The sequence below is a fragment of the Marinobacterium lacunae genome (assembly GCF_000705555.1).
Taxonomy (GTDB): Bacteria; Pseudomonadota; Gammaproteobacteria; order Pseudomonadales; family Balneatricaceae; genus Marinobacterium_D; species Marinobacterium_D lacunae.
Genome location: NZ_JMQN01000015.1, coordinates 226911 through 342253 on the forward strand (window position 1 = coordinate 226911; position 115343 = coordinate 342253).

Annotated in this window: 98 protein-coding genes, 4 tRNA genes and 1 CRISPR repeat array (2 of these 103 cut by a window edge); of the genes, 54 read left to right on the forward strand and 48 right to left on the reverse strand. The window is 58.4% G+C overall.

Going from position 1 to position 115343, the window contains the following annotated elements; all coding sequences use genetic code 11:
* The 10 genes from casA to ADIMK_RS05725 all read left to right on the forward strand — a co-directional run.
* A protein-coding gene (casA, locus tag ADIMK_RS05680) for a type I-E CRISPR-associated protein Cse1/CasA (RefSeq protein ID WP_036184789.1) crosses the window boundary here: on the forward strand, positions 1-1009 show its 3' portion. It extends 587 nt beyond the left edge of the window; 1009 of the gene's 1596 nt are visible here — the last part of the coding sequence; the start codon falls outside the window, past its left edge; it ends in the stop codon at positions 1007-1009.
* A complete protein-coding gene (gene casB / locus ADIMK_RS05685) occupies positions 1006-1599 on the forward strand; it encodes a type I-E CRISPR-associated protein Cse2/CasB (protein ID WP_036184792.1) in 594 nt (197 codons plus the stop codon). The genes casA and casB overlap by 4 nt, the downstream gene beginning before the upstream one ends.
* Positions 1600-1610: 11 nt before the next feature.
* Complete coding sequence (cas7e, locus tag ADIMK_RS05690; protein WP_036184794.1) at positions 1611-2645, forward strand: type I-E CRISPR-associated protein Cas7/Cse4/CasC; 1035 nt, start codon at positions 1611-1613, stop codon at positions 2643-2645.
* A 10-nt stretch (positions 2646-2655) separates the two neighbouring features.
* The gene (gene cas5e / locus ADIMK_RS05695) at positions 2656-3396 is read left to right on the forward strand and encodes a type I-E CRISPR-associated protein Cas5/CasD (RefSeq protein WP_036184797.1); all 741 of its coding nucleotides are present in this window, start codon (positions 2656-2658) and stop codon (positions 3394-3396) included.
* Between the two features lies 1 nt (position 3397).
* Positions 3398-4219 (forward strand): type I-E CRISPR-associated protein Cas6/Cse3/CasE, encoded by an 822-nt coding sequence (gene cas6e, locus ADIMK_RS05700; RefSeq protein WP_036184798.1) that lies wholly within the window; start codon positions 3398-3400, stop codon positions 4217-4219.
* 37 nt (positions 4220-4256) lie between these two features.
* Positions 4257-5177 (forward strand): type I-E CRISPR-associated endonuclease Cas1e, encoded by a 921-nt coding sequence (gene cas1e / locus ADIMK_RS05705; RefSeq protein ID WP_036184807.1) that lies wholly within the window; start codon positions 4257-4259, stop codon positions 5175-5177.
* Entirely contained in the window at positions 5174-5467 is a 294-nt protein-coding gene (gene cas2e, locus ADIMK_RS05710) for a type I-E CRISPR-associated endoribonuclease Cas2e (protein WP_036184809.1), read from the forward strand. Before cas1e ends, cas2e begins: the two co-directional genes overlap by 4 nt.
* A 95-nt stretch (positions 5468-5562) precedes the next feature.
* A CRISPR array of direct repeats spans positions 5563-8153; the repeat unit is 29 nt; unit sequence GTGTTCCCCGCACCCGCGGGGATGAACCG.
* 249 nt (positions 8154-8402) lie between these two features.
* Positions 8403-9620, forward strand: coding sequence for a tetratricopeptide repeat protein (locus ADIMK_RS05715; protein WP_197027485.1), 1218 nt, complete (start codon positions 8403-8405; stop codon positions 9618-9620).
* On the forward strand, positions 9620-11995 hold the full coding sequence (locus tag ADIMK_RS05720) for a bifunctional diguanylate cyclase/phosphodiesterase (protein ID WP_051692520.1): 2376 nt from the start codon (positions 9620-9622) through the stop codon (positions 11993-11995). Before ADIMK_RS05715 ends, ADIMK_RS05720 begins: the two co-directional genes overlap by 1 nt.
* A gap of 69 nt (positions 11996-12064) precedes the next feature.
* Complete coding sequence (locus ADIMK_RS05725; RefSeq protein ID WP_036184811.1) at positions 12065-13246, forward strand: MFS transporter; 1182 nt, start codon at positions 12065-12067, stop codon at positions 13244-13246.
* Here the strand turns inward: ADIMK_RS05725 and ADIMK_RS05730 are convergent, their stop codons facing one another.
* From ADIMK_RS05730 to ADIMK_RS05740, 3 genes are all read right to left on the reverse strand, one after another.
* On the reverse strand, positions 13247-14281 hold the full coding sequence (locus ADIMK_RS05730) for a TRAP transporter substrate-binding protein (protein ID WP_036184813.1): 1035 nt from the start codon (positions 14279-14281) through the stop codon (positions 13247-13249).
* A 56-nt stretch (positions 14282-14337) separates the two neighbouring features.
* Positions 14338-15291: a PDR/VanB family oxidoreductase gene (locus ADIMK_RS05735; protein ID WP_036184819.1), complete on the reverse strand. Its 954-nt coding sequence runs from the start codon at positions 15289-15291 to the stop codon at positions 14338-14340.
* 112 nt (positions 15292-15403) lie between these two features.
* Complete coding sequence (locus tag ADIMK_RS05740) at positions 15404-16462, reverse strand: Rieske 2Fe-2S domain-containing protein (RefSeq protein ID WP_036184821.1); 1059 nt, start codon at positions 16460-16462, stop codon at positions 15404-15406.
* Between the two features lie 319 nt (positions 16463-16781).
* Here ADIMK_RS05740 and ADIMK_RS05745 point away from each other — a divergent pair, with 319 nt between their 5' ends.
* Entirely contained in the window at positions 16782-17519 is a 738-nt protein-coding gene (locus tag ADIMK_RS05745; RefSeq protein ID WP_036184823.1) for a GntR family transcriptional regulator, read from the forward strand.
* A 33-nt stretch (positions 17520-17552) separates the two neighbouring features.
* On the opposite strand, the gene ADIMK_RS05750 is transcribed toward ADIMK_RS05745, so the two are convergent.
* The 6 genes from ADIMK_RS05750 to ADIMK_RS05775 all read right to left on the reverse strand — a co-directional run bounded on the left by ADIMK_RS05750 (position 17553) and on the right by ADIMK_RS05775 (position 24048).
* On the reverse strand, positions 17553-18344 hold the full coding sequence (locus tag ADIMK_RS05750; protein WP_036184825.1) for a M48 family metallopeptidase: 792 nt from the start codon (positions 18342-18344) through the stop codon (positions 17553-17555).
* A 240-nt stretch (positions 18345-18584) separates the two neighbouring features.
* Positions 18585-19835 carry a cytosine deaminase gene (gene codA, locus ADIMK_RS05755; RefSeq protein WP_036184828.1) on the reverse strand — a complete coding sequence of 417 codons (1251 nt, stop codon included), beginning with the start codon at positions 19833-19835 and terminating at the stop codon, positions 18585-18587.
* Positions 19832-21061 carry a PucR family transcriptional regulator gene (locus tag ADIMK_RS05760; RefSeq protein WP_051692522.1) on the reverse strand — a complete coding sequence of 410 codons (1230 nt, stop codon included), beginning with the start codon at positions 21059-21061 and terminating at the stop codon, positions 19832-19834. The genes codA and ADIMK_RS05760 overlap by 4 nt, the downstream gene beginning before the upstream one ends.
* Positions 21061-22317 carry a cytosine permease gene (codB, locus tag ADIMK_RS05765; RefSeq protein WP_036184832.1) on the reverse strand — a complete coding sequence of 419 codons (1257 nt, stop codon included), beginning with the start codon at positions 22315-22317 and terminating at the stop codon, positions 21061-21063. Before codB ends, ADIMK_RS05760 begins: the two co-directional genes overlap by 1 nt.
* Positions 22318-22569: 252 nt before the next feature.
* On the reverse strand, positions 22570-23586 hold the full coding sequence (locus ADIMK_RS05770) for an Ldh family oxidoreductase (protein ID WP_036184834.1): 1017 nt from the start codon (positions 23584-23586) through the stop codon (positions 22570-22572).
* Positions 23587-23595: 9 nt separating this feature from the next.
* Positions 23596-24048, reverse strand: coding sequence for an Lrp/AsnC family transcriptional regulator (locus ADIMK_RS05775; RefSeq protein ID WP_036184837.1), 453 nt, complete (start codon positions 24046-24048; stop codon positions 23596-23598).
* Positions 24049-24253: 205 nt separating this feature from the next.
* On the opposite strand from ADIMK_RS05775, the gene ADIMK_RS05780 reads away from it, so the two are divergent.
* The 3 genes from ADIMK_RS05780 to ADIMK_RS05790 all read left to right on the forward strand — a co-directional run bounded on the left by ADIMK_RS05780 (position 24254) and on the right by ADIMK_RS05790 (position 34018).
* Positions 24254-29086: an NAD-glutamate dehydrogenase gene (locus ADIMK_RS05780; protein ID WP_036184840.1), complete on the forward strand. Its 4833-nt coding sequence runs from the start codon at positions 24254-24256 to the stop codon at positions 29084-29086.
* A gap of 230 nt (positions 29087-29316) precedes the next feature.
* The gene (gene putA, locus ADIMK_RS05785) at positions 29317-32940 is read left to right on the forward strand and encodes a bifunctional proline dehydrogenase/L-glutamate gamma-semialdehyde dehydrogenase PutA (RefSeq protein ID WP_036184843.1); all 3624 of its coding nucleotides are present in this window, start codon (positions 29317-29319) and stop codon (positions 32938-32940) included.
* A gap of 145 nt (positions 32941-33085) precedes the next feature.
* Positions 33086-34018, forward strand: coding sequence for a LysR family transcriptional regulator (locus ADIMK_RS05790; RefSeq protein ID WP_036184845.1), 933 nt, complete (start codon positions 33086-33088; stop codon positions 34016-34018).
* Positions 34019-34020: 2 nt separating this feature from the next.
* On the opposite strand, the gene ADIMK_RS05795 is transcribed toward ADIMK_RS05790, so the two are convergent.
* Positions 34021-34617, reverse strand: coding sequence for an FMN-dependent NADH-azoreductase (locus ADIMK_RS05795; RefSeq protein ID WP_036184846.1), 597 nt, complete (start codon positions 34615-34617; stop codon positions 34021-34023).
* 183 nt (positions 34618-34800) lie between these two features.
* On the opposite strand from ADIMK_RS05795, the gene ADIMK_RS05800 reads away from it, so the two are divergent.
* Positions 34801-35724 (forward strand): DMT family transporter, encoded by a 924-nt coding sequence (locus tag ADIMK_RS05800; RefSeq protein ID WP_036184847.1) that lies wholly within the window; start codon positions 34801-34803, stop codon positions 35722-35724.
* Positions 35725-35740: 16 nt separating this feature from the next.
* Here ADIMK_RS05800 and ADIMK_RS05805 read toward each other — a convergent pair whose 3' ends face one another.
* The 11 genes from ADIMK_RS05805 to ADIMK_RS05855 form a co-directional block, all read right to left on the reverse strand.
* The gene (locus tag ADIMK_RS05805; RefSeq protein ID WP_036184858.1) at positions 35741-36586 is read right to left on the reverse strand and encodes an ABC transporter permease; all 846 of its coding nucleotides are present in this window, start codon (positions 36584-36586) and stop codon (positions 35741-35743) included.
* A gap of 20 nt (positions 36587-36606) precedes the next feature.
* Positions 36607-37848, reverse strand: a complete 1242-nt coding sequence (locus ADIMK_RS05810) for an ABC transporter permease (protein ID WP_036184862.1) — start codon at positions 37846-37848, stop codon at positions 36607-36609.
* Between the two features lie 85 nt (positions 37849-37933).
* On the reverse strand, positions 37934-38992 hold the full coding sequence (locus ADIMK_RS05815; RefSeq protein WP_036184864.1) for an ABC transporter substrate-binding protein: 1059 nt from the start codon (positions 38990-38992) through the stop codon (positions 37934-37936).
* A 56-nt stretch (positions 38993-39048) separates the two neighbouring features.
* Positions 39049-40176, reverse strand: coding sequence for an ABC transporter ATP-binding protein (locus ADIMK_RS05820; protein ID WP_036184865.1), 1128 nt, complete (start codon positions 40174-40176; stop codon positions 39049-39051).
* Positions 40177-40508: 332 nt separating this feature from the next.
* Positions 40509-41330, reverse strand: a complete 822-nt coding sequence (locus ADIMK_RS05825; protein WP_036184866.1) for an NAD(+)--dinitrogen-reductase ADP-D-ribosyltransferase — start codon at positions 41328-41330, stop codon at positions 40509-40511.
* 97 nt (positions 41331-41427) lie between these two features.
* Complete coding sequence (locus ADIMK_RS05830) at positions 41428-42147, reverse strand: hypothetical protein (RefSeq protein ID WP_036184868.1); 720 nt, start codon at positions 42145-42147, stop codon at positions 41428-41430.
* 14 nt (positions 42148-42161) lie between these two features.
* A complete protein-coding gene (locus ADIMK_RS05835; protein WP_036184869.1) occupies positions 42162-44561 on the reverse strand; it encodes an ATP-binding protein in 2400 nt (799 codons plus the stop codon).
* 82 nt (positions 44562-44643) lie between these two features.
* Complete coding sequence (locus tag ADIMK_RS05840) at positions 44644-45897, reverse strand: MgtC/SapB family protein (protein WP_036184871.1); 1254 nt, start codon at positions 45895-45897, stop codon at positions 44644-44646.
* 112 nt (positions 45898-46009) lie between these two features.
* Positions 46010-47524, reverse strand: coding sequence for a succinyl-CoA:acetate CoA-transferase ScpC (gene scpC / locus ADIMK_RS05845; protein WP_036184873.1), 1515 nt, complete (start codon positions 47522-47524; stop codon positions 46010-46012).
* A gap of 395 nt (positions 47525-47919) precedes the next feature.
* A complete protein-coding gene (locus ADIMK_RS05850) occupies positions 47920-48498 on the reverse strand; it encodes an NnrU family protein (protein ID WP_036184875.1) in 579 nt (192 codons plus the stop codon).
* A 169-nt stretch (positions 48499-48667) separates the two neighbouring features.
* A complete protein-coding gene (locus ADIMK_RS05855) occupies positions 48668-49993 on the reverse strand; it encodes a DEAD/DEAH box helicase (protein WP_036184876.1) in 1326 nt (441 codons plus the stop codon).
* A gap of 323 nt (positions 49994-50316) precedes the next feature.
* On the opposite strand from ADIMK_RS05855, the gene ADIMK_RS05860 reads away from it, so the two are divergent.
* The 8 genes from ADIMK_RS05860 (at position 50317) to ADIMK_RS05895 (ending at position 56470) form a co-directional block, all read left to right on the forward strand.
* On the forward strand, positions 50317-51057 hold the full coding sequence (locus ADIMK_RS05860; protein ID WP_036184878.1) for a glutathione peroxidase: 741 nt from the start codon (positions 50317-50319) through the stop codon (positions 51055-51057).
* A 128-nt stretch (positions 51058-51185) separates the two neighbouring features.
* The gene (locus tag ADIMK_RS05865) at positions 51186-51665 is read left to right on the forward strand and encodes a C40 family peptidase (RefSeq protein ID WP_036184880.1); all 480 of its coding nucleotides are present in this window, start codon (positions 51186-51188) and stop codon (positions 51663-51665) included.
* Positions 51666-52228: 563 nt separating this feature from the next.
* The gene (locus ADIMK_RS05870) at positions 52229-53197 is read left to right on the forward strand and encodes an ABC transporter substrate-binding protein (protein ID WP_051692524.1); all 969 of its coding nucleotides are present in this window, start codon (positions 52229-52231) and stop codon (positions 53195-53197) included.
* The gene (locus ADIMK_RS21245) at positions 53194-55980 is read left to right on the forward strand and encodes an EAL domain-containing protein (RefSeq protein ID WP_051692526.1); all 2787 of its coding nucleotides are present in this window, start codon (positions 53194-53196) and stop codon (positions 55978-55980) included. Before ADIMK_RS05870 ends, ADIMK_RS21245 begins: the two co-directional genes overlap by 4 nt.
* Before the next feature lie 95 nt (positions 55981-56075).
* Positions 56076-56163 (forward strand) — tRNA-Ser (locus tag ADIMK_RS05880).
* A gap of 22 nt (positions 56164-56185) precedes the next feature.
* Positions 56186-56261: transfer RNA gene (locus ADIMK_RS05885), tRNA-Asn, on the forward strand.
* A gap of 40 nt (positions 56262-56301) precedes the next feature.
* Positions 56302-56377: transfer RNA gene (locus ADIMK_RS05890), tRNA-Lys, on the forward strand.
* Between the two features lie 17 nt (positions 56378-56394).
* Positions 56395-56470: transfer RNA gene (locus ADIMK_RS05895), tRNA-Lys, on the forward strand.
* A 92-nt stretch (positions 56471-56562) separates the two neighbouring features.
* On the opposite strand, the gene greB is transcribed toward ADIMK_RS05895, so the two are convergent.
* Positions 56563-57063: a transcription elongation factor GreB gene (gene greB / locus ADIMK_RS05900; protein ID WP_036184884.1), complete on the reverse strand. Its 501-nt coding sequence runs from the start codon at positions 57061-57063 to the stop codon at positions 56563-56565.
* Between the two features lie 78 nt (positions 57064-57141).
* Here greB and ADIMK_RS05905 point away from each other — a divergent pair, with 78 nt between their 5' ends.
* Together ADIMK_RS05905 and ADIMK_RS05910 are read left to right on the forward strand one after the other, a co-directional pair.
* Positions 57142-57573 carry a hypothetical protein gene (locus ADIMK_RS05905; RefSeq protein WP_036184887.1) on the forward strand — a complete coding sequence of 144 codons (432 nt, stop codon included), beginning with the start codon at positions 57142-57144 and terminating at the stop codon, positions 57571-57573.
* A 49-nt stretch (positions 57574-57622) separates the two neighbouring features.
* A complete protein-coding gene (locus ADIMK_RS05910; protein ID WP_036184889.1) occupies positions 57623-58531 on the forward strand; it encodes a DMT family transporter in 909 nt (302 codons plus the stop codon).
* Between the two features lie 39 nt (positions 58532-58570).
* Here ADIMK_RS05910 and ADIMK_RS05915 read toward each other — a convergent pair whose 3' ends face one another.
* From ADIMK_RS05915 to dapC, 10 genes are all read right to left on the reverse strand, one after another.
* A complete protein-coding gene (locus ADIMK_RS05915; protein WP_036184891.1) occupies positions 58571-60355 on the reverse strand; it encodes an ATP-binding protein in 1785 nt (594 codons plus the stop codon).
* A 69-nt stretch (positions 60356-60424) separates the two neighbouring features.
* Entirely contained in the window at positions 60425-60919 is a 495-nt protein-coding gene (locus ADIMK_RS05920; RefSeq protein ID WP_036184893.1) for a putative pterin-binding protein, read from the reverse strand.
* Positions 60920-61039: 120 nt separating this feature from the next.
* A complete protein-coding gene (zntB, locus tag ADIMK_RS05925) occupies positions 61040-62014 on the reverse strand; it encodes a zinc transporter ZntB (RefSeq protein WP_036184897.1) in 975 nt (324 codons plus the stop codon).
* 11 nt (positions 62015-62025) lie between these two features.
* The gene (locus ADIMK_RS05930) at positions 62026-62421 is read right to left on the reverse strand and encodes a hypothetical protein (RefSeq protein ID WP_036184900.1); all 396 of its coding nucleotides are present in this window, start codon (positions 62419-62421) and stop codon (positions 62026-62028) included.
* Positions 62414-62677, reverse strand: coding sequence for a hypothetical protein (locus ADIMK_RS05935; RefSeq protein ID WP_036184903.1), 264 nt, complete (start codon positions 62675-62677; stop codon positions 62414-62416). Before ADIMK_RS05935 ends, ADIMK_RS05930 begins: the two co-directional genes overlap by 8 nt.
* 61 nt (positions 62678-62738) lie before the next feature.
* Positions 62739-63593, reverse strand: coding sequence for a putative RNA methyltransferase (locus ADIMK_RS05940; RefSeq protein ID WP_051692529.1), 855 nt, complete (start codon positions 63591-63593; stop codon positions 62739-62741).
* 5 nt (positions 63594-63598) lie between these two features.
* Entirely contained in the window at positions 63599-64741 is a 1143-nt protein-coding gene (gene dapE, locus ADIMK_RS05945) for a succinyl-diaminopimelate desuccinylase (RefSeq protein ID WP_036184905.1), read from the reverse strand.
* Positions 64742-64798: 57 nt separating this feature from the next.
* The gene (dapD, locus tag ADIMK_RS05950) at positions 64799-65830 is read right to left on the reverse strand and encodes a 2,3,4,5-tetrahydropyridine-2,6-dicarboxylate N-succinyltransferase (RefSeq protein ID WP_036184907.1); all 1032 of its coding nucleotides are present in this window, start codon (positions 65828-65830) and stop codon (positions 64799-64801) included.
* A 28-nt stretch (positions 65831-65858) separates the two neighbouring features.
* Positions 65859-66209 (reverse strand): arsenate reductase, encoded by a 351-nt coding sequence (locus ADIMK_RS05955; RefSeq protein ID WP_036184909.1) that lies wholly within the window; start codon positions 66207-66209, stop codon positions 65859-65861.
* Between the two features lie 11 nt (positions 66210-66220).
* Positions 66221-67420, reverse strand: coding sequence for a succinyldiaminopimelate transaminase (gene dapC / locus ADIMK_RS05960; protein WP_036185323.1), 1200 nt, complete (start codon positions 67418-67420; stop codon positions 66221-66223).
* 321 nt (positions 67421-67741) lie between these two features.
* On the opposite strand from dapC, the gene ugpB reads away from it, so the two are divergent.
* From ugpB to ADIMK_RS06050, 18 genes are all read left to right on the forward strand, one after another.
* Positions 67742-69040 (forward strand): sn-glycerol-3-phosphate ABC transporter substrate-binding protein UgpB, encoded by a 1299-nt coding sequence (gene ugpB, locus ADIMK_RS05965; protein ID WP_051692530.1) that lies wholly within the window; start codon positions 67742-67744, stop codon positions 69038-69040.
* A gap of 52 nt (positions 69041-69092) precedes the next feature.
* Entirely contained in the window at positions 69093-69983 is an 891-nt protein-coding gene (ugpA, locus tag ADIMK_RS05970) for a sn-glycerol-3-phosphate ABC transporter permease UgpA (protein WP_036184911.1), read from the forward strand.
* Positions 69983-70831 carry a sn-glycerol-3-phosphate ABC transporter permease UgpE gene (gene ugpE / locus ADIMK_RS05975; RefSeq protein ID WP_036184913.1) on the forward strand — a complete coding sequence of 283 codons (849 nt, stop codon included), beginning with the start codon at positions 69983-69985 and terminating at the stop codon, positions 70829-70831. Before ugpA ends, ugpE begins: the two co-directional genes overlap by 1 nt.
* Before the next feature lie 10 nt (positions 70832-70841).
* A complete protein-coding gene (gene ugpC, locus ADIMK_RS05980) occupies positions 70842-71927 on the forward strand; it encodes a sn-glycerol-3-phosphate ABC transporter ATP-binding protein UgpC (RefSeq protein WP_036184915.1) in 1086 nt (361 codons plus the stop codon).
* Complete coding sequence (locus ADIMK_RS05985) at positions 71921-72724, forward strand: glycerophosphodiester phosphodiesterase family protein (protein ID WP_051692533.1); 804 nt, start codon at positions 71921-71923, stop codon at positions 72722-72724. The genes ugpC and ADIMK_RS05985 overlap by 7 nt, the downstream gene beginning before the upstream one ends.
* Complete coding sequence (locus tag ADIMK_RS05990; protein ID WP_036184917.1) at positions 72711-73484, forward strand: DeoR/GlpR family DNA-binding transcription regulator; 774 nt, start codon at positions 72711-72713, stop codon at positions 73482-73484. The genes ADIMK_RS05985 and ADIMK_RS05990 overlap by 14 nt, the downstream gene beginning before the upstream one ends.
* Positions 73481-74266 carry an HAD-IIB family hydrolase gene (locus ADIMK_RS05995; RefSeq protein WP_036184919.1) on the forward strand — a complete coding sequence of 262 codons (786 nt, stop codon included), beginning with the start codon at positions 73481-73483 and terminating at the stop codon, positions 74264-74266. Before ADIMK_RS05990 ends, ADIMK_RS05995 begins: the two co-directional genes overlap by 4 nt.
* 99 nt (positions 74267-74365) lie before the next feature.
* Positions 74366-75091 carry a glycerophosphodiester phosphodiesterase gene (locus ADIMK_RS06000; protein ID WP_036184921.1) on the forward strand — a complete coding sequence of 242 codons (726 nt, stop codon included), beginning with the start codon at positions 74366-74368 and terminating at the stop codon, positions 75089-75091.
* 807 nt (positions 75092-75898) lie between these two features.
* The gene (locus ADIMK_RS06005; RefSeq protein ID WP_051692534.1) at positions 75899-77647 is read left to right on the forward strand and encodes a sensor histidine kinase; all 1749 of its coding nucleotides are present in this window, start codon (positions 75899-75901) and stop codon (positions 77645-77647) included.
* Positions 77640-79052, forward strand: a complete 1413-nt coding sequence (locus ADIMK_RS06010) for a sigma-54-dependent transcriptional regulator (protein ID WP_036184923.1) — start codon at positions 77640-77642, stop codon at positions 79050-79052. Before ADIMK_RS06005 ends, ADIMK_RS06010 begins: the two co-directional genes overlap by 8 nt.
* Positions 79045-80319 (forward strand): ABC transporter substrate-binding protein, encoded by a 1275-nt coding sequence (locus tag ADIMK_RS06015; RefSeq protein ID WP_051692536.1) that lies wholly within the window; start codon positions 79045-79047, stop codon positions 80317-80319. The genes ADIMK_RS06010 and ADIMK_RS06015 overlap by 8 nt, the downstream gene beginning before the upstream one ends.
* Positions 80320-80590: 271 nt before the next feature.
* A complete protein-coding gene (locus ADIMK_RS06020; RefSeq protein ID WP_036184929.1) occupies positions 80591-81871 on the forward strand; it encodes an ABC transporter substrate-binding protein in 1281 nt (426 codons plus the stop codon).
* Positions 81872-82025: 154 nt separating this feature from the next.
* On the forward strand, positions 82026-82922 hold the full coding sequence (locus ADIMK_RS06025) for a branched-chain amino acid ABC transporter permease (RefSeq protein WP_036184931.1): 897 nt from the start codon (positions 82026-82028) through the stop codon (positions 82920-82922).
* Positions 82922-83863 (forward strand): branched-chain amino acid ABC transporter permease, encoded by a 942-nt coding sequence (locus ADIMK_RS06030; protein ID WP_036184934.1) that lies wholly within the window; start codon positions 82922-82924, stop codon positions 83861-83863. Before ADIMK_RS06025 ends, ADIMK_RS06030 begins: the two co-directional genes overlap by 1 nt.
* Positions 83864-83867: 4 nt before the next feature.
* The gene (locus ADIMK_RS06035) at positions 83868-84683 is read left to right on the forward strand and encodes an ABC transporter ATP-binding protein (protein ID WP_036184936.1); all 816 of its coding nucleotides are present in this window, start codon (positions 83868-83870) and stop codon (positions 84681-84683) included.
* Complete coding sequence (locus tag ADIMK_RS06040; protein ID WP_036184938.1) at positions 84676-85329, forward strand: ATP-binding cassette domain-containing protein; 654 nt, start codon at positions 84676-84678, stop codon at positions 85327-85329. Before ADIMK_RS06035 ends, ADIMK_RS06040 begins: the two co-directional genes overlap by 8 nt.
* 13 nt (positions 85330-85342) lie before the next feature.
* On the forward strand, positions 85343-86500 hold the full coding sequence (locus ADIMK_RS06045) for an iron-containing alcohol dehydrogenase (protein WP_036184940.1): 1158 nt from the start codon (positions 85343-85345) through the stop codon (positions 86498-86500).
* A 67-nt stretch (positions 86501-86567) separates the two neighbouring features.
* Entirely contained in the window at positions 86568-88040 is a 1473-nt protein-coding gene (locus ADIMK_RS06050; protein ID WP_188750600.1) for an NAD-dependent succinate-semialdehyde dehydrogenase, read from the forward strand.
* 165 nt (positions 88041-88205) lie between these two features.
* Here ADIMK_RS06050 and ADIMK_RS06055 read toward each other — a convergent pair whose 3' ends face one another.
* The 3 genes from ADIMK_RS06055 to ADIMK_RS06065 are packed head-to-tail and all read right to left on the reverse strand — an operon-like array spanning position 88206 to position 94016.
* Positions 88206-89576, reverse strand: a complete 1371-nt coding sequence (locus ADIMK_RS06055) for a class II fumarate hydratase (protein ID WP_036184942.1) — start codon at positions 89574-89576, stop codon at positions 88206-88208.
* 18 nt (positions 89577-89594) lie between these two features.
* On the reverse strand, positions 89595-92753 hold the full coding sequence (locus ADIMK_RS06060) for an efflux RND transporter permease subunit (protein ID WP_051692538.1): 3159 nt from the start codon (positions 92751-92753) through the stop codon (positions 89595-89597).
* 3 nt (positions 92754-92756) lie between these two features.
* The gene (locus tag ADIMK_RS06065; RefSeq protein WP_036184944.1) at positions 92757-94016 is read right to left on the reverse strand and encodes an efflux RND transporter periplasmic adaptor subunit; all 1260 of its coding nucleotides are present in this window, start codon (positions 94014-94016) and stop codon (positions 92757-92759) included.
* Between the two features lie 165 nt (positions 94017-94181).
* On the opposite strand from ADIMK_RS06065, the gene ADIMK_RS06070 reads away from it, so the two are divergent.
* Both ADIMK_RS06070 and ADIMK_RS06075 read left to right on the forward strand, forming a co-directional pair.
* Positions 94182-95033 carry an alpha/beta fold hydrolase gene (locus ADIMK_RS06070; RefSeq protein WP_036184945.1) on the forward strand — a complete coding sequence of 284 codons (852 nt, stop codon included), beginning with the start codon at positions 94182-94184 and terminating at the stop codon, positions 95031-95033.
* 19 nt (positions 95034-95052) lie between these two features.
* A complete protein-coding gene (locus ADIMK_RS06075; protein WP_036184947.1) occupies positions 95053-96081 on the forward strand; it encodes a hypothetical protein in 1029 nt (342 codons plus the stop codon).
* Here the strand turns inward: ADIMK_RS06075 and ADIMK_RS06080 are convergent.
* Genes ADIMK_RS06080 through ADIMK_RS06095 form a run of 4 tightly spaced genes read right to left on the reverse strand, consistent with a single transcriptional unit; the run spans position 96078 to position 100725 of the window.
* The gene (locus tag ADIMK_RS06080) at positions 96078-96770 is read right to left on the reverse strand and encodes a hypothetical protein (RefSeq protein ID WP_231517005.1); all 693 of its coding nucleotides are present in this window, start codon (positions 96768-96770) and stop codon (positions 96078-96080) included. The two genes, ADIMK_RS06075 and ADIMK_RS06080, sit on opposite strands and share 4 nt — an antisense overlap.
* Entirely contained in the window at positions 96767-99457 is a 2691-nt protein-coding gene (locus ADIMK_RS06085) for an MlaD family protein (protein WP_036184953.1), read from the reverse strand. The genes ADIMK_RS06080 and ADIMK_RS06085 overlap by 4 nt, the downstream gene beginning before the upstream one ends.
* Positions 99441-100082, reverse strand: a complete 642-nt coding sequence (locus ADIMK_RS06090) for a paraquat-inducible protein A (RefSeq protein WP_051692540.1) — start codon at positions 100080-100082, stop codon at positions 99441-99443. Before ADIMK_RS06090 ends, ADIMK_RS06085 begins: the two co-directional genes overlap by 17 nt.
* Positions 100075-100725: a paraquat-inducible protein A gene (locus ADIMK_RS06095; RefSeq protein WP_036184955.1), complete on the reverse strand. Its 651-nt coding sequence runs from the start codon at positions 100723-100725 to the stop codon at positions 100075-100077. Before ADIMK_RS06095 ends, ADIMK_RS06090 begins: the two co-directional genes overlap by 8 nt.
* Before the next feature lie 126 nt (positions 100726-100851).
* On the opposite strand from ADIMK_RS06095, the gene pdxH reads away from it, so the two are divergent.
* Both pdxH and ADIMK_RS06105 read left to right on the forward strand, forming a co-directional pair.
* On the forward strand, positions 100852-101502 hold the full coding sequence (gene pdxH, locus ADIMK_RS06100; protein ID WP_036184957.1) for a pyridoxamine 5'-phosphate oxidase: 651 nt from the start codon (positions 100852-100854) through the stop codon (positions 101500-101502).
* Between the two features lie 28 nt (positions 101503-101530).
* Positions 101531-101998, forward strand: a complete 468-nt coding sequence (locus tag ADIMK_RS06105; protein ID WP_036184959.1) for an FKBP-type peptidyl-prolyl cis-trans isomerase — start codon at positions 101531-101533, stop codon at positions 101996-101998.
* Between the two features lie 59 nt (positions 101999-102057).
* Here ADIMK_RS06105 and ADIMK_RS06110 read toward each other — a convergent pair whose 3' ends face one another.
* Positions 102058-102318, reverse strand: a complete 261-nt coding sequence (locus tag ADIMK_RS06110) for a hypothetical protein (RefSeq protein ID WP_036184961.1) — start codon at positions 102316-102318, stop codon at positions 102058-102060.
* A 405-nt stretch (positions 102319-102723) separates the two neighbouring features.
* On the opposite strand from ADIMK_RS06110, the gene ADIMK_RS06115 reads away from it, so the two are divergent.
* Positions 102724-102981: an FmdB family zinc ribbon protein gene (locus ADIMK_RS06115; RefSeq protein WP_036184963.1), complete on the forward strand. Its 258-nt coding sequence runs from the start codon at positions 102724-102726 to the stop codon at positions 102979-102981.
* Here the strand turns inward: ADIMK_RS06115 and ADIMK_RS06120 are convergent.
* Positions 102978-103178: a hypothetical protein gene (locus tag ADIMK_RS06120; protein WP_036184965.1), complete on the reverse strand. Its 201-nt coding sequence runs from the start codon at positions 103176-103178 to the stop codon at positions 102978-102980. The genes ADIMK_RS06115 and ADIMK_RS06120 overlap by 4 nt on opposite strands.
* 187 nt (positions 103179-103365) lie before the next feature.
* On the opposite strand from ADIMK_RS06120, the gene ADIMK_RS21930 reads away from it, so the two are divergent.
* On the forward strand, positions 103366-103509 hold the full coding sequence (locus tag ADIMK_RS21930) for a hypothetical protein (protein WP_156042815.1): 144 nt from the start codon (positions 103366-103368) through the stop codon (positions 103507-103509).
* 79 nt (positions 103510-103588) lie between these two features.
* Here ADIMK_RS21930 and ADIMK_RS06125 read toward each other — a convergent pair whose 3' ends face one another.
* Entirely contained in the window at positions 103589-106258 is a 2670-nt protein-coding gene (locus ADIMK_RS06125; RefSeq protein ID WP_051692542.1) for a DUF2339 domain-containing protein, read from the reverse strand.
* 192 nt (positions 106259-106450) lie between these two features.
* Between ADIMK_RS06125 and ADIMK_RS06130 the strand changes: the two genes are divergently transcribed.
* Positions 106451-106858, forward strand: coding sequence for a DNA-J related domain-containing protein (locus tag ADIMK_RS06130; RefSeq protein WP_051692544.1), 408 nt, complete (start codon positions 106451-106453; stop codon positions 106856-106858).
* 24 nt (positions 106859-106882) lie between these two features.
* On the opposite strand, the gene ADIMK_RS06135 is transcribed toward ADIMK_RS06130, so the two are convergent.
* The 5 genes from ADIMK_RS06135 to ADIMK_RS06155 form a co-directional block, all read right to left on the reverse strand.
* On the reverse strand, positions 106883-107332 hold the full coding sequence (locus ADIMK_RS06135) for a YaiI/YqxD family protein (RefSeq protein ID WP_036184967.1): 450 nt from the start codon (positions 107330-107332) through the stop codon (positions 106883-106885).
* 61 nt (positions 107333-107393) lie between these two features.
* Positions 107394-107921: a DUF3750 domain-containing protein gene (locus ADIMK_RS06140; RefSeq protein WP_036184969.1), complete on the reverse strand. Its 528-nt coding sequence runs from the start codon at positions 107919-107921 to the stop codon at positions 107394-107396.
* A 77-nt stretch (positions 107922-107998) separates the two neighbouring features.
* Positions 107999-108358 (reverse strand): ribbon-helix-helix domain-containing protein, encoded by a 360-nt coding sequence (locus ADIMK_RS06145; protein ID WP_036184971.1) that lies wholly within the window; start codon positions 108356-108358, stop codon positions 107999-108001.
* 99 nt (positions 108359-108457) lie between these two features.
* On the reverse strand, positions 108458-109024 hold the full coding sequence (locus ADIMK_RS06150; RefSeq protein WP_036184973.1) for a DJ-1/PfpI family protein: 567 nt from the start codon (positions 109022-109024) through the stop codon (positions 108458-108460).
* Between the two features lie 88 nt (positions 109025-109112).
* Positions 109113-109952: a TSUP family transporter gene (locus tag ADIMK_RS06155; RefSeq protein ID WP_081849682.1), complete on the reverse strand. Its 840-nt coding sequence runs from the start codon at positions 109950-109952 to the stop codon at positions 109113-109115.
* Between the two features lie 231 nt (positions 109953-110183).
* On the opposite strand from ADIMK_RS06155, the gene ADIMK_RS06160 reads away from it, so the two are divergent.
* Both ADIMK_RS06160 and ADIMK_RS06165 read left to right on the forward strand, forming a co-directional pair.
* Positions 110184-111512, forward strand: coding sequence for a sulfite oxidase (locus ADIMK_RS06160; RefSeq protein WP_036184975.1), 1329 nt, complete (start codon positions 110184-110186; stop codon positions 111510-111512).
* Positions 111513-111522: 10 nt separating this feature from the next.
* The gene (locus ADIMK_RS06165; RefSeq protein ID WP_036184978.1) at positions 111523-111888 is read left to right on the forward strand and encodes a hypothetical protein; all 366 of its coding nucleotides are present in this window, start codon (positions 111523-111525) and stop codon (positions 111886-111888) included.
* Positions 111889-111925: 37 nt separating this feature from the next.
* On the opposite strand, the gene ADIMK_RS06170 is transcribed toward ADIMK_RS06165, so the two are convergent.
* Positions 111926-113107: an acetylornithine transaminase gene (locus tag ADIMK_RS06170; protein WP_036185347.1), complete on the reverse strand. Its 1182-nt coding sequence runs from the start codon at positions 113105-113107 to the stop codon at positions 111926-111928.
* 335 nt (positions 113108-113442) lie between these two features.
* On the opposite strand from ADIMK_RS06170, the gene ADIMK_RS21250 reads away from it, so the two are divergent.
* Both ADIMK_RS21250 and ADIMK_RS06180 read left to right on the forward strand, forming a co-directional pair.
* Positions 113443-114903, forward strand: coding sequence for a C13 family peptidase (locus tag ADIMK_RS21250; protein ID WP_051692549.1), 1461 nt, complete (start codon positions 113443-113445; stop codon positions 114901-114903).
* 140 nt (positions 114904-115043) lie between these two features.
* On the forward strand, positions 115044-115343 hold the beginning of the coding sequence (locus ADIMK_RS06180) for an MHYT domain-containing protein (protein ID WP_051692551.1). 3069 nt of this gene lie beyond the right edge of the window; the window shows 300 of its 3369 coding nt (coding positions 1-300); its start codon is at positions 115044-115046; its stop codon lies beyond the right edge, outside the window.

Sequence of the window (115343 nt, forward strand, 5' to 3'; positions counted from 1 at the left end):
TGTGCTCGACCGTGATGCCTTCCGCTACGACGATCCCGATCTTCATAGCCCTTTGATTTTTCCCTGGCTCGGTCCAACCAAAATCAGCAAGGCGAAGGGAACGGAAATCTACCACAACGAGGCCCACCCGTTGACGATGTACTGGGCGATGCCTCGGCGCATCCGGCTGATTTTCGAGGATGAGGCAGGCATCTGCGGGCTTGGTTTGAAACCCACCGGGCGCATCTGTCGCCAGTTGCGAACTGTTAATTATGGAAATAATTACGCCGGCACTTGGGGTCACCCGCTTACCCACTACCGCTTCAATCCGAAAAAGCCGGACGAGGATCACTTGTCCAGCAAGGGGCAGCCCGGCGGTATCCAGTATAAGCAGTGGCATAGCCTCGCCTATACCGACCGTGAAGGAGGAAGCCTCCCTGCAAAGGTTGTCAGTCGTTATCTGGAGGATCTGGCACCGTTTTTCAGTTTCGACTGGGGTGAGGTGCCCAGGCTTTGGGTGTTCGGTTACGACATGGACAACATGAAAGCCCGTGGTTGGTACAGCAATGAGTTCCCATTGATCCGGCTGGATCCCGATCAGCGCGACCGACAGTTGCTGGTGCTCAGGGATATGCAGTCGCTGGCTACGGAGGTGCTCTGGCAATGCCGAACGGCGGTCAAGTCCGCATGGTTTGAGAAACCCTCGGAAGCGAAGGGAGACACCAGCCAAATCGACCTGCAGTTCTGGCAGCGTACCCAAGCTGCTTTCTTTACGCTGGTCCGCGAGTTGCTGTCGTCAGCGGAGGATCTGCCACCCGAGGCTGCGAACCGCTGGTTGGGTGCCTTGAAGCGAACCGCCCAGGATATATTCGACGAACTGGGGCTGGAGAGTCTGGCGCCGGACCGCAATATGGCGCGCAAGATCAAGGCAAGGCGCAACCTGACCGGTTGGCTCGCCGGCAGCAAGCGGATCAAGGCATACAGAGCGGAGTATCGGCTCGACAGTCTTATCAAGGAGGAAAACCGATGAGTGAACAGACATCCGAGAGCACAAAGCCTTTTCCGGGTAGCGCTACGCTTCACCGCTGGTGGAAGTCGATGATGCTCTCTCCCGATGAATTGAAAGCGGACGATATACGTCCGGCGCCGACGGTGTACCGCGCAGAGCTGAAGCGGGCGGGGTCTCCGGATGCCGTGCTGTTGACCAGTGGTTTCCGGGCACTCTGGTTGAGTTTGCCGGATGAGGTGCGTGAAGAGAAAGCCCGCCCCTGGACGCCGTTGGCCTGGGCCACGGTGGCCGGTGTGCTCAGCTTGATCAACACCGACATGGAGGGGCGCTTTGCGATGGCCGTTGGTCAGGTCGATGCCGAGACCGACAAGGCAAAGGTCAGCGAACTGCGATTTGCCCAGTTGCAGGGTGCCAAAACCCCCGAAGATTTCTATCGGCGGCTGTGCCGTATCGTCAGGCAGTTGCAGGGAAAGGTTCCCGTCCGCTCCCTGGCCGGCGATATCCTGACCTGGTACGACGAACACAACCGCACACTGCCGCGACGCGCCGATAAACGACTTTCCGTTATCTGGGCCATGGACTACTACCGGGCCGCCGAAGCCAAACATTAAGGAGACAGGCTATGAGCAAATTTATCCAACTGCACCTTCTGACCTCTTACGCACCGGCCAACCTCAATCGCGATGATCTGGGGCGACCTAAGACCGCTCGAATGGGCGGTACCGAAAGACTGCGTATCAGTTCTCAGAGCCTGAAACGTCATTGGCGCACCTCTGACCTGTTCGAAGAGGCGCTAGGCGATAACCTGGGTACGCGCACCAAGCGTCTTGGCGTCGAAGTCTACAACAAGCTACGCACCCTCAACGTAGATGAAAAGCCCGCGAAAGAGTGGGCCAGAAGTATCGCTAAGGTGTTCGGCAAGGACAAGAAAGACAGTCTTGAGATCGAGCAGTTGGCGCATGTGAGCCCTGACGAATGGCAGGCGGTCTGGGCGCTGACAGAGCAGTTGGCAGCGGAAAATCGCGCGCCGGAAACGGAGGAGCTGAATCTGCTGCGCAAGAACAGCAGCGCCGTCGATATCGCAATGTTCGGACGTATGCTCGCCTCCAGCCCTGATTTCAACACCGAAGCGGCGTGTCAGGTGGCCCATGCCATCAGCGTGCATAGCGTCGCCGTCGAGGATGACTACTTCACCGCCGTAGACGACCTCAACAAGGGCGAGGATGGCATGGGCGCGGCGCATATCGGCGAAGCGGCGTTCGCGGCTGCGCTGTTCTACAGCTACATCTGCATCGACAAGGCGCAGTTGGTGGAAAATCTGAGCGGCGATCTGGAATTGGCAAACAAAGCGATCGCCGCGCTGCTTGAGGCCGCCGTCAAGGTGTCGCCCAAGGGCAAGCAGAACAGCTTCGCCTCTCGTGCCTATGCCTCATATGTGCTGGCCGAGAAGGGTGATCAGCAGCCGCGCTCCCTGTCTGTGGCCTTCCTTAAGCCGGTGGTGGGAGAAGATCAGGCCGACGAGGCGATTAAGGTGCTGGAGCGGCAGTACGAAAACTTCGACAAGGTCTACGGCGCGTGCGCCGATGCACGTCAATCCGTGAATGCGATCACGGGTGAGGGACGCTTTGACGAGCTGAAAGCCTTCGTGGCGGACTGAGGGAGGTACCATGAACTATCTGGTATTTCGTCTCTACGGGCCGATGGCCGGGTGGGGGGAGGCGGCTGTCGGTGGCGACAGACCGAGCGCTCTGCATCCCAGCCGCTCTGCGATCCTCGGCCTGGTGGCGTCGGCACTTGGTATCCGTCGTGACGAAGTTACGGCTCTGGATGAGCTGAGACAGGCATTGGGCGTCGGCATCAAGAGCTATACCGGCGGTGAACTCACACGGGATTATCACACGGCACAAGTGCCGTCTCATGATCGCAAGCGGCGTTTCTACACCCGTCGGGATGAGCTTGACGCTCCCAAACACAAACTCAACACAGTTCTCTCCAGTCGCGATTACCGTAGCAACGGCTACTGGGTGGTGGCGCTCTGGTTGTGTGGCGATTCTCGCCACGATCTTGCTGCACTGGCCGATGCGCTGAAAAAGCCGGTATTCCCGCTCTATCTGGGGCGTAAGTCTTGTCCACCGGCGGCACCTTTGATGCCAACGCAGGTTGAGGGAACGCTGAAAGAAGCGCTGGATTGGATCTTTCCGCCGTTATTGGATGATACGAAACAGGACCGTCAATGGTTGCGCATGGGGCAATATAGCCACTACTGCTGGCAGGGCTCAGTCGATGATCTGGGAGACTACGACGGTGTACAGAGCCGTAACGTATGGGATGAACCGATCAGCCGCGTGCCCTGGCAGTTCGGAACACGGCAGGAGCATCAGCTCACCCTGCCGGTAGGGGAGGAATAGGATGTTTCTGTCACGTGTGTCACTACAACATACCCCGGAAGGTCGAAAGGCGTTGCTGGAATCTGCGCAGAAAGGCGTATATGGCCAGCACCAGTTGCTTTGGTGGCTGTTTGAAGGCGATGAAAAACGCCAGTTCCTGTTTCGTGAGGAGCAGGGCGATGGGCGCATTGTTGCCAGGGGGGAGCCCTATTTTTACCTGCTGTCTCCGGAACAGCCCCGGGATGACTCCGGCCTGTTCCATATTGAAAGTCGCGCCTTTCAGCCACGATTGTCTGTTGAACAGAAACTGGATTTCAGACTCAGGCTCAATCCCACCGTCTGTCGACAGGGCAAGCGTCATGATGTGGTGATGGATGCACAGCGTCAGTGGCTGCAAGCCGAATGTGGGCGACTCGATCTGTCGATAGATGGGGCGAAGAAACGGATGAAATCCCGTCTGCTGGATATGGCGGGAGATGCCGAGCTGGTTCGATGGCGGGAGCTGATCGCCGAGGGGCCGTATCGCGATGATTGCGAGCGTCGATTGGGTCGCACGGAAACGCTGAATCTGGTGCTGAAAAGCTGTTCGGACTGCGCCGTGCGGGAGTGGTGGCAAAGTCGTTGCGAAGAGTATGGCATCGGGATCGAGTCCGGGACGGTGGAGATCAACGGCTATCAGCAGCAGCTTATGCCGGGAAAAGGCAGGGGCGCGGCTTTCAGCAGTTTGGAATTGTCCGGAACGCTTCGGGTCACGCAGCCGGAAACCTTTCTATCGCAGTTGCATAAAGGGTTTGGACGCGCCAAAGGCTTCGGCTGTGGTCTGATGATGATCAAGCCGGCATAGGTAGGCCCACTCACTGCAAAAGGCAAAGGAGAGTGCCATGGCTTTTATCCCCGCCAACCCCATCCCGCTTAAAGATCGCGTCTCGATGATCTTCCTGCAGTACGGGCAGATCGATGTGATTGACGGCGCCTTCGTACTGATCGACAAGACTGGCGTCCGCACCCATATTCCATTGGGCTCGGTGGCCTGCATCATGCTCGAACCGGGCACGCGAGTGTCCCACGCTGCTGCCAAGCTGGCGGCGACCGTTGGCACGTTGCTGGTCTGGGTGGGTGAGGCGGGTGTCAGGCTCTACGCCAGCGGGCAGCCGGGCGGCGCCCGATCCGACAAGCTGCTCTACCAGGCTAAACTGGCGCTGGAGCCGGAGTTGCGGCTCAAGGTCGTTCGCAAGATGTTTGAGCTCCGTTTCGGCGAGGAGGCGCCCAGCCGTCGATCTGTCGACCAACTGCGCGGCATCGAGGGTACCCGTGTCCGTGCGACCTACAAACTGTTGGCTCAACAATACGGCGTCAAATGGCATGGGCGCCGCTACGACCCCAAGGACTGGTCCAAGGGTGACAAGGTCAATCAGTGCATCAGTGCTGCTACTTCCTGCCTCTACGGCATTACCGAAGCGGCGATACTGGCTGCAGGGTATGCACCGGCAATCGGTTTTCTGCACACCGGCAAGCCGCTTTCGTTTGTCTACGATATTGCCGACATTATTAAATTCGAGACTGTAGTCCCTAAAGCGTTCGAGATTGCCGCGAAAAATCCGGTGGGACCTGACCGGGAGGTGCGGCTGGCCTGTCGCGATATTTTTCGCAGTTCCCGTACCCTCGGCAAATTGATCCCACTGATCGAAGAGGTGCTGGCAGCCGGCGATATCGAACCTCCTCCTCCGCCCGAAGACAGTCAGCCGCCCGCGATCCCCGAACCGGACTCTATGGGGGATGAGGGGCACAGGAGTCACCAATGAGCATGTTGGTTGTTGTGACGGAAAACGTGCCGCCTCGTCTCCGCGGACGACTCGCTGTCTGGCTGCTGGAAGTGCGGGCTGGAGTCTATATCGGCGATACCTCGAAACGGATTCGGGAGATGATCTGGGAGCAGATCGATGCCTTGGCGGAAGAGGGCAATGTGGTGATGGCCTGGGCGACCAATACCGAATCCGGTTTTGACTTCCAGACCTACGGTGATAACCGCCGTATTCCGGTGGATCTGGATGGCCTGCGTTTGGTTTCGTTCCTGCCCGTTAAAGATCAATAAGTTAGCGCTCTTTAAAAATCCGGAAATTGGATGAATGTACCGGTGGATTTTTAACGGGTGAAATAACCCTTTAAAAACAATAGTATCCATTTGGAGTGTTCCCCGCACCCGCGGGGATGAACCGCAGGGCCGCTGATGGATCTGGAACGGTTTGTTGTGTTCCCCGCACCCGCGGGGATGAACCGCAGAATGGCGATCGCATCCTGGTACTGCGTGGGTGTTCCCCGCACCCGCGGGGATGAACCGGACCCATGTAATAGCCGCTGCCGCTTACCGGCGTGTTCCCCGCACCCGCGGGGATGAACCGTGGATACTCGATAGTTTTATTGCGCACTCGCCGTGTTCCCCGCACCCGCGGGGATGAACCGACCCGTTCCCGCTGCAGGCGCTGACATCTTATGTGTTCCCCGCACCCGCGGGGATGAACCGCCAGTCAGACTGGCCAGGCCAAGCGCAATCGTGTGTTCCCCGCACCCGCGGGGATGAACCGTCGATCGACTCAGGTGTCACCTGCTCAACGCAGTGTTCCCCGCACCCGCGGGGATGAACCGGTCTATGGTGAGGCCGATCCAGATACGCCACGGTGTTCCCCGCACCCGCGGGGATGAACCGCAGCCGCGCTTTGTGGTGATGCCGGTGGCTGAGTGTTCCCCGCACCCGCGGGGATGAACCGGTTACCCAGGAAGACGCCGAGCTCGCATTTTAGTGTTCCCCGCACCCGCGGGGATGAACCGGAGTCAGCATGAGCGTAACCGAACGAAACGATGTGTTCCCCGCACCCGCGGGGATGAACCGATGACGCGAGGCGCCTTATCGCTAATCCAACCGTGTTCCCCGCACCCGCGGGGATGAACCGCGGTCAAGGTATCACGAGTACCTGCGCGCAGAGTGTTCCCCGCACCCGCGGGGATGAACCGTGCTGACCTTTGGCGCCAAGAAGTACGCACCCGTGTTCCCCGCACCCGCGGGGATGAACCGGGGCTTCGAACGAGGAGATCATTATGACCCAAGTGTTCCCCGCACCCGCGGGGATGAACCGCCTCGCGACACGATGCTCAAGGTGCCGCTCGGGTGTTCCCCGCACCCGCGGGGATGAACCGTCTTCTGTATCGAGGTACGACCCGTTCAGATCGTGTTCCCCGCACCCGCGGGGATGAACCGATCGTCCATAGCGCGCCACCGATTGCCAAGACGTGTTCCCCGCACCCGCGGGGATGAACCGGAATCATCATGGCATACCGTAATGCGAAGCGTGTGTTCCCCGCACCCGCGGGGATGAACCGTGAACAAAGGCCGCTTTGGCGCTCTCGCCGCGGTGTTCCCCGCACCCGCGGGGATGAACCGTAGTCGGGCATTCGAGTCATGGCTTCCATCACGTGTTCCCCGCACCCGCGGGGATGAACCGTAGATCCACTGTATCTACGGTTCTCATGGATTGTGTTCCCCGCACCCGCGGGGATGAACCGGTCGGGAATGATGTATGGGTGCATTTGCCAGCGTGTTCCCCGCACCCGCGGGGATGAACCGCTTGAGTTCGCACGCGTCGCGTTCCGCTTTGGGTGTTCCCCGCACCCGCGGGGATGAACCGCGTTTTAACCCAGTGTTCTTCGGCAATAATCTGTGTTCCCCGCACCCGCGGGGATGAACCGCGAACCGATGCCATTTCACAAACACCGGCCCGGTGTTCGCCGCACCCGCGGGGATGAACCGTTCAAGGATCGTATGATTACGATCATTCGCGAGTGTTCCCCGCACCCGCGGGGATGAACCGGCTGTGCGCGGCGTTATGGGGCTGCCGAAGGAGTGTTCCCCGCACCCGCGGGGATGAACCGCTTCTCCGAATCAGATCGGGCCAGCAGATCATGTGTTCCCCGCACCCGCGGGGATGAACCGTTCAATGTCGCTAGCTATATCCCAGGACTCGTGTGTTCCCCGCACCCGCGGGGATGAACCGGCCGTCTTCGGCCCGGCTCACTGTCGCAGATAGTGTTCCCCGCACCCGCGGGGATGAACCGCAGAGGCAAGGCTGCAGGCTTATACGTTGAAAGTGTTCCCCGCACCCGCGGGGATGAACCGCACCGACTCCGGTGTCGCATCCACCTCCAACGGTGTTCCCCGCACCCGCGGGGATGAACCGGTTCAGGTGATGGGGAACGGCCCCGAGTTTGAGTGTTCCCCGCACCCGCGGGGATGAACCGCAGGCAGAGGATGAGCTGACGCCCGCAATGGTGTGTTCCCCGCACCCGCGGGGATGAACCGTGGTATGGGCCGCGCTCGATGGGGATTATGAAGTGTTCCCCGCACCCGCGGGGATGAACCGCATCAGCCGATCAGCTGCCGCGATCTCTGTGAGTGTTCCCCGCACCCGCGGGGATGAACCGGCTACAAGGTGCTTTCTCAGGCTCAGGCGTAAGTGTTCCCCGCACCCGCGGGGATGAACCGTGGTACGTAAGAGTTAACGAGGAACTCCAATCGTGTTCCCCGCACCCGCGGGGATGAACCGGGCGCTGAAGTTCTGGCCCTCGTAGAAGCCCAGTGTTCCCCGCACCCGCGGGGATGAACCGGCCGTTTACTTCGCTATCACCATCCTCAAACCGTGTTCCCCGCACCCGCGGGGATGAACCGGGAACTATGATGTTCCCGAAACAGACCACAACGTGTTCCCCGCACCCGCGGGGTAAAATTGATCCACGATTCACAGTAGTATCCGAAAATGATTGAGTATTCGCTGTCGAAACATTAAGCGATCAACGTCAATTACCCGTATCCTGGGGATGAGAGGTCGATTTATTTCCTCCACCACTCACGTCAGATGCAACTTTTTCGCCGCTGGGTATTCTGAGGAGAGTGGGGGAATGTGAACCGGTCTTGCGACGGTTCTGTGGACGGACATATCTTGTTAGTATCACTGGACGCCTGTTAGTGGAGAATGGATTTGCGTCGTTTTGCACTGTTGTTATTAGGTATTGCCATCTTGTCGGGCTGCAGTAGCAGCGGCCTGAAGGACGATTCCGTCTTCAAACACCCGTCCCAATGGCTGGACAAGACCGGGGGGGTTCTCGGTAACTGGGGTGGGGCGGAGCGCGACGATGCCTATGATCTAGAGGTGGATCGCCTGTTCGAGCAGCCCTACATCGATCCATTGACCCGCTATCTCGAGCGCTATCGCAACGATGAGTCGCGTGCGGCACATCTGCAGCGTGTACTGGATGAGCGCGAGCGTCGCTGTGACGAGATCGCAACACGCTACGCCGACCGTCCGCTGACGGATCAGACGCTGGATCAGTACCGTGCCGGTTACGCTTACTCCTGTCCCAAACAGGTGGAGGTCTTCGCGGAGCGGTTGGGAAGCGCCGGTCAGGGCGGTAAGGAACATAGGACGACTACTCCGGTTAAGCCCTCTGAGGAGATTGTCTGGAGCGGTCAGTTGGCGCAGCAGCTCAATGACTGTTATCTGCTAACGACTATCGGCAACTACAGCGATGCGCGTTCAGCCTGTGCAGGTCCTGCAGAGAAAGGTGATCCGCGTGCGCAATACAATATGGCACTTGTCTTCCGGTCTCTCCGGCAATACGAAGAGTCTTTGAACTGGGCGCAAATGGCCTCACCCCACAGTGCCGAGGCGCGCTACCTGCTTGGCCAACTGTATGAAGCCGGGCAGGGTGTGGAGAAGGATATCGATAACGCCCTGAGTTGGTACCGTGATGCGGCCGAACAGGGTTACCCTGCCGCGCAATACAAGGTCGGGCGTTTCCTCGCCGAGGGGCTTGGGAGTGAGCCTAGCCCAGCTGCCGCCATGGGATGGTACGAGCGTGCGGCTGCGCAAGGGCAGGCCGAAGCTCAACTGGCTTTAGGTAACATGCTGCTGCAGGGCGAGAGTGTCACGGCAGATCCTGTTCAGGGTCGTTACTGGGTGCTCCGGGCGGCGCGTCAGGGGCTGGCCAACGCTCAGCTGCTGCTCGGCGAGCTGGCCGAACAGTCTGATGCGACAGTCGCCAATCGCGCTGAAGCGGCCATATGGTATGAATTGGCCGGACAAAACGGTATCGAAGACGGGGCTGTACGTGCTCAGCACCTGCGCGTGGAGTTGGCACCGGAAACCCTCCAGGATGCTCGTATCAGGGTGCAGAATGCACTGGAGGGTGGGCGCTGATGCCGCTAATACGTGCGCGTCGTCTGCGTCGATGGCTGATGGGCCTCAGTGATGCTCTGCACGCCTCCTCCAAAAAATCGATCAAGTGGCTGCTGATGTTGCTGGTGGCGCTGTTTCTCGCCGGCATGTGGATTCTGTCATCGCTCAACCTCAATTATTCGCAGAAGGCGTTGGCAGAGCTGCGACGTGACGAGATCGAGGAGATCTTCCTCTCCAGCCTCAACCAGATTGTCTCCCGTCAGCATGTCTACGGTCTGTATACCGAAGGGCTGGGACGTTTCGGCGAAACCAGCTACCGCGTGGCCGGCGATAACCTGAAGCCGCAGATCGAGAAGTCGATGCGGCAGATGTTGCAGGACTTCTCGGGCGTCGCGGGTATCGGTATTTGGTTCGAGAAGGGGCTTTTGCCTGACACTGCTCGTGACTATAACCCCTACGTCTACCTGAGCAACGACGGCAGGGTGATGACCGTGCCGAACGCCGGAGCCTCCAAGGGCTATCGTGACCAGAGCTGGTTCAAGATGGTGATGACGGATGATCGTCTTAAGCGGCTGGCGCCCAAGCAGCAGTTCTGGACACCGGTTTACTACAGCCGTGAGACCGACAAGGCGGTCATGACGATTGTCATGCCTATGTTCACCGACCAAGGACGGCTGCTGGGGATGGTGACCACCGACTGGGAGGCGGAGCAGATTATCGATCTGGTCAGTCGGGTTCAGGTAACGCCGAACAGTTTCTCGTTTTTGATCGACAGCAACAACCGCAAGCTGTCTAGCCTCAGCCGCAGTGATGATCCGCTGCACGCCCAGCACATTATGGATGCACTGGTATCGCAAAGCCCCACCTACGTGGCACCGGGCTATAACGCGATGATCTCGAATAAAACCCCGAAAGAGAATCTGGCGCCAAGTGAACTGGCGGTAGATGGCGTGGATTACGCACTGTATCTGGCAGGAACACCCGCCGGGATGAGTTTTGGCATCGGCGTGCCCCAGGATGAGATCGATTCCATTCTGGTGCCGATGCGCGATAGCAACTACCGGATCCTGACGATCACGGGTCTGGTTATGCTGCTGCTGTCGGGCTATTTGGTGTACCGCATCTCCGAGCTGGTTAAAGAGTTGCAGGCCTCCTATACCGATGAGCTGACCGGGCTGCCCAACCGCGCGCGGCTGCTACAGGACCTCAATCGTGCCGTCGACGGTACGCTGATGTTGATTAACATGGATAGGTTTAAGGAGATCAACAGCCTGTTTGGTCACCGCTGCGGCGATCAGGTGTTGCAGACGCTGGCCGAGCGTCTGCAGCCGTTCATTAAGAGGTACAAAGCGTGGAAGGGGGCCCGTCTCTACCGGTTGCAGGGTGATGAGTTCGCGATATTCGGGCCCCGCGTTGAGGAGGACTCGCCGCTGTTGCTGCAAGTTTTCAGCGATTTCGTGCAGGAGCAGCAGCTGCTGTGGCAGGAGCAAGAACTCAATGTCGACGCCACCCTGAGCCTGGCCCATGCGAGCGAGACGGGGCGGGGGCGTCTGGATAGACTGCTAAGCCAGGCAACCGTGGCATTGCGCCAGGCGCGTTTGCAGGGGCTCAGTTTTCATACATACGACTCGGAGCAGGGCGTCGAACAGGTCTATGAACAGAATCTGGTGTGGGCCAGACGGGTCAAGGATGCGTTGCAGGCCGAGCGTTTCGAGCCCTGGTTTCAGCCCATACTGGATAACCGCAGCGGTGCGATTGCCAAGTATGAGTGTCTGGTCCGCATGATCGATGGCGAAGGCAACGTTGTCTCACCCGGGCTGTTTCTGGGTGTGGCGCACCGGTTACGTCTAGGTCGGCAGATCACTCGCATCATGATCGACAAGTGTTTCGCGGCCTTTGCCGACCAGCCGTTCGAGTTCTCCATCAATCTGGCCTATTCCGACATGATGGATCCGGAGTTGACCGCCTATGTGTGCGAGCGGCTTGAGCAGAGCGGTGTCGGTTCGCGGGTTATTTTCGAGCTGCTTGAGTCTGACGGCATCGATAACTACGATGAGATCCGACGTTTTATCGACCGGGTGAAAGCTTTCGGTTGCCGCATCGCTATCGATGATTTCGGCACCGGTTACTCCAACTTTGAACATCTACTGCGCCTGAATGTGGACCTGATCAAGATCGATGGCAGTCTGATTCGGCACCTGCATCAGGACCGCACCGCCTATCTGGTGACACAGGGGATCGTGCAGTTTGCGCGCAGCCTCGGTATTGGCACCGTGGCCGAATTTGTGCACTGCGAGGCGGTTCAGCAACAGGTGATCGCACTCGGTGTCGATTTTTCTCAGGGCGAATATGTGCGTATGCCCGGTCCTGATCTGGTCGAGGACTGCGCCGCCTGAGCCGCAGCTGATCACCATGCCTTCCGCCTGCTATAGTGTCCGCTTCACATCGCACAATGGATGATCAAGATGCTGCCGATAACGGTATGGGGGTTGGCGCTGGGACAGGCGCTGTTGGTGACGGGCAATATCCTGTTGGTATCGGTAACGGCGCTCATCGGGCAGCGCATCGCCCCGGATCTGGGGCTGGCGACGCTGCCGGCGGCCTTGCAGTTTCTGGGGTTGATGAGTGCGACACTACCGGCGGCGCACCTGATGCGCTGGTTCGGGCGAAAGATCGGCTTTCTGACCGGTAACCTCATCGGTGTCAGTGGCGCAGTACTTGCGGCGGTAGCACTGGCGCAGGCCTCATTCGTGCTGTTCTGTATCGGTACCTTTCTGCTGGGCGTGGCCATTGGGGTTGGTCAGCAGTATCGTTTCGCCGCCATCGAAGGCTGCTCCCCCGCCCAGCACCCGCGTGCAATCGGGCTGGTCATGGGCGGTGGTGTGCTCGCGGCGATTCTCGGGCCGAATCTGGCGATCTGGTCCGGGCATCTTGCGCCGCAGAGCGACTATCTGGGCGCGTTCTATGTGCTGATCGGGTTGTATGTCATTACGACGGTGCTGATCGCCTCACTGCCGCTGCGCGCACCGGACTATGCCGAGCAGCACGGTGAGGTGAGACCCTATCGAACCTTGCTGAGGCAGCCGGCACTGGTTGCGGCGGTGACAGCAGGTGCTATCGGTTATGGCGTTATGGTGTTGGTGATGACGGCGACACCGTTGGCGATGCAATCCTGTGGGTTTGCCTTTGATAGTGCTGCCAGCATTATCCAATGGCATGTGCTGGGGATGTTTCTGCCCTCGTTTTTTACCGGCCGTCTGATTGCCCGCTTTGGCGATACCCGTATTATTCAGATCGGTTGCCTGCTGTTGATCGCCTGCGTGCTGCTCAACCAGTTGGGCGTGACCTATTGGCATTTCTGGATGGCATTGGTGGCACTCGGTGTGGGTTGGAACTTCGCATTTATCGGTGCAACCACGTTGCTGACACACACCTATTTCCCGGCCGAGAAAGCCAAGGTGCAGGGGATGAACGATTTTCTGGTGTTCGGGTTTTCAACGGTGGGGGCTTTGATGTCCGGTCAGCTGCAGGCGCTGGTGGGATGGGAGATGCTGAATCTGATGATGCTACCGGCGATTGCGCTGGCGATGGTGCTGGTGGCATGGAGTGCGCACCGCCTGCGTAGGCAGGCGGTGGCGGTGCAGTGATTACTCCAAGGGGCAGCTGTCGCTGAGTTCCAGCGCGCGGGCGTATACCTTGCGTGCTGGCAGTCCCTTGCCTTCCAGTTCGTTGAGGACCGCTTCGGTGGTTTCATCCAGTACCGGTTTCCATGCCGGGTTGTTGGCACCGCCCTCCACGGTGTAGATCTCCTGACCGGCATCCAGCGCCTGCTGACGGCCAACGGTGTCAGAGTTGTCGAAGTTAACCCCGGCAATCTTCGCCCAAGCCTTGCCTGAGGCATCGTCGATCACCTGCTTGAGGTCGCCCGGCAGCGAGTTATACACATCCTTATTCATGGTTACGACGAAGGCCAGCGAGTAGAGGCCACCCACTTCGGTGTGATAGGGCGTCAACTCGTTCAGACGGAAAGAAAGCTGGCCTTCCCAAGGGAACATGACGCCGTTGATGACGCCGCGCTGGGCCGACTGATACGTCTCTGGAGCGGGCATGCCGACAGGCTGCGCGCCCAGTCGGGTCAGCATGTCGCCGACCACAATGGTCGGACGGCGGATGCGCATCCCCTCCAGATCAGCCGGTGTTTTGACCAGCTTGTCGGTGGAATGCAGGTGGCCCTGACCGTGTGTGAACAGGAACAGCGGATGGGTATCGGAGTACTCGTCGGCGATCAGACCCTCGTCAAACAGACTCTGCACCACACATGAGCCCTGAACGGCAGTTTTGACAACGCCTGGCAGCTCGATGACCTGAGTCAACGGGAAGCGGTTGGCCGAGTAGCCCTGAACCGTAGCGGTCATGTCCATGATATGGTTTTTGACCGCATCATACTGGGCAGGTGGCTTGGCTAGCGTGGAGGAGGGGTAGATTTCGACCTTGATTCGACCACCGGATGCTTTCTCTACCTCATCGGCCCAGGGTTGGAAGATGTTTTTCTGTGTGCCGGCGACGCTTGGCCAGATATGGCCGAAGCGCAACGTGACATCTGCTGCTTGAGTGCTGGTTGCGGTGCCCATCAGCATGACGGTAGAAGCGGCGATTGCCGCGCCCAGTTTCTTCAAGTTCATAGCGTCTTTCCTGTTTTATTGTTATTTGGTTAATGTATTAACTACGTTATGCGGCGTCAGATATCAAGTACAAGGCGTTTACTTTTTGATCGGGAGCAGCAGGGCGCAAACTCTTCGTTGGTGGCTTTCTCTTCGGGCGTGAGAAACATGTCCCGATGATCCGGTTCACCTTCGAGTAGTCGGGTTACACAGGTGCCGCACACGCCGTTTTCGCAGGCAAAGGGAATATCGATATCGCGCTCTAGCAGCACTTCAAGCACGCTGCGATCCGCCGGGATCTCGATTACATCGCCAGAACTGGCCAGCTGCACCTCAAAAGTGCTGTCACCTTCATGGTCCACCTCTTCTGCGGCGAAATACTCACGATGAAGCTGCGCATCGCTCCAGCCGCACTGATGAGCGGTTTCCAGAATATGGTCCATGAACGGGTTGGGGCCGCAGACATAAAGATGCGTATCCGGCTGTGGCTTGCTCAACAGAGCCTGTGCATCCAGTCGGGTTGAGGGTTCCGCGCGGCTGTAGTGGAAGCTGACGCGATCGGCAAATTCAGATGCGCTTATGCGCTCACGAAACGCGGTCTGCTCCGGCGCCTTGGTACAGTAGTGCATTTCAAATTCCGCGCCCTGATGGCTCAGGCGTTCGGCCATGCACAGGATCGGCGTTACACCGATACCGCCGGCGATCAGCAGGTGGCGGTGTGCACTGTGCTCAAGCGGGAACAGGTTGCGGGGCTCGCTGATGACAATCGCATCGCCCTCGTTGACCTGATCATGAACAGCGATTGAGCCGCCTCGGGATTTGGGGTCACGCAGCACCGCGACTTCATAACGGTGCTGCTCGCCCGGATGGTTGCACAGCGAGTACTGGCGAATCAGCCCGCCGGGCAGGTGAATATCGATATGGGCACCGGCGCTGAATGGGGGCAGCGCGGCACCGTCGGGGCGGGCCAGTTCAAGCAGACAGATATCCTCTGTCTCGGAACGCTTGCGCGCGACAATAACATCAATCACAGCATGCTCTCTTAGCCTGCAGCGCAGGCTGAAACTGTCTTTCTATTTATAGTCGATTCACGGGCGGTCGGCGCGACCGGCCCGTGAAGCTTTATTATGGTTGTGAAACGTATCAGGCACTGACGCTTTCGAGCGGGATCCGGCTTTGCTGTTCCTCTTTTTCCAGCTTGTCGATCATGCGGCGTGCTTGAACGCCGCCGGCGTCGATATCAAGCTTGAGCAGGTCGTACTCGGGGAAAAGAAGCAGGTTTGCCTGCTGGCGCTCCAGCATCTCCAGATCCTCGGCAAAGATACCGCCCTGTCCGGTGCGGATAGCGTCGGTCAGCTCCTTGTCTTCGGGCTTGAAGTTGCGCGCCATGCCCCAGAAGTACCAGTGGCTGGTTTCGGTTTCCGGCGTGATGAAATCGACCACGATGCTGTTCACCCGCTTGTCGGCCGGTGCGTCCTTGCCGCCGTGTCCGGCGAGCGCGACGCCCACGTCAATCAGTACATGGCTTGGCAGTGAGAAGCGGCAGACCTGCCAGCGGTCCACCGGCTGATCATCGGGCAGGCCTTTGGTGCGCAGGTTGGCAGCCCAGAAGGGCGGTGCTATCACGTTATCCATGAAGCGGCTGGTGACGACCTCACCGTCGACGACACGGGTTTTGACCGGTGCTTCGTCGATCTCTTTCTGGCCGATGCTGGTGGAGTGCACGTAGGTCTCATGGGTCAGGTCCATGAGGTTGTCGATCATCAGCTTGTAGTCGCAGTTGATGTGGTACAGACCGCCGCCGTAAGCCCACTCGTCACTGACAGCCCATTCGAGGTGGGGGATGTCGTCGGCATTGGCAAGGCTCGCATCACCGGTCCAGACCCAGACGAAACCGTAGCGCTCTTCAACCGGGTAGCTTTTGACACAGGGGAAGCCGCCGACGCGCTGTTTCGGCATGGATACCGTTTTGCCGTCGCGTCCCATTTTCAAGCCGTGGTAGCCGCACACCAGCTGACCATCTTCGATATAACCCAGCGAGAGCGGCGCACCGCGGTGGGGGCAGAAGTCTTGCACGGCGGCCACCTTGCCGTTGTTGTCGCGGTAGAAGGCAATCTGCTCACCGCAGATCTGGCGACCGAGGGGCTTTTCAGCGAACTCATCGGGCGTACAGGCAACGTACCAGCAGTTCTTGGGAAACATGACAGGGCTCCTCTGATTGGGAATTTTTTTAGTTATGGATCCAATATGGGTCGTATATTGCCCCAAAAGAACAAAAGAAGGCTAGAATGGATCCATTGTATTTATCTAACAACTCATTGATATTGATTGTTATGGTTTATAACAATGGGTCTTTCTTTAGCTGGTGGCGCTTATTCTGGCGATTCAGGACTATCTGGACCCGTGACTCAGGTTGTAAGCAGAAAGATGAAAAGCGATCAGGCGAAGGCATTGTGAATGGCAATTGGATCCAATCTGGTACAATTGAGTCCTGTAGGCCGTTCCTATATCAGAGGTGCAGATGAGCAAGGCGGGGCATAGGGTTCTCAGTACCCTCAGGCAGATGATTATCTCCGGCGAGCTGGAGGCGGGTGAGCGCATCGCCGAGATACCGACGGCGGAGCGTCTTGGGGTGTCGCGTACGCCGGTGCGCATCGCTTTTCGTGCGCTTGAGCAGGAGGGCTTGCTGATCAAGCTTGAGCGTCGCGGCTACCGTGTCCGCGAGGTTACACCGGATGAGGTCAGCGGTGCCATCGAAGTGCGCGGCGTACTTGAGGGGCTGGCGGCACGACAGGCAGCAGAGCTGGGTATCAGTGCCGAACAGCGCAAGGGGCTGCTCGAGTGTCTGGCCTGGGGCGACCAGCTGTTTGACAAGGGCTATGTCACCGAAGAAGACTTGGAAGCCTATCATGACCTCAACAGGCGCTTTCACGCGTTGATCATCGAAGCGAGCTGCAACCCGGCGATCGGCTCGGCGATGATACGAAACGAGCATCTGCCCTTTGCATCGGTCAGCTCACTGGCGATCGATCGCAACAACCTTAAGCAGGAGTATCGACGTTTCAACTTTGCCCACATGCAGCACCATGCGGTGTTCGATGCGATCGACCGGCGTCAGGGTGCCCGGGCTGAGGCGATCATGCGCGAGCATGCCAACGCAACGCTGCGTTACGCCGACCTGTTTGCCCAGCACGATAAAGAGGAGAGCGAGGTGCGTGTGATCGGTAATGCCGGTAATTCCGATACCATGATGCTTTAAAATAGAGCCGCCATTGGACGGCGGCTCGGTGGATCAAGCGGCGGCGGCCACCGGCTGAGGGCGGGTAGCGTAGTAACGCTGTATGTGATCGATACGCTTGGTCATGCGCGGGTGTGAGGAGAGGATCTCCTGAATAAAGCCGAACACGGTCGGGATGCGCTGCTCCTGCTGCTTGAAGGCGGCCACGCTCGTGTGCGAAGTGAGTACCTGGCTGCCGGAGGCTAACGTGATCATCGCAGTGACGGCGGCTTCCTGATTATGCGGTACGCAGCTGGCGGCAATGCGGTCGGCGGTCAGCTCGCAGGCGCGGCTGTATGCGGCACCGAGGAAGGGGATGAACATCGCCGGTTTCATCAGCAGATTGCTCCAGAAGCTCACATGTCCTGCTGAGTGATGGGCCAGCTCGTGGGCAATCACCATGCGCAGGCGGTCGGTGTCATTATCTTCCCAAAGCAGGTCAACAAGGCTACTGAACAGCAGGATATATTTGGTCGACAGGAACTTTATCGCCAGCGCATTGGTGAAGCCGCCGGAGTTGACCACGAAGGTTTCCGGCACCTTTGTCAGCCCCTGTTGTTTTGCTACGTCCTGAATGATCGCATTCAGCTTGGCATACTGATGATCGGTCACCTGTACGCTGTTGCCGAAGATGGTGGCGCGGAAAAAGCGTTCGGAAATCCAAAGTACAAGGGCGATCGGCAGTAGAAAGAGCAATATGCCAAAGACGGTGCCGAGCAGGGCCGCGATCCAGATAAGGCCGCCTATGGCCAAGCACAGGGTGCGGTAGAGCTTTTCTTTCGGGTGTCGCAGTTCGTTCACTGACATCTTTTATCTCCTAAGGTCAGTCAAGTAATACCCGTCATGTCCAATATGACGAGCGAGGGCGTATCGGCTATTCAGAGGCGATGGAGTTGCATCGGGGAAGGGAAAAGGACTTTCCGTGTCCGCGGTGGTCGGCTTCCTGCCATCTGATTCTGTAGGCGGATTAGGACAAAAATGCCCCATGCTGTCAAACCAGTTAACACCGTGGTTGATGTAGAACAGCCGGGGCGTGCACGGTGCCGCTTAGCGGTCGATCCAGTTTGGCGTTGTGACTCTGGCCGGCTCCCGCTGCATGATCCGCACGCCGTCGCGTACCGACAGCAGTACATCGCGCTGGTTGCGCACCACGCTGTAGTCGTCCTCGCCGTCGAGCAGGATGAAGTTACCGGGCTTGCCCACCTCGATACCGTAGCGCGCCTGAATGTTGAGTGTGCGTGCGCTGTTATCGGTGATCAGGCTAAGCGCCGACTGGAAGTCCCGGTAGCCCATCATCTGGCAGATGTGCAGACCGAAATCGAGGGTCCGCAGTAGCTTGCCGTTACCCAGTGAATACCAGGGGTCGAAGATCGAGTCCTGTCCCAGGCAAACATTGATACCGGCGGCATTGAGCTCTTTTACGCGGGTCAGTCCGCGGCGTTTGGGGTAGCTGTCGAAACGGCCCTGCAGGTGGATGCTTTCGGTGGGACAGGAGATGAAGTTGATGGCCGAGCGCTTAAGTAGCCGGAACAGCTTTGAGCAGTACGCGTTGTCGTAGGAACCCATGGCCGTCGTGTGGCTGGCAGTCACGCGCTCACCCATATCGTTGAACAGTGCCTCACAAGCGAGTACCTCAAGGAAGCGGGAGTTGGGGTCGTCGATCTCGTCACAGTGCACATCGACCAGGCGGTCATACTTGCGCGCCAGTTCGATCACTGTCTTCATCGATTGCTCACCCAGCTCGCGGGTGTACTCGAAGTGGGGGATGCCGCCGACCACATCCGCGCCGATCTCCAGCGCCTGCTCCATCAGCGTGAGGCCGTTGGGGTAGGAGAGCAAACCCTCCTGTGGAAAGGCAACCACCTGAATCTCGATCCTGTCTTTGAGCTCGTCGCGCAGACTGCACAGGGTTTTGAGTCCAACCAGCGTTGGATCGGATATATCGGCATGGGTGCGGATATGCTGCACCCCGTTCTGTACCAGCAGCTCAATGGTTTTCAACACCCGACGACGGATATCCGCCTCGTTCAGCATCGGCTTGCGCTCGGACCAGCGCTCGATGCCTTCGAACAGTGTGCCGCTCTGGTTCCAGTTCGGCTCGCCGGCGGTCAGTGCTGCGTCCAGATGGATATGCGGTTCGACAAAGGGGGCGCATAGCAGCTTGCCGGCGGCATCGATCTGGCCGTTTCCAGCACTCAATTCGGCGCTCTGCTCGGTGATGGCCGAAAACACGCCGTTGTCGATCTCCAGGGTATGGAGGGCGGCTTTCTGGCGCAGGCGGGCATTGATGATTTTCATGATCGCTGTGTCTCGTTGTCGATATTGTGATGCTGAAACAAAATCTGTTCGATCAGCAGGGCGTTTTGCAGGTTCAGTCGCGTGAACGGGTCACGCAGCGTGTGTCCGGTCAGTTTTTCGATCCGCTTCAGGCGGTGGGCCAGGGTATTACGGTGTACTCCCAGTGTTGCAGCCGTATGTTGCTGATTGCCGAAGTGGTTCAGGTAGTGGGTCAGTGTCTCCTTCAGAGTCAGTGCGTTCGGCTCGCGTGCGAAACAGAGCCCGCCGAGCTGCTCCTGACAGAAGCTGGCCAGCATCTGGCGTTGGGGGATCGCCGCGAACAGGCGAGCGATTCCAAGCTGTTCATAAAAGAACAGCCGCTGATGCTGGTGCTGGACGGCAAACTGGGCAGCCTGACAGGCCTGATCGACCGCCTGTGAAAGGCGGCTCAACCCCGGTTGCAGGTCGCTGACACCGGCATAGATGTTCAGTTCGGGTTGCTGACGCAGCAGCCATTGCACAGCCTGTTCAAGCTCTTCGGCCAGGGAGGCCGCGTGTGCCTCGTCGCAAGGCCAGATCGCCAGCAGATCATGCTCGTGAAGCAGCACCGGCCACTCAATGCCACGGCGCTTGAGCAGATCTGTCAGTAGCTGCTCAAGGCGGTTACGTTGCTGCAGCAGCAGTCGCTGCTCCTGAATATCAGTTGTCTGGCGCAGCAGTCGCAGCGCAACAACCGAGTAGGGTCGGCTGTCGCTCAGACCCAGCTCAGTGGCACGCAGATGAATAAGTTCTGGGGCCTCGGCAAAGCCATTGATCAGCTTGTTCAGGAAGAGCTTCACCGATTGTCCCATGAGGTTGTCCTGCACAATGGCGTTGCTGATCACCTCGGTGACGACCACCATCTTCAGGTCATAGGGTTGCTCGAGTATCGGGAAATCGAGACGATTGGCCAGTTCAAGCACGCTGGCCGGAATCTCTCGAATGAACTCGGGGCCTGTCAGTATGACGAGGCCCGCTACCTGATGTCGGGCGCCCTCGCGTACCAGCTGCTTCAGGTTTTGCTCGTTGCGCCGGCGATTGATGCCGGTTACAAACACGAGCTCACCCCCGCTCACCCAGTCAGCGATGCTGTCGTTTTCCGCCACATAGGGCCAGCGGACAACGCGGTTGCCACCCTGAAGTCCGGCCCGAAAGCGGATGCTTTCAAGGCCGGGGAGGCGGGTGACGTCGGTGCAGCAGATACTCATCAGCCCTCCGCCGCGTCGAGCATCGGCGCACATTTTGGCAGCCGGATCAGCACGCCATAGCACAGGGCTGCAACCAGCACCCCGACAATCGGCGGTAGAACCGGCGAGGCGTAGGCCGAAGCCGATCCCAGCGCATAGGCGCCAAGGCCGAACCAGTTGAAGGCGGGCAGGCTGACCTCGGCCAGTTTCGGATACCGGCCTTTATGGTGCAGCCAGAAGTCGGCCATGATCACGCCCCCGATGGGCGGGATAAAGGTGCCGAGCAGGATCAGGAAGGGGATCAGCAGGTTATACATGCCACCTACTGCCATAACTGTACCGATGGCGGCACCGCCGATGGTAACCAGTCGGCGCTTGTCAGTGCGCAGCAGGTTGCAGCCAGCGACGGCAAAGTTGTAGATGGTGTTGTCCTGCGTTGTCCAGATATTGAGGAATAGCATCAAGACGGCGAGCACGACAAAGCCCTGTGCGAGCATGACATCGACAATGTCCGCCTGCTGGTAGATCAGGGTGCCCAGTGCGCCGGTGAGCACCATCAAGCCATTACCGACAAAGAAGGCCGCCAGTGTTGCGATGACAGCGGTGCGCGGAGTACGTGCAAAGCGACTCCAGTTGGTGGCCTGAGTACCGCCACTGATGAAAGTGCCGATGACGACGGTGATCGCAGCGGCGAAGCCCATGCTTTCGGACGGGGTCTTTCCGACCAGCGCCGAGACGCCACCCACATCCAGAAGGCCGGTATAGAGGCTGACCAGGATAAACACCATCATTGCCGGTACGGCAACGCGTGAAAGCAGGTCCAGCCCCTTGTACCCCACCATCGCGGTAATACAGAAGGCGAAACCGAACAGGATCATCAGCGGTATCTGGAAAGACTCCGGCAGGCCGGTGGTCTTGGTCAGGACAATGGCGATGGTGGCCGTGCCCCAGGCGTACCAGCCGATCTGTGTAAAGCCGAGTACGAAGTCCGACAGCTTGCTGCCGGTTTCGCCAAAGCAGAAGCGTCCCATCAGTACAGAGTTCAGGCCGCTTTTGCAGGCAATATAGGCCAGGGCAGCGGCGTATCCGCCCAGCAGCAGGTTGCCGATCAGGATCGCCAGCATCAGCTCGCCGAACGAGAACGCCTGACCGAGTGTGCCTCCGGCCCACATAGTAGAGGTGAAGAAAGTAAAACCGAGCAGTACGACAGAGGTGGAGAACAGCCCTTTGCGTTCGCTGTTGGGCACTTCGCTCAATGGATAATCAGAGTGTTCCATATCGGGCTCCGCATTTTTAAGAGGTATGTGTTCAGATAACTCCTCAGGTAAAGCAACCGATGTGCCATGAATTCGGCAGGAAAACTCAGGCGCGCATATTGTGAATACTGGATAGCGCATGTGTCGGAATAATTGTGCACTGTGCACAACTGCGCGCAGGTCTCAGTGTGGTCCTCTCAAGCACTGTGCGCCAGCATGAAGCAGAAAATGGCGCGTGCTCTATCGGGGAGCGCCGTTTTTGAGGTGCAAGAGCTAGTTAAGCAGTGCCCGGATGTCGGTCAGCAGTTGAGAGGGGATGTCGACCCCCTCTCGGGCGGTGCGGTGGCGCGCCTCGAAGCGACGTTGCGAGGGCAGGCGGGCACCTTGGTTGACGATCGATTCGAACAGCTTTTCGGCCCGTTGCAGGTATTGGGCGGTTTCACTTCCGAGGAAACGCTCCGGGTCCAGTGCAATGATCAACTCGCCGTGATAGGGCAGACCGCCAGCGCCTTGATCCCAGTCCATCGACTCGGCGCTGGTCAGGTCGCCGATCAGCGGTCCGGCGATCAGCTCGATCATCGTCGCCAGCGCCGACCCCTTGTGCCCGCCAAAGGTGAGCATGGCTCCGTTCAGGGCCTCAATGGCATCGGTGGTGGGATTGCCAGCGGCATCAACGGCCCAGCCCTGCGGGATGGGCTCGCCGCTGCGGCGGTGGAGCTCGATATCGCCGCGGGCGATAGCGCTGGTGGCGAAGTCGAAGACATAGGGATGCGCACCCGGTCGTGGCCAGCCGAAAGCGAAGGGGTTGGTGCCGAACAGCGGCACCGTACCCCCGGCCGGTGCAACCCAGGCATGAGCGGGGTTGCAGGCCAGTCCGACCAGTCCGGCGGAGGTAATCGCCTCGATCTCCACCCACAGCGCCGAGAAATGGACGCAGTGGTTAATCGCCATGGCGGCGATGCCGCAGTGGTTGGCTTTCTCGATCAGCCGGGGCAGACCCCGGCTGAACGCCAGTGGAGCGAAGGCGCCTCCTGCATCGACACGCAGCACCGCCGGTGCCTGGTCCTTGATCACTGGCTCTGCATCGGGGCTTGCCTTGCCTGCTTGCAAGGTGCCGATCAGACCAAGCAAGCGGTAGACGCCATGAGAGGCGCAGTCGTCAACCTGGCCGCGCATCAGTGTTGTCGTGATGGCGTCGATATGGGCCAGCGAAAAGCCGTGTCGGCTTAGTACCTGACGGCAAAGTGTATCCAGCTCAGAGAGCTGCATACGGATGGTATCCGCGCTCATATCGAATCCTTAAATTCCAGTATCCTTGATGTTCTCCATCACCACAAAGGTGCTGGTCTGCAATACATGGGGCAGGGCCGATATCTGCTCGCCGAGCACGGCTCGGTACTCCTCCATGTTGCGGGTTCTCACCTTCAGCAGATAGTCGAAGTTGCCCGCAATCATATGACACTCCTCAACCGCCGATATCCTGCGTACGGCGGAGTTGAATGCATCGAGCGCCTTGCTGCTGGTGTCGTTCAGCGTGACCTGTGCAAACGCGATATGGTCCAGGCCCATTTTGGTTTGGTCCACCAGGGCTGTATAGCCCTTAATGAAACCCTGTTCTTCCAGGCGTTTCATGCGGATCTGGCAAGGGGTTTTTGACAGGCCTACGCGGGAGGCAAGTTCGGTAATTGTAATCCGCGCGTTTCTTTGCAATTCATCTATGATCAGGCGGTCAAACTTATCCAAATCGTCCATACATGCCTCGTTTGTGGGCTATCTGACCTGTAATCATATACGAATAAAGACCGTTTTCCTTCCAGGGCTGAGCATATGGTGAATCCGTCTCGTGAGGGAGGTCTATACTGTTGCGAGCGATTAGCTGCCGCGTTCAGCTCGCACTCAGTACGGACACGCTGCGAAGACATTAAAAAACCTAGCCATCTTCTCCTGGAAAAAATTCATGACCTTTTTCAGTTCGCCGACCAAAGCAACAGTGTTTGAACAATTGGCCAGTGCGTTAAGAGCCCGGCTTCCCGAGGCCGACGCTGAATGGGTGATCCGCTTTGCACATCAGTTATATGCGGTTTCCTCTTCGTCAGACCTGCTCGATACCGGTATCGATCAACTCTGTGCGAGCGTGCAGTACTACTGGAGGGCTATGCAGCGCTACACCGGCGAAGGCCCACATGTCGAAGTGTTTAACCCGACACTGACGGAACATGGCTGGCACTCGCCGCGAACAGCGGTGATGGTACACAGTCAGGATATGCCGTTCATCGTCGACTCCATCCGCATGGAGCTGGCGCGTTTGAAGTTGACAGTGCGTTCGGTGAACAACTGCACCCCCTACGTCGAACGTGCTGACGACGGCACTCTGCTGGCGCTGCCGGAATCCCGTGTCGGCGGGCGGTTGGAATCGGCGCTTTTTATCGAGATTGACCGAGTGCCGGACCCGGGACAGCTGATGATGATTCGGGAGTCGTTGCGTGAGGTGATGGCCGAGGTCGAAGTGACGGTGGCCGACTACCAACCGATGCTTGATAAGCTGGACGCGGTGCGTGCTGAACTCGAAAAACGGGGGCACGATTGCGCCCAAGAGTCCGAACAACGGCAGACGCTGGTGGAGGCGGGGCAGTTCCTGCACTGGCTGGGGCAGCGCCATTTTGTCCTGCTAGGTTATGAGAAACTCAGCCGTCAGGTTGCAGCTGACAGTGATCACCCACTGGCAGAGGGGTGGTTGGGTGTTCAGCGTTCACGGGCCGAGCGGGAGCAGGTTGGCGAAGCTCAGCGGCTCATGAATGAAAGTGACGCACCGATCAGTCTGCTGAAAGACAGTCGCCGTTCGCGTGTGTTCCGCGCCGATTACCAGGATCTGGTACTGGTGCGTCAGTTTAATGATCGGGGGCAGGTGATCGGTGCTCACTGCTTCTTTGGCCTATACACCTCGTCGGTGTACCAGACCCTGCCAACCGATATTCCCATGGTGAGACACAAGGTCAATCGCATTCTGGACGCTTCCGGTTTCGAGCCGGGCGGACACAGCTACAAGCAGATCCTGTACGTGCTCAAGGACCTCCCGCGCTCAGAATTGCTGCTGGCCAGCGTACCCGATCTGCAGACTATCGTGATGGGTGTATTCAACCTGCAGGAGCGGCGAAAAGCCTGCCTGTTTACGCGCCGTTCGGAGGATGGGCTCTATTACTCCTGTCTGTACTATGCCCCTCGTGATATCTACAACACCGCATTACGAGTCCGGGTTCAAGAGATTCTGGAGGCCGGATTCGGGGCAAAGGATGTCGAGGTTTCTGCGCAGTTATCCACCTCGGTGCTGTTTCGTACCCACTTCGTGCTCTACGTGGATCCGCTGGCACAATTCCAGTGTGATCTGGCGCAGATTGAAGCCGATGTACTTGCAGTATCCCGCTCCTGGGACGATGACCTGCTCGATAGTCTGATTGCCCAATATGGTGAAGAGCAGGGGATTCGGTTGTCCCAGCGGTATCGTGGGGCTTTTCCAACCGCGTACCGTGAGCACTTTTCGCCGCAGCATGCGGTTGCTGATATTGAGCAGATAGAAGTCATGGGAGAGGGCGGGGATGTACCGCTGAGCTTCTATCCGTTCGTCTCTGAGGATGCGCATCAATTGCGCTTTAAGCTCTACAACCAGCAAAGTTCCGTCGTGCTCTCCGACGTGATTCCGATGCTGGAGAATCTGGGTATGCGGGTACTGGGTGAACACCCTCATGTCGTTGAACGCCAGGATGGTGTGCGAATCTGGATCAGTGACTTTGTTGTCACCTGTCAGGCCGCCGGCGGCCAGAGTGCCGAGAGAGTCGAGCCTCTGCTGCGCGAGGCGTTTAAGCATATCTGGAATGGCCAGGCCGAGAACGACCCCTTCAATCACCTGATTTTGGGGGCCGGTCTGGGTTGGCGCGAGGTCGCATTGCTGCGCGCCTACGCACGCTATATGAAGCAACTGAGATTTGGTTTCAGTCAACCGTTTATCGCCGCGGCTTTAGGGCGCCACCTGGGCATTACCCGGCAACTGGTCGAGTATTTCGACGCAAGGTTCAAGCCCGGATACTCCGACGGGGAGCGCGATACCCGTGCAGCGGCGCTCACCGAGCGTATAACTTCAGGGTTGGATGAGGTGGAAACCCTGGATGATGATCGCATATTGCGCCGCTTCTTCGTGCTCATCGGTGCAACATTGCGCACCAACTACTACCAGCATTGCAACGAAGGCGAACACAAGCGGTATTTCTCCTTCAAGCTTGATCCAGCCGCGATCCCTGATATTCCCCAGCCCAGACCGCGTTTTGAGATATTTGTCTATTCGCCGCGGATTGAGGGTGTGCATCTCAGGGCAGGGCCCATCGCCCGCGGGGGGCTTCGTTGGTCGGACAGGGTCGAGGATTACCGCACCGAGGTGTTGGGGCTGGTCAAGGCTCAGCAGGTTAAAAACTCGGTGATCGTGCCGGTCGGGGCAAAGGGATGCTTTATCTGTAAACAGCCTCCCGAGGGGGGAAGAGACGCCTTTATCGCCGAGGGTATCGCCTGTTATAAGGACTTCATTCGGGGCATGCTCGATATTACCGACAACCTTAAAGGCGGAGAGGTTGTGCCGCCCCAAGAGGTCGTGCGGCACGATAGCGATGATCCTTATCTGGTCGTGGCGGCCGACAAAGGCACGGCGACCTTCTCGGATATTGCCAACGCGATCGCCGAGGACTACGGATTCTGGCTGGGCGATGCTTTCGCCTCCGGCGGCAGCGAGGGATACGACCATAAAAAGATGGGTATCACGGCCCGCGGAGCTTGGGAGTCGGTCAAGCGGCATTTTCAGGAGTTGGGGATCGATACCCAGACCCAGCCGTTCACGGTGGTGGGCATTGGCGATATGGCCGGCGATGTGTTCGGTAACGGCATGCTCTGCTCCGATCAGATCCGCTTGGTTGGCGCCTTCAACCATCAGCACATCTTTATCGATCCGACACCGGATGCGGCGCGCTCGTTTGCTGAGCGCAAGCGTCTGTTCGAATTGCCCCGTTCCTCCTGGGCCGACTATGACGTTTCACTGATCAGTGAAGGCGGTGGTGTTTTCCCGCGCGCCGCCAAATGGATCCCGATCTCTCCGCAGATGCGTCAGGTGCTGCAGATTGAGGCCGAACGTCTGGCCCCGAACGATCTGATCAAGGCTTTGTTGATGGCGCCGGTGGACCTGCTCTGGAACGGCGGGATCGGAACCTATGTTAAGGCGCGGCAGGAGAGTCATGAAGAGGTGGGTGACAAGTCCAACGATGGCTTGCGTATCAATGGCGAACAGCTGCGCTGCAAAGTGCTTGGCGAGGGCGGCAATCTAGGGGTGACGCAGCGGGGGCGCATTGAGTTTGCGCTCAACGGTGGCGCGGCCAACACTGACTTTATCGACAATGCCGGCGGGGTTGATTGCTCTGACCATGAGGTCAACATCAAGATTCTGCTCAATGAGCTGGTACAGGTCGGCAAGCTCTCGCTTGAAGAGCGCAATCAGATCCTGCGGGACATGACTGACGAAGTGGCTCAGTTAGTGCTCAAGAACAACTACCGTCAGGCGCTGGCGCTGAGTATTGCGCAGACTGACGGTGTGGCTGGGCTCGATGACTATGCTCGCTTTATTCGCCGTCTCGAGGCAGACGGAAAACTTAATCGTCAGTTGGAGTTTCTGCCGGACGAGGAGACCTTGCAGCAGCGTCAGGTGAAGGGAATAGGGCTTACCCGACCGGAGCTGTCGGTGTTGATCTCGTACGCCAAAATTGAGCTGAAACAGACGCTGGTGGATGCATGGATTGCGCGGGATTCGCGTTTTGCAAAGGCGTTTAACGGGGCCTTCCCAGCGTCGCTTTTGGCGCATTTTTCCGATGACGCCACCGGGCATCGACTGAGAGCCGAGATCACCGCTACCCAGATCGCCAACGATCTCGTTAACCGGATGGGGATCACCTACGTCAACAAAATGAAGCGGGCGGCCGGCACCGGCTATGCCGATGTGGCGGCGGCTTACCTGATCATTCGGGAGGTCTACGATGTCGATCGCTACTGGCGCGACGTCGAGGCACTGGATGGCCGGGTTGCGACGGAGGTTCAGGTGGCGTTGTTGAGGGATCTTGTCGGGCTGATCTCCCGCGGCAGTCACTGGCTGTTGCAATACCGGCGAGGGAGTCTCGATCCGGCCCTGTCGGTGGCGCGCTATCGGGATGCACTAACGGCCGTCACCGCATCGGCGGAGCAGCTCAAGCGAGTCATCCCTGAAGATCGCTGGTGTCAGCGCTATGATTACTACATCGCCAACGGTGTTCCCGAATCGCTGGCACTGTATTGTGCTTCGACGGAAAGTCGCTATTGGCTGATGGATATTATCGAGGTCGCCCTGCAACTTGATCAGAGTCTGGAACGGGTTGCAAAGGTGTATTTCACCTTGGGTGAAGAGCTGAATCTGATCTGGCTGGATCGTCAGATCCGTGCCTTCCGCCCGGTTAATCACTGGGAGTTGATGGCAGCGCTTAGCTTCCGTAACGAACTGGATCATCACCTGCGCGAACTCACCGCCGGTGTATTCGTGATCAATGATGCAGCCAACGAGATGCTGGATCCACCCGAAAAACTGGTTGAGCGCTGGTGGGGTGAGAAGCGTGCGATTCTTAAGCGCTGGAAACAGACCTTAACGGACATGCAGGCCAGCAAAGAGGTCGATTGTGCCGTATTTTCGGTGGCCGATGGTGTGTTGAAGGAGCTGGCTATAGGGAAGGGGTGACAGCCGGGTTTATGCGTAGGCGATAAACCCAGCAAACATGCAGGTTGGCCGGGGTTGGTTGGCCTGCTCTAGTCGAAACGTCTTTTTCTTCGGGAAATATGGGCGAAGCGGCGGTTTTTTGTGCCCATAAAAAGTCAATTGAGCGCTTGGCGCTAGCGTTTATGGAGAAAGTGGCTATATCGACTTGTGTAGAATGCCTACGAAACGTACACATTCTAGAGGATAACGATATGGCACTGGCGCAATCTACTACTCCAACAATTCACGAATGCCGACAAGCTATCCATAACTACTATCTTGCCGATGAATACACCGTCATCAGTGAGTTGATAGCTGGTGCCGATCTGTCGCAAGCCATTCGTGATGCGATCTCTGTCCGTGCGGCGGAGCTGGTACGCAATGTACGTGCTAACTCCAAACCGACCATGATGGAAAAATTCCTGGCTCAGTACGGCCTCAGCACCAAAGAGGGTGTGGCTTTGATGTGTCTGGCCGAAGCCCTGCTTCGCGTGCCCGATAACATCACCATTCATGAGCTGATCGAAGACAAGGTGTCGTCCGGTAAATGGGCTGACCACCGCGGCAAGTCGAAGTCGTCGTTGATCAACACCACCACCTGGGGCCTTATGGTAGCCGGCAAGCTGATCAGCCCCGCTGACAAGCAGAGCCTGATGGAGACCTTGCGTTCTCTGGTCAAGCGTATGGGTGACCCAATGGTGCGTACCGTTGCCCATCAGGCAATGAAGGAGATGGGGCGTCAGTTCGTACTCGGTCGCACCATCGAAGAGGCGCTCAAGCGTGCCGAAAAGTATGAGTCCAAGGGCTACACATACTCTTATGACATGCTCGGTGAAGCCGCACGTACCGATAAAGATGCACTGCGCTACCACCGCGATTATTCCAATGCAATCAGCGAACTAAAAGCCAACTGCAAACACGCGGATATCCGCAGCAATCCGGGCATCTCGGTCAAGCTCTCCGCTTTGCATCCGCGCTACGAGTTCGGTCAGCGCGAACGCGTGATGAACGAGCTCGTTCCCCGTACGCTTTCTCTGGCCAAGTTGGCCAAAGCTGCCAACATGGGCTTTAACATCGATGCCGAGGAAGCGGACCGTCTTGACCTGTCTCTGGACGTAATCGAAGCGGTTCTGTCTGATCCTGAGCTGGCAGGTTGGGATGGTTTCGGTGTGGTTGTGCAGGCGTTCGGCAAACGCGCATCACACGTTTTGGATTGGCTTTACGCACTTTCTACCAAACTGGATCGCCGCATCATGGTGCGTCTGGTTAAAGGTGCCTACTGGGACGCCGAGATCAAGCAGGCGCAGGTGATGGGTCTGGATGGCTTCCCTGTCTTTACCCGCAAGGCGTGCAGCGATGTGTCCTACATGGCGTGCGCCAAAAAGCTGCTGGGTATGACCGATCGCATCTACCCGCAGTTCGCAACCCACAACGCGCACTCCGTGTCCGCGATTCTGGAACTGGCCGAGGGCCGCGATTGCTTCGAATTCCAGCGTCTGCACGGCATGGGCGAGTCCCTGCATGAGGCCGTCATGAGCGGTGGCAAGACTCGCTGCCGTATTTATGCGCCGGTCGGTGCCCATCAGGATCTGCTGGCCTATCTGGTACGTCGTCTGCTGGAAAACGGCGCGAACAGCTCCTTTGTTAACCAGATCGTCGATACCCGTATTACGCCGGAGATGATTGCGCGTGATCCGATCAGCCAGGTGCAATCACTGGGGCAGGATGTTGCCAGCAAAGCCATTCAGCGTCCGGCGGAACTGTTCGGCCAGGGTCGCAGCAACTCCAAGGGTTGGGACATTACCGATCCTGTGCAGGTTGAAGAGGTTGAAAAGGGGCGCGGAGCCTTCCGTACGCATCAGTGGCAGGGTGGCCCCGTATTGGCCGCCGAGGTTGTGGGTGCCGGTGCCAAAGAGGTGATCAACCCGGCCGATCCTGATGATCTGGTGGGGTATGTGACCCAGGCCTCTGCCGAGGATATCGAAGCCGCCATCGCCGCTTCTCAGCAGGGCTTCACCACCTGGTCTGCGATGTCTGCCGAGGAGCGTGCCGCGTGCATCGCCCGTGTTGGCGACCTGTTCGAAGAACATAGTTTTGAGCTGTTTGCGCTGGCTACCCGCGAAGCGGGCAAGACCCTGCTCGATGGCGTTGCCGAAATTCGTGAGGCGGTGGACTTCGCGCGTTACTACGCCAATGAAGGGATCCGCAACGAGGAATCGGGCGAGGCCCGTGGTGTTATCTCCTGTATCTCGCCGTGGAACTTCCCGCTGGCGATCTTCACCGGTCAGGTGCTGGCAGGTCTTGCTGCCGGTAACGCGGTCATCGCTAAACCGGCCGGTCAAACAGCGCTTATCGCCAGCCGCGCGGTTGAGCTGATGCACGAGGCTGGTATTCCGAAAGCGGCTATCCAGCTGTTGCCGGGCAGTGGTGCAACCGTTGGTACGGCTCTTACCTCCGACCCGCGTATTGCCGGTGTGTGTTTCACAGGTTCTACCGATACAGCTCAGCGTATCAACGGTGTCATGGCCGAGAATATGGCACCTGATGCGCCGCTGGTGGCCGAAACCGGCGGTCTCAACGCGATGATCGTCGACTCTACAGCGCTGCCGGAGCAGGTGGTGCGCGATGTGCTGGCGTCCTCTTTCCAGAGCGCCGGTCAGCGTTGCTCTGCACTGCGTATGCTGTATGTGCAGAAAGATATTGCCGATCACCTGCTGGAGATGCTGTTCGGTGCCATGGATGAGCTGGTTATCGGCAATCCCTGGCAGCTCTCCACCGATGTGGGTCCGGTGATCGATAAAGCGGCCAAGGCCGGTATCGAGGCCCACTGCGAAAAGTTTGCGGCCAAGGGGCGCGTATTGAAGCAGTTGGCGAAACCGGAGAAAGGGCTGTTCGTTGCGCCGACGGTGATCCGCCTGAGTGGTATCGAAGAGCTCGAAGAGGAGATCTTTGGCCCGGTACTGCATGTCGCAACCTTTGAAGCCGATCAGCTCGATCAGGTGGTCGATGCGATCAACGCCAAGGGCTTTGGCCTGACCTTCGGTCTGCACACCCGTGTCGACAGCCGTGTTAATCGCATTGTTAACCGCATCAAGGTCGGCAACACCTACGTCAACCGTAACCAGATCGGCGCGATTGTCGGCTCTCAGCCGTTCGGTGGTGAAGGTCTGTCCGGTACCGGGCCCAAGGCGGGCGGTCCGCACTACGTGCGTCGCTTCAAGAGTGTTGCAGGTGCATCAATCAGCACGACAGAAGAGGCGACAGTTACGGCTGATGCGCTGACGACAGCGATCGAGCAGCTGAGTAGCATGAAGGTCAAAGCGCCAGAGGAACGGATGCTGTCGGTCAAGGCGTTCTTCGCCAGCGCTCCGGCACCGCTGGATGCCGAGCCGGAATTTATGCCGGGGCCGACCGGCGAGCTGAACCGTCTGTCCAATGTTGCCCGCGGTGTTGTGCTCTGTCTGGGGCCGGATAGCAAAACGGCACTGGCTCAGGCGGGTGTGGCGCTCTCTCAGGGCAACAAGGTTGTGGTGGTCGCACCGGGAGCGGAAGCCGATCTGGCCCCTGCCATCGCGGCGGGTCTGCCGGTGGTGGCGCTGAACGGTCTGCTGAAGCCAGAGGCACTGGGCAGTGTTCAGGGCTTCGAGGCGGTGGTCAGCTGCGGTGATCAGACGCTGCTGCGTGATTACCGTCAGGCGCTGGCTAAGCGCAGCGGCGCGCTGCTGCCGCTGATTACCGAGCACCTGTTGCCGGAGCGTTACGTGATCGAGCGTCATCTCTGTGTCGATACCACGGCTGCTGGCGGTAACGCGAGTTTGATCGCCGCGTCCGAATAACGCTCGATGTTGTGCACCTCAAGGGGGGGGCTTATGCCTGCTTCCCCTTTTTCGTTGGCAGTTCGCGGGGGCGTGCCCAGTGCGCATTTACGGCGCTGAACCGATAGAATGAAGCGGTCTTTGGTTGTCGGATAAGGGAGGCGCGATGCTCAGCAAAAATCTGTTACGCAAGCTGGATATCCAGGATATTGCGATATTCCTCTCGCTGTATCAGACGCACAACGCGCGCAAGAGTGCCGACCTGCTCAGTGTCAGCCCGCCTACGGTGAGCTACTCGCTCAAGCGCCTGCGCAGCTGTCTGGGCGATGAGCTCTTCGTGCGGGAGAGCACAGGGTTAATGCCGACGGCACGTGCCGTGCACATTGAGCCCTACCTGCGCAGTGCCATGGAGGCGATCAACCGTTCGGCAGAGGCCGGGCCTGCGAGCGAAGACGAGACGTTGCCGCTGGAGCTGTGCGTGCCTGAGGCGTTCGAGCTGCTGTTAATGCCTAAATTGATGTTGGCAGCGCTTGCCTGCACGCCCCACCGTATCCTGCATATCGAGAAGCTGAAGGAGAAACTGCCCACCGAGGGGCTGCTCGCCGGCAAGGTGGATCTGCTCTGTGTGCCTGGGCCCGGTGCCTATTTTCAGCTGCATCCGGAGCTTGAGCGACAGCCCCTGTTCGAGGACCGTTTTGTCTGTCTGGCCAAGGGCAACACACCGCGGCAGATCACAGTTGATGAGTACTGCGATGCGCTACACGTCTATCCGTCGCCCTGGCAGTCGCCGCGCAATATGGTGGATATGTGGCTTGAGCAGCTTGGTCACAGCCGCAAGGTGGTGGCCTGGAGCAGCAACTATCAGTCCTGCCTCAACATGCTTGAAGAGCTGCCCTGCATGATGATGCTGCCGGAGACGCTGTTAGGCACACTGCGGATCCCGCCAGGGGTACAAGTTCATCAGCCTCCATTGGGCTGCCCCAATTTCACCTTCGACATGGTATGGGCGCCCGGTAGCGACAGCCCCGGACGGCGCTGGCTGCGCCAGCAACTGCTCAGGATCTGTGAACAGGATGCCCGTCTGACGCGATCCGTTTAACGCTAGGCGATCTCCGCCATGCGCTGATGAGCGGCCAGCAGGCTCTGTTCCCGGCTATCCGGTGACAGATCGAGCCCGTCGGCGATCAGCGCATGCACCCGTTGTATACCGATCAGCGACAGGAACTGCCTGACCGGCGGAATCTGATGGTCGTCGTTGCTGTCCAGCGTGCCGCCGCGGGTTGCGATCAAATAAACATCCCGATCCCGCAGCAGGCCTTTTGGGCCTGTCTCGGTAAATTCGAAGCTGACACCGGCACGGGCCAGCAGGTCGAAGTAGGCCTTCAGTTGCGAGGGGATGCCGAAATTGTAGAGTGGCAGCGCGATGACCACCGTGTCGGCGCTTTCGAACTCCTCAATCAGGGCGTCTGACAGGTGGCGATAGGCCAGTTGCTCGGCACTGCACTCGGATGCTGGCAGGCGCAGGGCATCCCACTGTTCAGCGCCGAGATGAGGCAGCGGCTGAGTGACCAGATCGCGGGTGATGAGGCGGGTGTCGGGCTGTGCGTCGAATCGCTGCTGAATGAATCGCTCGCAGAGCTGTGCCGAGCGGCTGCGCTCGCCGTTGGCGCTGGTTTTCAGGTAGAGCAGGGTGGTCATTGCTATCTCCTTACATTGAGTTGACCTGCTCAGGCTACGCCGCCGCAGCAGCGGCATGATCGGAAAATCCGAATCCCCCTTTTAATCTTTAAACGCCGTCGCTCTGGCAGACGCTGCATGCTGGCATTCGAGGGTGGTGAACGTCTTGCCGCCTGAATGTGAAGATCTGTTGGGGAGTTCGGGATGAATGGCGTATTGAAAACGACGGGCGGAGCCCATGTGATGATGGCGCTTTGGGCGCTGTTGGTTGGCAGCTCGTTTCCGCTGGCGGCCACCTTCGATGCGGTGCTGTCGCCGATCTGGCTGACCGTGGTGAGGTTCTTTATCGCGGCAGCGCTGATGCTGCCCTGGGTGTTGCGAACATCGCGCTGGTGGCCGCGAACCCTGCGTGCCTGGGTGGGCTATACCCTGCTGGGTGTGTTTCTGGCGGTGTTCTTTGGTTCGCAGTTCATCGCACTGAATATGACCTCAGCCCTGTCGGTTGCCGCGCTCTTTGTCACCCTGCCAACCATTGCCTGGGTGCTCGCCCGACTGGTGGGGATAGAGCGCTCCGGTTTTGGCCGGTTGCTGGTGCTGCTGGTTGGTGCAGTCGGGGCGCTGGGCCTGACTCTGCGCGGGCGTGACGGTGCCCTATCGGGGTTTGGTCTCGGTGAGTGGCTGTTTCTCGCAGGGTGTGCCTGCTCGGCGGCGTATTCGGTTTCGTCGCGACTGCTGGTGGTGCGCGACTGGTTGCCGGAGAGCCCGTTGCTGGCGACTTTCTGGAGCCTGCTGATCGGTGCCTGTTTGATGGCGCTGCTGGCAATGGCAAGCGGAGGCAACAGCGATCTGTTCTGGAGCCTGCTGGATGCCATGGATCTTGCGAAACTTGCGCTGCTGGCGCTGTTTGCCAGCTTCCTGACGTTCTGGATTCTTCAGCGGGCGATGCAGGTGTTGATGCCAAGCAGTGTGGCCGCCTACTGCTACCTGACGCCACTGGTGTCACTGGCGCTGGCGCTGAATGCCGGCACCGCGCATCTCGATGCCATGCTGTTGCTGAGTCTGGCCTTGCTGGCCGTTACGGTAATCTGGTTGATCGGTTCAGAGCGGGGGAGTGCCGGGCGGGCCTAGCCGCCCGGCGGATGGATCAACCGGTGCGCATTTTTTCACTGCGTGCGCGCAGGTACTCCATTGTCAGCAGTAGCAGACCGGAGATGATGACCAGCAAGGTGGCCACAGCGAGAATGGTCGGATTGATCTCTTCACGCAGACCCGAGAACATCTGGCGCGGAATGGTGCGCTGTTCGGGGCCTGCCAGGAAGAGCACCACGATCACCTCGTCAAAGGAGGTCACAAAGGCGAACAGGGCGCCGGAGATAACTCCGGGACGTATCAACGGCATGATCACCTTGAAGAAGGTGTATACCGGTTTCGCACCCATGCCCAGCGATGCCCGTACCAGCGAATAATCGAACCCCGACAGTGCCGCGTTTACCGTGATCACGACAAACGGTGTGCCAAGGGCCGCGTGGGCTAGGATGACGCCGAGGTAACTGCCGGCGATATCGAGCTGGGTGTAGAAGAAGAACATGCCCGCTGCGGTGATGATCAGCGGCACGATCATCGGCGATAGCAGCAGTGCCATGATCATGCGCTGGAACGGCATCTCCGAACGGGTCAGACCGATGGCTGCAGTGGTTCCAAGCACCGTGGCGATGATCGTGGCCATGATGCCGATGTAGAAGCTGTTCTTGATCGCCAGCATCCACTTGTCTTCGGCAAGGATCTCCTGATACCACTTCAGCGAATAGGCGTCCGGATCGAACGCCAGCATCCCCTCGGTAAAGGTGAAATAGGGCTCGGCGTTGAACGACAGCGGGATGATCACCAGTATCGGTGCCATCAGGAACAGCAGTACCAGCCAGGCGGTGAGTTTGACGCCAGTCAGGCCGAGTTTCTGCCAGATTGTAAAATAGCGTGGAAATTGAGCCATCTGATCCTACTCCTCGTCCATTAGCCCAGTTTAAGGTTGCTGATGCCCACGAGCCGGTCGTACAGCCAGTAAAGCAGGGTGATCAGCAGCAGCAACAGTGAGCCCAGCGCGGCGGCCAGCTCCCAGTTGTTGGACGACTGCATGTGGAAGGCGATGATGTTGGAGATCATCTGGCCCTCGGTACCACCGACCAGCGCCGGGGTGATGTAGTAACCGATAGAGATGATGAACACCAGCAACGCCCCGGCGCTCAGGCCCGGCACGGTCATCGGCATGTAGATGCGTACGAAGGCCGGTATCGGTTTGGCACCGAGCGACAGGGCCGCACGGAAGTAGCTCGGATCTATCCCTTTCATCACGCTGTACAGCGGCAACACCATGAATGGCAGCAGGATATGGGTCATGGCGATGACGGTGGCGAACTGCGTATACAGCATCTCCAGCGGCTCATCGATGATGTGCAGCGACATAAGTGTCGAGTTCACCACACCGTTGGTCTGCAGCAGGGCGATCCACGAAGTGGTGCGCACCAGCAGAGAGGTCCAGAACGGCAGCAGTACAAAGATCATCAGCGTATTGGCGACGCGGGTGGGTGCGTTGGCCAGATACCAGGCCAGCGGGAAACCGATGATGGCGGTCAGAACCGTGATGTAGAACGCTATCTTCAGACTTTTCCAGTACAGATCGATATAGATCTGGGTTCCGCGCTGCACGATCTCGCCGGAGGGCGAGTGCTCCAGATCCAGTGCGGTCAGGTAGAAATCGGCGGTGACGACCGAACCCGATTTCTTGATCGCACGCCAGACCTCAACCTGCTGCCACTTCTTGTGGGCATCGAACAAAATCTCGTTGCCGCGGCTTTGCAGTTCGGCGGTGTCGGTGCGACTCACCCTGCGCGCGGTGGATTTGATCAGGCTCGATGAGCCGGGCAGGGCTCGGTTGATCTCTTCGGCCAGCTTGCCGGAGAGTCGATCCTTGGCAAGCGTCTTAAGCTCCACCGCGAAGGTATTCAGTGCATCCGGCGGCGGCAGTTCGCCGCTGCTCTCGGACCATTTATCCAGTTGTGCGAGTGTTTCGGGCACCAGCTCGGACACCGTCGGGTGGTAAAAACTTCGATACAGCATTGTCCCGATGGGGGCAACGAAGGTGACGAAAATGAAGCCAAGCAGTGGCAACACGAAAAATATCGCCAGCAGTTTTGCCCGGCGGCGGTTGCGGTTAGCCTGCCTGATTTCGTCCGGTGTCAGTTCTGGGTTGGACATGCATGAGCCCCTGTCAGGCCGGATCCACCGCCGCACGGGCGGGGATCCGGGGTAGTACGCGTCTGTGTGAATCCGGGTTAAAACGTTACTTCAGCAGCCACTCGTTGAACTTCTCGCCGAGTGATTCGCCGTAATCGGCCCAGAACAGGGAGGAGGCTTTCAGGCCTTCATCCAGGTGAGCAGACGGCAGTTTCGGAATCACAGACTCGTCGATGTAGGCATAAGAGGACTGACGGGTCGGACCGTAAGCTACTTCAGGCATGCCCGAGAGCGGCTTGGAGCCGGTGGCGAAGTTGACGAAGTCGATCGCCAGATCCTTGTTCTTGGTGCCTTTTACGATTGCCCAGACATCCAGATCGAATACGTGGCCGTCCCAGACCATCTCGAACGGTTTGTTCTCCTGCTGGATAGCAGCGAAGAAACGGCCGTTGGCGGACTGAACCATGACAGCACCACCGTCGTTGAGCAGCTGTGGAGCCTGAGACCAGCTGTCGAACCAGACGATCTCATCTTTGATGGTGTCCAATTTGGCAAAGGCGCGTGCCTGGCCCTCTTCGGTGGCCAGCAGGTCGTAGACTTCGTCCTTGGATACGCCGTCGGCCAGCAGTGCCCACTCCATGTTCACCTGCGGACGTTTGCGCAGAGCACGCTTGCCCGGGAAGGTCTTGGTGTCGAAGAAGTCGTTCATGCTCTTCGGCTCGCCACCCTGAATGGTGTCGTGGTTGTAGGCGTAGAGAACGGTCCAGACGATGTTGCCGACGCCGCACTCGTTGGCCAGTGCCTCTTTGCTGAAGTCATCGGCAGCCGGGGTGCCGTCGTCACCGGGGGGTAGCTGGTCCTGAGGGAATACTTCCAGCAGGCCTTCGGAGCAGGCGCGCTCAAGGTCGATCACTTCCATATCGATGACATCCCAAAGCACATTGCCGCTTTCGACCTGTGCCTTGAGTTCGGCAACACCACCTGAATAGTTTTCAAACAGAATCTTGTTGCCGGTTTTTTCCATGTACGGGTCGATCATGTGTTTCTGCTGCGCTTCACCGTACGCACCGCCGAAAGACACAGCGGTCAGCTCGGCGGCTCCGGCCAGATTTGCAGCCAGGCCGACAGATACGGCGGCCGCCAGGCTTAACAGTTGCTTCTTCATCAGATCACCTCTTCCAGACATTGAGTCGTTGGTCCACATTGACTGCCGAGCAGTCCTTAAGCTGCTTTGACAGGGTTCTTTCCGGCGGGCTTGTCGAGCGCGAGACCGCGCTCGGTTGCCCAGGTCAAACGGGTTGGCGCGCCCGGCTCGATAATGGGAGCGTCCTGATCGTTCAGCACCTTGACCATCAGTTCGGCACCGTCGCTCATCTTGAAGAAGTAGCGGATCGAGTCGCCGACATAGAGCCGGGTGATGAATTCAGCCGAGATAACGTTGTCGTATTCGCGCCCTGCGGTGGCGATAAACAGGTTTTCCGGACGTACAGCCAGAACGCAGGGCTCGCCGACCGGCGGGCAGTTGATATCCAGCGCCCGCACACGGTCACCGCGGGAGAGGCTGATCTCCGCGATCTCGCCGTTGTTGGACTCCACCTTGCCGTTGATATGGTTGTTCTCGCCGATAAAGTCGGCGACAAAGGAGTTGGCCGGTGTCTCATACAGCGCCGAGGGCGATGCGCACTGCTGCACTACACCGTCGTTGAAGACCGCGATGCGGTCGGACATGGTCAGTGCCTCGGTCTGGTCGTGGGTAACGTAGATGGCGGTGAAGCCGAGCTGCTCATGCAGGCGTTTGATCTCGTACTGCATGTGCTCGCGCAGGTTTTTATCCAGAGCGCCAAGCGGCTCATCCATCAATACGATGCTGGGTTCGAAAATAAGTGACCGGGCCAGCGCTACACGCTGTTTCTGACCGCCCGAGAGTTGCCCGGGGTAACGACCGCCAAAGGCGTCCAGTTCAACAAGCGCCAGTGCATCCTTGACCTTCTGCTTAACCTCGCTGGCCGGAAGCTTTCGCACCTTCAGCGGATACGCCAGGTTTTCGGCGATGGTCATGTGGGGAAAGAGTGCGTAGTGCTGGAACACCATGCCGATATTGCGGTGGTAAGGGGCTACATCCTGTACCGACTTGCCGTTGATCTGGATGGTGCCGCTGGTGACGTCTTCGAAACCTGCCAACATCATCAGGCAGGTGGTCTTGCCTGAGCCCGACGGGCCCAGAAGGGTTACGAACTCCCCTTTGCGTATGTCGAGGCTGAAATCTTTTACGACCAGAGACTGTTGGTCGTAGCTCTTCTTCACGTTGATGAAACGGACGTACTGATCGTCGATGTCGTGAGTTGACACGTATTAACCCCTTTTCTGGCATCCACGGGTTCGCGGTATTCTGCTAACAGCAAACAGCGTACCAACTCTGATGCAGGCCGCTGTTTCAAGTGTTTCAGTATGTAACCACAGAGTAGCTCTTCTTGTTTATAGTCTATCTGCACCGATTTTGGGCGATTGTGCACTTTTTTTGGCTGTGGATTTGAAACCAGTTAAGTTGTCTGTCATTAACGGGAAATCCGCAGATAATCTTTTTCAATATCCAAAATATTTGGGTTGTTTCATTTTGTAACAGTTGTTGCGTAACGTCGGTGTTACCCTTCCAGACACTCGGTTACACCGGCTTATGACGCTCAGTGGCCGGTTATGCCCCGGTAATGGGCAACCTCGAACAGGCCGCCGAGCACCATGTACTCCTGCTCGCCCTGAAGCTGGCCGGGCAGCAAGCTGTCGAAGCAGACGATTTTGCTCAGGGGGACGGCGGTTTCCAGAACCGTATCGCCAAAGCGCAGCGCCTCTTCTGGATCCAGAGTGAACGAACTCAAGTTGTTAAACAGTTTGAATGCCCGACCGTGCTGTTCGGCAAACATCGGTCCGCGGCTGCCCCGGTAGAGGCGCAGATGTCGATGCTGCGGGTAGCGTTCACGCAGCTCGATCTGACAGAAGCTGTACAGCAGGTCCAGCTGCGTCTCCAGTGCGTTGGTGTTGTGTATGCCGCGGGCGCGCGTCTCCATGAACTGCAGGTAGGCTTCGCTCTCCGGTCCTGCAATAGCGGTTTTGTGAAACCGTGTCAGCAGGCCGAAACGCGACTCGACCCAGCCTTTCCAGACCGCCCCCTCGCGGCTGTCTGAGTCGAACAGCCAGCCTCGAATCATGCGGTTGTAGTGAGCTTTCGGGCGCAGCTGCGGCTCGCTCAGTGGGGAGTCGGGCAGGTCGTCGGCCGGCAGGCGAAACTTGAGTGTCATGTAGTTACGAAAACAGCTCAGACGCTCGTGGCTGTTGATGCACTGTGCCAGTTGCGCCCACAGGTCAGCGTACAGTGTCGCGACGCTGTCAATGTACAGGGGAGCGGGGTGACGTTGGTACTCGAGACTTGCGATGACACATGCCGGCAGGTTGCAGCGGTTGATCGGCAGCAGAGCGCTGCGTGGCGGCTGCGGTTCTTGGCAGGTCATCGTCGCTCCTGTGTCGGCGGCAGTCATGGTGTAAGAGCTCAGCATAGGTGCTCACGCAGGATTTACCCTTGATCTCGGTCGGATATGGGCACAATTATCAGGGGGTGATCAGCAACGCGACCCCCGACAGCTGTCTGGCCAGAGTCTCCTCCTCCATCGCTCCATTGAGTATGCCGGCCGGCATCAGCAAGAGGTCCACCTGCCAGGCGCGCAGCATCGGTCTGAGTGTCGTGGGCTCATGGTCGGCCAGATCGGTCCGCACGCTGACACTCTCCGGCAGTGCGTGGGCTCGGTGCCAGGGAGAGTCTGGCAGGGCCAGTAATAGAATTGGAAGCTGCTCACTGGCGGATATGGCGCGGGCATACTCCAACGCTCTTTCCGACGCAGCGTCGCCTGCGTGGATGACCGCGATATGCGGTTTCCCAACGACCCGTCCGGCAGTCGGGGAGCGAGAGGGCTCTGCCGCACGCAGCAGGGCTGTATCAGGATCCGATATGCGGGGCGATGAGCGGTGGGTGCAGACCAATTGCCAGTTCAGCGGTGTATCGCGGGCAATCGCCTCCAGTTCGGTGCGTAGCTGGCGCATCAGCCGCTCGGTGCGTCGGTGCAGGGATGCCTGGTCCAGCGGTCGCGAGCGTGCGCTGGCGCGACAGACTTCGGTCACGAACGGGAGTGCTGCCAGCTCGTTGAGCGAATCGTCCTCTTCAAGTTGGGTCAGCAGTTCGGCATCAAGCGCGCGGGCAAGTGCGGCGTATACCGTCATGTTGGGACGCTCGGCTCCTCGCGCATCCAGTCTCAGTATCAGACGCCTGATCATCGTGCGCCTCCTGCCTAATTATCCGACTTGCCGGAAAGTTTGCGCGCCTGCTCCGTCCAATCCAGCAGCTGCTGCTGTACACAGCCATTGACGCTCGCCGGCGGGTAGCGGCCATCCTCGTCGGCCTTGCCGGGTTTGCGGTCGAACAGCAGGCTGATCAGTTCATCGAGCTCTTTGACTGCGTAGATGTGGAATTCACCCTTCTCGCAGGCCTGAACCACCGCCTGATCGAGTATCAGGTGATCCACGTTGGTCGCCGGAATGACCACGCCCTGATCGCCGGTGAGCCCTCGGTTTTTACAGAGTTCGAAGAAGCCTTCGATCTTTTCGTTTACGCCGCCGATCGCCTGTATTTCGCCGCGTTGGTTGATGGATCCGGTCACGGCCAGCGATTGTTTGATCGGCAATCCGCTGATGGCCGAGAGCAGTACGCACAGCTCCAGCGCCGAGGCGCTGTCCCCATCGACCATGCCGTAGGACTGCTCGAACACCAGGCTTGCATGCAACGAGAGCGGTGAGTTGCGTGCATAGCGGGCGCCGATGCAGTTGGCCAGAATCATCACGCCTTTGGTGTGTATCGGGCCACCGAGCTCGGTCTCCCGCTCGATGTCGATCACCTTGCCACCGCCGAGACGGGCGGTGGCGCTGATGCGAGCCGGTTTGCCGAAGCGCTGGTCGCCCAGCTGGAACACGGACAGCCCGTTAGCCTGACCCACAGCGGAGCCTTCGGTGGCTACCATTATGGTGCCGCGCTCAATCTGTTCCTGCATCAGCTCCGAGTACTGGGCGCTGCGGGTGCGGGCCATTTTCAGCGCCTGACTGACATGCTCGGATTTGACCTGGCTGCTGCCGGCGCGGGTGGCGCAGTAGCTGGCCTCGCGCAGCAGGTCGATCAATTGGCCACGGTTGAGCGAGAGCTTGGTGCTGTCATCTACCCGGCGCGAGCTCTGCTCAATAACGCGTTCAATACCTGAAAGGGCGAAGGGAGCCAGCCCCTCCTCCTGCACGAGTTGCGTGATCAGCCCAAGGTAGCCTTCGAGATTTCCGCGGGAACGGTCCAGCTGTTCGTTGAAATCGGCGTATACCTTGAACAGGGTGCTGAACTCCGGATCGTAGGCCTTGAGCAGGTAGTAGAGGCGTCGCTCGCCGATCAGGATCACTTTCAGTTTCAGCGGCATCGGTTCCGCTTCCAGCGAACGGGTGCCGCTGATACCGTACATTTTCTCCAGTGGGTCGATGCGGATCTCCCGGTTGCGCAGTGCGCGCTTGAGCCCCTCCCAGGCAAAGGGATAGGAGAGCAGCTTTTGGGCATCGACGATCAGGTAACCGCCGTTGGCCCGGTGCAGTGCGCCGGGCTGTATAAGACTGAAATCGGTGCTCAGGGTGCCGAAGTGAGCCTGATACTCAATACGGCCCACGAGATTCTGGTAGCTGGGGATATCTTCAACCACAACAGGCGATCCGCCGTTGTGGTCGTGACTGACCAGTACGTTGATGCGGTAACGACGGAAGGTGTCGCTGCGCGCCAGTTTGTGCAGCGGTGTCTTGGCATTCTCGTCCTTGTCCTGGGCGAAGAAGTCATCCACGTTTTCGATCATGTCCTGGTGCACTTGATCGAGAAACTCAAGCAGGGCCGATTCGGTACCGTACTTTTGACGCAGTCCGCTCAGGGCAGGGTCGATGACGCTGTGGGTGATGTCGTCATCGAGTGCGCGTATCGCTTCCCGATGCTCCTGCTGGAGTTTGGGCAGTTCGCGCACCAGCGCGGTCAGTTCGGCATTGAGTTGCTCAAGTGCCGCCTTGATGCGAGTCTGTTCTGCCTCGGGCAGTGCCTTGAACTGATCGGGGGTCATCAGTTTGCCTTCGCGCAGGGGGCCAAGCGTATACCCCGACGGCGTGCGCATCAGCGTGATCTGCTCTTCGTGGGCTTTCTCGCCGAGGGCCTGAAACTGGCTCTCTTCACGCTGTTCGAACTCGTCCGATATCTCCTGTACCCGGTTGCGATACTCGTCACTCTTGAAGGTGGCGGGGATCTGGATCAGCAGCCTCTCAATCAGTTGCTGCATGTCCTGACGCAGCCCCTGACCTGCGCCTTTGGGCAGGCATAGCATGCACGGTTCGTGTGCGCGCTCGAAGTTATGCACATACACCCAGTCCTGCGGCGCTTCCCCCTGCTTGGCGCGTTCGTTGATCATGCGGGAGACCAGTTCGCGGCGGCCAACTCCGGTTGATCCGCTGACGAACAGGTTGTAACCGTCGTGATGCATGCCCACTGCAAACTGAAGGGCGTCCATGGCCCGTTGCTGACCGAGCGCCGACAGGTCCGGCGTCAGGTCGTTGGTCGAGGTAAAACCAAAGTCGCTGAGATCGCATCGATGGTAAAGCTTGTCGCTATCCAGAGGTTTGAGTGCCATAGTCCTTCAGTCCTGTTCCGCAGAGGCATCTATAGGGTAGATCAGCCCGCGATGTTTGCGCTGAGTCTGTCCGTGACCTGGATCAGATCAGCAGCAAAAGGGCGCCGACAGTGAGTGTCAGGGTCAGTCCGGGCCAGAGTTGGCGCAGCAGTGGCCAGCCGCCGGCAAAGGTGGCCAGCACGCCTTTGACCAGCGTGTTGGTGATGGCGGCTAGCGTGATGCCGGTTACGGCCGTGTGCTGGCTGATGCCGTCATGTGCCATGCGGGCCAGCGTCAGCGTAATGGCATCTACATCGGTGAGCCCGGCAACGATGGACACGATCCATAACCCCTCTTCGCCCACCTGGGCCCTGATCGCTTCGGCCGCCAGAATGATCACCGTGAGCAGCAGGCCAAATTGTAAGGCAGGGCCTATCTGAAACGGGGATGCGGCGATTTCGGACGTGCTTACCTGACCATGGGGCTCGTCGTGCCGCCACAGCCAGAGCGCCGATAGCAGGCTGACGATGCTCATGCCGCCCAATGGCACCAGCAGCGGTGGCAGCAGTGCGGTGTTGAGCACCGCAACCTCGAACAGGATGCGCGGATACATGATCGCACTGGCGAGCAGTATGCCGCCGGCCAACAGGCGGTGCAGCGGCATGCGTTTGCTCATGCGTGCAAGACTCAGCGTTGTCGCGGTGCTAGAAGCGATACCTCCCAGCGCACTGGTGATCATCACCCCCTTGTGGGGCCCCGCCAATTGCATCGCGAAGTAGCCGGTCAGGCTGATACCGGCGATCAGCACGACCAACAGCCAGATTTCATAGGGGTTCAGGGCATTCCAGGGGCCGAAACCCTCGTTGGGCAGGATGGGTAGCATAACCGCCGAGATCAACCCGAGCTGGAGTATGCCGCGCAGTTCGGCACCGCTGAGTCGCTCCAGCCAGAGGTGCAGGGTCTGTTTAAAGTGCAAAAGCACACTGATGATCACAGCCGCGGCGACGGCGAGACTGGCCTGTTCCAGCGAGACCAGTACGCCTAGCAGGTAAGTCAGTATTGCAGCGACGAACGAGGTCGTGCCGTAGTCATGGTCCTCATTGACATTGAGCCTGTAACCAAGGCCCAACAGTGCGGCGATGCAGACCAGCGCGGCGACGGTAATCCACGGTGTGATCAACTGGCCGAGCATGCCGGCGATCTGGCCGCTGATGGCAATAAGGGTAAAGGTGCGTATACCGGCTATACGCCCGCCGCTGCGGGTTTCGCGCTCGTGCCAGCCGCGCTCCAACCCGACCATCAGGCCCAGTGCGGCGGCTGTCAGCATGTGAACGATGGGGCTGGCTGTGAAATCCATTTATCCTGTCCCAAACGAGAGATCTACTCTAAGTGTAGAAAAACTCTAGAAAAAAGGGTGCCGATTCGGCACCCAAGGCTTAGAGCATCCAGGTATGGATTGTGTTGGCCGTTTACATCCGACCGGTCTGTTCGTAACGGCAGTGCCAGCTCAAGGCTTCCTCCAGCAGGTGCGGGGTGTGCTGGCCGCGTCCTGAGTGCAGTGCGCGCTCGTAGTAATCCATTAATGCAGGCTTGAAATCGGGGTGTGCACAGTTGCTGATAATCGCATGGGCGCGCTGTCGGGGCGACAGTCCCCTGAGGTCGGCCAGCCCCTGTTCGGTGACGATGATCTTGACGTCGTGCTCGGTGTGGTCGACGTGCGAGACCATCGGCACGATGGAGGAGATGGCGCCGTTCTTCGCGGTGGAGGGCGATACGAAGATCGACAGGTAGCCGTTGCGGGCAAAATCGCCTGAGCCGCCGATACCGTTCATCATCCGGGTGCCCATGATATGGGTCGAATTGACGTTGCCGTAGATGTCGGCCTCGATCAGGCCGTTCATGGCGATGATGCCGAGGCGACGTGCCAGCTCAGGGTGGTTGCTGATGTCCTGCTGTCTGAGGATGATCTTGTCGCGGTAAAGGTCGATGTTGGTATCGAACTCTTTGATTCCGTCGGGGCTGAGCGAAAATGCCGTCGCCGAGGCGACTTTTAGCGTGCCCGACTTGAGCATCTTGAGCATGCCGTCCTGAATCACCTCGGTGAACGCCGTCAGGTTCTTGAACGGGCCGGCATCCAACCCTTCCAGTACCGCGTTGGGGATGTTGCCGACACCGGACTGGATCGGCAACAACTCCTTGGGAAGTCGTCCAATCTCGATCTCGCGCTGGAAAAAGTCGAGGATATGGCCAGCAATGCGCTTGGAGACATCGTCCGGTGACTTGAACGGCGAATTGCGATCTGGCGCGTCGGTTTCGACCACGGCAATCACCTTGTCGATCGGACAGCTCAGGTAGTGCTCGCCGATACGGTCGGCCGGATCGGTCAGCATGATCGGTTTGCGGTTGGGCGGCAGGGCGGTGCCGTAATAGATATCGTGCATCCCCTCCAGCTTCGCATTCTGGCGGCTGTTCACTTCGAGGATGATCTTGTCGGCCTGTTCGATCCAGGTCTTGTTGTTACCGATCGACGAAGAGGGGATCAGGCTGCCATCTTCGCGGATACCGGCAACTTCGATTAGCGCGATATCCATCTTGCCCAAAAAGCCTGACCAGGCGTACTGGGAGACTTCGGACAGATGATAGTCGACGTACTCCATCTTGCCGCTGTTAATGCGATCCCGGCAGATAGGATCGCTTTGGAACGGCAGTCGCATCTCGATGCCGTCCACCTCGGCTAAAACACCGTCGAGCTCGGGCGCGGTGGAGGCACCGGTCCAGATATTGATACGAAACGGCTGTCCGCCCTCAGTGTTCAGCGTGCGGATACGGTTGGCCAGGGCGCCCGGCACGGCTTTGGGGTAACCGGCCCCGGTGAATCCGCTCATGCCGACATTGGCACCCCGGGGGATCATCGCGGCAGCCTCGTCGGCGCTGACGATACGTTGGCGCAGGCGCTCACAGAGGATGCGTGAAGGGGATGACATGATCTTTTCCTCGCTTTTCATATTGTCGACAATTTAGGCTCGGTGAAATTATTTGTGGTGACGTCGACTTTTTGTGAGGGCTGATTATATAAGGGCTTTTAAGTGTCTCTAGAGGGTTGCGGTTATTCTTTAGTCTAAATTTCCTATTAAATTGTTGACATTGTGTGTAAATACGAATAATTGCGTTGCATAAATGGTGTTAATGGGCTGGTTTATGTTGCCAATACGGTGCTAAAAAAGTGCTTTGAGAATGAAATGGGCATGAAAAAAGCAGCCGTTTGGCTGCTTAGGGTGGCGTGATGAAGTGTAGAGAATCGTTGCTGGTGCTGTGTGCTTATGGCGCCGCCCCGACATTGAAGAAAGTTGCTCTGACCGATCCCGGGGCGCCGGGTTGGCTAGCCAAAAGGGCGCACCCCTATCAACCATTCATGCAGAACAAACGCAAAGGCACCGTAGAACACCAGGCCGATGACCACGGCGATCAGATCGCGTTGAGCGCTGATCGCTTTATACGTCACCCCCTCCGCCCGATCACGGCGACGAGCAATAGCGTAATAGAGTATGGCCCAGGCCAAGAAGGCGCCGAACAGCAGGATGTCGGCCACTGTGCCGTTGCTGAGCAGGTGGGCGAACGCCCAGAGCTTAACGCCCAATGCCATGGGATGACCGAGCCGGGCCTTCATATGGGTGCCCGGCACATAGGCTGCCGCGAGCAGGATAAACGCTGGGAGCAATAATAGAGCGGTAATGTGCCGGGTCCAGTCCGGTGACACCCAAACCCAGGTGGGTGTGTAGCGGGCTTCCCCGTAACCCCAGATGATCAGCACAAAGCCGACGAGTGAGATAACGCTATACAGGCCTTTCCAGGGGAGCAGCCCCATGGACCGGACAGCGCTTTCCCGCAGACCCGGTGCCAGGATGCGTGTGGAATGCACACCGAGAAACAGGATAAGACCGAGGATCAGGATAGCCATGACGACTCCTTGTTATCTTGAAGGTCGAGCGTCTCAGCTTAGAGCACGGGTTGAGCGCTGTATACGGCGATCAGCTGGTGAGGCGTGGCGGTCCGCGCCTGAACGAAAACCCCCGCTTGAGGGCGGGGGTTTTTGTTAATCTGAGGCGAGTTGTGAGTTCGGATCGCGCTTACTGTTTCTTTTTCAGCGGTGCAAAGCCATCGTCACTGATCGGTGTCGGCTTGCTGCGGCGTTTGCCGACCTGCTTTTGATCGCGCAGGCGTTTCTTCACCTTGGGCTTTTCCGCCGGCTTTTTCTTGCTCTCTTTCTTCTTGCCCGTACCCGCCGCCTTGCCCGATGCCTTGAGCTTCTTCGGGCCTGTATAGCCGCCTTCGATGCCCTTGATGGTGCGTTTCTCAAACGTCTGCTTCAGGTAACGCTCGATACTGGCCTTGAGGTTCCACTCGTTTGGAGCAATCAGGCAGATAGCCAGCCCCTCGCGGCCCGCACGTCCGGTACGGCCGACGCGGTGGACATGCTCGTCGCCGCTACGGGCCAGATCGAAGTTGATCACCAGATCCACACCTTCGATATCGAGGCCCCTCGCGGCTACGTCAGTGGCGATCAATACGTTGATCCGGCCATCGCGCAGAAGATTGAGGATGCGGGTGCGTTGCGGCTGGTCCAGCTCGCCGTGCAGTACGCCCACGCGCAATCCCTGTGACTGTAGGCGCGGCCCCAGTTCATCGCTGAGGGCACGGGTGTTGGTGAACACGATCGCTTTGTCGTAGCTTTCGTTTTTCAACAGCCACGCGAGCTGTTTCTCCTTGAGCTTGGCGTCATCGGCCAGAATAACCTGCTGGCGGATGTTCTCGATCTCGGTCTGTGCGGTGCTCAGCTGGATAGTTTCGGGATCGCGCAGTACGCGATCGAGAATGTCGCCGACGCCCCGGTGGGTCAGGGTGGCGGAGAACAGCATACTCTGGCGCTCTTTGCGGCAGGCATCGGTGACGAACAGCACCTCCTCGCGAAAGCCCATGTCGAGCATACGGTCGGCTTCATCAAGCACCAGAAATTCCAGATCATCGAAATCGATGGTATTGCGCTCTATGTGCTCTTTGATACGCCCGGGTGTGCCGACGATGATCTCGGGATTCTTGCGAATCTTGGCCGTCTGGTTCTGGTAGTTTTCGCCGCCGCATACGGGAAGTACGTTAACGCGGGTAAAGGACGCCAGCTTTTCACAAGTGGCACTGACCTGCTCGGCCAGTTCGCGAGTCGGCGTCAGGATCAGGCCGCGCGTGCCGCTGCGCGGCGCGGACTGTTCGACGCAGCGCTGCAGAATAGGCAGCAGAAACGCCAGGGTCTTACCGCTGCCGGTCTCGGCGCTGACCATCAGGTCGCGGCCTTCGAAAGCCAGGGGCAATACAGCGCTTTGAACGTCGGTCGGCTGGGTAAAGCCCAGCGAATCGATTGCCTTGATCAGGCGCTCATGGAGTGACAACTCTTCGAACACGTGGGGAGAATCTCCGCGGATATATAGAGGGTGCGCAAAGCTGCATCCTAGCAGAAAAGCGACGCTGAAGCCGCTCGCCCTGTAACCAATATTTGAATATCGGTGAATCTCTTGCGAAGAGCGCTTTGCCCACGCTGTTTTCGCATGGTTATCCACAAAAAGCGTGGATAACCATGGCAGGCACTTAAGCGCTTATCGAATGACTCGTGATAGATCATTGCTATCAAGACTCTATTTATAATTAATTTTTCATTCATCTGTGGCGCAGATAGGATGGATTCAACGTAAACGATCAGTCTTTTGCACCGAATAAGGAGTTCAGCATGTTAGAAAACCGTGAAGGTCAGCGCGTACCCGATGTCACTTTCCCGACCCGTGTAGGTAATGAGTGGGTCACTGTGACGACCGATGAGTTGTTTGCCGGCAAGACCGTTATTCTGTTCGCGCTGCCCGGCGCGTACACGCCGACCTGCTCCAGCACACATCTGCCGCGCTATAACGAGCTGGCGCCGGTATTTAAGCGTGAAGGGGTGGATAGCATCATCTGCCTCTCGGTCAATGATCCGTTTGTCATGAGTGCCTGGGCCGGCGATCAGAGCGCCGCCAATATCGACATGCTGCCGGACGGTAATGGCGAGTTCTCTGAAGGTATGGGCATGCTGGTCGAAAAGCGTGATCTTGGCTTCGGCAAGCGTAGCTGGCGTTACTCCATGCTGGTCAAGGATGGAGTCATCGAGAAGATGTTTATCGAGCCGGATGTGCCGGGCGACCCGTTTGAAGTGTCCGATGCCGATACCATGCTCAACTACATCAACGCAGAGGCCAAATTACCCAAGCGCGTGACGCTGCTGACCAAGCCGGGTTGTCCGCACTGCGACCGTGCCAAGAAGCACCTGAGCGAAAACGATATGCCTTACGAGGAGATTCAGCTTGGCAAGAACGGCGTGACCTACTCGTCACTGGTGGCGATCAGCGGTCGTGGAACCGTGCCGCAGATATTTATCGACGGTGAGCACGTCGGCGGTGCCGACGATCTTGAGCACTGGCTGGCCAAGAGCGCCTGATAGCCCCCGCCTTCCACGGCAGCGCCGAGCGCTGCCGTGGTGTTTGTTCTCTGCTGCACCCCCTTGAGCTTGCATCCGCTTGGCCGATTACTTAGAACATAGGTATAGCGAGTTGATTGAGGTTGTGTATGCGTCTGATGCTTTTGGTCCTGACATTGGCGCTGCTGGCAGGTTGCAGCAGCGCGCCACGTTACACTCAGGCTCCCTATCAACTGACGGTTCCGCAATCCTCGGTGCGGGCCGACCTGATGAGTCAGTATCGACTCTGGGAAGGCACGCCTTATCGCCTGGGCGGCGTCGATCGTAACGGTGTCGACTGTTCGGGTTTCGTTCTGCGTGTATTCGATGATCTGTATGACCTGAGGTTGCCGCGTACCACCGAAGCGCAGCTGGCGCTGGGTAGTCCGATCGAGCGCGATGAGCTGCAAACCGCTGATCTTGTGTTTTTCAAAACGAGCTGGAAAGTGCGTCATGTGGGCATCTATCTGGGCGGCGGTGACTTCCTGCATGCATCCACCAGTCGCGGTGTGATGATCTCCTCTTTGGATAATCCCTATTGGCAACGCCACTATCTGGCATCCAGACGGATGGTCGAGATCACGCCCTGACCCATTCTGTTCACACCGACGGAGGGTGTGGATTAAAAAAAGCTCCAATGCCTGTGGATTATGGTTGGGGATAAGCCTCGTGGATCAACTCCCGCTGCGGATGTAAACAGCTCAATTACCTCAATTTGGCTGTTGACAACTTTATCTTTTGCATAACCTGCCCTGCACCGAACAATAATTAAACGCTTTTTCCAAACTCAATAACCACGCGGCTTTGAGCGCTGACTCCTCGTGCTGTCCCTAAGTTGTCCATAAAGTTACGCACAGATTCTGTTTGCAACCATCACGTAATGCGGTGCAGGGGTGCGATCTTGTCCCCAGTCCTGTATCAGTCTGTGCATATTCCGTTGATAGACTGAGTGCAAATGCTGTTGTGATTCGTCGTTGGGGATAACCCCATAGCTTTGGGCGGCCTTGTGGGTAGAATATTGATCCGTGTCCATTCGGTGGGGGTGTGAAACTTTTAGCCTATAGCTGATTGTGTAAAAAGTTGCATAATCGAAAGCAGGCGCCTGATCTACGCGACTAGGCGGCAGGCGTGAGCGTTCTGGCGCCTTATCTCCATGCGAGGACTTGAATTGGTATTGCCCAAGATCTACCGATTACTCCTGCCATTTGCACTTGCGCTGTCGATTATCGGCTGCGACATGTCAGAACCTCCGCTAAGGATCGGCACCAATGTCTGGCCAGGTTACGAGCCGATCTATCTCGCTCGTGAGCTGGGCTATATCAACAGGGACCGGGTGCAACTGGTGGAGCTGCTTTCGGCTACCGAAGTGATAAGAGCGTACCGTAACGGCGCACTGGATGTGGCAGCGCTGACGCTGGATGAAGCGTTGCTGCTGCGTGACAGTGGCGTTGCGGCTCAGGTGCTTTTGATCTCCGATACCTCCTATGGCGCCGATGCGATTCTCGCGCGTACGGGGGAAAGACTGTTTGACTTGAAGGGTAAGCGGATTGGAGTCGAGACCAGTGCTCTCGGTGCATACGTACTCAGTCGTGCCCTGAGCGTCGAGGGGCTTTCTACTGCTGACGTGGAAGTGGTCGCGCTGGAGGTGAACCAGCACGAGGAGGCATTTATTGAGGGCAGTGTGGAAGCGCTGGTCACCTTTGAACCTGTGCGTTCGCGATTGATGGCGGGTGGCGCAACCGAGCTTTTCAGCAGCCGCGAGATACCCGATGAGGTAATCGACGTTCTGGTTGTGCGGCCTGAGGTGATTGAGGATCGGCCCGAGCAGGTCAAGGCACTACTCGATGCCTGGTTTGAAGGTGTCGACTATCTCGCTCGTGAGCCTGAAAAATCGTATCGTCTGATGTCCGCCCGCCTCGGACTGACCCCCGATCAGATGTTCGCTGCATTTGCCGGGCTGCGCATTGTGGGACGCAAGCACAACCGCGATCTTATCTACGCTAAACCCTCTCCGCTCCTCAGGCAGGCCGAGCGTATGGGGCGTGTCATGACCGATCATCAATTGCTGACGAGGCCGGTGGACTTGCGGGCGTTTGTTGTACCCGAGGACATATGGGAATGAAGCGCATTCCAACCCCGCCTTTGCGCCTTTTGGTGCCGGGCACCATTCTTGCTATCGGGCTGATGGCCCTGCTGTTCACACTCTTTGTCGTGCGTCCCTACCTGTTATCACTGACCAAGGAAAGTACCGAGAGCGATATACGTTATTCACTGAACCGTCTGCAGGGCACGCTTGAATACATGCTGATGCATGACGACCTGCTCGGGGTAAAGCGAGAAGTCGCCGCGAACAGCGTACGCAGGGATGTGAAGCATCTGGTTGTGATCGACCATCAGGGGCGTGTGGTGGCATCGTCATCGCTGGCGATGGTGGGACTGCCGCTGTCGCAACTTCCGCTGCACTATCCCCCTGATCTGATTGATCAGGTGAAGACAACACTGTCCGCTAAGCTGGCATCTTCGCACGCTGAAAACACGGTGTACGGCGTCGCACCGCTGCGATTCCCCGATCCCGACCACTTGCGCAGTGAAAGCTGGGGCGCTGTCCTGATTGAGCTCGATCTGGAGCAGGCGGGCAATCAGCTGATCTCTGGTATCGAAGGACTATTGGTGTGGGTATCGATCGGAATACTGACCTTTGGCGGACTGGTGATGTTCGGCTTCGACCGCCATATCAGCAGGCGCCTTGGCAAGATCACAAACGGCATCGCCCTGCTGGAGGCCGGACGCTATGACAAGCGGATCAAGTTAAACGGCCGGGATGAACTCGCGAAGATAGCGACAGTGCTGAACAAGCTCGCTGAATCGCTAAACGTCAGCCGTGATGCGTTGATCAGCCAGCATGCATTGTTCGAGGAGTTGATGCGGCATATACCCGCACTGGTCAGCATTGTGACCGCAGAAGGGCGTTTCGTTTACGTTAATACGCGGTTCGTAGGGACCTACGGGTTCAATCCGGTCGAGGATCAAAGTGCGGCCAAAACCTTTATGCCGCAGGAGCTGCTAGCGCGGCATATGCGCGTTAATCGTCAGGTGCTCGACAGTGGCGAATCGGCTCAGTTTGAGTGGACGACGCAGCTCGGTGGGCGTTCGAAAACCTGGTTTATGGTGAAGTTTCCACTGTACGAGGGTAAACAAGCGCGCGTGTGTACCATCTCGCTGGATATCACCGAGAAGGAGCAGAACGAGCAGTTGGTGAACCTCTCGCGGCGGATATTCGAGAATACCACAGAGGGGATTATCGTTACGGATGCCGATCGCAAGATCGTCGAGCTTAACGATTCCTTCGCCCGCATAGCGGGGTATCAAAAGCATGAATTGGTCGGTAGACGCCCCGACATGCTGAAATCAGGACGTCAGGATGATGTTTTCTATCGGGAGTTCTGGAAGGAGTTGCGAGGGCAGGGGCGTTGGCGCGGCGAGGTGGTCAACCGGCGACCGGATGGCACCCTCTATCCGGCCAGACTGTCGGTCAGCTCTATCGTGGATCGTAACGGTCGCATCAGCGGGTACTTCGCGATCTATCAGGATATCAGTGCCGAAAAGAGAGCCGAGCAGGCACTTCGGGAGTTGGCGTACTACGACACGCTGACCGGGTTGTACAACCGAGCCTCGTTCAAACAGAAGGTTGCCGAAGCCTTACAGCAACTGGATCGCTTTCAGGAGCCGTTCGGTCTGCTGTTCATCGATCTTGATCGATTCAAGGAGGTCAACGACAGCAGTGGGCATGAGCTGGGCGACAAACTGTTGGTACAGGTCGCGTGCCGCCTGGAAAGCCAGCTGCGCAAGGTCGATGTGGCCTGCCGTTTGGGGGGCGATGAATTTACCGTGCTGGTTTCCCACGCCAGTGATGACTCGCAGCTTGCCACGATTGCGGAAAAGCTGATAGAAGCACTGGCGAAGCCCTATCGCGTAGAGGGACAAGAGCTGGTGATCGGTTGCAGTATCGGCATCGTGGTGGCACCTCGTGACGGTGAAGACCGCGATCAGCTGATGCGTAATGCCGATGCGGCCATGTATTACGCCAAGGAGAGTGGGCGAGGTCGATACGCGTTTTTCGATACTCGAATCGACGAGCGAAACCGGCGCTTGGTGCGGATCAAGCAGGGGCTGCGACAGGCCGAGGCGAATGGTGAGCTGAGTCTGGTGTACCAACCCGAAGTGGATCCGAATACCGGCGAGGTTCGGATGTATGAAGCGTTGATGCGCTGGAACAGTGCAGAGTTGGGGTCGGTATCCCCCGCCGAGTTCATCGCCGTTGCTGAAGAGACGGATATGATCGTCGATCTGACCCGCTGGCTGATCGGTGAGGTGGCCCGGGATAGTCATCAGGAACCGCTCAAGCACAGCAAAATCAGTATTAACCTGTCACCGCGTCAGTTCCGCAGCGACAGCTGGCAGGATAGGGTGCGTGACGCCATACAGGACGGCGCACTCGATCCGACCCGTCTCTGTATAGAGGTAACGGAAAGCGCGTTGGTTGAAGACTTCGCATTGGCCAACGAGCAACTGCGTGAAATCAAACAGCTGGGCATAGAGGTGGCGATCGATGATTTCGGCACGGGCTATTCATCACTGGCCTACCTCAAGCGCTTGCCGATCGATTACCTCAAGATCGACCGTTCGTTTGTAGCGGATATACACCTGGACCCGGATGATCGCACCATTGTCGAAACCGTGATCGTTATGGCGCATGCCTTAGGTCTAAAAGTTGTGGCTGAAGGCGCCGAAACAGAGCAGCAGGTGGCGTTTTTGCGAGAGCAGGGGTGTGATCTTATTCAGGGTTATTTCTATGCTCGTCCCCTAACGTTGGCCGCCTTGGTCGAGAATATGGAGAACAGTTGAACACCGATTGATCAGCCTGTTTAGGAATGTGTAGAAAGTTGCTCTAAGTGGTTGACACTTAAAATTTTGAAGGTAATATTTGCGCCCATCCTTACGGAGGGATGGCTGAGTGGTTGAAAGCACCGGTCTTGAAAACCGACGAGTCGCGAGGCTCCCAGGGTTCGAATCCCTGTCCCTCCGCCATTTAAGGATGATTTAGGGTTATTCCTCGATAGCTCAGTTGGTAGAGCAGTAGACTGTTAATCTATTGGTCGCTGGTTCGAGTCCAGCTCGAGGAGCCAACCCTGCAGTTCGCAAGGGCTGCGAAAAAGAGTTTTGAGCGGGTCGTTAGCTCAGTTGGTAGAGCAGTTGGCTTTTAACCAATTGGTCATAGGTTCAAGTCCTATACGACCCACCACTCTTGACTCACCCGGCGGGTCGTTAGCTCAGTTGGTAGAGCAGTTGGCTTTTAACCAATTGGTCATAGGTTCAAGTCCTATACGACCCACCACTTTTCTCTTTTCTCTTTTCTCTTTTTATTTTTCCCTCGATTTTTTCCTGTGTACCCGCCTAATGTGTGCTTGGTCAGGCCGGACTACCGCCTTAGCGATAGCCTACCTCGATGATTTCGAACCACTCCTCAACGCCATCCGGCTTCTTGAGCCAGATTTCGTCGCCTGCCTGTTTTTTGAGCATCAGCCGGGCCAGTGGTGAATCAACACTGATGTAACCGGGTACATCGCCGATCTCGTCGGCGCCAACGATACGGTACTCGCGTGAGTTCCCCTGTTCATCCTCAAGTGTGACCCAGGCGCCAAAAAAGACGGTTTCCCGGTCATCCGGTGCGCGATCGACCACATTGATGGTTTCGAGGCGTTTGGACAGGTAGCGAATACGGCGGTCGATCTCGCGCAGCTGCTTCTTGCCGTAGATGTATTCGGCATTCTCAGAGCGGTCTCCCTGCGCCGCCGCTTCCTTGACCGCCTGAGTGACTTCCGGGCGCTTTTCCTTCCATAAATACTTAAGCTCGGCATTGAGGCGCTCGTAGCCTTCCTGCGTGATATAGGGGGCGCTACGGGGCGCGGGTGGTCTCCAGCGGGACATTGCAACTTCCTGAATACACTAAAATATTTAAAGAATATATCCGATGGGCCGATAGAGGAAAGGTACTCTGGAGGTGTAATGCAGACGGAACGAATTCAACAGCGCATTGAGAGCTATACCGCGGACCTGCCGCAGGCGGTGCAGTCCTCCAATGGTGCTCGTTTCGCTATGCTGCTCAGTCTGATCGCCTCCAATCAGGAGCTGTACTCGCCGGTGAGAAACGCACCTGTCGGCGATGGCAGTTTTTCGCTGGAACAGCCTGATTCACGCTACCCCGATCCCAACGAGTTCTATACGGCGGCGGTGGTCGATCGCCTGAACCGTTCAATCAATGACGGCCAGCGGGGCGAGTATGCCTACCTGGTCAGTCATGTCGACACCCACACCCATATACCGCGAACGGGCCGGCTCGCAAGCGATCAGTTCGAGCAGGTTGCACTGGCCTCCAGTGGTCGTATGATGATCGACTTGATCGATAAGTCGCGCCACTCGATCTCAACCAGCGCTTAGTATTGCGCACCGGGGCGATTGCCTGTCGTTTTGCGAAAAGGATTCATTCATGTCAGTTAAAAATCAGTCCCGCGCCATGCTGCTCGGTGGCTCGGCTGTGTTGCTCTGGTCCACGGTGGCGACGGCATTCAAACTCTCATTGCAGTGGCTCTCACCTGTGCAGCTATTGGGCTGGGCGAGCCTGTTTTCCACGCTGGTGTTGATCATCGCCGTCTGTTGGCAGCGTCAACTGGGCAGCGTGGCAATCGCCTTCAGGGAGCGGCCTCTGTTATGCCTGTCACTGGGGGTAATCAATCCGGCAATCTATTATCTGGTGCTGTTTCGCGCCTATGATCTGCTGCCGGCACAGCAAGCCCAGGCGATCAACTACACCTGGGCCCTGACGCTGTCCCTGCTGGCGGTTCCCCTATTGAAACAGCCTTTGAGGGGACGCGATATGATCGCGCTTGCTGGCGGCTATATGGGGGCGCTGATGATCGCCACGCGTGGTGATCTGCTGGCACTGGATTTTGTCAGTGGCGAGGGTGTGGCGCTGGCGATGATCAGCACCCTGTTCTGGGCTCTGTACTGGATCCTAAACGCACGCTCCACCGCACCTGCGACCGTTATGTTGCTGATCTGTTTTCTGGTGGGTACTCCACTGGTCTGGGCGCTGATGGCCTGGAAGGGTGATCTGGGCATGCCGCCTTTGAAGGCGCTCGCGGGAGCTGCCTGGGTCGGTCTGTTTGAAATGGGTATCACCTTCATGCTTTGGCTCGGTGCCATGCGCAGCGCTGTACATGTTAGCCGCGTCAGCAACCTGATTTTTCTCTCGCCCTTCCTGTCGCTGGTGTTTATCCGTTACCTGCTTGACGAACCCATAGCACCGGCAACCTTTATCGGTCTGGGTATGATCATTATTGCGGTGATCTATCAGCAAAAAGGGGAGAAAGCGAAGCCAGCACCTGCCGAGGCCTGATAAGTGAAAGACACGCGTCCGGCGACACACCAGGGCCCGTCAAGGGCAAAGGGTGCGCGCAATGGCCGCTTTCACCTTATCGATATCAACCGGTTTGGATAGGAAGTCGTTCATTCCGGCCTCCAGACATTCGATCCTATCGCTGGCCATGGCGTTAGCGGTAAGGCCGATAATCGGCAGGGCGAGGGTCCGATCGTCTGCCCGTAGCAGGCGTGTAGCTTCCAGTCCGTCCATCTCCGGCATCTGCACATCCATCAATATCAGGTCGTACCCGCCCTCACTCGCCATATCGACCGCCTGGCGGCCATTCTCGGCAATGCTGACCCTGTGACCGCTTCGGCTAAGCAGCCCCTTGATGACGGCCTGATTGACCTTGTTATCCTCGGCTACGAGGATGTTGAGTTCGCTCTGGATCTCGCCCGATTGTTGTGCGGTGGGCTCGGGAGTCTGTTCCGTGGCGCCCCTAAAAACCGGTTGCAAGGGCAGTACAAACCAAAAATGACTGCCTTCATTGACTTTACTGCTGAACTGAATTTCCCCCCCCATCAGCTCAACGAGACGCTTGCAGATCGCCAGACCCAGTCCGGTTCCGCCAAAGCGCCTGGATGTGGATGCATCGGCCTGAATGAACATGCCGAACAGCTTCTCCTGAGCTGCGTCCGAGATGCCGATACCGGTATCGGTTATATCAAAACGTATTCCGTCATCACTGCCGGAGATGGCCAGGGTCACGCGCCCCTGTTCGGTAAACTTGATGGCGTTGCCGACCAGATTGATCAGGATCTGTCTGATTCTGACCGGATCACCTGCATAGCGTTGGGCGATGTAAGGCGCTACATCCAGTTCGAGAGTGATCGGCTTTTCATCCCGGCGTGGTTGCAGCAGTGCGATGACATCCTGGGCTAGATGCCTTAGGTCAAAGTCGCTGTTGGAGAGTTCCAGGCGACCGGCTTCCATCTTGGAGATGTCCAGTACGTCGTTGAGGATCGTGAGTAGTGCATCAGCCGACTGGCGGACGGTATGGGCAAACCCTTTCTGCTCTTCATCCAGCGGTGTTTGTTCGAGCAAACTGATCATGCCGGTAATGCCGTTCATCGGCGTACGTATCTCATGGCTCATCATGGCCAGAAATTCGGACTTGGCCCTGTTAGCCGCCTGCGCCTGCTCGGCCACTATTTTCAGTTCCCCGGCCAGCGCTTCGGCATGATGGCGCTGGTTCTCGGCTTCGGCATGGCGTTTGAACACGATGATGATGATACTGAGAGTGCTCAGCAGCATCAGGCCGACAAGGGCTGCGAGTACCTGCAAAAGCTGCAGGGTTTCATTACGTCCATCGGTTTTGTTCTCGGCACGCTGCTGAAGCATTTTCAGTAGCAGTTCTTCAGCGATCGGCTCGAGTTTCCCGGAGAACTCGTTCGCCTTCGCAAGTGCCGTCGGTGACAGTGTTTCAAGCTCGGGCAGCAGGCTGTCGATAGCGTCTACATTGGCTACGAAACGATCCACCAGTTGCGCGATATCATCTTTGACGTAGAACAGAGTCTTCAGTTGGCCTCTTTGTAGAAGGTCAACACGGCTATAGAGAACATCGAATCTCAGCAGCACTTCCTCAAGCTGGGATGCCGAGTTGGGTGTGATCTGTAGCAGTTTGAGCTCGTGGCTGAGTTTCTGAGTCTCGCGGTCGATCTGATAGGCCGCCCACAGCGTGTCCTCATGCACCGAACCTAGCAGCACCTGTTGTCGCTGCACGAGAATGGCGAATGCAACCAGCGTTGCGGCCAGAAAGAGGGCGGAAATGGCCGCCATGAACCAGATGGTTCGGTCCATGAAGACTCTTCTGACCACTGAGTTGCTCTGTTGTTGTCGCATCGCCGGGGTTGGATCCGTGCCAGAGTGTTATCGAATCTCGATCTTTTTGATCTGCCAGACGGACCGGTTGTGAATCACCTCTGAATTAAGATCCGGGTTCTCGTCGAAGGGGTAGATGATGAACAGCGGGCCCTTGTCGCGCACGCGCATGTATTTTCCATCGGCTTTCATCGCCAGAATGACGTCGTAGTTGTCGAAATCTTCAGCCGGTACTTCGGCTGCATAATCATTGATGGCGGTGACGACCAGTGTGTCACCTTTGGCACCGACAGCCGTCAGCAGGGCACGGCCTAGCGGCCCTTCGAACTCCACTTTACCCTCATGCCAGGGGGTGGCGGTCTTGGTGACGTGCTGTTCGAGTTGTTCAAGCATCGCCTTATCGAAGCGCGCCACGCCCTCTGCGTTGGTATTGTCGATCGCACCTGTTACTTCAAGAATGACAGGGCCGGTGGGCTGCGTCAGTTCGGCGGCGTGAGCGCTTAAACAACTAAAGGACAGTATCAAGGCGGCGAACAGTTTCATGTTGTATCAACCTCGTGGTTAAGACCTTGGGTGGTTCAGGGCCGTTACATCGCTGTCGAGACAGCAGCTGTAACACCAAGGCTACTATATAATTTGACTTCAAAAAGCGAACAGCCGAGGCTAAAGCCAGCGCCTTTGTTTGAACAGCCAGAGCTGTAGCGCGACCAGAATACACAGCAGAATCGAAAACAGCTCGAATGCGTAAGGGTTGTCGGCACCGGGGATACCACCGACGTTTATGCCCAGTAGCCCCGTGAGAAAGCCCAGGGGCAGGAATATGGCCGCGATCAGTGAGAGGATGTACATCCGCTGGTTAAGTTGGTCCGACAGCTGGCTGATCATCTCCTCCTGAGCCATTCCGGCGCGTTCGCGGATCATATCCAGATCCTCGATATGCCGGAGTAAACGGTCACTCACCTCTCTGAGCAGCAGTTTCTGGTCGGCGCTTATCCAGGTCAGGCGCTCACTCTGCAACTGGTTGAAAGCATCGCGCTGAGGGCCGAAATAGCGGCGCAGTCGAATAGTCTGGCGGCGCAGCGCCGAGAGTGACTGGCGCACAGACGCATTTTGCTGCTCAAGAATCTCGAGTTCCAGCTCCGATAGCGCCTCTTCGGTTTCCTCGACGACATCGCCCATGCGCTGAACCAGTCGGTCGCTAAGCTCGATCAGAAGCTCAGCCACATCGCGTGGTCCTTCGCCGTTGCGGCAGTCGGCCGCAAGCCCGGTGACGGATTGAAGACGTCGCTTGCGGGTCGAGATAATCAGATAGGGTGTCGCATAGAGACGTACGGACACCATGTCGTCCGGATCCGCGCCCGGGTTCAGGTTGACACCGCGCAACGCGATCAGCAGACCGTCGCCAACCTGAGTGGCGCGTGGGCGGGTGTTTTCAGTGAGCAGGGCCTCGATGACGACCTCCGGCAAGCCGGATTCCTCATTGAGCCACTGTTGAGCCGAAGGTTCGCTATAGTCCAGATGTAGCCAGAGAACGCCCTGATCCGGCTGCCAGCTGCGGATCTCGTCTCCGGTGAGGTCCCGGGCACCACCCTGTCCGTCCAGCAGCAGGGCGTGTAGCGGTTCGGCAGGGTCGGTCATGTTTGCCGTCCTTAGCTGTTAGGCCATCGAATCTTTTCGGCATTGCCGTTTTCAACGCGCCACCACTCCTCTTCCTCATCGGCGTCGCTGCTTTCGCTCCAGCTTTCAGCGATGCAGCGGACCTGAGTATCGAGCGCATCGGCGACTTCGTGGGCGCAGTCGATGTCACGGGCCCAGGGCGTTTTGTCGGAGCGGAACCAGATGCTGATCCAGGCTTTGCCCACGGCTTTTTCGTGGATCATGACCGGGATGGAGCAGTTGTTCAGACTCACTTCCAGGGCGTGAGTGCCGCCGACGCTGTTGAGCGTACGCACCGTGTCGCAGCGCGTTCCCAGCCACTCAAGCACCGTCTCCAGAGAGCGGTTCTTGATGTATACCTCAATGTCGGGATGACGCTGCTCACTCATGTTTTTTGTCCAGAATGCTGAAGATGCGAAGTACGCTAAGGCTCAAATAGCCGACTGCTGCGAGTATGATGCCGCCCCCGATCAGGATCAAGCCGGCAAGTGCTACCAACTCGCCATCAATGCCGGGTGCAAACAGATATTGACCGGCGCCGACCAGCGCCAGGCCCAGTGCAAACAGGCTGAAACCCGTGAGCAGAAAGGTGAAGTTTTGGCGCGGATTATCGGCACGCGCATGCAGCCACTGACGTATTCTCATCTCAATCCATGACGTGATCGAAGAGATTATCTGAACTGGGACAGGCTCAACCCAAACTGGTTCACATGCAGATGTCGTGTCGGCGTCGATAGACACCCAGCCGTATATCCGCCTGGCAGTTCAGTTGTCCCCGTTCGAGTATAGCGCTATGGGTCGAGGATTTGATGCGTTGCCCATGTGGCGTCATGGTCAGCAGGTCGTCGATGCCCTGGGCGTTGTCGATCTCAAAGTCGAAGTTCAGGGTTTCGGTGCGCTGATGCTCGAACAGAGCGTCGAGTTCGGGTGTCGGATCGTATTCGCGCAGCCGCACTTCGTCGTAGATCAGCTCACGCAGCGCCATCAGGTGGGAAGGCCCTGGCCAGACCACAACGAGCAGTCCGCCGGGCTTGATCACTTTGGCCATTGGGCCTGGCATGACACGGCTGAACATCAGCGTCATCGCATCGAGCGATTCGGCAGGCAGCGGCACATCAGCCCCGGTAGCGACGAGCCAGTCGATGCCGGTACTGCGTTTGCAGGCAGCTTTTACCGCGTGTTTGGAGATATCGAGCCCCGCAATCTGTGCCGAAAATCCGGCGGCAGTGAGCGCCTCTTCGATCTGCATGGTGTAATAGCCCTCACCACAGCCAAGATCGAGCAGCAGGGGCGACTGGATACCGGACAGCTCGGCCACCAGCAGCTGGTTGAGCTGCTCGGCGATCAGCCAGTAATAACCGGCGTCGAGAAAGCGGCGACGTGCCTGAATCATCTCGCTGTTATCGCCGGGGTCTTTCGACTTTTTGCGCTGAGCCAGCAGCAGGTTCCAATAGCCCTGACGCGCCCGGTCGAAACTGTGGCCGGCTTCGCAGTGCAGCGATTTCTCGTCGGCATCGATCGCAAGCGCGCCATGGCAGACCGGACAGCTGAGTGGCATCATTGTGTTCAGTCCTTCGCCAGCAGGCGGGCGAGGATGTTTTCGTATACGGACGAGAGAGTGTCCAGGTCGGCCACTTTCACCCGTTCGTCGATCTTGTGGATCGTCGCGTTGACCGGGCCAAGCTCAACCACCTGCGCGCCGGTTGGTGCGATAAAGCGACCGTCAGAGGTGCCGCCCGAGGTGGAGAGCACGGTGTCGAGTCCGGTCACGGCCTGAATCGCCTGACGACTGGCATCGACCAGACTGCCGGCGGCGGTCAGGAAGGGGTTGCCAGAGAGAATCCAGTCGATATCCCACTCCAGGTTGTGGCGCTCAAGCACTTCGCGGACACGCTCCTTGAGGCCCTCCGCGGTGCTTTCAGTGGAGAAGCGGAAGTTGAATGCCACCTCGACTTCTCCGGGGACCACGTTGGTAGCGCCGGTTCCGGCATGGATGTTGGAGATCTGAAAGCTCGTCGGCGGGAAAAACTCATTGCCTTCATCCCAGACCGTAGAGGCCAGCTCTGCCAGAGCAGGCGCGGCTTCGTGGATCGGGTTGCGTACCAGATGCGGGTAGGCCACGTGTCCCTGAACACCGCGTACCTTGAGCGTGCCGCTGAGCGAACCACGACGGCCGTTCTTGATCACATCCCCCACTTTCTCGGTGCTTGAGGGTTCGCCCACGATACACCAGTCGATCTTCTCGTTACGTGCCTCAAGGTGATCGATTACGCGCGTGGTGCCGTTGATGAACGGGCCCTCTTCGTCGGAGGTGATCAACAGCGCGATAGAGCCCAGGTGGTCCGGGTGGTGCTCGATGAAACGCTCCAGAGCGGTCATGAAGGCGGCGATGCTGCCCTTCATGTCCGCCGCGCCGCGCCCGTAGAGGTAGCCGTCTTCAACGGTGGGCTCGAACGGAGGGTGGCTCCACTTCTCGACTGGCCCTGTGGGCACCACGTCGGTGTGGCCTGCAAAACAGAACAGCGGGCCTTCGCCGCCACGACGGGCCCAGAGATTGGTCACCTCTTCGAACGGCAGACGCTCGATCTTGAATCCGAGCTTCTCCAGACGTTCGATCATCAGCGCCTGACAGCCGGCGTCTTCAGGCGTAACCGAAGGGCGGCTGATCAGTTCACAGGTGAGTTCCAGGGTTTCCGAGCGTGTCGACATAGCGGGTAGGGCCTCGAGGAACGGCACACCAAGGCAGGTTGGCGTGCCGTTTTGGTCTTAGTTGTGCTTGTGCAGTTCTTCGTTCAGTTCGATGGCGCTCTTGTTGGTTTTCACCTCGATGCGACCGTTCTGAGAGTTGCGGCGGAACAGCAGGTCCGGCTTGCCGGCGAGCTCCGATGCCTTAACGATGCCCACTTCGTTGTTCTGATCATCCAGAACAGTGACTTTGGATCCACCGGTTACGTACAGACCGGCTTCCAGTGTGCAGCGATCGCCCAGCGGGATGCCGAGGCCGGCGTTGGCGCCGAGCAGGCAGTTTTCACCCACGGAGATCACCACGTTGTTGCCACCGGAGAGTGTACCCATGGTGGAAGCACCGCCACCGATGTCAGAGCCGTTGCCCACGACAACACCTGCGGAGATGCGGCCTTCGACCATGCTCACGCCCAGTGTGCCGGCGTTGAAGTTGATGAAGCCTTCATGCATGACGGTGGTGCCTTCGCCGACGTGAGCGCCCAGACGGATGCGTGACGCATCGCCAACGCGGATACCGGCCGGTACGGCGTAGTTGGTCATTTTCGGGAACTTGTCCACAGACTGCACGTCAAGCACACGGCCCTGAGCGCGGGCGGCCAGCTGGCGACGCGGCAGGTCCTCAAGGGAAACCGCGCCTTCTGAGGTCCAGGCCACGTTGGGCAGCAGGCCGAACATCCCGGTCAGGTTCAGACTGTGCGGCTTGACCAGACGGTTGGAGAGCAGGGCAAGCTTCAGGTACACCTCGGCGGTGGTGGTCGGTGCTGCGTCCTGTTCCAGCACACAGAGGACGATCGGCTGCTGGCTGCCTTCGAGCACTTCGCTGACCAGTGCCTGATCTTCGGCGCCGACAGAGAGGAAAGCCTCTTCCAGCTTCTTCAGTGCAGCGGCGTTGATCTCGATCGCAGCGTTGCCGCCGGTGTAGTCGACGGCTTTGGCAACAGCGTCGATCAGCTTGTCATCGGCGCCCAGAAGCGGTGCGTTGTAATAGACTTCCAGCCACTCACCGGCGCTGGATTTGGTTCCGACGCCAAGGCCGAATGCGAAGTTTGCCATCTTTATATCCTCGTAATTCGTTTAACTGTCATTCGACGCCGAATAGGGCGGCGTACTCTTCGGCCTTGAAGCCGACACGAATCGTGTCGTTATGCTCAAGTACCGGGCGTTTGATCAGGGTAGGGTGCTCGACCAGCAAAGCCCGAAGGCCAGACTCGTCGAGACTGTCGCGCTGCTCGGCAGGCAGGGCCCGCCAAGTCGTGCCGCGCTTGTTCAATACGGTGTCGATGCTGAGGGCGTCGCACCAGCGATCAACCTGCGCACGCTCGAGACCCTCTTTGCGAAAGTCGTGAAACGCGCAGGCGATGCCGTTGGTTTCGAGCCATTTGCGTGTCTTGCGCACGGTGTCGCAGTTGCTGATGCCGTAGAGCGTTGTCATCGGTTTTTTCCTTACAGCGATTCCACATAGCGACGGATACGCTCAGCCGCCTCGATGACCTCTGACACGGTGGCCACCAGCGCCATGCGCACGAAGCCGGCGCCGGGCAGACGGCCATCGGCCATCGGCCGGGACAGGTAGCGGCCGGGCAGCACGGTCAGGTGCTGTTGCTCGAACAGGCCGCGGGTGAACAGGTCGTCATCGATCGGCGTAGGTGTCCACAGGTAGAAGCTGGCCTCTGGTGTTTTCACATCCAGTACCGGCGACAATATCTTGATCGCGGCGTCGAACTTGTGCCGGTATTGGCTGCGGTTCTCCAGCACATGGGCTTCATCGTTCCACGCGGCGATAGAGGCCAGCTGGTGCTGAATCTGCATCGCCCCGCCGTGGTAAGTGCGGTAGAGCAGGAACGGCTCGATCAACTTGGCGTCACCGGCGATAAAACCGGAGCGCAGACCGGGCAGGTTGGAGCGCTTGGACAGGCTGTGGAACACCACGCAGTTGCGATAGTCATGGCGACCCAGTTCGGCGCAGGCCTGTAGCAGTCCGACCGGAGGTTTCTCCTCGTCGAAGTAAAGCTCCGAGTAGCACTCGTCAGAGGCGATGATGAAATCATACTCGTCGGCCAGCGCGATCAGCTTCTTCAACTGCGCCATGTTGTGCACCGCCCCGGTCGGATTGCCGGGGGAGCAGACGAACAGCAACTGAGTGCGCTTCCAGACATCGGCCGGAATTGCGTCATAGTCCGGGATAAACCCGTGTTCCGGCAGGCAGGGCAGGTAGTAGGGCTCGGCACCGGACAGGTAGGCGGCACCCTCGTAAATCTGGTAGAAGGGGTCCGGCATCATCAACAGGGCGTCGGGGCTGCGCTGGATAGCGGCCTGGGCGAAGGCGAAGATCGCCTCGCGGGTGCCGTTGACCGGGAGCATGTGCCGCTCCGCGCTGAGGCTGCCTTCTTGCAGCTTGAAGCGGCGGGTACACCAGTCAGCCATGCTCTGACGCAGTTCGAGCATTCCCACCGTCGTGGGATAGACCGATACCTTGTCCAGATTCTCGCGCAACACGTCGAGCACGAACGGCGGCGCCGGATGTTTCGGCTCACCTATCCCTAACGAGATGTGTTCGAGACCGGCCGGCGGCGTTACGCCCTGCTTGAGCAGCGCGAGCTTTTCAAACGGGTAAGGCTGCAGGCGATCGAGATCTGGATTCATACGGCTCATGGATGTGTCCTTCAGACTTTCCTTATAACCCGCGCAAAAGGCGCGGATATAGCAGCAAATAGGGCCGCAAAGTATACCGGAAGGCGAACAATCGGCCAATCGAGTAGGGGGGAATCGGTAGCGGGAATCCCGGGGAGTAGTCGGCGGGCCACGGCTGAGTAGTGTGCACGACAAGGTGGTTGGACGTTCAGAATACATATAAATGAAACTGATTGGTAAGCGTTTTGAAATGAAGTGGTGGTGTTATGGGTTTCACTTGAAACCATTTGTCGGCTCGTAGAGCGGACAGTCATTAACTTCATGGAGCAGACAATGATTCGTAAAGCAGTTGGTTTGGCGTTGGCGTCGGCATTGAGCGTGCAAGTCAGTGCCGCTACAGAGATCGAGTGGTGGCACGCAATGGGTGGAAGCTTGGGCGAGAAGGTCAATGAGATCGCCGAAGGTTTCAACAACAGCCAGGACGCTTATGTCGTCAAGCCGGTGTTCAAGGGTAACTACACCGAGACCATGACCGCGGCAGTTGCTGCGTTCCGCGCTCATCAGCAGCCTCACGTCGTGCAGGTGTTCGAGGTGGGTACTGCGTCGATGATGGCCGCCAAAGGAGCAGTCTACCCGACGTGGAAACTGATGGCGGACGCCGGTGTCGAGTTTGATCCCAGTGACTACCTGAGCTCCGTGACCGGTTACTACACCAGCAATGATGGCAAGATGCTCTCCATGCCGTTCAACAGCTCAACCCCAGTGCTGTACTACAACAAAGACGCACTGGCTAAGGTCGGTGCCGAGCCCCCGAAGACCTGGGAAGAGATCGGTCAGGTCGGCAAAAAACTGATCGATGCCGGTTACAAGTGCGGATTCACCACCGGTTGGCAGTCTTGGGTACAGCTGGAAAACTTCAGTGCCCGTCATGACCTGCCGTTTGCAACTCAGAATAACGGCTTCGGCGGCACCGACACAGAGCTGGTGATCAACAGCCCGGCCCACGTCAAGCACATCGCGCAATTGGCCGAGTGGCAGAAGTCCGGCATTTTCAGCTACGGCGGCCGTCGCTCCGATAGTGCGCCGAAGTTCTACAGCGGTGAATGTGCCATGTACATGAACTCATCTGCATCTTACTCCGGCGTCAAAGGTGCTGTGAGCGACTTCGAATTTGGTGTCTCTCAATTGCCGTACTGGAAGTCCATGATCGACACCCCGAAAAACACTATCATCGGGGGCGCGACGTTATGGACCTTGAACGGTCACGACGCCGAAGACTACAAGGGTGTGGCACAGTTCTTCAGCTATCTATCCTCTCCTGAAGTACAGGCGGACTGGCACCAGTTCACCGGTTATCTCCCGATCACCTATGCCGCTGCGGAGCTCACCCGCAAGCAGGGCTTCTACGAGCAGAACCCGGGGACTGATGTGGCCATCACTCAGATGACCTCCGGTACGCCTACCGCAAACTCCAAGGGACTGCGTTTGGGTAACTTCGTCCAGATCCGCGACATCATCAACGAAGAGCTGGAAAACGTGTGGTCAGGAAAGGCGACTGCTCAGGACGCTCTGGATCGCGCGGTTGAACGCGGCAATACCCTTCTGCGCAAGTTCGAGCGCAGCAACGGCTGATAACCGGAGGACGGCGGCAGCGGCACGTGCGTGCTGGTGCCGCCCATGATCTATGTCTCATCACTCAAACATACCGGCGTTCAATCACCGCTTCCTGCCTTGGATATTAATGGCACCGCAGCTGCTTGTGACGCTGGTTTTCTTTATATGGCCAGCGGGGCAGGCCGTATGGCAATCCTTTCTCGTGGAGGACGCCTTTGGACTCTCGACAGAGTTTGTCTGGTTTGAAAACTACGCGCAGATCTTCACCGATAGCCGCTACTACCACACGCTGTGGACCACGATTATTTTCAGTGCTGGCGTGACCCTGATGTCGATGGGCGTATCCCTGCTTCTCGCGGTGATGGCGGATCAGGTCGTACGCGGAGCGCAGGTGTACAAAACCCTGTTGATCTGGCCTTACGCGGTTGCGCCTGCTGTTGCCGGCGTACTCTGGCTATTTATGTTTCACCCTACCGTGGGCGTTTTAGCGTACATGCTGGACACGATAGGTATCGAATGGAACCACTTTCTCGACGGTGATCAGGCGCTGTTGCTGGTAATTATTGCCGCCGCGTGGAAGCAGATAAGCTATAACTTCCTGTTTTTCCTGGCTGGATTGCAAGCCATTCCGCAGTCACTGCATGAAGCTGCCGCAATCGATGGTGCAGGCCCCGGACGCCGTTTCTTCACCATTACCTTTCCTCTGCTCTCACCGACGACCTTCTTTCTCCTGGTGGTCAATGTCGTGTACGCCTTCTTCGATACCTTCGGCATTATCCATGCGGTGACCAAGGGCGGCCCCGGTGATTCCACGCGTACCCTTGTCTACAACGTCTTCGATGATGGCTTCGTCGGGCTGGATCTTGGCGGTTCGGCGGCGCAGTCGGTTGTATTGATGGTGCTGGTTGGGCTGATGACCGTGGTTCAGTTCCGCTTTGTCGAACGAAAGGTGCAGTACTGATGGTTGAAAATCGTTTCTGGCTGAATCTTCTCAGTCATCTGGTTTTGGGGCTTGGCGTACTGCTAGTGGCCTTTCCTATCTGGATCGCATTCGTTGCCTCCACGCATTCGGCTCAAGGATTGGTGTCGGGCACGATACCGTTCTGGCCGGGCGACCTGTTTCTGGAGAACTTCTCACAGGTGCTTTCCGGCGGGAATGACGGCTCGGTTGGCGTATCCGCTATGCTAATGCTGTTCAACAGTCTGGTGATGGCGCTGGGTATCTCAATTGGCAAAATCGTGATTTCACTGATGGCGGCCTACGCCATCGTATTCTTCCGTTTTCCTCTACGCTCGGTCTGCTTCTGGATCATCTTCATGACCCTGATGCTGCCGGTTGAGGTGCGTATCATGCCCACCTTTCAGGTGGTGGCTAACCTGAATCTGCTTGACAGCTATACCGGTCTCACTCTGCCGCTGATCGCCAGCGCCACGGCGACCTTTTTGCTGCGACAGTTCTACATGACCATTCCGCCCGAGCTGGTGGAAGCGGCGCGTGTCGACGGCGCGGGCCCGGTCAAATTTCTATTCGATATTCTGCTGCCGCTGTCGCGCACCAACCTCGCGGCGCTGTTCGTGATCATGTTTATCTACGGATGGAACCAGTACCTCTGGCCGCTGCTGGTCACCACAGACGAGCATTATTACACCATCGTCATGGGTATCCAGCGCATGCTGGCGGTAGGTGACGACGAGGTTGCCTGGAATATCGTAATGCCGACGACGTTACTGGCCATGCTGCCACCGGTGGGTGTTGTGCTGATGATGCAGCGCCTGTTTGTAAAAGGACTGGTTGAGACCGAGAAATAAGAGATTAATCATGGCGACCCTGACTCTCGACGCTATTAGTAAAAAGTATCCCAACGGTCACGAGGCGATCAAACACCTGTCGATCGATATCGCGGATGGCGAGTTCATCGTGATCGTTGGCCCCTCCGGGTGCGGCAAATCTTCCTTGCTGCGCATGTTGGCGGGTCTGGAGACCGTCAGCAGTGGCGAACTGTTGATCGACGGTAACCGGGTCAACGAAAAGGAGCCGGCACAGCGTGACATCGCAATGGTGTTTCAAAACTATGCGCTGTACCCGCACATGACCGTCTACGACAACATGGCCTACGGACTGAAAAACCGCGGCTTTGGCAAACAGGAGATCGCCCAACGTGTCGAGCGCACCGCGTCGGTGCTGCAGCTGGATCATCTGCTGACTCGCAAGCCGCGCCAACTGTCCGGTGGTCAACGCCAGCGCGTCGCCATGGGCCGCGCCATCGTGCGCGATCCCAAGGTCTTCCTGTTCGACGAACCGCTCTCGAACCTGGATGCAAAACTGCGTGTACAGATGCGGATCGAGATCAAACGTCTGCAGCGTGAGCTGGGTACCACCGCCGTGTACGTGACCCACGATCAGATTGAAGCGATGACGATGGCTGATCGCCTGATCGTCATCAACAACGGAGCTGCTGAGCAGATCGGCACACCGATGGATATCTACGATTCGCCACAGACTCCCTTCGTAGCAAGCTTTATCGGCTCGCCGTCCATGAACTTCCTCGACGGTGAGTTGATCGGCGATCAGCTCAGGCTGGGTAGCGAAAGCATTACCCTGCCGAAGAAGCATGAGTTCGAAGGTGCCGTGAAAGTCGGGATCCGTCCTGAGCATCTTCATCGTTTCGATCATGATCAGGAGCGTTTCAGCCTCAATCTGAATGTACAGCTGGCTGAACCGCTGGGTGCGGATACCCTTTTACACGGGGTGGTACCGGGGGCGAACGGCGCCGATGTTGAGCTGACCGCCCGTCTGCGCGGCGAGTACAGGGATGTGAGCGACGAGCCTCTACGTCTGGGTCTTGATCTTAATGATCTGCATCTGTTCGATTCGAAAACCGACCAAAGGCTTGCTACATGCTGAGCGCGACATTTGACGGGGCGGACCTCCCCTTACTGATCGGTCATCGTGGTATTCCTTCTCTGGCACCGGAAAATACGCTCGGAGGTGTGCGCAAGGCCCACACTCTGGGGACGCGTTGGGTTGAACTCGATACGACGTTACTGGCCGATGGCACACCGGTGATCAATCATGATGCGGATCTGGATCGCCTGTCCGACCGCAGCGGCGTGCTGCATGAGCTCAATTTGCAGGATTTGATCGGTGTCGACACCGCCGTTCACTTCAGTGGCTGGCCGTGTTCAGAGCCTGTACCCACGCTGGCTGAGATGCTGGCGCTGTTAGCGTCTCTGGATATGGGGCTGAATCTGGAGATCAAGGATCACGGTCTGGATGCCGCTTACGTGGTCAACCGACTTGCACCTGTGCTCAACAGCTTCGACGCTGACCGGTTGCTGATTTCCAGCTTCAGCGAAGCGTTGCTGCAGCAGTGCCGGTTGCAGCTGCCGAACATTCGTATAGGGCTGCTGGTCGAGCGTCTTGAGGCGGGTTGGGTCGAACGTGTTAAGGCGCTTGGCCTTTTCAGCCTGCACTGTGACTGGAAGGGGCTCGATGCCGATATCCTTGAGCGCGCCAAAGCACTTGGCTTACGCGTTCTGTGCTGGACCGTCAATGATCGTGACGTGGGTATGCAGCTGCTTGCTCGGGGAGTCGATGGATTGATCACCGATTGTCCGCAGGTGTTTGCACCGTTGGTTAGAGGCGGCGATACCGCGCTGCTGTCGACAGAAACTGAGGCAGTTGCCTATGAAGCTCAATGATCGCCAGAAGGAGATCGTCGATGTGCTTGGCAACACCGGGGAGCTCAGCGTTGAACTGTTGGCAGAGCGATTTAGTGTCAGCACGCAGACGATTCGAAAGGATATCAACCAACTGTGTGAAGCGGGTCTGACACGGCGCGTACACGGAGGCGTGGCGCTGCCGGTAACCACGCAAAACAGTTCATACCATACTCGGCGTACCACTAATGCGTCTGTTAAAAGCACAATCGCACAGGCCTGTGCCACGCATATCCCGAGTGGCTCGTCGCTGTTTCTCGGTATCGGCACCTCGGTCGCGATGCTGGCGGAGGCCTTGATAGATCACCGTGATCTACAGGTTCTGACCAATAATTTGGATGTGGCCAATATCCTGTGCGATCACGTGGATATCAACGTTCTGCTCAGCGGTGGACGGCTACGCTGTAACGATCGTGATTTGGTGGGTGAGAAAACCGTACAGTTCTTTCGTGAGTTTCGGGTGGACTTCGGTATCGTCGGCAGCGGCGGCCTGGATCCGGACGCAGGGCTGCTGGATTTTGATCCTCAGGAAGCAGAAGTGAGCCGGGCCATCCTGGCCAATTCGCGGCAACGCATTCTTCTGGCCGATGCCAGCAAGTGGAAACGCCGTGCGATGGTCGTAGTAGCCCCCTTCGAACAGATTGATTTGTTCATTACCGATAGATTGACCTCGGATCAACAAGGGCTACTCGACAGCAGAGGTCTGGAGTGGCTTGCAACTTCAATGGATGATGTTCAATGAGTGTTATCAATCAGGCTTCGCTATCTGCTATCCGCTATCTGCTGACGGATGTAGATGACACCCTTACCACCGACGGTCAGCTGCTGCCCGAGACCCTGACTGCTATCTATCATTTGCATGAAGCGGGCGTTCAGGTGATACCCGTAACAGGTGCCTGCGCCGGATGGTGCGATCATATGGTGCGTGCCTGGCCGGTCAGTGCGGTGATTGGTGAAAGCGGCGCGTTCTACAAGATCTATCGGTCGGAAAAGCGGCTAATGCATATCGGCTGGTATGACGACGCGGAGCTCCGCCGGAGGCAGGCGGAGGTTATCGATGTGATAAAGCGCGAGTTAATGCCTCACTATCAAGATCTTCGATTCGCTCAGGATCAGGTTTACCGGGTGGCGGATGTGGCGCTCGATATTGGGCAGGATCGAGAGCCCTTGCCGCAGCAGCAGATACGGGAGCTGCTGAGACTTTTGACGCAGTGCGGCGTACAGGCGCGCGCCAGCTCGATCCATATTAATGCCTGGCGCGGGGACTTCGGAAAGTTCCCGATGGCACTGAGGTTGCTGCGCAACGAGTTTAATCTGGATGACGAACAGATTCTCAATCAGGTAGCGTTCATCGGTGACTCGGCCAACGACGAATCGATGTTCGCCGGTTTGAAGTACACTTTTGGTGTCGCCAACATCGCGCAGTGGCTAACCGATATGCGTCATCATCCTGCGGTATTGCTTGAACAGCCTCGTGGATTGGGTTTTGTGGAGCTGGCGGACCGGTTACTGGAGGCTCGTTAATGTAGGGTGGGAGGCGCGTTGCAGTAAAAGGCTAAACGGCGTTATCAGCTGCCAATTTAAAAGGGGCTATGCTTGCTCTATAACATGGGCTGATGGGTTATGAGAGCTACCGACATTCCAAGGGTTATCGGTCACCGCGGCGTGCGCAAGCTGGCGCCGGAAAACTCGCTCAGCGGCGTGCGCGAGGCGGCGCGGCAAGGGGTACGCTGGGTCGAGCTGGATGTGACCCTGCTGGGCGATGGCACGCCGGTGATCCACCACGACGACGATCTGGCCCGGCTGTGCGGCCGACCTCAGCCGCTGCGCAACCTGAGCCTTGCGGATCTGCCGCGGATCGATATCGGCAGTCATTATCGCGATTCGCCGCCGGAGCCGCTGCCGACTCTGGCGGAGATGCTGACGCTGCTCGACGAGCTGGATATGGGGCTGAATCTGGAGGTGAAGGATCACGGCGAAGACCCGCGTTATGTGATTCAGCAGATCGTGCCGGTACTCGAGCGCTTCGACCCCGAACGACTGATCGTTTCAAGTTTCAGTGCCGAACAGTTACGCCAATGCCATCTACTGGTACCGGATCTGAGACGCGGTTTCCTGACCGCCAGACTGCCCCCGGATTGGCCGCTGCTGCTGGATCGGTTGGGCATTTACAGCATTCATTATCGTTGGCAGGCGCTGAAAGAGAGCACGCTGAGTCTGCTCAAAGCGAGCGGTTATCCCGTGATCTGTTGGACAGTCAACAATAAGAAAGCGGGCGAACGCCTGCTGGCGCAGGGGGTTACGGCACTGATTACCGACGATCCGCAGCCGTTTGCGCGCTATCTCTAACGGCTGCCTGTCTGAATGCGGGAGCGCTCTAGGCTCCGGCATAGGTACTTCGTCCCCACTCGAGCGCTTCCGACAGCAGCGCCTTCAGCAGGTGCGCCGTTGGCTCTGCCAATGTTGGGTTATAGGCAAAAGGTTCCTGTTCCTCCATGTAATTGCACTGGGCCAGTTCCAGCTGCACCGCGTGGATGTGACGGGCCGGATCGCCCCTCAGCGGTGGTGCCCAGGCCCTGGGGCAGCCGGTCGGCGAGCTGGCGGAGGGCGTGCGTGCCGATCTGCTGGTGCTCGATGGCGAGGATCCCTACCTCGCTGCTGGGCGCGGATTAGTGCGCCAGGGCTCTCTACTGCTACCGTAACGGCTCCGCGAGGGCTGGCCCTACGGCCAAACTGATCGGCTCTATTGGAACGCCTTGGGATCTTCAGCGTTCACTACGAGCGGCAAGCGCTGGATGAACACAATCTGAAACGGCTGCGTGCCTTGCCAGCGGCTACCCACTGATCTACTGGACCGTCAACGGTCTGATCGCGGGGGGCGGGTTTTGATGCAGGGGGGGGGCCGCGCTGATTACAGATGATCCACAACCGTTTCATCGGCTGCTCTGAGTTGTTTCAGGGTTATCCCCCTCCATTACCCGTTCGTTGCTCTCGTTTAGAGGCTCGGGGAAGCGTTTCAAGCACCTGTATTCACGCTATTGAGCGATAAGCCGACAATGTCGAGTGCTTGCGTCCATGCTAAGTGTAATACGATACTTCCAAGACATCGGATCCTGCCGAGATTCGAACCCTATAATAAATAAGAGTCGTTCGCTCGTGGCCAAGCGCTCAACCGGGAGGCGGAAAAGCCAACCGCATCTATTCAGGCGGAGCAGCCTTGCGCGCCGTTACCTGCTCAGCTCACTGCTTATTGCGTTGATTCCGCTGCTGCTGTTGGCCGGGGTTTATGATGCGCTATATGTCAGAGCCCTGAATAAGGTGGCCGAGAGTCGAACCAACGCACGCATGGCGGCGACAGAGAATCTGCTGGCCAGTTTCCTGCAAGAGCGTTTGTTCGAGCTGCAGGAGTTGATCGATGACCCGGTGCTGTCCGACTACCTCGGATCCACGCGAACCGGAGCTCTACTTCCAGATGCGGTCGATCGCACGCTTCGTCGGCAACTGGATAGCCCCTATGTATACGGTGTCATTCTCAAGCGGCGGTTCACCTCCGCGCCGGATTGGTATCTTCCCCAATCGCTCAGGGTCGGCATCGATCTTGGCACTCTGCCGATTACGCCACTGCGTGATGCCGAACTTCTTGGCCCGGTTTCCCCGAATGTCGATCGACCGGGTTGGCTGGTGCTCAAACTGGGATTGAATCAGAGCGATAACCCGGAGCAGGCGGCTTGGCTCGGCCTGGTATTGCGTTTGACCAGTTTCACCGACCGCATGCGGGACCTCGAGCTGCAGGGGCTGCAGCAGCCTCTGCTTCGAGCGCCGAACGGTGTCTATTTGAGCCAGCTGGGTACACAGGTCGATCCCCATGCGGCACTAAGTGAACGGGATGATGTGGGCGCGGAGTTTCTGCCCGGATGGAATATTCGACTGTTGTGGTTGGGGGATCCTCTTTACTCTCCGCTGGAGTTGGCCCGTTTCGGACTGTTATTGCTGGTCTTCGCCTCCGCCATCGGCATTGTCTGGCTGGCGCGGCACCTGTCACAACGTCTCAGTGACCAGATTACCCCTCTGATAGAAGGGGCAGAGCGGGTAGCCGGAGGTGATTTCGACACGCCGCTCAATATCCGCGGCACTGCTGAGATAGGGGTGCTGGCGCTCGCACAGGAGCGCATGCGGCTGCGGCTCAAACGCCTGATTCGGGGGATGGTGGAGGTTGAGCGTCGCGCTGTGCTTGGACAGTTCGCGGCAGGTGTGGCCCATGAGATCCGCAATCCATTGGCGACCATCAAAACCAGCGTTCAGGCACTGTCGCGCAAGGAAACGGAGCCGCACCGGCTGGAGCTGATGCAGATGGTCAGCCATGAGATTGATCGCACCAACGATGTGGTGCAGCTGCTGCTCGATTACGCCCGGCCGAGGCAGGCTGAGGCGAACCGTATCAACCTGCAGGAGCTGATCGACTCGGTGAAAGTGCTGGCGGATGGCATCGCCCACAGCCATGGTATTCAGATCGAAACCGTCGTGCATGACAAGGCGGTCTACGCCTGGGCCGATCCTGCACAGGTGCGACAGATCATCATGAACCTGGTGATGAACTCGATTCAGGCGATGGAAACGATGGGCGGCACGGTGCGCCTGCAGGCGCGCCGCCAGGGGCTGTCGGCATACCTCTTCGTCAAGGATAACGGGCCCGGCGTCAGTCAGGAGCAACTGGCCTATCTTACCGAACCGTTTTACACCACCAAATCCAGCGGCACGGGGTTGGGGCTATCCATCTGCAGCCAACTGGCTCATTCGAACGATGGCAAACTGACGTTTCGCAGTGTTTCCGGGCAGGGGATGCGCGTGAGCCTGCGCTTGCCGCTGTACACCACGGACAGAGAGAAATTAGAAAGACATGAGTAGTCCACGTGTATTGATCGTCGATGATGAGCGGAATCTGGTACGCAGCCTAAGCTTCTCGCTGCAGGAGGAGCAGATGCATGTCGAGTCCGCCTACACCGGCAAGGACGGAATTGAAGCGGTCCGCTCGGCGCAGCCGGATATCCTGTTACTTGATCTGAACTTGCCCGACCTGTCGGGGCTTGAGGTGCTGGAGGCGATCCATGACGGCCCCGGCGCGCCGATGGTGATTATGATTTCGGCTCATGGCGATACGCGTACAGCGGTGGAGGCGGTCAAGCGAGGCGCTCAAGACTACATCACCAAACCCTTTGATCTGGATGAGCTGGTAATGCTGATCAGGCGCTGTTACGAGCAGAAACGGCTGAGCGATGAAGTGCAGTATTACCGCACCCAGATGGCGGATCACAGCGGGTTGATCGGTGACGGTCCGGCTATGCAGGAGCTGCGCCGTCAGGTCTCGCGTATCGGTGCCAGCTCGGTTAAGACCATCCTGCTGCTAGGCCCTTCGGGTGGCGGCAAAACCCTGGTTGCAAAGGCGCTGCACAATGTCAGAAATCCGGATGCCGCATTCGTATCCGTTAACTGTGCCTCGCTGCCGGAGAGTCTGCTCGAGGCTGAGCTGTTTGGCGCTGAACGTGGGGCGTATACCGGTGCCGACAAAAAGCGTAGCGGGCTGGTTGAACTGGCGGACGGCGGTACGCTGTTTTTGGATGAGATCGGCGAGCTGCCCCTGGCACTGCAGGCGAAACTGCTGACCTTTCTCGAGACGCATCGCTTTCGTGCCGTGGGGGGGACCGTCGAGCGCAGTGCGGATATCAGAATCATCGCCGCGACCAATCGAGATCTACAGGCGGAGTCAGCGGCAGGACGTTTTCGCGAGGATCTCTACTACCGCTTGAATGTGATGCCGCTGAGCGTCCCCGCCCTGGTGGAGCGGTGTGAGGATCTCCCGGCCCTGCTGGCCTATTTCGTCGACGAGTTTGCCCGCCAGGAGGGGTGTCAGCCGATCTCGCTGTCGGCAGAGGCGGCGGCGCGTTTGCGTGCCTACCACTGGCCGGGGAACGTGCGCGAGCTGCGCAACATGATCGAGCGGCTGACAATTCTCTATTCCGGCAGTGAAATTGGTGTTGCGGAGCTGCCAGTGGAGATTCAGCACTCCGCACTGCCGGCGGAGAGAAGCCTGGACAGTGGCGCATCGGCGCAGAATGTGGCGAGAGATGACGGCGCCGAGATGACTCCCGACGGCATGCTGGCCGAGGAGATCATGCAGCGTGAGCGGGAGTACATACTGGAAGCGCTTAATCGGGCCAACGGCCGCAAAGGGATGGCAGCCGAATGGCTGGGCATATCGCGGCACGCGCTGAAGCGGCGTATGCAGAAGCTAAAGTTGGGCGACTATGAATAACCTGAGGCCGGCAGTACCCGTTTTGCGGGCCGGAATAATGCTTCTGCTGACGCTGCTTTGCTCTCTTTATGCGTTCAGAGCGGCGGCTTACGACGAGATGGGGGCGACGGCCGATGATGCCGATATCGTGGTCGGTTGCCTGTTCCCGATGTCGGGCCGCGCAGGTGTGCTGGGGCGGGATTCGGTGGTAGGGATCAAGCTGGGCCTGGAGTACCTTGCGCGCGAGCCGGGCAACTGGCCGAAACTCAGGGTGATACTGGGTGATACCAAGTCCAAGCGCGCCACTGCGGTTGGTGTGGCGGAACGGTTTATCAACGACTACTCGGCGGGCTTTCTCTGCGGTGTCGTCAACTCCTCGGTGGCGGTGGAGGTGTCGGAACTGTCGCGTGAGCGCGGCGTGATTATGATCGGGACGGACCATGCATCCTCGCGTCTGACCGGGGAGCTGTTGCACAAGGGATACTTCCGGGTTACCAACGACTCCTGGCAGTCGATGGCGGCGGGCGCGCTCTATGTAAAGGAGCGCTTTGCCGACACCCTTGCCAGGCGTCCGCTCTCGCTGGCGTACCTGGGGCCCGACTACGAGTATGGCTATCAGGTGTGGAGCGACTTTCGTTCGGCACTGGACCGCTTCGGCGTGCCCTACGAGGTGGTCCGAGTACTCTGGCCCAATCTCAACGAGCCGGACTACAGCCGCTATATCAGCGAGTTGATCTCGGCCAAACCGGATTTAGTGGTGAACAGCCTCTGGGGGGGCGATATCGTTGCATTCGTCAATCAGGCGATTGAGACGCCGCTGTTCAAAACGACCACTTTCGCCAATTTCGAGAAAGGTGCCGACTATGAGATCTTCTCGCAACTGGGCGCCAAGATGCCACAAGGACTGCTGCTCTCCTCTAGGCACCACGTGAACTGGCCCGATACCGAGTTAAACCGCTGGTTTGTCAATCAATTTCACAACGAAACTGGCTATTTCCCCTCCTCCGGTGCGGAAGGCGCGTTTGCCGGTATCCTGGCGATTGCACAGGCAGGTCGAGCGGTCGGTCCGCCCTACAACGACCGTGAGGCACTGATTGCCGCGCTTGAGGGGATGAAAATAAAGCTGCCGGAAGATCCGGACGGTTTTACATCGACCATCGATCCGGTCACCCACCAGATCCAGCAGGTGATGGCCGTTGGCGAGACGGTGGAAAACCGGGCCTATCCGCCGGCGCGGGTGATGCTGGGTAATTGGCGTGTCTACTACCCGCGCGACCTTGAGCGTTGACCCAACAGGTTGAGCGGAAAACGCTCATGGTGCGCTCATAACCCGAGCGGTTACCGCTCATCTTTTTCGTGAATGACCGAGTTTGTAAAATAATATCAATAAAAACAATTTGATATATCGTATTTCCTGAGTGGCATGAGGGTTGCTGTATACAGGTCGCAGCGATGCATCGTTGCATTATCCCCAGCCGTTTCGGATCGATCAGGCATTAGCCGTCGGTTCGCTGCGCTGACATCACCTGAACAGATAACAACAATACTCAGGAGCCATTATGCGATTGGATTCACTAAAACCCCTGTCCCTTGCCTGTGCAGTTGCTGCCGGTACCTTGGTCACCAGCGTGCAGGCCGCCGAGGAGTATAAGCTCGGCCTGGTCACCTTCCTCTCCGGCGCCGCATCCGGACCCTTTGGCATCCCCGCCAAGAATGCGGCTGATCTGGTTATCGATGCGATCAATGACGGTACGCTGCCGGCGCCGATCAGCGGCAAGGGGATCGACGGTCGTCAGATCAAACCCATCTATGTCGATGAGGCGGGGGGGGCAACCAAGCAGACCGCGGAGTATCGCAACCTCGTGGACCGTGAAGGTGTGGACAGCATCGTCGGCTATATCTCCTCAGGAGACTGTCTGGCGATTCCGCCGGTGGCGGAAGAGCTGAAGACGCTGACGGTGCTGTTTGACTGCGGCACGCCGCGCGTGTTCGAGGAGGGTGATTACAAGTATGTGTTTCGCAGCCACTCTACCGCCAGCATGGATAACATCGCAGCGGCACGGTATATCAACGAAACCGTCGATAGCCTGAAAAGCATCTCCGGCATAAATCAGAACTATTCCTGGGGCCACGACAGCTGGAGAGACTTCACCGAAACGCTGAAGGTACTGCGCAGTGGCGATATCGAAATAACCACCGAACAGTTCCCGAAACTTTTCGCTGGCCAGTATGGCGCTGAAATATCCGCCCTGATGGTCAAGCCGGCGGATGTGGTACACACCTCGTTCTGGGGCGGCGATACCGATGCATTGGTGCTTCAGGCGGCGGCGCGTGGACTGCTTGAAGATAACCAGATGATATTCACCGCCGGGGAGACCGCATTGAACAGCCTCGGCGAACATCTTCCCGATGGCGTTATTATCGGCGCCCGCGGCCCGTTTGGGCCCTTCGCCCCCGAAAGTGAACTCAATACCTGGTTCCAGAGCGAGTTCACCAAGCGTTTCGGTACCCCGCCGACCTACCCGGCTTATCACATGGCGCAAGCGGTCATCGGTCTGAAGCTGGCGTACGACAAGGCTGGCGCAGACGCCACCACCGAGCAGGTGATCGACGCCTTCGAATACATGGAGTTCGAGGGTCCGGGCGGAAAGGTCAGCATGAATCGTGGCAAGGGCCATCAAGCGGCCACCGAGATGGTTTATGGCCGACTGACCCGTAGCAATGGCGAGATCGGCTTTACCGATGTGCGCCGTTATGCGGCGGACTGCGTAAACCCGCCGGAAGGTGCCATCACCGAAGAGTGGATCAAGGCCGGCATGCCAGGAGCCAAGTGCGACTGATCCGCAAACCGAGGTCGGCGCTTGGCTGAACCGGCCGAGCGCCACGCCTTGGAGTTACCCGCAACTATCCGCAATGACCCGACACGTAGGGAGAGCCGAACTCTCTCTGTGCAGTCTGCTGCGCGCCTTTGGCGCGAAGGTATGGGATGTAGTAATGACACAACTACTCGCAATTATTATCGATGGCGTCGTCTACGCCTCCTGGCTGTTCATTATCGCGGCCGGATTGACGCTGATCTATGGCGTCATGCGCATACTGAATATGGCGCATGGCAGTTTTTACGCTATCGGCGCTTATGCCGGTGCCGGAATGGTCGGCTGGTATTTTTCGACCGGCTCCGTGCCCTGGCTCAGTTTTGCCGTGCTGATCGGCGCCGCCCTGATTGCCGGGCTGTTCATCGGCCTGTTGATCGAGCGTGGGCTCCTGCGCTTCATGTATGGACGTAATGAGGTGGTCATGATTCTGGTCACCTATGCGATCCTGCTGATCCTGGAGGATGCGATCAAGTTGATCTGGGGGGTGGAACCCTACTTCGCTTACCAGCCCTATTCGCTGCTCGGCCGAACCAAACTGGCCGGACTCTCCTTTGCCAATTACGACTTCATGCTCATCGTTGTCAGCACCCTGATTGGCCTGGCGCTCTGGTACGGCCTGAACCGCACCCGCAACGGCAAGCTGCTGCGGGTGGTGATTCATGACCGCGAAATCGCGCAGGCGCTGGGTATCAACGTGTCCCGCATCTTTACCATCACCTTCCTGATTGGTGCTGGACTGGGGGCCCTGGCTGGCGCGTTGACGGCGCCGGGGCTTTCCGTTGTCCCGGGCATCGGTATCGAGGTGATTGTGCTGGCCTTTGCCGTTGTCGTTATCGGCGGACTGGGTAGCGTTTCCGGTGCGTTAGTCGGCGCGTTAATTGTTGGTCTTGCACGCGCCGCCGCCGTGCATCTCTACCCTGAGGTCGAACTGTTCGTCATCTACGCGGTGATGGGTCTGGTGCTTGCGATCCGTCCTCAAGGGCTCTTTGCCGTGGCCAGTGCGAGGAAAATCTGATGCAGACTAAGAGTATTTTATTGTTGATAGGCGGTGCGCTGGGCCTGTTTGTGCTTGGCCTGCTGGTGCCCGAATGGCTCTCCTACCTGATGATCATCGCAATGGGCAAGGGGATCGTGGTACTGGGTGTCGTATTACTGATGCGTGCGGGACTGGTCTCGTTTGGCCAGGGGCTCTACTACTGCATCGGTGCATACGTCGCCGGCACGTTGACGCAGTTTGCCGGTATCAGTGACGTGCTGCTGATTCTGCTGGCCTCCATCGCCGCCTCGGTGCTGGTGGCGGCTCTGGTGGGGCTTTTGTTGTGCCGTTATCGCGGCATCTTCTTTGCCATGTTTTCGATGGCATTTTCGATGATCCTGTACGGCCTGCTGGTACGCAGCTCTGTCTTGGGTTCGACCGACGGCTTCAACGTTCTGCGTCCGAGTCTGCTTGGCTGGGTACCGTCCGACGACGCCTCGAGCGATCTGGTGCTGGCCGTCGCGGTGGTCATGGTCATGATACTTGGATCACTGATGTGGCTCTATTTCCGCTCACTTTCCGGCTACGCCGGGGAAGCGGTGCGGGAGAACGAGATCCGCGTCGAGTACCTGGGCACATCGGTGTTTCGCATCATCTACACAAAGTATCTGATCGCGGCAGCACTAGCTGGCATCGGTGGCACTGTTACCGCGTTGGTCAGTGGCCATGTCGACCCGGAGATGGCGTATTGGACGACGTCCGGTGAGTTTGTCTTTATCGCGCTGATGGGGGGCACATCCCATGTGGCGGCACCTATGGTCGGTGCCGGGCTGTTCGAACTGTTGCGCACCTACGCGTTCGCCATCGCTCCTTACACCTGGCAGATGATCCTGGGCAGCACGCTGCTGTTGATCATCATCTTCCTGCCCTCCGGCCTGTGGTCGCTGGTCAGCCGCTTCAGCCGTCAAGCCCGAGGATAAGTCGATGAGTGCACTGCTGGAAACCAGAAACTTAGAACGTAGCTTTGGTGCCGTAACCGCCGCTGTCGATATCAATGTGTCGATAAACGCCGGCGAAGTCGTGGGTGTGATCGGCTCCAATGGCGCGGGCAAAACTACCTTTATCAATATGGTGACGGGCTATCTGAAACCCTCCGCCGGTGAAATCCTGGTCGATGGCCGCAGCATCGTCGGCTTGCAGCCCCGTGCTGTCGTCCGCGCCGGTGTGGGGCGCTCCTTCCAGGTCGCACAACTCTTCCCGGAGCTGAGCGTACTCGACAACGTGCTGGTGGCCCTGGGGCTGTCAGTCGATCGCAAGCTGACGTTGCTGCGCCCGTTGCACTCCCAGAAACGCCGACGTAAAGCGCTGGAGATACTGGCTGAATATGAGATCGCCGGTCACGCCGATGAGGTGGTGGCGACGCTGCCGCAGGGGGTCAGGAAGCTTTTGGATATCGCCATGGCGATGCTGTCATCGCCCCGCCTGATGCTGCTCGACGAGCCGACGTCGGGAGTCGCGATAGAGGATAAGTTCGCGCTGATGGAAACGGTAATGAATAGGGTGCGCAAAAGTAATGCCGCGACACTGTTCGTGGAGCACGACATGGATGTGGTGCAGCGCTACGCCGACCGGGTATTGGCCTTTTACGACGGCCGTATCCTGGCGGACGGTACAACAGCCAAGGTGTTGTCGGACCCGAAGGTGCAGGAGCTGGTGGTGGGTCACCATCTGGATATCGAGGTGGACAGCGCCGACGCATACGAATCGACCGTTGTCCCTATGGAGGTTCGCAATGCTTAAATTCGAAAATATCAACGCCAGTATCGCGGGTACGCCCATTCTACGGGACGTCAATCTGAATGTGGAAAAGGGCACCATGGTCGGCCTGATTGGCCGAAACGGTGCCGGTAAGACCACATCGCTGCGTACCGTTATGGGGTTACTCAAGCCGACGTCGGGACAGGTCATTATCGATGGTCAGGATATGACGGTGGAAGGCGCCTATGAGCGGGCCGCCCTGCATGTCGGTTATATGCCTGAAGACCGCCGGTTGGTGCCGGACCTAACCGTGGAGGAGAACATTCTGGTTCCGGCCTGGGCGAACGAAATTCCTAACCTGACCTCGCGTCTGGCCTGGATATATGAGCTGATGCCGGAGGTGGAGGCGTTCTCGTCACGCCGCGCACTGCAGCTGTCCGGCGGGCAGCAGAAACTGGTAGCACTGGCCCGAGCGCTGATGAGCGGAAGTCATCTGCTGCTGCTCGATGAGCCCTTCGAGGGGGTGGCGCCGGCACTGTCGCGTCGTCTGGCAAGCGTGCTGCACACACTGAAGGATGAAGGACTCACGGTTTTGCTGTCCGAGTCCGATTACACCCATTCCGCTGACCTGCTCGATGCCGGCTACCGGATAGAGCGTGGCAGTGTCACGCCAATTGAGCAGCACTAAAGGAGGATGAGTGATGTCAGGTTTTACCTTCAATACGGCGAAAAGCATTCTCTGTGAAGCCGGTGCCGTCGCGCGACTGGGCGCGATTGCCAGGGAGCAGATAGGTCAGCGGATACAGATCGTCACCGATGCGGGCGTGGTCGCCGCTGGGCTGCTCGAACCCGTGGAGCGTGCACTGTCAGAGGCGGGTCTTGATCTGGTGGTCTTCGACGCGGTAGTGGCCGACCCACCGGCGGAGGTCGTCCAATGTGCCTGTGAGCAGGCGCGTAACGCGCGGGTGGACGGCATTATTGGCCTTGGCGGGGGCTCATCCATGGATGTGGCCAAGCTGGTGGCGTTGCTTGTCGGTGGCGGAGAGTCGCTGGACGACATCTACGGCGTCGGTATCGCCAGGGGGAAACGTTTGCCGTTGATCCAGATACCGACGACGGCCGGCACCGGCTCGGAGGTCACGGCGGTTTCGATCATCACCGTGGGCGAGTCGGAAAAGAAGGGTGTTGTCGCACCTCAGCTGCTCCCCGATCTGACCCTGTTGGACGCCGAGCTGACACTGGGCCTGCCACCCCATGTAACAGCGGCTACGGGTATCGATGCCATGGTCCACGCGATCGAGGCTTATACCTCTAAGTCACCGAATAATAATCCGATCTCCAGCATACTCGCGCGCCAGGCGCTGCAACTGCTCAACGCCAATATCGAAAAGGCCGTACACCAGGGTGGGGATATTGCGGCGCGGTCGGCGATGTTGCTCGGTGCCATGTTGGCGGGACAGGCATTTGCCAACTCCCCGGTCGCTGCCGTTCACGCGTTGGCCTACCCGATAGGGGGCATCTTCCATGTTCCGCATGGGTTGTCCAATGCGCTGGTGCTGCCGCATGTAATGCGGTTCAACGCCGCGGCCTGTGAATCGGCCTATGCCGAACTTGCCGTCGACCTGCTGCCGCAAGCGGCCAGCGCATCCAGTGCGGGGCGTGCACAGCTACTGATCGAGCATTTGGCCGGTCTGTGCAGAACGCTTGGGCTGCAGACCCGTCTGCGTGAGCTCGGGATCGCACAATCCGATCTGCCGAGAATGGCAGTCGATGCGATGAAACAAACACGGCTGCTGGTCAACAATCCTCGCGAGGTGGATCAAGCCTCTGCGTTGGCAATATACGAGCAGGCATGGTGATTCGCTGGGCTAGGGGCCCGATGGCGATAGCCGTGCAAGTCGTTCCGAATCTACAGGAAGAAGCGTAATGTATTTGACTTTGAATGATCCTGAGTTGCTGCGCTCCCAGGCGTTTATAAATGGCGTCTGGAGCGAGGCTGAAGATGGTAAAACGCTGGCCGTGACCAATCCGGCAAACGCTGAGCTGCTGACCAGCGTACCGGATATGGGAGCCAGTGAAACGCGCAGGGCGATTGAAGCTGCACAGGCCGCCTGGTTCGATTGGCGGTCGCGGCCAGCTAAGGCAAGGGCGCAGATTCTGCAGCGCTGGTATGAGCTGGTGATGTCGGCCCAGGATGATCTGGCGCGCCTGATGACGGCAGAGCAGGGCAAACCGCTGGCGGAGGCAAAAGGGGAGGTGGCCTACGGCGCCAGCTTTATAGAGTGGTTTGCCGAGGAAGCCAAACGTGCCTATGGCGATGTTATTCCGTCACCGACCGCGGACAAGCGTCTCGTGGTCACCAAACAGTCGGTGGGTGTGGTGGCGGCGATTACGCCGTGGAACTTCCCGATTGCGATGATTACCCGCAAGGTGGCGCCAGCACTGGCTGCCGGCTGTCCGGTGGTGGTGAAACCCGCGCCCGAAACGCCCCTGTGTGCGCTCGCGCTGGCGCTGCTGGCCAAGCGTGCGGGGCTGCCGGACGGGTTGCTCAACATCATCACCTGCTCCAAGGAGAACGCCAGCCTGGTTGGTGGCGAGATGACCTCCAACCCGATTGTCCGCAAGCTGTCTTTTACCGGATCAACGCCGGTGGGCAAGCTGCTGATGCGCCAGTCCAGCGACACCGTCAAGAAAGTGAGCCTCGAACTCGGTGGCAACGCGCCCTTCATTGTGTTTGACGATGCAGACCTGGATGCCGCCGTCGCAGGTGTGCTGGCATCCAAATACCGCAATACCGGACAGACCTGCGTCTGTGCCAACCGTATCCTGGTCCAGGATGGCGTCTACGATGCGTTCGCGCAAAAGCTGAGTGCCGCGGTCTCTGCACTAACTGTTGGTGCCGGGCTGGAAGGGGACGTGCAGCAGGGGCCGCTGATCAACGAGGCGGCGCTGGCGAAGGTGCAGCGCCATGTCGATGATGCCGTTGCCAAGGGTGCGCGGATTGTACTGGGTGGCAAGCCACACGCCTTGGGCGGCACCTTTTTCGAACCGACCATCCTAGCGGATGTGACTCCCGAGATGCTGGTAACCCGTGAGGAGACCTTCGGTCCTGTGGCGCCACTGTACCGATTCCACACCGAAGATGAAGCCATAGCGCTGGCAAATGACACCGAATTCGGCTTGGCCTCATATTTCTACAGCCGCGATATCGGGCGCATTTGGCGTGTGGCCGAGGCGCTCGAAAGCGGCATGGTGGGCATTAATGAAGGGATCATCTCCAATGAAGTTGCGCCCTTTGGCGGGATCAAGGAGAGCGGGCTGGGACGCGAAGGCTCACGCTACGGGCTGGAGGAGTATCTGGAGACAAAATATCTCTGCATGGGGGGCTTATCGCGCTGAGGGCTCAGCGCTAACGCTGCTTTTGAAATATCGGCCGAACCGTATATGTCGGGGCCTCTTCAGCTGATGCAGCCTGCTCCTCGTAGGGGCTGTGTCAGCTTTTTTGCATCCCCCCGTCCTTAGCGCAGGGCTAAAGCCGTAGAGTTACTCGATACATGAGGTCTCTTATCCTCCCGGCCGCGTCAGCAGGTGCGGATCGAGCATCTGCTCCAGCTCTTCGCGGTTGAGCTCCGTTTCCTGCTCCACCACATCAATGATCGGCCGCCCCTCGGCGTAGGCCTGTTTCGCCAGCGCGGCGGCTTTCTCGTAGCCGATCACCCGGTTCAGCGCCGTGACCAGGATCGGGTTGCGCGACAGCGCCTGCTCGATGCGCTCCTGACGTACCTCGAAGGAGGCAATCGCCTTCTCGCCGAGTGCGTTGGCGGCGTTGGCCAGCAGCGACTGGCTCTCCAGCAGGTTATAGGCGATGACCGGCAGCATCACGTTGAGCTGGAAGTTAGAGCGCTGCGCACTTAACGCTACGGTAGTGTCGTTGCCGCACACCTGCATGCAGGTCATCAGCACGGCTTCGGGTATGACCGGATTCACCTTACCCGGCATGATCGAAGAGCCCGGCTGAAGGGCCTGCAGCTCAATTTCACCTACACCGGCCAGTGGGCCTGAGTTCATCCAGCGCAGGTCATCGGCGATCTTGATCAACGTGGTGGCACAGGTGCGCATCGCAGCGGACAGCTCCAACGCCGTATCCTGGCTCGACAGTGCGGTGAAAAAGCTCTTGGCCGGGCTCAGGGTCATCCCTGTCTGGGCGCTGAGGTGGCGGCAGAACAGGCGTGGGAAGGCCACCGGGGCGTTGATGCCGGTGCCGACGGCAGTGCCGCCCTGTGCGAGCTGGGCAAGGCGCGGGGTTACCTGATCGAGACGCTCGATCGAGGCTGTCAGCTGGTGGTGCCAGCCGGTGAGTTCCTGCTCCATGGTCAGTGGCATAGCGTCCATCAGGTGAGTGCGGCCGGTCTTGACCACCTCATGTAGAGTGGAAGCCTTGCGCCGGATGGTATCGTCGAGGTGGCGCAGTGCCGGTAACAGGGTCAGATGCAGCTCGTTCAGATTGCTAAGGTGCAGTGCCGTCGGGATCACATCGTTTGAGCTCTGGCTCATGTTGATATGGTCGTTTGGGTGCAGCGTGAGCCCTGAATCGCGCTCGACCAGATGCGAGAGCACCTCGTTCATGTTCATGTTGGTGCTGGTGCCGGAGCCGGTCTGAAAAACATCGACCGGGAACTGGTCGTAAAACTCGCCGGCGATGATGCGTTTGGCCGCCGCCTCGATGGCCTGCGCCGCATCCTGGTCAAGTAGGCCAAGTTCGGCGTTGGTTTTCGCACACGCAGCCTTGATGTGCGCAAGGGCATGTATGAACGCCGGCTGCAGCCGACGCTCGCTGATATTGAAGTTATCCACCGCGCGTTGAGTCTGGGCGCCGTAGAGTGCCTCGGCGGGTACGTCGACCGGTCCGAGGCTGTCATGTTCGGTGCGTTTCATCTTCGCCTCCCTGTGCGGTTACTCGGGAGCCGTGACCGCCTGATGCTCTGTACGGGGTTTAAAGCCCAGCCAGTCACGCGCACCTTCCAGTATGGTCAACATTGAGGGAACCACAACCAGTATGAGCAGCGTGCCATAAGCCAGACCGAACACGATGGAGGTGGCCATCGGGATCAGGAACTGCGCCTGCAGCGAGGTTTCGAACAGAATCGGGGTCAGGCCACCGATGGTGGTCAACGATGTCAGCAGCACGGCACGTAGACGTTGGCAGGCCGCCTCCACAACGGCATCTTGGATAGCCAGTCCCTGCTCCCTGAGGTGCTTGTAGAAGGTGACAAGCACGATAGAGTCGTTGATCACGATACCGGAGAGGCCAAATACACCGAACAGCGACAGCACTGTCAGGGTTTGGCCGGTGATGAAGTGCCCGAGCAGGGCACCGGTAATGCCCAGCGGAATGGCCAGCATCACCGTCAGCGGCCAGCTGTAGGACGCGAACACCCAAGCCAGGATGATATAGATCAGCGCCAGCGCGATGACCAGTCCCAGCTTCATGTCGGCCAGCGTTTCGCGCTGGTCTCGGTTTTTGCCCTCGAAACTGGCCGAAATACCGTAGCGGGCGCTCAAGCCGGGGATGACCTCCCGTTGCAGGGCGGATATCACTTCGTTGGCGTTGGTCTGGTTTTCGTTCAGGTCTGCCGACACGTTGATTGCCAGTTCGCCGTCGATGCGTTGCAGAGAATCAAACCCTTGACGCGCAGTGAACTCAACCACGTTGGTCACCGGCGTGACACTGCCGTCAGGGAGTACGATGGGGAGTTGCTCCAGCGTGCTCATCCGATTGCGCTCGCGCTCGGGCAGGATCACCCGAACCTTGATCTGATCCTGGCCCTCATAGAAAGACTGCACCTCGACGCCGTCGAACGCGGCCCGCAATTGGCGTCCCACCTGCTCCAGACTCAGGCCCGCGGCTTCCCCCGAGGGTGTAAGGCTGTAGATCAGCTGAGAGGTGCCAAAGGGCAGATCGTCATCCACGTTGGACAGGCCGCTGTAGGCTTTCAGGTCACGCTGCAGTTGCAGGGACGCGGCCTTCAGTGCGCCAAGGTCTTTACCGGTCAGCTTGACCTCGATCGGCTTGCCGGGAGGGCCGCCCTGTGCCACATCGATGGAGAAACGCTCGACGCCGGCCGGCATCTTGATACGCTCGCGCCACTGGCGGATGAAGGCAGATGTGGGCATGCCACGTGTATCGGCGGGGTATAGCTCAACAGACAGCACGCCAAACTCGTCGCCGCGGGAACTGCCGGCACCGGTGCGGCTGAACAGCGCAGTGCGCTGACGCGCCAGACTCATCTTGACCTGTCCGCCGCCGAGTGCCCGGTCGGTTTCATACAGGGTCTCACCCATGTGATCGAGAAAGCGTTTGACCGTGTTTGCGTCCGTGCCGGCGGCGAACTGCACGCTGGCATCAAGGGTGTCCTGCTCCACTGATGGGAAGAAGGTGAACTTCATGCGCCCGCCTGCGACCAGGCCGATGCTGACGATCAAAAGGCCCAGCGCCAGGGCCAGTACCGTCCAGCGGAACTGGATCGCACGCTCGATGAAGGGGCGGAATATACGGTCGCGAAAATGGTTGAACCCGCCATCCAGACGCTGACGCAACCGGCTCGGATGTACCGCATCGGTCTTGCGCAGGGAGTGGAACAGGTGGCCGGGCAATACCAGGAAACATTCGACCAGCGAGGCCAGGATGACGCAGATCACCACGGTGGGAATATCCGCCATGATGTTGCCGATGATGCCGCCGATGAGCAGCAGCGGCAGAAAGGCCGCGATGGTGGTCATCGAGGAGGCGATAACCGGTGCCTTCATGCGCAACGCGCCACCAATCGCAGCGTGTCGGGATGATTCGCCCATCTGCGCGTGGGTCAGCGTATCTTCACCGACCACGATGGCGTCATCGACGATGATCCCCAACGCCATGATCAGGCCGAATAGTGAAATCATGTTGATGGTGCCGCCTATGGCGTAGAGCACCGCGAGCGTCGCCATGAAGGATACCGGAATGCCGACGGTAACCCAGAACGCCACGCGCCCGTTCAGGAACAGGAACAGTATCGCGATGACCAGTGCCAGGCCGCTGAGACCGTTTTTCAGCAGCAGCTCGATGCGATCCTGTATCAGCTGCCAGCGCTCCTGATAGGGGATCAGCTGTAGCCCGGCCGGTAGCTTGGGCCGGGTCTCTTCAAGCCAGCGGTTGAAGATACCGGCGCCGACCAGACTGTCGTCGTTCTCCGTGCGTTTGAGCTCAAGCAGGATCGCCGGCTGGCCCTGATAGTTGAGCAGGACCTGATTATCGGCATCACGTTTTTCGATCAAGGCAATATCGCCAAGGCGCAGTCGTTGGCCGTCGGTGGAGGCCAGCAATGGCAGCTGCTCGAAGCCTTGCACGTCACGCTGCTGGCCAAGGCTTCTCAGCTGACGCGAGCCTTCGCTTTGGGCGGCGGTGCCAGCGGGCAAGTCCACGCTGCGCAGACGTATTTTCTCGACCACCTCGTTGAAGGTCATGCCCAGCTGGGAGAGTTCTGAGGGTGACAGCTGTATCGCCAGCTCCTGCTCGGGCATGCCGACAAAGTCGATCTTGCGGATACCGCGTTTGAGTAGCTCCTGCTCGAACTGACGCGCCATGATGCGTAACTCAGGCAACGAGGCTTTGTCGCTGGTCAGGATCAGGTCGGCGATCCCCTCGTAACGGGTCACGCGCTGGACCAGCGGCTCCTCCACATCATCGGGCAGCTCGCCACGCACCGAATCCACTTTCTGCTTGGCTTCGGAGAGGGCGTAGTCGACATCGGTGGTCTCGGTCAGCTCGATCCGGATCGATGCCGACCCGTCACGGGCGGTCGAAATCATCTCCTTGATGCCATCGAGCGAGCGTAGCTCCTCCTCCAGCGGCAGCAGTACCGAGCGCTCCACATCCTCGGCGGTGGAGCCGCGCCAGGTCACACTGACGGTCAGCACATCCAGCTCGAAGGTGGGGAAAAACTGCACGTTCAGCTTTTTCAGACCGTAGAACCCGCCAAGCAGCATCAGCACCATCAGCAGGTTGGCCGCGACCCGATGGGTGGTGAACAGTGTGATCAGCCCACTCAGGGGGCCTGTGTCCCGCTGTTGCATGGTTTACTCCGTGACCTCGACCAGAAGGCCCGCGATGGCGTTCGGCAGTTGCGTGGTGATGACCTGCTGCCCGCTTTCCAAGGTGTCGCTTTTGACCAGTACCCGGGAGTCGCCATCCTCGGTGGTCAACTGTCCGATGCGGGTAACGGTAACCGGGTCGAGCCTTGAGTCGGTAATGCGGTAGATGCGGTCGGTGCCATACAGGGCTGTTGGCGGCAGGGCGATGAGATTGTCACTGGCTGGTAGCTGCACATGCAGGCGCAGGGAGCGCCCGGGTTCCGGCGCCAGTGGCGGATTGACCAGACGAAACAGAGCATCAACACCGGCCTTGCCGTCACTGACTGTGGCGCCGAGTCGGTCCAGCTCCAATTTCAGCGCCAGACCATCGAGGCTGGCGCTGGCGTTGATCTTGCCTGCCCCTTGTTGCATCGCCGGGCGCAGCTGGCTGAGCAGCCGCTCCGGTATCTGGGCGCGCACCTCAAGCTGCTCGACGGCATAGAGATCGAACAGCCCATCGCCGGTGCGCACTCTGTCGCCCTGGGCGACATAAACCGCCGCGATGCGGGCGTTGTATGGCGCGCGGATCTCGGTGCGCTCCAGATCCAGATTGAGGCTTTCAAGCTGCGCCTCAATGCGCATCCGTTCGGCGTCGAGCTGCGCCATGCGATTGGGGTGGTCGGCGATTGCCTCGCGCAGGCTGTTCAGGTTCAGGCGTTGCTGCTGCAAGGCGGTGCGTGCGCTGTCGATCTGCTGCTGGCTGGCCATCTTGCGCTGCGCCAGATTCTCGTAGCGTGCCATGTCCTTCTCTTTAAGCGCCACCAGCTCGCGCTGCAGTTTCAGGTCGTCATTGTCGGCACGAAAGCGCACCTGTTCGGCGTTGATCTGAGCGGCAATACTGGCCAGTTGCGCCTCTTGCTGGCGTATCTCGATCTGTACGTCGCGATTGTCCAGACGGGCCAGCAGCTGCCCCTTGATGACCGACTCGCCTTCAAGCGCCAGCAGTTCGACCAGATCGGCTTCCAGTGCGGCACTCAGGGTGGCCATTTTCGGGGTTTCCACTGCACCGTAGAGTTCAACCTGGGGGTTTAGGCGCATCGGCTTGACGGTTTCGGCGTGGACGCTCCAGCTGCGCTCCTGAATTGGCTGGGCCGGCGGCTGCGGCTTTGTTGCCTGCAGAGTGCTGAAGACCATCGCCGATCCCACCAGTAACACGAGCGGTAACAGCCACTTCAGGTGGCGAAGCGTGAAACGTTTTACAGACATCGTTGCTCCCTGTCGCGACTATCCGGATCTACAGCGTCTATATTAGAAACTTCTGCTTGATGCTCGATTCTAACTACCTGAGGCGACAGCTGTCGCTATATTTACAAAGCTTTACGTAGCCGGCGTCAGATCGGATTGCCAATAACAGGATCTATGGGGGTAAACATGCGCAGAGGCGATATCGCGGTACTGGATTCCCGGGGCTTCCACCGTTTGCACTATCAAGAGTGGGGCAACGCGGACAATGAGCGGGTTCTGATCTGTGTGCATGGGCTGGCACGCAACAGCCGCGATTTCGACGATCTGGCGCTGGCGCTCAGCCGCAACTATCGCGTGATATGCCCAGACCTCCCTGGGCGCGGCGAAAGTGACTGGCTGACCAACCCCGAGGATTACTCACTGCCTCAATATGTGCAGGATATGGTGGCACTTATTGCCCGGCTTGGAGTGCAGCAGGTCGATTGGGTGGGCACATCCCTAGGTGGCCTGATCGGCATGGTGATAGCCGCACAGCCGGGTACACCGATCCGGCGGTTGGTACTGAACGATATAGGCCCCTTTATCCCCCGGGCGGCACTGGCGCGGATTTGCGAGTATCTGGGTGATCATCGTTTTGGCTCCGAAGCGGAGCTTGAGGGCTGGATGCGTCAGACCTACACCGCACTGGCAGGTCTGAGCGATCGCCAATGGCAGCACTTGGCGATGCATGGCAAGCGCCAGTGTGAAAATGATCTTCTGGGGCTGCATTACGACCCGGCAATTGCGCATAATGCGCGCAGGAGTGCCGGAGAGGATGTGGATATCTGGCCGATCTGGCAGCAGGTAAGCTGTCCTCAGATGCTACTGCACGGCGAAGTATCCGATGTGCTCAGTCAGGATGTCGTCTCCCGCATGCGTGCGCAGCGCCCCGACCTGAGGGTACATACCCTGCCCGATATCGGCCACGCACCCTCGCTGATGGAGAGCGACCAGATTGCCCTGGTGGTAGACTGGCTGCGCCATACCCAAACCAACTGATCTGTCGAACTGGAGTGCCATGAGCCTGCTGACCCGTTGGCCCCGTGAACATCTTGCCTTGTCTGAATCCGAGCGCCGACGCGCTGTGCAGGCTGTGGAGCAGGCGTTTGCCTCGACACTGGAAACACTGCAGGTCGATATCGGCCTGAAAGAGCTTCTTGAGCAGATCTATGTGCCGTTGGCGGCCTGGCTGGTGGAGCGTCAGAAAGGGCGAACAAAGCCGCTGGTGATCGGTATCAACGGTGCGCAGGGCGCGGGCAAGTCCACTCTGTTCAATCTGCTGGAAGTAATCATGGAGGAGGGGTTTGGCCTCAGGGTGATCGGTTTCTCCATCGATGATCTGTACAAAACGCGGGACGAGCGCGAGCGGCTGGCGCGGGATATACATCCGCTGATGAAAACCCGCGGCGTACCCGGAACGCATGATGTGGAGCTTGGGATCGAGCTGCTCGACTCGCTGATACACGCAGGCCCTGATACGTTGACCAAGATCCCGGTGTTCGATAAGTCGATTGACGACCGTTGTCCGCCGACCGTGTGGCAGGAGTGGCTGGGGCCGGTGGATGTGATCGTATTCGAGGGCTGGTGTGTCGGCGCATTGCCGCAGGACGAGCAGGCGTTGCAGACCCCGGTGAATGCACTGGAGGCGCAAGAGGATGCGCAGGGCATCTGGCGCCACTATGTTAACGCGCAGTTAGCCGGGCCCTATCAGCGTTTGTTCAAGCGGCTTGATCTGCTGTTGATGCTCAAGGTGCCGAGCATGCAGGCGGTGTACGAATGGCGCGCACAGCAGGAGCAGAAACTGGCCGAACGGGTACAGTATATCTACGACACCCAGCAACCCACGGCCCATCTGAGAATCATGAATACCTCAGAGATCAAGCGCTTCATCGCCCACTATGAGCGCCTGACCCGAGCGATGCTCGAAGAGCTGCCGACGCGGGCGGATGTCTGCCTCTATCTCAACGAGAACCACAAGATTCGCGAGATTCAGCTCAACTCAAGCGATGTGCCCGCTCAAGCTGCACGTGCCTTAACCCAGGTTTAGATCGGCAGCAGCGTCGTCGAGGCAAATCCCACCACTACATTCTTGATCGCGCGATTAGTCTTGTTGGCCACGATATTGGCCATCATGTCCTGATACGCGATCAGCTTGCCGAAGATGCGCTCGAAACTTAAGTTGCTCACGCCCTTGTCCGAGATGCCGTTGGTCAACAAGAAGGGCTCGCCGTCAGGTGCGTGCAGGTTGTTCAGACGCCAGGCCACGGCCTCAAGATTTCGGGCGCTGTTGTAGAGTTTTTGCTGGTCGATCTCATCGAGCAGGAAAAATTCGTTACGGTAGCTGTAGGACGCGTGCAGCATACCGCTGATTCCGATCATCAGCGCGAACACCCGGTCACCCTTGAACTCTGGGTCAAAGACCAGTGGCATGGCATCGACGCCGTAGCGCGAGCCCAGTTCCGCATGATTGATCTGGCGCGGAGAGTCCAAAAGCTGGTGCAGCCGGCGATTGAGCGTCATACCGGCCGGTGCCTTTTTCAGCTCGCGGGGGTTACGTTTGTAGAGCTTGATCGTCAGCTCCCGCACCAGAGTATTGACCGCCCGTATATGCTGGTCGGTGACCATGTCGATGTCGGATTTCGCCAGATTCTTGATCTGGAACGGGCGGGCGCGTTCGTTGCTGGCACATCCTTGCAGCAGCGACAGCGTCATCAATATCAATAGCACTCTGGTCACTGTGCTTTGCCTCCGTTAACCGCCTGAATGACTGGCTGTTTGGCATCGGGTTCATCATGCAGCTCAAAGACCGTGCGCTCCTGCACGGCCGGTGCCTCAAGATCGTCGGTGGTGAATGACACGCCTCCGCCGACCAGCGTTTCCAGACTGGCTACATTCAGGTTTACACCGCTGAACAGACCGCCATGCGCCTTGACGCCGCTGTGGTTGAAAAAGTGGCTGGAGGTGCGAACCAGCGTCGAATAGGAGGGACGGATATGAGCGTAGATGACGACGCCATCGCCCCGAAGGTTGATTTCGTATCCGGTGATACGTCCAACGGGCACCTCACGGTACAGCACCGGGCTGCCGACAGCGATTGAGCCCAACTGTTCTGCATGCAATTCCACAGTAAGCCCGGGCTGCGGACGGTAAGCCGGTGCCCGTCTCAGCGCAATGAAGGTATCGCTTGAGGCGCCGTTGCCCGGTAGTACCTCAACATGGTTGCCAAACAGCAGGTTGGACGGGTTTTCGATACCGCTGAGCCTGATCGTAGGCTCGCTGATCCAGAACCTTGAGCCCTCACGGGCAATAAACGCGGCTTCGCGAAACAGGCTGGCCTCGACAAGTCTGTCACCGGCTTCGTCGGCGATGCGCACCGCATCGATCCGCCCCACCTGAGCGCCCCGATAGCGGATAGGCGCACCGGCGGCGAGATCGGCCCCGGGTGCGAAGTGGATCAGAATCGGGTGAACCTGCTCCTGGCTGGCCTGCTCTGACGGGTAGAGCGTGAAGCGCGTATTACGGTCGATTTTGCGACCGCCCTCGGCGCTGTCGAAGGCGATGCCGCCTTTGACCAGCTGGCTCAATGATCCGCTCTGGATACTGACGCCCTCACGCAGGCTCGCCTTGGCTGACACAGCTGAGGCGATCCAGAAACGGCTGGCGGTGCTGACCAGATCTCGGTACGGCGCACGGATCGCCAGGCGAATATCCACGGCGGTGCCGTTGGCAGCCAGTCGGTAATGACGCACCTCTCCAACCTCGACACCGCGGTAGAGCACCGGCGAGCCGACCGTCACTGCGCCGCGCTCCGGTGCACTCACATGCACGGTCAGCTCACCGGAGTTGTCATCGAGCAGTCGACCATCATCGGTGGCGCTGTCGAGATCGGGGTACAGAGTAAAGGTCGGTTCCGGCTGTTTAAGCGGTGAGGCCTTGCCGGTGGGATTAAACAGGCTGATGCCGCCGCGGATCAGCGTTTGCATGCTGCCGGTGCGCACCGAAACGCCCTCTTCGAGGTCGGCCTTGAACTGAAGCCCACTGCTGTTCCAGAACCGGCTGGAGGCCTTGACCAGATCACGATAGCGCTCTTTCACCACCGCATGGATGATAACGCGGTCGCCTGATGGGCTGAGCTCAAAACCGGTCACTTCACCGATCGGCAGTTGGCGGAACAGTATGGGCGATCCGCGACCGACAGAGCCGAGGGACTCGGCTTCCAGCTTGATCGGCAGGCCCTCGTATACAGGCGGATCTGCAGGCGGTTCATTCAGTGCGGTAAAACTGAAGGTTTCCGCACCTTGCCCCGGGGCCAGCTCGATATGCTGGCCGCTAAGCAGATCCTGAAGGTTGAAATCCGCCGACGGCAGGCTCGGCTGTGCCAGCCAAAAACGGGTACCGGCGCGCAGCAGCGCGCGCGCGCGCGGGTCGATCAGCAACTCGGCATGCAGTTCGCGGAAATCCTCGGTCATCTCAAGATCTCGGACGCGACCGACCCTGACGCCATGGCTTAAGACCTCGGTTCCGACACTCAGGCGGGTGTTGCTGGGGAAGACAAGTTTGACCGGAACGCCATCCTCGGCAGCCTCGTAATCGGGAAACAGGGGGAACTGGTCGCCATCCTCGGCGGCGGGATTTTCCTTGGGCGCGGGCGTATAGAAGTGCACGCCTCCGGCAATGATCGTCGCCAGCGAGCCCAAACGTAGATTGATCTCCGGCAGCTTACCCTTGATTTCGAGGCTGCTGGCGTTCCAGAACCGGGAGTGCTTGCGCACCAGATGGGCATATTGCGGCTCGACAAACAGGTCGACCAGAATCTGGTCGCTGTTGGTACTGAGTCGGTAGTCCAATACCTGGCCCACATCGATATCGCGGTAGTAGACGGGCGAACCCCGATGGATCGAGGCCACGGAATCGGCGTACAGCGTCAGGTAAAGACCATCTCTGTCGCGGGTAGCCGGAGGCGGCTCATCGGCGGCGGTAAATCGATACGCGGCTTCGCCCTCGCCGGGGCGCACGCCGATGTAGTGGCCGGACACCAGTGTTTCCAGGCCGCGAACGCCCGAGAGTGATATTTGCGGTTTCACCAGCCAGAACAGGGTGCCTTTTCGCAACAGAGCCTGGGCGTTGGCGTTGATCTCGATCTCGGCCGTTACCGTCTGCAGGTCTTCGTTCAGCTTCAGCGTGCGCACAGTGCCGCTTGGCAGACCGCGGTAGATGACGCGGGTCTTGTTCGGCTCAAGGCCCTCTGCCGAGCTGAACACGACTTCGATCATCACCCCCGCCTGTGAATAGCTCTTGTACACCAGCCAGCCTGCGATCAGCGCTGCCAGCAGTGGCAGTATCCATACGGCAGAGGGGCCACGATGCTTGCGTACCAGTGGCCTGACTTGCTCTGAGGGGGAGTGCTCAGGTTTCGGATCCAATGCTTGCCTCCTGCAGGTGACGATCCCAGATCAAACGCGTGTCCAGAGTGTTGGCCGCGAGCATGGTAAAGACGACGACTCCGCCGAACGCCAGAGCGCCGGTCTGCCCAACGATATAGGCGAGGTTACCAAACTGTACCAGCGCCACCAGTATGCCGACCACGAAGATATCCAGCATCGACCAGCGGCCTATCCAGTGCACGATGCGGAACATTATCATTTTCTGGCGCAGGTTGGTGGTCCAGCGAAACTGTATCGTCAGCAGCAGGGAGGTCAACGCCAGAATTTTGCCCACCGGAATCAGAATGCTGGCCGCCAGCACCACGATGGCGATGCCCCAAAGGCCGTGCTTGGTCAGCTCGATGACACCGCCGAAAATGGTTGAGGCCTCGCCCTGGCCTAGCATCGCGACGCGCATAATCGGCAGCAGGTTGGCCGGCAGCATGAGCAGGGTGGCGGTCAGCAGCAGCGCCCAGGTTCGCACCAGCGAATTGGGTGCCCGGCTATGCAAGGGGGCGCCGCAGCGAGGGCAATGTTGCGAATCCATGGTGACCGGCCAGAGCGCGGTACAGTCGTGACAGCGCAGCAGGCCCTGCGCCAGTGCACCGTGCTGCCAGCTATTCATCGAAAGTCTCCTGTACCAGTGAGGACTTGTTCAGATCGTCGATCTGGTGCCAGAACAGGTCAGGGTCCAACTGTGACGAACTCAACGTGGTAACGGCAATCAGCGCAGAGAGGCTGTAAAGCCCCAGTCCCGGATGGACGGTGGCGATATCCACCAGTTTAACCACCGACACCAGCACGGCAATCAGGTAAACCTCAAGCATTCCCCATTGATCCAGATGTTGATAGCTGCGCATGGCCAGCGACAAACCGGGCCAGGGTGTTTGCAGATGGAGTGCGCCTGCGACATAGGCCAGTAGCACCAGTTTCAGCAGGGGCACCATAATCGCAAACAGCAGTACCGCCAGAGCCACAAGAGCAAGGCCGTCCTGATACAGCGCCATGGCACTGGAGAATATGGTCTGCTGCTGTTCGCGACCGAGCACCTCGAGTGTCAAAACCGGAAACAGGTTGGCTGGCACCAGCAGGATCAGGCCAGCCAGCGCCAGCGCCAGAGAGCGCTCGGCGCTATTGGGGTGGCTGGAAATAAGACGTGAACCGCAGCGGGGGCAGTGGACGACCTGATCGCCATGAATCTCCGGACGCTGCATAAGCAGATCACATTCATGGCAGGCAATTCGGCTATCGGGTACCGCTTCTGTCATCTCACATATCCCGGTTTGGCTGAAGTCTCTAATCTGAAAAATGGGCGCCGAACTGATCAAGCGCAGAACACAGGTTTCTATATCGTATATAGTGAGCGCCTTTGAAGTTTCACACAGGAGAGCACAATGGCAAATCAGAATCGCGATGTTAGCGCACTGAGACGTGAATATGTGGCCAGTGGGCTGCATAAGTCTGAACTCAACTCTGACCCGTTCGAGCAGTTTCAGACCTGGTTCGATCAGGCGCTTGAGGCTCATCCTGACGACGCAACCTCGATGACGCTGGCGACTGCGGATAGCGAGGGTCGTCCTGCGGCTCGCATCGTGCTCCTAAAACAGTTTGACCGCCACGGCTACTGTTGGTTTACCGACTTCCGCAGCGAAAAGGGGCAGCATCTGGCCCAGAATCCGTACGCCGAAATTCTGTTCTACTGGTATGGACTGGAGCGCCAGGTCCGCATCCGCGGTCCTGTCGAACAGCTGGACTACAACACCGGTGCCCATTACTTCAACGAGCGTCCGGTCGGTAGTCGCATCAGCGCCGCAATCTCCCACCAGAGCGCACCGATCGACAGCCGTACAACGCTGGAAAGCGCAGTGGCTCAGATGAGAGAGGAGCACGCCGATGGTAATATTGTCTGTCCCGAAACCTGGGGCGGGTATCGCTTGATCCCCGAGCGTTTCGAATTCTGGCAGGGGCGCGAAAATCGACTGCATGACCGGTTCAGCTATGAACTGCATGATGGACAGTGGCAGATCATTCGTCTGCAGCCCTGATCGCTTTATTAAATAGAGTTTTAAACCGATGAAAATCACCCGCGATTGCGCCGTACATTTCCGCTACAACCTGGCTCCTGTGGGCGAGCCGCTGGAGGCGCCTGGCGAGGAAGAGCCGTTACTGAGTTATCTGCATGGACATCAGCAGATTATTCCGGGTCTGGAACAGGCGCTGGACGGGCGCGAGGCCGGCGATCGCTTTGAAGTGGAACTGGCGCCTGAGCTGGCCTACGGCGAGCGTGATGACAGTCGGGTAGAAAAGGTCGAGCGCGAAGCCTTCGCAGGAATGAAGGATCTTCGCGCAGGCCTGTTGGTACAGGTTAACGATGAGTCGGGCAAACCTGCCCTGGCACGGGTTATCAAGCTTGATAACCGGGAAGTGGAGCTGGATATGAACCACCCCTATGCCGGTGTGACGCTGGCGTTCAGTGTCGAAGTCGTTGACGTCCGCGAAGCCACGGAGCAGGAGCGTTCCGCAGGCCGCATAGCCGACTGAGCCAACGGCTCAGGGCAACCCCTTCACAGAAGGCCTGGGCGACGGTTATCGACCGTTGCTCAGGACACTTTTTCGCGCCATTTCAGATCGCCGATCTGAACATTCAACCATTCAAACCCGATTCTTTTGGCCACGGCCGCCGCGCCGTCCAGGCTCTTGAACTCTCGTTCCCCTTTTGACCGCTGAAGGTTCAGCACGACGACTTCGTTGTCTCGAGTGACGAATTTTAACGTCCAGCCTCGTGACATCGAGATTGGAATCGCCTGACAGGATTCGAACACCCCCGCCTTGAATAGAAGCTTGATTTCACGTTCCTGCATCTTGAATTTCCTTTTTTGATTCATCGTTATTCTGTTATTGATAATTCTACAAAATATATTGATGTATCGCAAATTTAATACGGCATTTTTTCATTTCCAAGCAATTGATTTAAAAGGGTTTTTATATTTTCAGAAGGGGTGTGTTTGTGAATGCTTTTGATTTTTTAAGTTGTTGAAAGATAAGGGTTTTTCGGAAGGTGGTTTTTATATCGATTTGGATCAAGAAGTGTGGTCATTAGATTTCAATATTCTAAAAACCATATTTTGAATCATCAATAAGTGTTTTTTGAAGATTCTTTGTCGATTGGTGCTTGGTGGAGCGTGAAGGGTGGGTGAAACCTAAGGGCTTGTCGATGGGCTGGGGCGCGCTATTATTGCCGCATAACCAGTGGCTGCGAGGTGGCTATGCCGACATATGACTATTTCTGCCCGAGCAATGGGCAGGTGCTGGAAGTGCGTCACTCAATGAGCGAACGGGTGGGAACCTGGGCGGAACTGTGTCAGTTGGCTGAGGTCGAGCCGGGCGACACGGCGCTGGATGCGCCGGTCGAGAGGCTGGCCAATGGCGGCCAAATCGTTAACAGGAGCAGCCTGGGAGACAAGCTGTCACCCTGTCAGACGGGAGCACCTTGCTGCGGTGCTCGTGCCTGTGGGTTGAACTAGTTCTCTTTCTTGACTTCGAGTCGGGTGCGCAACGCTTTCTCGACTCGATCCAGATGCTCCCGCATCTCCTTGACCGCGCCATCGCTTTCGCCGAATTCCGGCGTGTATTTGAACATGTCGAGCATCTCGACCAGAAAACGCTCTTCGTTCATCTGCTTGAGTTGTTCGGCGCTCCAGACTTTCATCTTGCTTGGCATCAGTGTCTCCTTGTAAGACGGCTAGGGCACGTCCGGGCGGGGGACGGGCTTTTGGTTTCCCTGTTTCAGTAATGGGCCAGGCCTATCATTTTTGCAAGGCGCTTTTTCCCGATGTCGATTGAGCTGAGTCAATATCTGCCAAAGTGAACAGCGGTACTCTTATCTCAACGTTAAAGAGAGAGAAAGGGTGAATGCTATGTTCGGTGTTGATGCTTACAGCCTGGAGGTTTTGATACCCAGCCTTGTCGGTGTTGTTGCGATGGCGGGCGTAATGGTCTGGGCGTTCGTAAAAGTGCGTAAACTGATGAATGACGAGCCGCGACACAAGTGATTGCTGTCTGATAGTCGCTGTTCCTCGTTGAAAAAGGCCCGCTGTATGCGGGCCTTTTTCTTTACCGGAGGCAGACGCGCTATTGCGCATCTGTGGGCGCTGGGTGCTTGGCGTGAAGATGCTGGTGCAGCCAGGCCAGCAACAGCAGTACCAGCCCAAGCCCCATAAATGATGCGACTCGCAGCAAACCGTCCAATCCTTCCATATCCACCATGAAAATCTTCAGGATCACCACGACCAATAGCGCCATGGCGCCTTGGTAGAGCCTGTGATTATCGCGCCGGATCGCCAGTGCCATGCCGATTGCGGCCATCGCCAGCCAGATAGCCGAATAGGTGTAGAGCTCGGGGTTCTCGGTCGGGAGCGTCAGATCAAGGGCGCCTTGCCAGAGATGGCGAATCTCAAGTGATACAAACAGCAGAAGGCTGAGTCCTGCGCCCAGCATGGCGACCTTGCGCAGGTGGGGGAGGTAGAAACGCCCCACCGCCAGCAGCAGCAACGTGGGTGCACCGTAGGCGAGCAGCAGCAGGTTCCAGATCGGCGTACTGGCAATCTGCGTATTCCCCCAAAGCGGGTTGTCGATCAGTACCACGAAGACCAGGTGGTTCAGCAGGCTCATGGCCATCAGCAGGGCTGCAAGCGTGTGGTAAAGCCCGGCAATGGTCTGGCTCAGCGATGCTCTCCAGTGATACACCAAGGCCGCGCATCCCCAGATCAGGGTGTTGATCGCCGCTTCGGTAAAACCATAGTGCTGCCCGAATATCTGACCGTCATACAACCAGTAACGCAGTTCTGTTCCCAGTGTGAGTACCAGGAGAGTAGCCCCGGCGCCTTGCAGCCAGGCCTGAAGTTTCGGTGTGCCTCGGCTCAGGTGTGCCGCTATGAAGCAGCTAAGGGTTGAGCCGCCATAGGTCCAGAGTGACCAATGCACATCGCTGGGGTAGCTGATTACCCAGGGGTTCAGGGTCAGTCGGCAACCTACCGCCAAAATCACCAGTCGGATCAGCCAGGGCAAAACCGGTTGCGGAAAACGCTGATAGATGGCGGACAGCGAAATCAATTGCAGGGCCAGCGCCAGTGTCAGAGTGGCTTCCCGGAACCAGATCACGACCGCCAGCGAGTAAGCCAGATGCGATGCAGCTATCAGCGTCAGAGTTAACGCTTTGGGTGCGCGGTGGGCGGATTCGCGGGCCAGTGCCAGATAGGCGATGCCGGCTGCCAGAGAGGCACCACCCCAGCGCCACTCATCATCGAGATCCGACAGTACCAGATAGGCGATAGTCAGCATCACCAGCGGTGTGAGACAGCCGATACTGGCCCAGATGCCCGCCAGTCGTGCTGATAGCCGGAGGTTCCACGCCGAGTAGCCGATGGCGAGCAGTGAGAGAAGAGATAGCAGGGCGATCAAGGTGTCGCGCTCGGTTGGCGAGGGCACACGCAAAGTCACGCCAAGCAGGTAGGGTGAAATGAACTGAGCCAGCAGCGCGCTGCCCAGTGCCAGCAGCGCAATGCCCGGTAGCGGCGCCAGCAGCGGCCGCTTCCCGGCGGCATGCAGCAGCATTAATGGCAGCAGCAGGTGGCTCCAGATCGATGTCAGGCCCAGAGGTTCACTGAACAGGCTGAATGCCTGCGCGCCGATGACCAGAAGCAGCGCCAACAACATGGCGTATTCGTGCGTGTCCCGATTGCGAAAGATCTGGCCGTATCCCAGATCGTCAGCCAGCTGTTCACGTCGGCTCAGCAACCAGTCCAGTTGTGGGGCTGCCAGCAGGCTCCAAGCGATACCCAGCAGATAAAGTGTGCGACTGACCTCCTCGGCCGGGGGGGACGCAAAACTCAGCAACCACCAGATCAGGGCGCCGGCGACAGCTCCGCACCAGAGCCAGAGTCGCCAGACATATCGCAGCAGCAAAAGCACGGACAGCGTGAGAATGAAGGTGTAGATCAAGGCGCCCTCGATCAGTTGGCTGCCGGTACTGACCAGTATCGGCACCAGATAACCGCCGAGCATGCCAAGCGCCGCGAGCAGAGGCCCGTGCACCAGTGCCAGCCCCAGAGTGGCCAGCGAAACCAGCGCCATGCCTGCGAAGATTGTCCCGGGCGGCACATAACTGAGCTGATGAAGTGCAGCCAGAAGCGCAGCGTAAAGAATAATGCTGGCGCCGCCGGCGAGCGCGGCAAACACATCGCTATGACCGCGTGTACGTCTGAGCCATTCGGCGGTCACATGCAGACCTGCACCGGTGAGCAGTGACAACACGATGCGTGCGCCGGGGCCAAGGAGTCCCTGCTCGATGGAGTATCTGACCATGAAAATGCCCGCAAGGCCGACGCAGGCGCCGCCGAGCCAGATCATCCAGTGTTGGCGCAGATGGCGCACGAAACCGGACCCTGCGCGGGTGCTGGCCGTGTCGGGTATCGAGGGCGGCGGGGAGGGGGTACGGGTTCCCCAGTGATCCGGTGGCTCGGGTGTTGCCGGCGGGGCCTCCCCTGTATCGACCGCCGTCGGCGGGGGCACGGATACGGCGGGCTTCACGACTGACTCCGCCTTTGTTTCTGCCGACGAGGTACTGTCGGTATTTTTCTGCGCAGTGCGTGCCAGCTGTCGAGCGAGTTGCTCTATCTGTAGCTCGACATAATTCAACCTGTCCTGCAGCTTATTCTGGCGAGAAAACGCGACAATGCCTAATAGCCCCCCAACGGCGACCGTCAGTAGCAACAGCGAAAACAGCAAGATCAAAACTTCCATGCGTTGAGTCCCTTACCCTGGTTGGCTGAAGCATAAACGAGCCCGAAGCGCTCTACCAATGCGAGGCGTGAGGATCACTGTCTATACTTGAAATGCACAGTCGCCTTGTGTGTATCGTCTCGGGTTCAGATTCGGTCTGAATCGAGGACAGATGAAAGGCCTCCGATGCGCCGGAGGGAGTGAGTAGTCGATATGATCAACCCAGTACTGCCGCAAGTTTTACATGTGCTGCGCCAGCATCCGTATGGGATCAGCGAATATCGTCTGATGAAAACGCTGGACAGCGAGCATCTGTTCGAGGAGCAGAACCGAACCGATGGCACGATGTTGCCGCTATTTCGCAAGCACTTTCTCATCATGAACGCGCTGTACGACCTGCAGGATATTCTCTGGCAGGAGGAGAACCGTGTACTCGAAATATCGCCTATGCATATCGAGCTGCACGAGCGTCAGACCGATCAACCCGCCAAGCGGGAGCCGGACTGGTATCCGTTACTGAGCGAGTACTATCTGGATTGGCAGTACTACAGTAATACCACCGAGGACGACATCGATCGGATGATGGATGATCTGAAACGAATAGCCGACCAGACTCACTGATCGGCTCACCTTGGTGCGGGCGACTTAGCTGTCGGCCTTGGCAATGAGGGTGTCGAGGTGACGGGCAAACGCATGACGGTCACTTTGGTTCAGTGCCGCAGGGCCGCCGGTTTGCACGCCACTGGATCGCATGGTTTCCAGAAAGTCGCGCATATTCAGGCGAGCACGGACGTTGTTGGCCGTGAGCAATTCGCCGCGCGGACTTAAGGCCAGTGCGCCGTTCTCGATCACTTCTGCTGCCAGCGGAATATCACTGGTGATCACCAGATCACCGGCCTCGGCGCGGCGGACAATCTCGTTGTCGGCGACATCGAAGCCCTGCTGTACCTGAATGGCACGGATGAACTTCGAGGGAGGCGTGCGCATCGGCTGGTTGGCCACCAGTGTGGTTTCAATACCGGCGCGTTCAGCGGCGCGAAAGATGATCTCTTTGATGACGACCGGGCAGGCGTCGGCGTCGACCCAGATTTTCATGTAGTGTCCCGTCGATGTTGAAAGGCGTCACTCTAGGGCAGCCGTCGTTGAAACTCCAGTCTCAATCGGCCCAGCCGGACCCGATGGCACGCCAGGGTAGACTCAGGCCGAGTTCCGGCACCTGAAGGGCTATCCAGGCTGGGAAGGTGTTGCTGTTGGGGCCGGGAAACACCCGGTATTCGTCCATCCAGGGATACTGCCGGGCGGCCGCTTGTACCTTCTCGATCAACGCGTCGACGCCGGGGCCGCGCTTATCCAGTATCAGATCGGGTTTTGCGCCATACCAGTGTCGGTCGGGCAGGTCCTGCATTGTTCTTAATACCGGCAGCCCCCGGTTCTTGCGCCAGCCGACCACCTCCATGACGGTGTAGTGCTCGGCCTTACTAGGTTTCACGGCGATCCAGGTGTGTACTGCAAACAGGCCGCGCCATCCCCAGGCGTCGGCTGCGTAGACCTGAATGATCGCTTCGGGTGTTTGTGTCGGGTCAGGGGCGATTCCCGCCGATTCCCGACTGGCGCTTTGCCAGCCGTCGGTCGAGCAGCCAAGGCTTAGAAGGCACAGGATCACAACTAGCAATGTACGGCGCACGGTTAACTCCTTGCTAAAACGTATGGCGCGATAGAGTGAGTATAAACCGTGTGTGTCGGGTCGAATGCATCACCGCTTTAAGAGGTGCTGGCGTGTGTTTCCCGCTCGTGCCTGAGGATGGATCCGGCATCCAGTGCGCGAATCGGAATATCGCTGCGCCGCGGAATCTCGCCAACCAGTTGCAGGCGAAGGTAGCGCATGGCACAGACGCGCAAAAACGAGGTGAAGTTGTTGATGTCGTGCCCGGCGTCGAGCGCTTCGTGATACAGCCGTGTGATCAACTGGGGTACGTTCATCTCATCGCGCCGGGCGATCTCCGTGAGTACAAACCAGAAGTAGTTTTCCAGACGTATGCTCGTCACCATGTCGTTGATGCGCAGGGAACGGGTGGAGCTGTCCCACAGGTTAGGATCGGCATTGATGAAGAGCTTGCACACGCGGACACCTCATTGAGATTTGCGGGTTGGTGGTTACGGGCCCGTGGGCGACCGGATCGACCCCCGACACGGGGCGATCCAGTCAAGCATAGAACATAATCAGTGACTCAGTAGTGACATGAACTGAGAAAGCCATGCCGGGTGTGCAGGCCAGGCCGGTGCCGTAACCAGATTGCCGTCGGTGATGGCATCGTCCACGGCGATATCGGCATATTCACCGCCGGACAGTTTCAACTCGGGTGCGCAGGCGGGGTAAGCAGAACAGCGACGTCCCTCCAATACCCCGGCCGCCGCCAGCAGTTGGGCGCCATGACAGATGGCGGCGACCGGTTTGTCGGCGCTGAAGAAGTGGCGCACCATCTCGATCACCTTGGGGTTCAGGCGCAGGTATTCGGGGGCACGTCCGCCCGGTATAACCAAGGCATCGTAGTCGTTGGGGTCGATCTGATCGAAGGTAGCGTTCAGGGCAAAACGGTGCCCTGGCTTTTCGGTGTAGGTCTGGTCGCCTTCAAAGTCGTGAATGGCAGTGGCGACGGTATCGCCGGCGGCCTTGTCGGGGCATACCGCATCGACCTGATGCCCGACCGCAAGCAGGGTCTGAAAAGGGACCATGGTTTCGTAATCTTCGGTGAAATCGCCCGTGATCATCAGAATCTTTTTGCTCATGACGCCTCTCCTTTTTGTTATGAGGACTGTCAAGTTGTAGCAGCTGAGGATCGATTGTGGGTATTAACCGGTTACTACGGGTCGGTAATCAGTCGATAAGCGTGATACCAAGATGGTCAAGCAGCAGCTTGGCAGACATCAGCAGTGTGACGGTGACGATGAGCGGGCGAACCAGACGGGTGCCGCGGGTGACGACAAGCCGTGCGCCGAGCTGACCGCCGATCAACTGGCCCACCGCCAGCGCAAGGCCCGCCAACCAGACGATGTGTCCACTGAAGAGAAAAAACAGTAATGAGGCGATGTTGGAAGTGAAGTTGAGCACCTTGGTGTGGGCGGTTGCGCGGGCAAGACCGAAACCCGCCAGCGTGACAAAGGCCAGCGTGAAGAAGGTGCCGGTGCCCGGACCGAAAAAGCCGTCGTAGAAGCCGATGCCGCTGGCAATGGCACCTGTGAACAGGGCGGTACTGATGCGCCGCTCCCGATCAAGGTCGCCAATGCGCGGTGAAAACGCAAAGTAGATTGCGATCAGAATCAACAACGCGGGCATGATCGCGGCGAGGATCGAGTTATCGATGTGCTGCACAAGCAGCGTGCCGGCGGCGGAGCCTATAAAAGTGCTTAGGATCATGCCGCGCATGGCGCGCAGATCTACCTGACGCTTGCGCACGAAATAGAGTGTGGCCGCAAAGGTGCCGAAACTGCCTTGCAGCTTGTTGGTCGCCAGTGCCTGAATGGGGCTTAGACCGCTGGCCAGCAGAACGGGGAGGGTGATCAGGCCACCGCCACCGGCAATAGCGTCGATGGTGCCCGCCCCCAAACCTGTCAGCAGCAGGGTGATGATCCATACCAGGTCCAGTTCCACGGCGATGCTCCATTGCGAAAAGCGGCTACTCTGGCGCCGGTTGACCGGGCGGTCAAGTGGTCCCATCGCATGTCGCGACACTGAAACACTTATTCACAGAGATAAGTAGGCGTTTCTTTATTAGATTATTTTAATATAAGGCGAGATATTTCGTTGATCGCTGCTAGTCTGAAGTCGAGATATCGACTCGGCTGGTTACACTTGAACCGGCTCCAAGGGTAATACCGATAACAAGATGCCCGGTGGACAGACGCGATGCGCACTGGAATCCGTATCCGGGCCCCAGGAGTGTTCGTTATGTCAAAGAAAGTACCGGATAAGCGCGGCCTTCATGAACTCTACGGGGAGAACCCCGAAAAGGCTGATCGCATCGTTTGGGGACGGGAGGTGGATACCGAGTCCCGGCGCGGGTTTCTCAAGAAAAGCGGGCTGGCCGCCATGACGGCAGCACTGGGTGCCGCGGCTATCCCTTATGCCGCGAAGATGCCCGGGGGCCTTATACCTGCCGCCTTCGCGCAAAGCGATCAGCCGTTCATGCTCGAGGGCAAGGATGGTCTGACACTGCTCAATGACCGCCCGATCAATGCCGAAACACCGCCTCACCTTCTCGACGATGATGTGACACCCGCCCACCGGATGTTCGTGCGCAACAACGGGATACCCCCGGCAATCAAGGATATCGACCCGGACAACTGGGAGCTGCGTATCGAGGGTGAGTCCTGCACCAATCCCCAGACCTTTTCGGTTGCAGAGTTGAAAGCCCGGTTCAAGCATTACACCTATCAGTTAACGGTGGAGTGCGGAGGCAACGGGCGCGCTGAATATGTACCGTCGGCCAGCGGTAACCAATGGACGACGGGCGCTGTGGCCTGTCCAAGTTTCACCGGTGTACGTCTGCGTGATGTGCTCGAAGCCTGCGGTATCGCCGGCGATGCGGTCTACATCGGGTATTACGGTGCTGACACCCATGTCAGCGGCGACGCCAGCAAATCGCCGATCTCACGTGGTGTCCCGATGAGCAAGGCGCTGGAGGACGAGTCGCTGATTGCCTGGGCGATGAATGGTGAAGCGATCCCCTATCTCAATGGCTATCCGTTGCGGCTTGTCTGCGGAGGCTGGCCCGGCTCTGTTTCGGGCAAATGGCTAAAAACCATTGTGATTCGTAACAAGGTGCATGATGGCGCAAAGATGGCAGCGCCCTCCTACAGCATGCCGAAATATCCGGTGGCGCCGGGCACCGAGGTGCCCAAGTCCGACTTTGTCACCATTGAGTCGATGCCGGTTAAATCACTGATCACCTTCCCCGCTTCAGGGCTTACCCAATCCAAAGGTGAGAAGCTGGTGGTACGTGGGCATGCCTGGGCGGGGGATCTCGCTGTCGAGACAGTCGAGGTATCGATCGATTTTGGCGCCACCTGGCAAAGGGTGGAGCTAAAAGCCCCGGTCAATCGGCTGGCATGGCAGCGCTGGAGTACTGTCATCGAATTCCCTGAAATCGGTTATTACGAGATATGGGCCAAGGCGACGGACGCTCAGGGCCGATCTCAACCGATGGTCGTTCCGGGATGGAATCCGAAGGGGTATCTCAATAATGCCTGTCACCGCATAGCGGTTCAGATCGTCTGAGGGGGTTGAGATGTTCACTCGAAGCCTGCGTCGGCTGCTGTTGCCGCTGGCGTTGCTGGTGCCGCTGGGCGCCTGGGCTGAAACCGACCCGGATACCGGTTTTGTAATCGCACCCGGGTGGGAGACAGTCAAAAACAACTGCACGGCCTGCCACTCCTCCAAGCTGGTGACGCAGAATGCCGGCTCCCGAAACCGTTGGCAGTATGTGATTCGCTGGATGCAGGAAACTCAGGGCCTATGGCAGTTTCCGGCCGAGACCGAAAAAACGATTCTCGACTATCTGACCGAACATTACGGGCCGAAGGAGGGCGCGCGTCGTCCGCCGTTACCGCCCTCGATGATGCCAAAAAATCCGTACAAGCAAAGCAGCGGTTAAGGCGCGGGCTCCCCGGTCAGGGGAGCCCTTATTGATCTCAGCTGTGCTGTGCCGCTGCCTGCTCAAAGAGTGGGCTGAGTATCGCCAGCATCTTGTCGATCTCAGGCACCGATACATTCAGTGCAGGCATAAAGCGCAGCGTGTGAGGCCGCGGTGCGTTCAGCAGCAGACCGGCGTCCAGTGCCTGTTTCACCAGCGCCTGTGCATCGATTGCGCCGGTATCCAGTGCCAGCAGCAGTCCGGCGCCCCGCACCTTACCTAGATTGAACCGGGTGCTGAGATGCTCAAGCCCTTGGCTCAGGTGCTGGCTCAACGCCTGTACCTGCGACAGGAAGCCTGCTGAAGTCACCGCTTCAAGCACGGCGAGCGCGGCGGCACAAACCAGAGGGTTGCCGTTGAAGGTGCCACCCTGATCACCGTATTCAAAGCAGCAGGCGTGTGCTTTTGCCATCAGTGCCGCGATCGGTACGCCTGCGCCCAAACCCTTGCCGAGGGTCACCACATCGGGCTCGATCTGGTGCTGCTGGTAGCAGAACAGACTGCCGGTACGGCCGATACCGGTCTGAACCTCGTCCAGCATCAACAGCAATCCATGTTCCTGTGTCAGCCTGCGCAGCCCCTGCAGGAACTCGTGACTGGCCGGTATTACGCCCGCCTCACCCTGAATCGGCTCCAGCATCACCGCCACTGTGTGCTCATCAATGGCGGCCTCGACCGCCTCCAGATCCCCGAACGGCACCTTGGTAAAGCCCGGCACCTTGGGGTTGAACAGTGGCTCGAACGCCGGTTTGCCCGTTGCCGACATGGTTGCCAGCGTCCGGCCATGAAAACCGTTGTGAAAGGTGATGATCTTCCAGGCGCCCTTGCGGTGTAGCTGCCCCCACTTCCGTGCGAGCTTGATCGCCCCTTCGTTGGCCTCTGCACCGCTGTTGGCAAAGAACACCTGATCCATCCCGCTCAGGTGTGTCAGGCGATTGGCCAGTTGTATGGCCTGATCGTTATAAAACGCAGGGCTTGGGTTGATCAGGCGCCGACTTTGGGTGCAGATCGCCTGTGCGACTGCTTCGGGGCAGTGGCCAAGGGTATTGACCGCCCAGCCTTGCACGAAATCGAGCCAGGCGTTGCCTGCTGCGTCATAAAGATAGCTGCCGCTACCGCTGGTGAAGGTGATATCCGGTTTGGCCGAGATCTGCATCAGGGCGCTGTGTTGCGTTTTCATATCCACTATTTGCTCCAAAAAAAAAGGCCACCGGGGATACCGGTGGCCTTCGTGATCTGTGTTGTCTGAAACAGGTCAGTACGTCAACAGTGTCTCGATCGGACAGGGGCGATCCCACAGGAATCTGTGCAGGAAGCGGTCTGTCGTCGGTTGAGTGCTGTCATGTTCATGCACAGGAGTATTTCAAATAGCGTGGCTGTTGAAAACAGGTGCGGCTAAAAAAGCAGACGATATGACCATCGTATCTCCAGATAACGGTACAAATAGGGTTACACTCACCGGAGAACAGAGTTTAGAGCACCAAAGCGAGTGTCGAGCTCCACAGGGAGAGGGTGATGAGTAAGCTGACAAGCGAACGATTACAGCGCCGTTGGCTGGATGATCTGGGCTGCAACCTGTCGTCGGGATTGCGGCTGGCGTTTTGGATGCGACTCAATGTCAGCCGTCTGAGAGTATCGCTTGGCCAACTGATTACGCTGGCCCTGTTGCTGTTCGCAGTGGATTTTATAACCGCCTATGCGCAGGTCGAGCCGCCGCGTGCGTTCAATCTTTACGGTATCGATTATCTGGCGGCGATCTACCTGTTCGATCTGCTGCTGATACTGCTCGGTGCCCGTCTTGTCGGCGCCGACACTCATCAGTTCGGCAAGCTTGTGACCGGCATGCTCGGCGCTTCGTTGCCGGTTACGCTGGTGATGCAGTGCGTCGCTTGGCTGATGCTCGGCGACTACCCATCGCCGCTGATAGCCTGGGGATACCTGGCGCTGGCATTAGCGTGGAACCTGCTAATACTGCTGCGGCTGTTGCGCGGCATCGTCGGTGCGCGTTCAGGCAGGGCTTTTGCGGCGGCACTGGTCTATACCCTTGGCTCACTGGCCGGTTTATGGCTGATTCCGAGGATCGAGCTTTGGTATACCGATTACCGATCGGAGGGTGTCGAGCAATCGCCGTTTCGCGGATTGAATGTGGAGGATATCTACTACGCCCAGCCTGCCTTGATGCACCAGCGTCTTGCCGAGCTTCGTGAGCAACGTCCCGGTGTTGTGGATCTGTATCTGTTGGCATTCGCCGGTTACGGGCCGGAAAACGTGTTCCTCAATGAGGTGGAGTACGTGCAGGAGCAGTTCGACAACCGCTATGACACCGGCGGGCGTTCCCTGATACTGGCCAATAACGTGGATGCCGTGCATCGCTATCCGCTGGCCAACCGCCATAACCTTAGCAATGCGCTGGGCGCGATCGCCGATCGGATGGACACAAACGAGGATATCCTGTTCCTGTTCATGACCTCGCATGGCAGCTCGGACCACCGCTTCTCGGTGGAGATGGGGCCTTTGCAGCTGGATGACCTGACAGCGCCGGAATTGCGCGCGGCGCTGGATGATGCCGGTATTCGCTGGCGGGTGATTCTTGTATCCAGTTGCTATTCAGGGGGCTTTATCGAGCCACTCAAAACCCCCGAAACATTGATTATCACCGCGGCCTCGGCGGACAGAACCTCATTCGGCTGCGGGTCGCAAAGTGACTTTACCTACTTTGGCACCGCCTTTTTCAAACAGGCATTGATGGAGGAGCCGCGCTTCATCGAAGCCTTCGAGCGGGCGCGAGGCTGGGTTACCGAACGGGAGGTTCAGGATGGCTTCACCCCCTCCGAACCTCAGCGTTTTGTCGGCGCGAGAATCTCGGACAAGCTCGATGCGTATTATGCCGACCCGCGGGTACAGCAGGCGCTGATAAATGCCGATGAAGAATATCGGGCGTGTCTGGCGCAATCCGATACGCTTGCGTGCAGGTGATCCAGCGTGTCACCGTTGGCGTACAGAATCAAAGTTGTACTGGTGGTCAGTTTTAATCGATGGCGGTATGCGATAGTGTTCGCGTTCGCGCACACTAAAGCTCAAAACGCTTTTCTCGCCCAACCGGCTTCTCACTTCCTATGACGATGCTCACTGATTTCTTTCTAACCGATCCCGTACCCAGCCTGGCGGTTATCGGCAGTTATAACCCCTGGCTGGTGACGCTGTCGCTGCTGATCGCCGTGTTTACATCGAGCATCGCGCTGCATCTGGTCGGTGCCGTGCGCAATACCGATAACCCGGTATTGAAGCGGGTCGGTATCCTGTCTTCGGGGCTTGCTCTCGGTGGGGGCATCTGGTCGATGCACTTCATCGGCATGATGGCGTTCGAGATGAATGTGCCGGTGGAATACGATCCGGGCCTTACCCTGCTCTCGGCC

Coding starts and splice junctions, on each gene's coding strand:
- casB (WP_036184792.1), top strand. CDS start 1,006: ATGAGTGAACAGACATCCGAGAGCACAAAGCCTTTTCCGGGTAGCGCT.
- dapE (WP_036184905.1), bottom strand. CDS start 64,741: ATGTCGACACGCTCGGAAACCCTGGAACTCACCTGTGAACTGATCAGC.
- cas5e (WP_036184797.1), top strand. CDS start 2,656: ATGAACTATCTGGTATTTCGTCTCTACGGGCCGATGGCCGGGTGGGGG.
- ADIMK_RS05940 (WP_051692529.1), bottom strand. CDS start 63,593: ATGATGCCACTCAGCTGTCCGGTCTGCCATGGCGCGCTTGCGATCGAT.
- ADIMK_RS05865 (WP_036184880.1), top strand. CDS start 51,186: ATGCGTCTGATGCTTTTGGTCCTGACATTGGCGCTGCTGGCAGGTTGC.
- ADIMK_RS05840 (WP_036184871.1), bottom strand. CDS start 45,897: ATGGATTTCACAGCCAGCCCCATCGTTCACATGCTGACAGCCGCCGCA.
- ADIMK_RS21245 (WP_051692526.1), top strand. CDS start 53,194: ATGAAGCGCATTCCAACCCCGCCTTTGCGCCTTTTGGTGCCGGGCACC.
- zntB (WP_036184897.1), bottom strand. CDS start 62,014: ATGACCGACCCTGCCGAACCGCTACACGCCCTGCTGCTGGACGGACAG.
- ADIMK_RS06105 (WP_036184959.1), top strand. CDS start 101,531: ATGAAAATCACCCGCGATTGCGCCGTACATTTCCGCTACAACCTGGCT.
- cas2e (WP_036184809.1), top strand. CDS start 5,174: ATGAGCATGTTGGTTGTTGTGACGGAAAACGTGCCGCCTCGTCTCCGC.
- dapC (WP_036185323.1), bottom strand. CDS start 67,420: ATGAATCCAGATCTCGATCGCCTGCAGCCTTACCCGTTTGAAAAGCTC.
- ADIMK_RS05725 (WP_036184811.1), top strand. CDS start 12,065: ATGCTGCCGATAACGGTATGGGGGTTGGCGCTGGGACAGGCGCTGTTG.
- greB (WP_036184884.1), bottom strand. CDS start 57,063: ATGTCCCGCTGGAGACCACCCGCGCCCCGTAGCGCCCCCTATATCACG.
- ADIMK_RS05790 (WP_036184845.1), top strand. CDS start 33,086: ATGCTCAGCAAAAATCTGTTACGCAAGCTGGATATCCAGGATATTGCG.
- ADIMK_RS05800 (WP_036184847.1), top strand. CDS start 34,801: ATGAATGGCGTATTGAAAACGACGGGCGGAGCCCATGTGATGATGGCG.
- ADIMK_RS06015 (WP_051692536.1), top strand. CDS start 79,045: ATGAATAACCTGAGGCCGGCAGTACCCGTTTTGCGGGCCGGAATAATG.
- ADIMK_RS05810 (WP_036184862.1), bottom strand. CDS start 37,848: ATGTCCAACCCAGAACTGACACCGGACGAAATCAGGCAGGCTAACCGC.
- ADIMK_RS06020 (WP_036184929.1), top strand. CDS start 80,591: ATGCGATTGGATTCACTAAAACCCCTGTCCCTTGCCTGTGCAGTTGCT.
- ADIMK_RS05835 (WP_036184869.1), bottom strand. CDS start 44,561: ATGGCACTCAAACCTCTGGATAGCGACAAGCTTTACCATCGATGCGAT.
- ADIMK_RS06075 (WP_036184947.1), top strand. CDS start 95,053: ATGAGCCTGCTGACCCGTTGGCCCCGTGAACATCTTGCCTTGTCTGAA.
- ADIMK_RS05995 (WP_036184919.1), top strand. CDS start 73,481: ATGAGTGTTATCAATCAGGCTTCGCTATCTGCTATCCGCTATCTGCTG.
- cas7e (WP_036184794.1), top strand. CDS start 1,611: ATGAGCAAATTTATCCAACTGCACCTTCTGACCTCTTACGCACCGGCC.
- putA (WP_036184843.1), top strand. CDS start 29,317: ATGGCACTGGCGCAATCTACTACTCCAACAATTCACGAATGCCGACAA.
- ADIMK_RS05745 (WP_036184823.1), top strand. CDS start 16,782: ATGAGCAAGGCGGGGCATAGGGTTCTCAGTACCCTCAGGCAGATGATT.
- ADIMK_RS05830 (WP_036184868.1), bottom strand. CDS start 42,147: ATGATCAGGCGTCTGATACTGAGACTGGATGCGCGAGGAGCCGAGCGT.
- ADIMK_RS05905 (WP_036184887.1), top strand. CDS start 57,142: ATGCAGACGGAACGAATTCAACAGCGCATTGAGAGCTATACCGCGGAC.
- cas1e (WP_036184807.1), top strand. CDS start 4,257: ATGGCTTTTATCCCCGCCAACCCCATCCCGCTTAAAGATCGCGTCTCG.
- ADIMK_RS06055 (WP_036184942.1), bottom strand. CDS start 89,576: ATGAAACGCACCGAACATGACAGCCTCGGACCGGTCGACGTACCCGCC.
- ADIMK_RS06045 (WP_036184940.1), top strand. CDS start 85,343: ATGTCAGGTTTTACCTTCAATACGGCGAAAAGCATTCTCTGTGAAGCC.
- ADIMK_RS05860 (WP_036184878.1), top strand. CDS start 50,317: ATGTTAGAAAACCGTGAAGGTCAGCGCGTACCCGATGTCACTTTCCCG.
- ADIMK_RS06060 (WP_051692538.1), bottom strand. CDS start 92,753: ATGCAACAGCGGGACACAGGCCCCCTGAGTGGGCTGATCACACTGTTC.
- ADIMK_RS06155 (WP_081849682.1), bottom strand. CDS start 109,952: ATGGGACCACTTGACCGCCCGGTCAACCGGCGCCAGAGTAGCCGCTTT.
- pdxH (WP_036184957.1), top strand. CDS start 100,852: ATGGCAAATCAGAATCGCGATGTTAGCGCACTGAGACGTGAATATGTG.
- ADIMK_RS05795 (WP_036184846.1), bottom strand. CDS start 34,617: ATGACCACCCTGCTCTACCTGAAAACCAGCGCCAACGGCGAGCGCAGC.
- ADIMK_RS06035 (WP_036184936.1), top strand. CDS start 83,868: ATGAGTGCACTGCTGGAAACCAGAAACTTAGAACGTAGCTTTGGTGCC.
- ADIMK_RS05740 (WP_036184821.1), bottom strand. CDS start 16,462: ATGTTTCCCAAGAACTGCTGGTACGTTGCCTGTACGCCCGATGAGTTC.
- codA (WP_036184828.1), bottom strand. CDS start 19,835: ATGAAAATCATCAATGCCCGCCTGCGCCAGAAAGCCGCCCTCCATACC.
- ADIMK_RS05910 (WP_036184889.1), top strand. CDS start 57,623: ATGTCAGTTAAAAATCAGTCCCGCGCCATGCTGCTCGGTGGCTCGGCT.
- ADIMK_RS06115 (WP_036184963.1), top strand. CDS start 102,724: ATGCCGACATATGACTATTTCTGCCCGAGCAATGGGCAGGTGCTGGAA.
- cas6e (WP_036184798.1), top strand. CDS start 3,398: ATGTTTCTGTCACGTGTGTCACTACAACATACCCCGGAAGGTCGAAAG.
- ADIMK_RS05990 (WP_036184917.1), top strand. CDS start 72,711: ATGAAGCTCAATGATCGCCAGAAGGAGATCGTCGATGTGCTTGGCAAC.
- ADIMK_RS05730 (WP_036184813.1), bottom strand. CDS start 14,281: ATGAACTTGAAGAAACTGGGCGCGGCAATCGCCGCTTCTACCGTCATG.
- ADIMK_RS06110 (WP_036184961.1), bottom strand. CDS start 102,318: ATGCAGGAACGTGAAATCAAGCTTCTATTCAAGGCGGGGGTGTTCGAA.
- ADIMK_RS06120 (WP_036184965.1), bottom strand. CDS start 103,178: ATGCCAAGCAAGATGAAAGTCTGGAGCGCCGAACAACTCAAGCAGATG.
- ADIMK_RS21250 (WP_051692549.1), top strand. CDS start 113,443: ATGAGTAAGCTGACAAGCGAACGATTACAGCGCCGTTGGCTGGATGAT.
- ADIMK_RS06160 (WP_036184975.1), top strand. CDS start 110,184: ATGTCAAAGAAAGTACCGGATAAGCGCGGCCTTCATGAACTCTACGGG.
- ugpA (WP_036184911.1), top strand. CDS start 69,093: ATGTCTCATCACTCAAACATACCGGCGTTCAATCACCGCTTCCTGCCT.
- ADIMK_RS06090 (WP_051692540.1), bottom strand. CDS start 100,082: ATGAATAGCTGGCAGCACGGTGCACTGGCGCAGGGCCTGCTGCGCTGT.
- ugpB (WP_051692530.1), top strand. CDS start 67,742: ATGATTCGTAAAGCAGTTGGTTTGGCGTTGGCGTCGGCATTGAGCGTG.
- ADIMK_RS05850 (WP_036184875.1), bottom strand. CDS start 48,498: ATGGCTATCCTGATCCTCGGTCTTATCCTGTTTCTCGGTGTGCATTCC.
- ADIMK_RS05870 (WP_051692524.1), top strand. CDS start 52,229: ATGCGAGGACTTGAATTGGTATTGCCCAAGATCTACCGATTACTCCTG.
- ADIMK_RS05750 (WP_036184825.1), bottom strand. CDS start 18,344: ATGTCAGTGAACGAACTGCGACACCCGAAAGAAAAGCTCTACCGCACC.
- ADIMK_RS06030 (WP_036184934.1), top strand. CDS start 82,922: ATGCAGACTAAGAGTATTTTATTGTTGATAGGCGGTGCGCTGGGCCTG.
- dapD (WP_036184907.1), bottom strand. CDS start 65,830: ATGGCAAACTTCGCATTCGGCCTTGGCGTCGGAACCAAATCCAGCGCC.
- ADIMK_RS06000 (WP_036184921.1), top strand. CDS start 74,366: ATGAGAGCTACCGACATTCCAAGGGTTATCGGTCACCGCGGCGTGCGC.
- ADIMK_RS06130 (WP_051692544.1), top strand. CDS start 106,451: ATGATCAACCCAGTACTGCCGCAAGTTTTACATGTGCTGCGCCAGCAT.
- ADIMK_RS06135 (WP_036184967.1), bottom strand. CDS start 107,332: ATGAAAATCTGGGTCGACGCCGACGCCTGCCCGGTCGTCATCAAAGAG.
- ADIMK_RS05825 (WP_036184866.1), bottom strand. CDS start 41,330: ATGACCTGCCAAGAACCGCAGCCGCCACGCAGCGCTCTGCTGCCGATC.
- ADIMK_RS06170 (WP_036185347.1), bottom strand. CDS start 113,107: ATGAAAACGCAACACAGCGCCCTGATGCAGATCTCGGCCAAACCGGAT.
- ADIMK_RS06070 (WP_036184945.1), top strand. CDS start 94,182: ATGCGCAGAGGCGATATCGCGGTACTGGATTCCCGGGGCTTCCACCGT.
- ADIMK_RS06040 (WP_036184938.1), top strand. CDS start 84,676: ATGCTTAAATTCGAAAATATCAACGCCAGTATCGCGGGTACGCCCATT.
- codB (WP_036184832.1), bottom strand. CDS start 22,317: ATGGAACACTCTGATTATCCATTGAGCGAAGTGCCCAACAGCGAACGC.
- ADIMK_RS06125 (WP_051692542.1), bottom strand. CDS start 106,258: ATGGAAGTTTTGATCTTGCTGTTTTCGCTGTTGCTACTGACGGTCGCC.
- ADIMK_RS05815 (WP_036184864.1), bottom strand. CDS start 38,992: ATGAAGAAGCAACTGTTAAGCCTGGCGGCCGCCGTATCTGTCGGCCTG.
- ADIMK_RS05770 (WP_036184834.1), bottom strand. CDS start 23,586: ATGAGCGCGGATACCATCCGTATGCAGCTCTCTGAGCTGGATACACTT.
- ADIMK_RS05780 (WP_036184840.1), top strand. CDS start 24,254: ATGACCTTTTTCAGTTCGCCGACCAAAGCAACAGTGTTTGAACAATTG.
- ADIMK_RS06050 (WP_188750600.1), top strand. CDS start 86,568: ATGTATTTGACTTTGAATGATCCTGAGTTGCTGCGCTCCCAGGCGTTT.
- ADIMK_RS05935 (WP_036184903.1), bottom strand. CDS start 62,677: ATGAGAATACGTCAGTGGCTGCATGCGCGTGCCGATAATCCGCGCCAA.
- ugpE (WP_036184913.1), top strand. CDS start 69,983: ATGGTTGAAAATCGTTTCTGGCTGAATCTTCTCAGTCATCTGGTTTTG.
- ADIMK_RS06010 (WP_036184923.1), top strand. CDS start 77,640: ATGAGTAGTCCACGTGTATTGATCGTCGATGATGAGCGGAATCTGGTA.
- scpC (WP_036184873.1), bottom strand. CDS start 47,524: ATGTCATCCCCTTCACGCATCCTCTGTGAGCGCCTGCGCCAACGTATC.
- ADIMK_RS06165 (WP_036184978.1), top strand. CDS start 111,523: ATGTTCACTCGAAGCCTGCGTCGGCTGCTGTTGCCGCTGGCGTTGCTG.
- ADIMK_RS05760 (WP_051692522.1), bottom strand. CDS start 21,061: ATGAGTATCTGCTGCACCGACGTCACCCGCCTCCCCGGCCTTGAAAGC.
- ugpC (WP_036184915.1), top strand. CDS start 70,842: ATGGCGACCCTGACTCTCGACGCTATTAGTAAAAAGTATCCCAACGGT.
- ADIMK_RS06065 (WP_036184944.1), bottom strand. CDS start 94,016: ATGTCTGTAAAACGTTTCACGCTTCGCCACCTGAAGTGGCTGTTACCG.
- ADIMK_RS06025 (WP_036184931.1), top strand. CDS start 82,026: ATGACACAACTACTCGCAATTATTATCGATGGCGTCGTCTACGCCTCC.
- ADIMK_RS05775 (WP_036184837.1), bottom strand. CDS start 24,048: ATGGACGATTTGGATAAGTTTGACCGCCTGATCATAGATGAATTGCAA.
- ADIMK_RS05805 (WP_036184858.1), bottom strand. CDS start 36,586: ATGGCTCAATTTCCACGCTATTTTACAATCTGGCAGAAACTCGGCCTG.
- ADIMK_RS05920 (WP_036184893.1), bottom strand. CDS start 60,919: ATGAAACTGTTCGCCGCCTTGATACTGTCCTTTAGTTGTTTAAGCGCT.
- ADIMK_RS05955 (WP_036184909.1), bottom strand. CDS start 66,209: ATGACAACGCTCTACGGCATCAGCAACTGCGACACCGTGCGCAAGACA.
- ADIMK_RS05915 (WP_036184891.1), bottom strand. CDS start 60,355: ATGGACCGAACCATCTGGTTCATGGCGGCCATTTCCGCCCTCTTTCTG.
- ADIMK_RS06095 (WP_036184955.1), bottom strand. CDS start 100,725: ATGACAGAAGCGGTACCCGATAGCCGAATTGCCTGCCATGAATGTGAT.
- ADIMK_RS05985 (WP_051692533.1), top strand. CDS start 71,921: ATGCTGAGCGCGACATTTGACGGGGCGGACCTCCCCTTACTGATCGGT.
- ADIMK_RS05720 (WP_051692520.1), top strand. CDS start 9,620: ATGCCGCTAATACGTGCGCGTCGTCTGCGTCGATGGCTGATGGGCCTC.
- ADIMK_RS05930 (WP_036184900.1), bottom strand. CDS start 62,421: ATGAGTGAGCAGCGTCATCCCGACATTGAGGTATACATCAAGAACCGC.
- ADIMK_RS06150 (WP_036184973.1), bottom strand. CDS start 109,024: ATGAGCAAAAAGATTCTGATGATCACGGGCGATTTCACCGAAGATTAC.